General features: G+C 43.3%; 85 protein-coding genes, 1 tRNA gene and 1 pseudogene (1 of these 87 only partly in view). 65 read left to right on the top strand and 22 right to left on the bottom strand.

Features of this window, described 5'->3' with window-relative positions:
- Positions 1–45 carry the 5' end (the start) of a sigma-70 family RNA polymerase sigma factor gene (locus I2I33_RS05520; protein WP_087419495.1) on the bottom strand. 528 nt of this gene lie to the left of the window's left edge, so 45 of the gene's 573 nt are visible here — the first part of the coding sequence; the start codon lies at positions 43–45; the stop codon falls past the left edge of the window.
- Between the two features lie 199 nt (positions 46–244).
- On the opposite strand from I2I33_RS05520, the gene I2I33_RS05515 reads away from it, so the two are divergent.
- Positions 245–1,471: a TonB family protein gene (locus I2I33_RS05515; protein ID WP_087419496.1), complete on the top strand. Its 1,227-nt coding sequence runs from the start codon at positions 245–247 to the stop codon at positions 1,469–1,471.
- Positions 1,472–1,488: 17 nt separating this feature from the next.
- Here the strand turns inward: I2I33_RS05515 and I2I33_RS05510 are convergent, their stop codons facing one another.
- Positions 1,489–2,409, bottom strand: a complete 921-nt coding sequence (locus I2I33_RS05510; protein WP_087419497.1) for a DMT family transporter — start codon at positions 2,407–2,409, stop codon at positions 1,489–1,491.
- Positions 2,410–2,473: 64 nt separating this feature from the next.
- On the opposite strand from I2I33_RS05510, the gene I2I33_RS05505 reads away from it, so the two are divergent.
- The 21 genes from I2I33_RS05505 (at position 2,474) to lepB (ending at position 36,312) form a co-directional block, all read left to right on the top strand.
- Positions 2,474–3,685 (top strand): dicarboxylate/amino acid:cation symporter, encoded by a 1,212-nt coding sequence (locus I2I33_RS05505; RefSeq protein WP_087419498.1) that lies wholly within the window; start codon positions 2,474–2,476, stop codon positions 3,683–3,685.
- Positions 3,686–4,026: 341 nt separating this feature from the next.
- Entirely contained in the window at positions 4,027–4,626 is a 600-nt protein-coding gene (locus I2I33_RS05500) for a TetR/AcrR family transcriptional regulator (protein WP_087419499.1), read from the top strand.
- On the top strand, positions 4,623–5,225 hold the full coding sequence (locus tag I2I33_RS05495; protein WP_087419500.1) for a TetR/AcrR family transcriptional regulator: 603 nt from the start codon (positions 4,623–4,625) through the stop codon (positions 5,223–5,225). The genes I2I33_RS05500 and I2I33_RS05495 overlap by 4 nt, the downstream gene beginning before the upstream one ends.
- A gap of 75 nt (positions 5,226–5,300) precedes the next feature.
- Positions 5,301–6,752 carry a TolC family protein gene (locus tag I2I33_RS05490; RefSeq protein ID WP_195666749.1) on the top strand — a complete coding sequence of 484 codons (1,452 nt, stop codon included), beginning with the start codon at positions 5,301–5,303 and terminating at the stop codon, positions 6,750–6,752.
- Positions 6,753–6,938: 186 nt separating this feature from the next.
- A complete protein-coding gene (locus I2I33_RS05485; protein ID WP_087419502.1) occupies positions 6,939–7,931 on the top strand; it encodes an HlyD family secretion protein in 993 nt (330 codons plus the stop codon).
- Positions 7,932–8,081: 150 nt separating this feature from the next.
- Positions 8,082–9,254 (top strand): ABC transporter permease, encoded by a 1,173-nt coding sequence (locus I2I33_RS05480; RefSeq protein ID WP_087419503.1) that lies wholly within the window; start codon positions 8,082–8,084, stop codon positions 9,252–9,254.
- A 232-nt stretch (positions 9,255–9,486) separates the two neighbouring features.
- Positions 9,487–10,662, top strand: coding sequence for an ABC transporter permease (locus tag I2I33_RS05475; protein ID WP_087419504.1), 1,176 nt, complete (start codon positions 9,487–9,489; stop codon positions 10,660–10,662).
- 18 nt (positions 10,663–10,680) lie between these two features.
- On the top strand, positions 10,681–11,745 hold the full coding sequence (locus I2I33_RS05470) for an efflux RND transporter periplasmic adaptor subunit (RefSeq protein WP_229128201.1): 1,065 nt from the start codon (positions 10,681–10,683) through the stop codon (positions 11,743–11,745).
- A gap of 2 nt (positions 11,746–11,747) precedes the next feature.
- On the top strand, positions 11,748–14,876 hold the full coding sequence (locus I2I33_RS05465; RefSeq protein ID WP_195666751.1) for an efflux RND transporter permease subunit: 3,129 nt from the start codon (positions 11,748–11,750) through the stop codon (positions 14,874–14,876).
- Between the two features lie 9 nt (positions 14,877–14,885).
- A complete protein-coding gene (locus I2I33_RS05460; RefSeq protein WP_087419506.1) occupies positions 14,886–16,295 on the top strand; it encodes a TolC family protein in 1,410 nt (469 codons plus the stop codon).
- Between the two features lie 79 nt (positions 16,296–16,374).
- Positions 16,375–17,031: an RNA polymerase sigma factor gene (locus I2I33_RS05455; protein ID WP_239428235.1), complete on the top strand. Its 657-nt coding sequence runs from the start codon at positions 16,375–16,377 to the stop codon at positions 17,029–17,031.
- Positions 17,032–17,102: 71 nt separating this feature from the next.
- Positions 17,103–18,302: a FecR domain-containing protein gene (locus I2I33_RS05450; RefSeq protein WP_087419507.1), complete on the top strand. Its 1,200-nt coding sequence runs from the start codon at positions 17,103–17,105 to the stop codon at positions 18,300–18,302.
- A gap of 39 nt (positions 18,303–18,341) precedes the next feature.
- Positions 18,342–21,896, top strand: a complete 3,555-nt coding sequence (locus I2I33_RS05445) for a SusC/RagA family TonB-linked outer membrane protein (RefSeq protein WP_087419508.1) — start codon at positions 18,342–18,344, stop codon at positions 21,894–21,896.
- A 19-nt stretch (positions 21,897–21,915) separates the two neighbouring features.
- Positions 21,916–23,349 (top strand): RagB/SusD family nutrient uptake outer membrane protein, encoded by a 1,434-nt coding sequence (locus I2I33_RS05440; RefSeq protein WP_087419509.1) that lies wholly within the window; start codon positions 21,916–21,918, stop codon positions 23,347–23,349.
- Positions 23,350–23,380: 31 nt separating this feature from the next.
- The gene (locus I2I33_RS05435) at positions 23,381–24,550 is read left to right on the top strand and encodes a TlpA disulfide reductase family protein (RefSeq protein WP_087419510.1); all 1,170 of its coding nucleotides are present in this window, start codon (positions 23,381–23,383) and stop codon (positions 24,548–24,550) included.
- A gap of 188 nt (positions 24,551–24,738) precedes the next feature.
- Positions 24,739–28,230: an ABC transporter permease/M1 family aminopeptidase gene (locus I2I33_RS05430; RefSeq protein WP_087419511.1), complete on the top strand. Its 3,492-nt coding sequence runs from the start codon at positions 24,739–24,741 to the stop codon at positions 28,228–28,230.
- Positions 28,231–28,291: 61 nt separating this feature from the next.
- Positions 28,292–29,371 (top strand): efflux RND transporter periplasmic adaptor subunit, encoded by a 1,080-nt coding sequence (locus I2I33_RS05425; RefSeq protein WP_087419512.1) that lies wholly within the window; start codon positions 28,292–28,294, stop codon positions 29,369–29,371.
- Positions 29,372–29,441: 70 nt separating this feature from the next.
- Positions 29,442–32,564, top strand: coding sequence for an efflux RND transporter permease subunit (locus tag I2I33_RS05420; protein ID WP_087419513.1), 3,123 nt, complete (start codon positions 29,442–29,444; stop codon positions 32,562–32,564).
- 181 nt (positions 32,565–32,745) lie between these two features.
- Positions 32,746–34,158 carry a TolC family protein gene (locus I2I33_RS05415; protein WP_087419514.1) on the top strand — a complete coding sequence of 471 codons (1,413 nt, stop codon included), beginning with the start codon at positions 32,746–32,748 and terminating at the stop codon, positions 34,156–34,158.
- A 299-nt stretch (positions 34,159–34,457) separates the two neighbouring features.
- Positions 34,458–35,177 carry a head GIN domain-containing protein gene (locus tag I2I33_RS05410; protein WP_087419515.1) on the top strand — a complete coding sequence of 240 codons (720 nt, stop codon included), beginning with the start codon at positions 34,458–34,460 and terminating at the stop codon, positions 35,175–35,177.
- A gap of 88 nt (positions 35,178–35,265) precedes the next feature.
- Positions 35,266–36,312, top strand: coding sequence for a signal peptidase I (lepB, locus tag I2I33_RS05405; RefSeq protein ID WP_087419516.1), 1,047 nt, complete (start codon positions 35,266–35,268; stop codon positions 36,310–36,312).
- Positions 36,313–36,707: 395 nt separating this feature from the next.
- Here the strand turns inward: lepB and I2I33_RS05400 are convergent, their stop codons facing one another.
- Positions 36,708–38,072 (bottom strand): S41 family peptidase, encoded by a 1,365-nt coding sequence (locus tag I2I33_RS05400; RefSeq protein WP_087419517.1) that lies wholly within the window; start codon positions 38,070–38,072, stop codon positions 36,708–36,710.
- Between the two features lie 405 nt (positions 38,073–38,477).
- On the opposite strand from I2I33_RS05400, the gene I2I33_RS05395 reads away from it, so the two are divergent.
- From I2I33_RS05395 to I2I33_RS05360, 8 genes are all read left to right on the top strand, one after another.
- Positions 38,478–39,155, top strand: coding sequence for a GNAT family N-acetyltransferase (locus I2I33_RS05395; RefSeq protein ID WP_317193312.1), 678 nt, complete (start codon positions 38,478–38,480; stop codon positions 39,153–39,155).
- Positions 39,156–39,171: 16 nt separating this feature from the next.
- Positions 39,172–40,374 (top strand): argininosuccinate synthase, encoded by a 1,203-nt coding sequence (locus tag I2I33_RS05390; protein ID WP_087419519.1) that lies wholly within the window; start codon positions 39,172–39,174, stop codon positions 40,372–40,374.
- Positions 40,371–41,333 (top strand): N-acetyl-gamma-glutamyl-phosphate reductase, encoded by a 963-nt coding sequence (argC, locus tag I2I33_RS05385; RefSeq protein ID WP_087419520.1) that lies wholly within the window; start codon positions 40,371–40,373, stop codon positions 41,331–41,333. Before I2I33_RS05390 ends, argC begins: the two co-directional genes overlap by 4 nt.
- An 11-nt stretch (positions 41,334–41,344) precedes the next feature.
- Complete coding sequence (locus tag I2I33_RS05380) at positions 41,345–42,463, top strand: aspartate aminotransferase family protein (protein WP_087419521.1); 1,119 nt, start codon at positions 41,345–41,347, stop codon at positions 42,461–42,463.
- 3 nt (positions 42,464–42,466) lie between these two features.
- Positions 42,467–43,264, top strand: a complete 798-nt coding sequence (argB, locus tag I2I33_RS05375) for an acetylglutamate kinase (protein ID WP_087419522.1) — start codon at positions 42,467–42,469, stop codon at positions 43,262–43,264.
- On the top strand, positions 43,243–44,292 hold the full coding sequence (locus I2I33_RS05370; RefSeq protein ID WP_087419523.1) for a M20 family metallo-hydrolase: 1,050 nt from the start codon (positions 43,243–43,245) through the stop codon (positions 44,290–44,292). Before argB ends, I2I33_RS05370 begins: the two co-directional genes overlap by 22 nt.
- Before the next feature lie 228 nt (positions 44,293–44,520).
- Complete coding sequence (argH, locus tag I2I33_RS05365; RefSeq protein ID WP_195666748.1) at positions 44,521–45,864, top strand: argininosuccinate lyase; 1,344 nt, start codon at positions 44,521–44,523, stop codon at positions 45,862–45,864.
- Between the two features lie 485 nt (positions 45,865–46,349).
- Positions 46,350–47,684 carry a sigma-54-dependent transcriptional regulator gene (locus I2I33_RS05360; protein ID WP_087419525.1) on the top strand — a complete coding sequence of 445 codons (1,335 nt, stop codon included), beginning with the start codon at positions 46,350–46,352 and terminating at the stop codon, positions 47,682–47,684.
- A 14-nt stretch (positions 47,685–47,698) separates the two neighbouring features.
- Here the strand turns inward: I2I33_RS05360 and I2I33_RS05355 are convergent, their stop codons facing one another.
- The 12 genes from I2I33_RS05355 to I2I33_RS05300 all read right to left on the bottom strand — a co-directional run bounded on the left by I2I33_RS05355 (position 47,699) and on the right by I2I33_RS05300 (position 57,350).
- Positions 47,699–50,179: an ATP-binding protein gene (locus I2I33_RS05355; RefSeq protein ID WP_087419526.1), complete on the bottom strand. Its 2,481-nt coding sequence runs from the start codon at positions 50,177–50,179 to the stop codon at positions 47,699–47,701.
- Positions 50,180–50,265: 86 nt separating this feature from the next.
- Positions 50,266–50,856, bottom strand: coding sequence for a type 1 glutamine amidotransferase family protein (locus I2I33_RS05350; RefSeq protein ID WP_087419787.1), 591 nt, complete (start codon positions 50,854–50,856; stop codon positions 50,266–50,268).
- A 4-nt stretch (positions 50,857–50,860) separates the two neighbouring features.
- On the bottom strand, positions 50,861–51,457 hold the full coding sequence (locus I2I33_RS05345) for an ORF6N domain-containing protein (protein WP_087419527.1): 597 nt from the start codon (positions 51,455–51,457) through the stop codon (positions 50,861–50,863).
- Between the two features lie 17 nt (positions 51,458–51,474).
- The gene (locus I2I33_RS05340) at positions 51,475–52,071 is read right to left on the bottom strand and encodes an ORF6N domain-containing protein (protein WP_087419528.1); all 597 of its coding nucleotides are present in this window, start codon (positions 52,069–52,071) and stop codon (positions 51,475–51,477) included.
- A 17-nt stretch (positions 52,072–52,088) separates the two neighbouring features.
- A complete protein-coding gene (locus I2I33_RS05335) occupies positions 52,089–52,676 on the bottom strand; it encodes an ORF6N domain-containing protein (protein WP_087419529.1) in 588 nt (195 codons plus the stop codon).
- 130 nt (positions 52,677–52,806) lie between these two features.
- Positions 52,807–52,881, bottom strand: a tRNA-Arg gene (locus I2I33_RS05330).
- Between the two features lie 80 nt (positions 52,882–52,961).
- A complete protein-coding gene (locus I2I33_RS05325; protein ID WP_087419530.1) occupies positions 52,962–53,429 on the bottom strand; it encodes an ExbD/TolR family protein in 468 nt (155 codons plus the stop codon).
- Positions 53,429–54,013 (bottom strand): ExbD/TolR family protein, encoded by a 585-nt coding sequence (locus tag I2I33_RS05320; protein ID WP_087419531.1) that lies wholly within the window; start codon positions 54,011–54,013, stop codon positions 53,429–53,431. Before I2I33_RS05320 ends, I2I33_RS05325 begins: the two co-directional genes overlap by 1 nt.
- 29 nt (positions 54,014–54,042) lie before the next feature.
- Entirely contained in the window at positions 54,043–54,489 is a 447-nt protein-coding gene (locus I2I33_RS05315) for a hypothetical protein (protein WP_087419532.1), read from the bottom strand.
- A gap of 3 nt (positions 54,490–54,492) precedes the next feature.
- Positions 54,493–55,311 carry a MotA/TolQ/ExbB proton channel family protein gene (locus I2I33_RS05310; RefSeq protein WP_087419533.1) on the bottom strand — a complete coding sequence of 273 codons (819 nt, stop codon included), beginning with the start codon at positions 55,309–55,311 and terminating at the stop codon, positions 54,493–54,495.
- Positions 55,312–55,439: 128 nt separating this feature from the next.
- Positions 55,440–56,480, bottom strand: coding sequence for an asparaginase (locus I2I33_RS05305; RefSeq protein WP_087419534.1), 1,041 nt, complete (start codon positions 56,478–56,480; stop codon positions 55,440–55,442).
- 84 nt (positions 56,481–56,564) lie between these two features.
- A complete protein-coding gene (locus tag I2I33_RS05300; protein WP_087419535.1) occupies positions 56,565–57,350 on the bottom strand; it encodes a TatD family hydrolase in 786 nt (261 codons plus the stop codon).
- A gap of 517 nt (positions 57,351–57,867) precedes the next feature.
- Between I2I33_RS05300 and I2I33_RS05295 the strand changes: the two genes are divergently transcribed.
- The 8 genes from I2I33_RS05295 (at position 57,868) to I2I33_RS05260 (ending at position 70,674) form a co-directional block, all read left to right on the top strand.
- A complete protein-coding gene (locus tag I2I33_RS05295; protein ID WP_087419536.1) occupies positions 57,868–58,410 on the top strand; it encodes an RNA polymerase sigma factor in 543 nt (180 codons plus the stop codon).
- 188 nt (positions 58,411–58,598) lie between these two features.
- The gene (locus tag I2I33_RS05290) at positions 58,599–59,798 is read left to right on the top strand and encodes a FecR family protein (protein ID WP_162613693.1); all 1,200 of its coding nucleotides are present in this window, start codon (positions 58,599–58,601) and stop codon (positions 59,796–59,798) included.
- A 147-nt stretch (positions 59,799–59,945) separates the two neighbouring features.
- Positions 59,946–63,281, top strand: a complete 3,336-nt coding sequence (locus tag I2I33_RS05285; RefSeq protein WP_229128199.1) for a SusC/RagA family TonB-linked outer membrane protein — start codon at positions 59,946–59,948, stop codon at positions 63,279–63,281.
- Positions 63,282–63,293: 12 nt separating this feature from the next.
- Positions 63,294–64,874, top strand: coding sequence for a RagB/SusD family nutrient uptake outer membrane protein (locus I2I33_RS05280; protein ID WP_162613694.1), 1,581 nt, complete (start codon positions 63,294–63,296; stop codon positions 64,872–64,874).
- An 18-nt stretch (positions 64,875–64,892) separates the two neighbouring features.
- The gene (locus tag I2I33_RS05275; protein WP_087419540.1) at positions 64,893–65,648 is read left to right on the top strand and encodes a DUF4843 domain-containing protein; all 756 of its coding nucleotides are present in this window, start codon (positions 64,893–64,895) and stop codon (positions 65,646–65,648) included.
- A 19-nt stretch (positions 65,649–65,667) separates the two neighbouring features.
- A complete protein-coding gene (locus I2I33_RS05270; protein WP_195666747.1) occupies positions 65,668–67,341 on the top strand; it encodes a PKD-like family lipoprotein in 1,674 nt (557 codons plus the stop codon).
- Positions 67,342–67,368: 27 nt separating this feature from the next.
- Positions 67,369–68,289 (top strand): ABC transporter ATP-binding protein, encoded by a 921-nt coding sequence (locus I2I33_RS05265; RefSeq protein WP_087419542.1) that lies wholly within the window; start codon positions 67,369–67,371, stop codon positions 68,287–68,289.
- A 24-nt stretch (positions 68,290–68,313) separates the two neighbouring features.
- Positions 68,314–70,674: a Gldg family protein gene (locus I2I33_RS05260; RefSeq protein WP_087419543.1), complete on the top strand. Its 2,361-nt coding sequence runs from the start codon at positions 68,314–68,316 to the stop codon at positions 70,672–70,674.
- A gap of 120 nt (positions 70,675–70,794) precedes the next feature.
- Here the strand turns inward: I2I33_RS05260 and I2I33_RS05255 are convergent, their stop codons facing one another.
- From I2I33_RS05255 to dprA, 3 genes are all read right to left on the bottom strand, one after another.
- Entirely contained in the window at positions 70,795–72,186 is a 1,392-nt protein-coding gene (locus tag I2I33_RS05255; RefSeq protein ID WP_087419544.1) for an MATE family efflux transporter, read from the bottom strand.
- A gap of 158 nt (positions 72,187–72,344) precedes the next feature.
- On the bottom strand, positions 72,345–73,679 hold the full coding sequence (gene gdhA / locus I2I33_RS05250) for an NADP-specific glutamate dehydrogenase (protein WP_087419545.1): 1,335 nt from the start codon (positions 73,677–73,679) through the stop codon (positions 72,345–72,347).
- Between the two features lie 193 nt (positions 73,680–73,872).
- Positions 73,873–74,985 (bottom strand): DNA-processing protein DprA, encoded by a 1,113-nt coding sequence (gene dprA, locus I2I33_RS05245; protein ID WP_087419546.1) that lies wholly within the window; start codon positions 74,983–74,985, stop codon positions 73,873–73,875.
- 284 nt (positions 74,986–75,269) lie between these two features.
- Here dprA and aroB point away from each other — a divergent pair, with 284 nt between their 5' ends.
- The 22 genes and pseudogenes from aroB to I2I33_RS05135 all read left to right on the top strand — a co-directional run bounded on the left by aroB (position 75,270) and on the right by I2I33_RS05135 (position 106,112).
- Positions 75,270–76,301, top strand: a complete 1,032-nt coding sequence (aroB, locus tag I2I33_RS05240) for a 3-dehydroquinate synthase (protein ID WP_087419547.1) — start codon at positions 75,270–75,272, stop codon at positions 76,299–76,301.
- 15 nt (positions 76,302–76,316) lie between these two features.
- Positions 76,317–77,525 carry a 3-phosphoshikimate 1-carboxyvinyltransferase gene (locus tag I2I33_RS05235; protein WP_087419548.1) on the top strand — a complete coding sequence of 403 codons (1,209 nt, stop codon included), beginning with the start codon at positions 76,317–76,319 and terminating at the stop codon, positions 77,523–77,525.
- A gap of 53 nt (positions 77,526–77,578) precedes the next feature.
- Positions 77,579–79,171: an aspartate:alanine exchanger family transporter gene (locus tag I2I33_RS05230; RefSeq protein WP_087419549.1), complete on the top strand. Its 1,593-nt coding sequence runs from the start codon at positions 77,579–77,581 to the stop codon at positions 79,169–79,171.
- Between the two features lie 138 nt (positions 79,172–79,309).
- Positions 79,310–79,828, top strand: a pseudogene (locus tag I2I33_RS05225) (RNA polymerase sigma factor); the annotation flags it as partial.
- A gap of 458 nt (positions 79,829–80,286) precedes the next feature.
- Positions 80,287–82,620, top strand: a complete 2,334-nt coding sequence (locus I2I33_RS05220) for an N-6 DNA methylase (protein ID WP_087419551.1) — start codon at positions 80,287–80,289, stop codon at positions 82,618–82,620.
- Positions 82,617–83,267 carry a hypothetical protein gene (locus I2I33_RS05215; protein WP_140402537.1) on the top strand — a complete coding sequence of 217 codons (651 nt, stop codon included), beginning with the start codon at positions 82,617–82,619 and terminating at the stop codon, positions 83,265–83,267. Before I2I33_RS05220 ends, I2I33_RS05215 begins: the two co-directional genes overlap by 4 nt.
- 100 nt (positions 83,268–83,367) lie before the next feature.
- Positions 83,368–84,513 carry a FecR domain-containing protein gene (locus I2I33_RS05210; protein WP_162613695.1) on the top strand — a complete coding sequence of 382 codons (1,146 nt, stop codon included), beginning with the start codon at positions 83,368–83,370 and terminating at the stop codon, positions 84,511–84,513.
- A 101-nt stretch (positions 84,514–84,614) separates the two neighbouring features.
- A complete protein-coding gene (locus I2I33_RS05205) occupies positions 84,615–88,124 on the top strand; it encodes a SusC/RagA family TonB-linked outer membrane protein (RefSeq protein ID WP_087419554.1) in 3,510 nt (1,169 codons plus the stop codon).
- A gap of 3 nt (positions 88,125–88,127) precedes the next feature.
- Positions 88,128–89,684, top strand: a complete 1,557-nt coding sequence (locus I2I33_RS05200; RefSeq protein ID WP_087419555.1) for a RagB/SusD family nutrient uptake outer membrane protein — start codon at positions 88,128–88,130, stop codon at positions 89,682–89,684.
- Between the two features lie 14 nt (positions 89,685–89,698).
- Entirely contained in the window at positions 89,699–90,340 is a 642-nt protein-coding gene (locus tag I2I33_RS05195) for a fasciclin domain-containing protein (RefSeq protein ID WP_087419556.1), read from the top strand.
- Positions 90,341–90,350: 10 nt separating this feature from the next.
- The gene (locus I2I33_RS05190; protein WP_140402538.1) at positions 90,351–90,785 is read left to right on the top strand and encodes a hypothetical protein; all 435 of its coding nucleotides are present in this window, start codon (positions 90,351–90,353) and stop codon (positions 90,783–90,785) included.
- Between the two features lie 2 nt (positions 90,786–90,787).
- Positions 90,788–92,089, top strand: coding sequence for a thioredoxin family protein (locus I2I33_RS05185; protein WP_162613696.1), 1,302 nt, complete (start codon positions 90,788–90,790; stop codon positions 92,087–92,089).
- A gap of 5 nt (positions 92,090–92,094) precedes the next feature.
- Positions 92,095–94,902: a M16 family metallopeptidase gene (locus I2I33_RS05180; RefSeq protein ID WP_087419559.1), complete on the top strand. Its 2,808-nt coding sequence runs from the start codon at positions 92,095–92,097 to the stop codon at positions 94,900–94,902.
- A gap of 287 nt (positions 94,903–95,189) precedes the next feature.
- Complete coding sequence (locus tag I2I33_RS05175) at positions 95,190–95,873, top strand: DUF4163 domain-containing protein (RefSeq protein ID WP_087419560.1); 684 nt, start codon at positions 95,190–95,192, stop codon at positions 95,871–95,873.
- Between the two features lie 109 nt (positions 95,874–95,982).
- The gene (locus tag I2I33_RS05170; RefSeq protein WP_087419561.1) at positions 95,983–96,519 is read left to right on the top strand and encodes an RNA polymerase sigma factor; all 537 of its coding nucleotides are present in this window, start codon (positions 95,983–95,985) and stop codon (positions 96,517–96,519) included.
- Between the two features lie 118 nt (positions 96,520–96,637).
- Complete coding sequence (locus tag I2I33_RS05165) at positions 96,638–97,801, top strand: FecR family protein (protein ID WP_140402539.1); 1,164 nt, start codon at positions 96,638–96,640, stop codon at positions 97,799–97,801.
- Between the two features lie 166 nt (positions 97,802–97,967).
- The gene (locus tag I2I33_RS05160; protein ID WP_229128198.1) at positions 97,968–101,432 is read left to right on the top strand and encodes a SusC/RagA family TonB-linked outer membrane protein; all 3,465 of its coding nucleotides are present in this window, start codon (positions 97,968–97,970) and stop codon (positions 101,430–101,432) included.
- Between the two features lie 2 nt (positions 101,433–101,434).
- Positions 101,435–102,964 (top strand): RagB/SusD family nutrient uptake outer membrane protein, encoded by a 1,530-nt coding sequence (locus I2I33_RS05155; protein WP_087419564.1) that lies wholly within the window; start codon positions 101,435–101,437, stop codon positions 102,962–102,964.
- 6 nt (positions 102,965–102,970) lie between these two features.
- On the top strand, positions 102,971–103,594 hold the full coding sequence (locus tag I2I33_RS05150) for a fasciclin domain-containing protein (protein ID WP_087419565.1): 624 nt from the start codon (positions 102,971–102,973) through the stop codon (positions 103,592–103,594).
- Between the two features lie 27 nt (positions 103,595–103,621).
- Complete coding sequence (locus tag I2I33_RS05145; protein WP_087419566.1) at positions 103,622–104,053, top strand: hypothetical protein; 432 nt, start codon at positions 103,622–103,624, stop codon at positions 104,051–104,053.
- Positions 104,053–105,351 carry a thioredoxin family protein gene (locus I2I33_RS05140; protein ID WP_087419567.1) on the top strand — a complete coding sequence of 433 codons (1,299 nt, stop codon included), beginning with the start codon at positions 104,053–104,055 and terminating at the stop codon, positions 105,349–105,351. The genes I2I33_RS05145 and I2I33_RS05140 overlap by 1 nt, the downstream gene beginning before the upstream one ends.
- A gap of 71 nt (positions 105,352–105,422) precedes the next feature.
- Complete coding sequence (locus tag I2I33_RS05135; RefSeq protein ID WP_087419568.1) at positions 105,423–106,112, top strand: DUF4163 domain-containing protein; 690 nt, start codon at positions 105,423–105,425, stop codon at positions 106,110–106,112.
- Positions 106,113–106,168: 56 nt separating this feature from the next.
- Here I2I33_RS05135 and I2I33_RS05130 read toward each other — a convergent pair whose 3' ends face one another.
- Entirely contained in the window at positions 106,169–108,010 is a 1,842-nt protein-coding gene (locus tag I2I33_RS05130; protein WP_087419569.1) for a YfbK domain-containing protein, read from the bottom strand.
- A 114-nt stretch (positions 108,011–108,124) separates the two neighbouring features.
- Between I2I33_RS05130 and I2I33_RS05125 the strand changes: the two genes are divergently transcribed.
- Both I2I33_RS05125 and I2I33_RS05120 read left to right on the top strand, forming a co-directional pair.
- A complete protein-coding gene (locus tag I2I33_RS05125; RefSeq protein WP_229782389.1) occupies positions 108,125–108,703 on the top strand; it encodes an RNA polymerase sigma factor in 579 nt (192 codons plus the stop codon).
- Positions 108,690–109,958, top strand: coding sequence for a carboxypeptidase-like regulatory domain-containing protein (locus I2I33_RS05120; RefSeq protein ID WP_087419570.1), 1,269 nt, complete (start codon positions 108,690–108,692; stop codon positions 109,956–109,958). Before I2I33_RS05125 ends, I2I33_RS05120 begins: the two co-directional genes overlap by 14 nt.
- Here the strand turns inward: I2I33_RS05120 and I2I33_RS05115 are convergent.
- Together I2I33_RS05115 and I2I33_RS05110 are read right to left on the bottom strand one after the other, a co-directional pair.
- Positions 109,955–110,911: a DUF4435 domain-containing protein gene (locus I2I33_RS05115; RefSeq protein WP_183312879.1), complete on the bottom strand. Its 957-nt coding sequence runs from the start codon at positions 110,909–110,911 to the stop codon at positions 109,955–109,957. The two genes, I2I33_RS05120 and I2I33_RS05115, sit on opposite strands and share 4 nt — an antisense overlap.
- 100 nt (positions 110,912–111,011) lie before the next feature.
- Complete coding sequence (locus tag I2I33_RS05110; protein WP_087419571.1) at positions 111,012–111,848, bottom strand: AAA family ATPase; 837 nt, start codon at positions 111,846–111,848, stop codon at positions 111,012–111,014.
- A gap of 108 nt (positions 111,849–111,956) precedes the next feature.
- Here I2I33_RS05110 and I2I33_RS05105 point away from each other — a divergent pair, with 108 nt between their 5' ends.
- From I2I33_RS05105 to I2I33_RS05095, 3 genes are all read left to right on the top strand, one after another.
- On the top strand, positions 111,957–112,325 hold the full coding sequence (locus tag I2I33_RS05105; RefSeq protein WP_027200508.1) for a DMT family protein: 369 nt from the start codon (positions 111,957–111,959) through the stop codon (positions 112,323–112,325).
- Positions 112,326–112,508: 183 nt separating this feature from the next.
- A complete protein-coding gene (locus tag I2I33_RS05100; RefSeq protein WP_087419572.1) occupies positions 112,509–114,323 on the top strand; it encodes a TrkH family potassium uptake protein in 1,815 nt (604 codons plus the stop codon).
- Positions 114,324–114,405: 82 nt separating this feature from the next.
- Positions 114,406–115,074 (top strand): potassium channel family protein, encoded by a 669-nt coding sequence (locus I2I33_RS05095; protein WP_087419573.1) that lies wholly within the window; start codon positions 114,406–114,408, stop codon positions 115,072–115,074.
- Between the two features lie 80 nt (positions 115,075–115,154).
- Here I2I33_RS05095 and I2I33_RS05090 read toward each other — a convergent pair.
- On the bottom strand, positions 115,155–115,343 hold a 189-nt coding region (locus tag I2I33_RS05090; protein WP_195666746.1), incomplete at its 5' end, for a PD-(D/E)XK nuclease domain-containing protein.

Below are 115,343 nucleotides of genomic sequence, written 5' to 3'. Positions count from 1 at the left end.
ATTTCCTTTGACAAATTGTTGAAAATGTTTTTCGCTAATAATCATGATCGCACAACTTTTCCAGCACAAATTTAAAGATAAATAGATAAATAATATACATGAAACGTGAAAACTATTTTTAAATATTTTTGAATGTTTCCTATTTTGGTAGGAATAAGATGGTTTTATTATTTGGAGAAATTATTGTGATTATTCCATTTTATTCGTACTTTTATACAGGTTGTATGTTAAAATTGTGCTAGAAATGGAAATAATTAAGATTGCCTCTAAGGCGTGGTATAAATTGTACGTGATACTATTTTGTTGTATCCTGAATGCAGGAGTATTAAACGCATCCGGTCGGTTGGATGTCGACACGACGGTTTATGTCGTGGCGGATGAAGGTCCTGAATTTAAAGGAGATATGATACAGTGGATAGGTGAAAATGTTCAATATCCTCAAGAGGCTTGGGATAACGGTATCATGGGAAAAGTGATTGTCGCTTTTATTGTGGAAAAGGATGGAAAAGTTTCTAATGTACAGGTTGTACGGGGTGTACATGAGTCTTTAAATGAGGAAGCGTTAAGGGTGTTTAACAAAATGCCTGCTTGGAAACCGGCAAAAATTAAGGAGGAGAATGTGCGTTACCGTTTTACTTGTCCTTTGACATTTAATATCGAACGTGCGGAGGCAGAACCTTATTCGTATGATGAATTTATTACTATGTTGGATCGGGAAGGAAAGATCCCTTTGGAAAATATTCAGGAAGAGACGGATCCGGTAATCATACAGATGTACGTGGCACAGAAACAACAATTCCTGAAGGGTGGGGAAAGTGCTTTCAAGCAGGCTCTTGATAGGATAAGCCCGTCATACAACGTGAGAGTGCCTGCGAGTTTTGTCCGGGAATACAAGTTGGATAAAGAACAGCAGAAAAAATTGGATGCCGTGTATAAATGGAAACGTCTTGAGCAAGAAAAACTGATAAAAAGAATGGGGAAGAAAGACTTGATTAAAAGATATGCGGAATTGTCTCCCTTATTTGCTCATTTGAATATCTTGGAAGAGGCGAAAATAAGGGAATGCATGAATCCCGAACAACACTTGTTATATTTTCATGATTTGATGGAAGGGAAGATGATTTCCCATGAGCCTGATGGTCATGAGTCTTGTTCTTGTAAATGCTTTTATCATCTGAATGTTTCTCTGCATGGAATCGGGGGAATACAGAACTGGATAGCGAGAGAAGTGAAATACCCGATAATTGCTCAGGAACGTAACATTCAGGGGAAGGTGATCGTGGGTTTTCTGATTAACACGGATGGGAGTATCTCCGATGTTCACGTGGTCCAAAGCGTGGATCCGAGCTTGGATGCGGAATCTGTGCGGGTCATGCGCCGATTGCTGCCTTTCGCTCCGGTGATATGTCCTATCCATAAACGGAAAGTAGCTGTTTATTATACAGCTCCGATAAATTTCCAACTTCAATAGTTTATATATGATCGGATTTATTCATTTCCTTTCTCTAGGTCTGCCCGGGCTTTACTTTGCGTCACGAGATAGACTCCCGTGAACACCAACAGGGCGGCGACGGGTTTATCCCAAGTTAATTTATCCTGCCCCATGAGAATGGCTAGGGTAGCTGCAACCAGGGGTTGAGCGTAATTGTACATGCTGATTGTCGTGGGACGGATGCGTTTCAAGGCAATCGGGATGAACAGGTAAGCGAGGAACGTGGCGAAAAATACCACGTAGAAAAGGCTGGCCAAAGCGCTTAGAGAAGTCTCTGCCGAGAATAGTTTAGCGTTTACCACGTCGTGCATGCTGAACGGGAGCATGAGGATCGTTGAGAACAGGAACATCCATTTCATTAGGGTTACCGGGGAATAGCGCTGGGCGATCGGTTTTGAAATCACGAGATAGGTTGCGTAACTCACCACGCTAATAAAACAAAGCAGGTTGCCCATCAACGACCCCCCGTGTCCCTGGTTTATCGTGTAGGATTGCCAGATGATTAGCAGAGCCCCACACGCCCCGATCAGCACCCCGCCTGCCTTCTTGGAAGTAATGGGTTCTTTTAGCACCAGGGCTGAAATAAGCATCACCATCACGGGATTCATCGTGACGATCAACCCGGCATCGATCGGGGAGGTCATTCCAAGTCCTTCAATGAATGTGAGTTGATTAACAGTTGTACCTAGAATAGCACAAAAAAACAGGATTAGTAAATCTTTTTTACTTACTTTCTCGTTTAAGGTAAATAGGGAAACCACCCAAAAGGCGAGTGCCCCGAATGACATACGTAGGAACGTGAGGCCTACAGGATCAATCCACTCCGGCATTAAGGTTTTGGCGATAGGAATATTTATTCCAAAGAGGATGTTTGCGGCGAAGATGGCTATGTGGCCATGCCATTTATCTTTTGTCATAGGCTCATGATTCTTATATTGTTATGCGAATGTAAGGTTATTTTTAATATAAATAGATGGGCGTATGAAAAAAAAGAAGATAGGATTATTACCAAAGATCGTGATCGCGATTGCTTTGGGTATAGCGTGCGGACTTTTCTTCCCCGGTTGGCTGGTAAGAATTTTCTTAACGATAAATGGTTTGTTTAGTAATTTCCTCGGTTTTATCATCCCGCTGCTGATCCTTGGATTGGTGGCCCCGGGCATTGCCGATTTGGGTAAAGGTGCCGGGAAGTTGTTGTTGATAACTGCTTTGCTGGCGTATGGATTTACCTTGTTTTCGGGGTTCTTCACTTACTTTGCCAGTGACTTGAGTTATCCGTGGCTATTGAAAGATGCCGAGTTGCAACCGCTGGAAACAGCGGCGGTGGAACCTTTGGCTCCCTATTTCACGGTGATGATGCCCCCTTTGATGGACGTGATGACTTCTTTGGTTCTGGCTTTCACGCTAGGTTTGGGAATGTCGGTTATCAACGGGGCCACGTTGAAAGGAGCGATGGAGGATTTCAAGGATATTATCAACAAGGTGATCACGGGGGTGATTATTCCTTTGTTGCCGCTTTACATTTTCGGTATTTTCCTGAATATCTCAAATTCCGGCCAGGTTTCGGGTGTGTTGGGCGTGTTTGTGAAAATTATCGTGATGATATTTTTCTTGACGATCGTTCTGTTGTTTATCCAATTCTTTATTGCCGGGATTGTATCGAAGAAGAATCCGTTCCGGTTGTTCCGGAATATGTTACCGGCTTATATGACGGCTTTGGGAACACAGTCTTCTGCGGCAACGATTCCCGTGACACTAGAGCAATCGGTAAAAAATGGTGTTAATCGGGAACTGGCAGCTTTCGTGATTCCACTTTGTGCCACGATACACTTGTCGGGTAGCACGATGAAAATCGTGGCTTGTGCCATGGCGATCATGTTGATGTCGGGGATGCCGATTTCTTTCGGGGTGATGGCCGGGTTTATTTTCATGCTGGGAATCGCGATGGTGGCGGCCCCGGGGGTACCGGGCGGTGCGATCATGGCGGCTTTGGGGTTATTGCAGTCCATGCTGGGATTTGACGAGACGGCCCAGGGGTTGATGATCGCCTTGTATATCGCGATGGATAGTTTCGGTACGGCTTGTAACGTGACGGGAGATGGTGCGATTGCCGTGATTATGGACCGGATCAACAAGAAAAGTAATCACACGGGGACTCGGGAAGAACTAGAAGAGGTGGTCGTGGTGGAATGATCTGGTATTCAGTTCGATTTAATACATAAAATGAAAATGAATATATGATTACTTCCGGATCACTATCATATAAAGCGCTATTAGAACGCTATTAAATCCCTATTAAAACGCTATTATATATAGCGTTTTATAAGTTCTTTTATTGCTTTTTAAAATGATTATATGCAGAATTGATCCGTTAGTAATCATGATTTGTTGCTAAATATATTTATATCGTGGGGATTACATATTATTAACTGTTGTTTGAAGACAATAGTTTCACGTGGTAGCGTGAATCTAAATGTTAAATTTAAGATATTCAGTTTTTATCTTTATCTTTGTCTGACACAAAGCGAGCTATTATGACAGAACCTCGGGAAGAAATAGTAAAAAAGGCGTTTCTGCAATTCTTGAACAGGGGATATAAGGCCTGTTCGTTGAAAACATTGGAGCAAGCCACGGGCTTGACCAAGGGCGCTTTTTATTATTACTTCAAGGATAAGAAGGAGATTTTGGAGGCGGGGATGGAACGATATTTCAGCGTGATGAAGGAGGAGAGTGGGGAGGATGTGGAGCGAGTGGCTTCTCTGCGGGAGTACATTGATCTCGTGATCAAGAATAAAGAGGAGAGTGCCGATGCTTCCCAGAGAGTTTTCGGATGTTTTATACTGGAAGTCTTGTTTTTCCAGCTGGTGCTGGAAGTGGCCCCGATCTTTCCGGATTTCCGGGAGCGGATATACACGATTTCCAAGAGGCGGTTGGCGAACTGGGAGCGTGTTATCTTGAAGGCTAAGCAAAGCGGGGAAATTCGGGCGACATTGGATACTTCGGTTTTGGCGCGTAACTTGATGTCCGTGTCGAGTAGTATGTTGAATATCGAGTTGGAACAGGCGAATTTCCAGTATATGTTTTCAGATACCCGGATGCAGTTTGAACAATATTATATGTTGATAAAGAAATGAACGGAACGAGAGACACGATTATCGAGACAGCTTTTTTGTTGTTCCTGAAAAAAGGATACAAGGCGGTTACGCTTACCGACTTGGAGAAGGCCGTGGGGATGACGAAAGGGACGTTTTATTATCATTTCTTGAACAAGGAGGAGGTTTTGAAAGAGGGGGTGACGAGGTATTACCGTATGTTGAATAACCGACGGGCCGAGGAGATGAGCCGGGTACATTCGTTGCGGGAGTTTGTTGACCTGACAATCCATAACTTGGAAAGTATCGGTCATTACGGGGCGAAACGTTTGGATAGTGATATTCCTGAAATTTTATGTCTCTCGCTGATGGTGGAGGTGATTTCCCTGTACCCGGAATTTAAACAGATGGTGAGCGACACGAAAATCTCGTGGATGTCGAAGTTGGAAGGTGTTATCTTGGAGGCAAAACGGGCGAAAGAGATAAGAGATGACGTGGACACGTCGATTTTGGCAAAGAATTTGCTGAACATAAGCATTGGGTTGATAAATTACATTGTTATGCATCAAGATATTTCTTATGCTTTATCATCGGTGCGTTACCAGTATGAACAACTTTATTCGTTAGTAAAAGCTCGATAAAGTTTTTACGGGAGTACATACCGGAAAGTATAAATTTGAAGAGACTTGAAGTTAGAATATAAAAACGAGAAAGTGATGAAGAGGATTACGGAATGTAAATCTGGATTAAGTTTAATTATTGTACTACTGTGCTTTATCTTGCAGTCGAATGCGCAGGGGGTGTTAAGTTTGGAGGATTGTCGGCGGTTGGCGATAGAGAATAACAAGAAACTGAAAATTGCAGACGAGGAAGTAAAGGCGAGTGAGGCGCAAAAAGCCGAGGCTTTCACGAAGTATTTGCCTAGCATTGATGCGATGGGCGTGTATTTGCGCAACCAGAAAGAGATTAATTTGTTGTCGGATGATGCCTATTTACCTGTCGGGTCGATTGGCTCGGACGGGAAGTTCACGTTTCGTCCCGATCAGTTGATGATGGGGGCGGATGGGAAGCCGGTGATGGTGAACGGGCAGTATGTCCCGAAGGATTACGCCCTGTTGCCAAAGGAGGCGATGACCGTGGACGAACGAAACTTAGGAATTGTGCAGGTCGGGTTGACCCAGCCGATTTACATGGGAGGGAAGATCAGGGCTTATAATCAGATTGCCGGGTTGTCGGAGCAGTTGGCAAAGAGCAAGCGGTCGCAGGAGTTGCAGAACGTGATTCTCTCGACGGACGAGGCTTACTGGCAGATCGTTTCCTTGGTAAACCGGAAGAAATTGGCGGATAAGTACGTGGAGACGTTGACGAAGTTCGTGCATGATGTCGAGTTGATGCACACGACGGGGGTAGCAACCAAAGCGGACGTGCTTTCCGTGCGGGTGAAACTGAACGAGGGGGAGATGGTCCAAACGAAGGTGGACAACGGGTTGAGTTTGTCCCGGATGTTGTTGAACCAGATTTGTGGCTTGCCGACAGACACGATCGTGATGTTGAAAGAGGAGGTGGCAGACACGGACGTGGAGGAGGTGCCGACGGAGAGTTTGGAACGGGTGTATAGCCGACGTCCGGAGGTGGCGAGTTTACAGCTGGCCACGGATATATATAAAAAGAAGGAGAAGATTGCTTTGTCCGAGTATTTACCGACGATTGCTTTAACGGCGAATTATTTGAGCAGCACGCCTTCTTTCTTTGACGGGGTGAGTACGAAGTTCGAAGGCATGTGGAGTGTGGGTGTCGGGATTAAAGCTCCGATATTCCATTGGGGAGCATCCCGTAAGAGTTTGCGTAATGCGAAAGCACAGACGAACGCGATGAATTATAAGTTACAGGAGGCGAAGGAACAGATCGAGTTACAGGTGAACCAGTCGGAATTCAAGATGAAGGAGGTGACGAAGAAGTTGGCGATGGCCCGTAAGAATCTGGAACGGGCGGAGGAAAATCTGAAGTTCGCGAATTTGGGTTTTAAGGAGGGAACGATTCCCGTGCTGAACGTGCTGGAAGCACAAACGGCTTGGTTGACGGCGAATTCGGAGCTGATTGATACTCAGATTGAGGCTCGATTGTGTAAGGTTTATTTGGAGAAGGCATACGGAACGCTGGAATTTTAGATTTATGATACTAGATTTAAGATTAACCCCCTCTAGCTCCCCCTTGGAAAGGGGAAGAAACAGACGTAAGAAACCGCCGCAATGTTTCAATGTGGCGTGTCCTCCCCCTGTGTAAGGGGGAGTTAGAGGGGGTAGTTTTCCATTTTAAGTTTTAAACTCTAAATTCTAAATTTTAAATTAATTGTTATGAGTGAAAAGAAAGTAAGCGGGAAGGTATTGATGTTTACAGGGATCGTGATCATCGTATTTTTGGTTGCTATATTCGGGTTTATTTTTTGGGAGCCGGTGCCGGAGATGATTCAAGGTGAGGCGGAGGCCACGGAAGTACGGATTTCCGGGAAGGTTCCGGGGAGGATTGAGCGTTTTTTAGTGGACGAGGGGGATCAGGTGATGAAAGGAGATACGGTGGCGATTTTGGATAGTCCGGAGGTGATGGCAAAATTTAATCAAGCGCAGGCAGCGGAAGAGGCTGCCCAGGCATTGAGCGATAAGGCTCAGAAGGGAGCCCGCGAGGAACAGAAAGCGATGGCCTTCCAAACGTGGAAGAAAGCACAGGCGGCTCTTGATGTGGCAAAAAAGTCTTTTGACCGGGTGCAGAAGTTGTTTGAGAACGAGGTGATGTCTGCGCAAAAGCGTGATGAGGCCGAGGCCAATTATAAGGCTATGCTAGCCACGGAGCAGGCCGCGAAGGCTCAGTATGAGATGGCGAAGAACGGGGCGGAGAAGGAAGATAAATTGGCGGCCGAGGCTCAGGTGAATCGGGCAAAGGGGGCTGTGGAAGAAGTTAGTTCTTATATAAAGGAGACATTTTTGATTTCACCGATTTCGGGAGAGATTTCTGAACGTTACCCGAAGGTGGGAGAGTTGGTGGGGACGGGTTCTCCCGTGATGAACGTGCTGGATTTGGAGGATATGTGGGTGGTTTTTAACGTGCGTGAGGATTTGCTGGGCGACTTGAAGATGGGAGCCGTGTTCACGGGGTATATTCCCGCTTTGAACAATAAGGAGGTGCAGTTGAAAGTGACTCACATGAAGAATATGGGTACTTATGCCGCTTGGAGAGCGACGAAGACAACGGGGCAATATGATGCGAAGACTTTCGAGGTGAAGGCTGTTCCCACGGAAAAGGTGGAGGGGTTGAGACCGGGGATGAGCGTGCTGAAAAGAGCTAAAAACTAAAAGCTAAAAATTAAAAGTTTAAAGTAATTTAAAATTTAGAATGAAGTGTTTCCCGAAGACGGTGAGTAACTCAGCTCTCCCTCTGTTTATAGAGGGAGTACCCGAAGGGGGAGGGAGTTTAATCTAGAATCATAAATCTAAAATTAATCTATGCGTGAGAATATAAGGGCTTTGGGGGTGTTGATGAAACGGGAGGTCCGGATGTTGGCAGAACGTCGGATCTACTGGTTTGTGATGATCTTCGCACCTTTGTTCTGTTTCCTGTTTTTCATGGATTTGTTGAAAGACGGGTTGCCGAAAAAGTTGCCTGTGGCCGTGGTGGATGAGGATAATACCACGACTTCCCGTTCTTTGGTACGTTCGTTGAACACGTTTGCCCAGACGGACGTGGTGATGCGCACGGCGAATTTTAGCGAGGCCCGAGAGGCTTTGCAGCGAGGGGATGTTTACGGGATTTTTTATATCCCGGCGGATTTCCGGCGGGATGCATCGACAGGGGGAGAGCCCGTGTTGTCGTTTTACACGAATGATACTTATTTTCTGGCGGGTTCTTTGTTGTATAAAGATATGCGGATGCAATCAAATTTAGCGAATGGAGCGGTTCAACAAACGTTATTGCTAGCGAAGGGAGAGGGCGGGCCGTTGCTTGCCGCTAAGCTGATGCCGATCGTACTGGATACACACCCGCTGAATAACCCGTGGTTGAGTTACGCTGTCTATTTGGCGAATTTCCTTTTACCTGCATTCTTGTGTATGTTCGTGATGTTTACCACGGTGTACAGTATTAGCGAGGAGATTAAGCGGAGGACTTCAAGAGAGTGGTTGGAGGCGGGGAATGGTTCTATTATCGTGGCATTGATGGGGAAACTTGTCCCGCAAGCGTTGATTTTCACGGCGATGGGGATGCTTGCTCTTTCCATGTTGTATGGTTATGCTCATTTCCCGTTAAATAGTGGATTTTTCCCGATGTTTCTGGCTATGGTACTGATGATTCTAGCCTCTCAGTGTTTTGCCCTGTTTGTTACGGGGATGACCCGCCGGAGCAGAATCGCGTTGAGTGCTTGTGCCTTGTGGGGTGTGTTGTCATTTTCGATATGCGGTTTTACCTATCCGGTGCGTTCCATGCCGGAGCTGGCTCAGATCGGGTCGAATTTGTTCCAAATGCGTCACTATTTTTTGATATACGTGGATCAGGCTTTGAATGGTATTCCGATGATTTTTTCTTGGCAGAGTTACGTGGCATTGATGGTATATCTGTTCTTGCCGATTTTTATACTGCCGAAGTTGAAGTTGGATTTGTTGGAGTTTAAGTATTTGCCATAAATCGTTGAAAACGATTTATGGGTTACAGGTTGGCAGGTTGGAATGAGTTTGAAATTTAGAATTTAGAGTTTAGAATGAAAAAGACTACCCCCTCTAACTCCCCCTTACACAGGGGGAGAAACGGACGCAAGAAATTGCTACAATGTTTTCAATGTAGTGCGTCCTCCTCCTTTTCAAGGGGGAATTAGAGGGGGATAATCTAAAATCAAAAATCATTAAATCTAAAATTGAAATGGGTTTTTGGACGGATATATATTATGTTTTTAAACGAGAGTTTTATGCGGTGTTCCGGGATCATGCCGTGTTGACTTTTTTCGTGGCATTGATGTTGGGGTACCCGGTGGTCTACACGTTTATTTATAGTAATGAGGTGGCGAGGGAAGTGCCTGTGGCGGTGGTGGATCATTCGAGGTCAGCGTTGAGTCGGGAGTTTATCCGGAATTGGAATGCCACGGCGAGCGTGGATGTGGTGGCCCGTTGTGAGGATATGGAGGCGGCGAAGTTGCTGATGTATAAGAAAGATATTTACGGGATTCTTGAGATCCCCTCTGATTTTAGTAAGAACGTGGCCCGGGGAGAGCAGGCTCACGTGTCTCTTTATTGCGATATGGGAGCTTTGCTGAATTACAAGGCTTTGTTGACGGCCGGGACGGACGTTTCTTTGGCGATGGGGAAGGATATACAGGTACAGGGGATGGAGTATGCCACGGAGATCACGGAACAGATTGCGTCTTCTCCGGTACAGATTCAGGACGTGAAGTTGTTTAATCCACAGGGAGGTTTCACTTCTTTTTTGATCCCGGCGGTGTTGATTCTGGTGGTACAGCAGTCGTTATTGTTGGGCGTGGGGACGATCACGGGGACCGAACGGGATCGCCGTCGGAAAGGGTTGTTGTTGCCCGCGAATAAGCATTTCCGTCGTCCGGCACGGGTAGTTTTAGGGAAGGCTTTTGCTTATTTGCCTATTTATTTCGTGATGAGTTATTGGGTGTTTTTCATCGTGCCTCGTTTGTTCGGGATGACCCAAGTGGGGGAACGGGGGGAGCTGATGTTGTTTTTGTTCCCGTTCTTGCTGGCGTGTACCTTTTTTGCTATTGCCATGTCGTTTTTTAGTCGTGAACGGGAGATGCCTTTCTTGATATTCGTGTTCACGTCTGTTCCGTTGATGTTTATTTCCGGAATTTCTTGGCCGAAGTCAGCAATACCGGAATATTGGGTGTGGTTTGGAAAGTTGTTTCCTTCCTCGTTCGGGATTGACGGTTTCGTGAAAATTAATAATACAGGTGCCACGTTGTCAGAGGTGTTACCTGAATTTTGGGGGTTGTGTATATTGATGGTGTTTTATTTTATTGTGGCATGTTTGTTGTATAAAAGAGAGTATAAAAAGTTAAAAATTAACAAGGGTTAATGATAAAATTGGAAAATGATGAAAGGTGTTGTATTTTCTTTGCTTGGGTTGATTTTATTGATGTGTGCCTGTGGAAGTTCTCAAACAAAGCGGGAACGCGGTAAGGCCACGGTGCAGGCTGATACGGTGAAAAGTTATCAGGGGGAATTGTCGATTATTTATCCGGGAAAGATCAAGGCGGCTTCAGAGGTAAAGTTGTCATTTCGGGTGGCCGGACCTATTCGGGCGGTGTTGCCGGAAGTGGGGGCTTTCGTGAAGAAGGGGGAGTTGATTGCCGAGATTGATCCGAGGGATTACGAGATTCAACTTTCTGCGACAGAGGCGGAATACAATCAAGTGAAGGAGGAAGCCGGAAGGGTCATCGAATTATATAACCGGGGGAGCGTTCCGGTAAATGATTACGATAAGGCCGTGGCCGGGGTCAAACAAATTACAGCAAAGTATGATGCCCATAAGAATGCCTTGGCTGATACTCGTCTGACAGCACCTTTTGACGGGTATATTCAGAAAAAATATTATGATTCTCACGAGACGGTAGCTGCCGGTTACCCCGTGGTGTCTATGATTAATAGTAATTATTTTGACGTGGATATTGATATTCCGTCCAGTGATTTTGTACGACAAGATTTGTTTAAGTCGTTTTCTTGTACGATTGACGTGTTCCCGGGACAAGTTTTCCCGTTAGAGTTGATTGAAATTACTCGGAAGGCGAACTTGAATCAGTTGTACCGGATGCGTCTGCGTCTGAAACCCGTGCCGGGAGTGGATATTGCGGCAGGGATGAGCGTGAACGTGACGATCGAGTATAACCCGAACGAGGAGGCGTTGACGGTGGTGCCGTTGTCCGCGATGTTCGAGGAAAACGGGGTGTCTGCAGTGTGGGTATATAGTCCGGAAACTCAACGTGTGACCAAGCGTGTTATCCAGTTGAAAAAGTTACTGAAAACAGGTGAGTTGATCGTTTCCGGAGGGTTGGCTGCCGGGGAGATCGTTGTATCTGCTGGTGTGCATAGTTTGAAGGAAGGTATGTCCGTGGAATTATTGAAACCGGTTTCTAAAACAAATGTAGGGGGACTGTTGTAATGATCAATTTAGCGGATTATGCATTAAATAATAGGGCGCTGGTAAAGTTTTTTATTGCAGTGCTGGTAATTGGAGGTATTTTTGCCTTTAATTCGATGAGCAAGTTGGAAGACCCGGAAATCAAGGTAAAACAGGCGATGGTGGTTACGGTGTATCCCGGAGCTTCTGCTCATCAGGTGGAGTTGGAAGTAACGGATGTATTGGAGAAGTCGATTCGTTCGATGGGGGCAATCGGTAGTATTGAATCCAAGTCCATGGCGGATATGTCATTGATCACGGTAGAATTGGAGAGTACGGTGAGCCCGGATGAGCTGGAGCAGAAATGGGATATCTTGCGTCGGAAGGTGACGAATGCACAGGCCCAAATGCCGGATGGAGCGCGCCCTTCCGTGGTGATGGATGATTTCGGGGACGTGTATGGAATGTTTTATGCCATAACGACAGACGGGGTGGGAGACGAGCAGTTGCTGGATTATGCCCAGTTGGTGAAACGGGAGTTGCAGGATATTGAGGGGGTGCGTCGGGTTGAAATTTACGGGAATCGGACCCCATGTATCAATATCGAGATGATGCAGGATAAGATGGCGAATCTGGGGGTTCATCCGATGGAGGTGTTGTCCACGTTGAACAGTCAGAATAAAACCGTGTATCCCGGTTATTTCAATAGCGGGGATCAGCGTTTGCGGGTGGCTATTAATGATAGCTACAAGTCGATAGATGATATTAAGAATTTAATTATACAGGGACACGAGGATGATCAGTTGCGTTTGCGAGACATTGCGTCTATCACGGAAGGGTATGAAGATCCGGCTCGTAACGGGATGAAGTATGATGGCAAGCAGGCTTTTGGGTTGGCGATTTCCATGGAAAAAGGTGGGAATATTATAACCTTGGGAGAGAAGGTAGACCAAGAGTTACAGCAGTTAAAAGAATCCCGGATTCCGGTGGGAGTAGATTTTCAGAAAGTATTTTTTCAGCCGGATCGAGTGAGGGAGGCCATTAATGTTTTCATGGTTAATCTGGTAGAATCGGTAGTGATCGTGATTCTTGTTTTGATGCTTACCATGGGATTCCGGAGCGGGGTGATTATCGGAACGGGACTGGTGATTATCGTACTGGGCTCATTCGTGGTGCTTTATCTTTTTGACGGGACCTTGCAACGGGTTTCACTGGGTTCATTGATTGTTGCCATGGGAATGCTGGTGGATAATGCGATCGTGATTGTTGATGGGATACTGGTTGATTTGGAGCGGGGCGTGAAACGGCCGGCCGCGCTGACAAATATAGCGAAGAAGACGGCCATGCCTTTATTGGGGGCTACATTGATTGCTATCTTGGCGTTTTTCCCGATCTTTATTTCCCCGGATACGACGGGCGAGTACGTGCGGGATTTGTTTATCGTGCTGGCGGTATCCCTGTTGTTGAGTTGGGTGTTGGCGTTGACACATATCCCGATTCACGCGGATCACTCGTTGAAAGTGAAACCGAAAAAGGCGAACGAGAATTTGTATGATAGTAAGATATACCAGTTGTTCCGGCAATTTCTTTCTTTTACGTTGTGGCATAAGTCCATGGCAATCGGGGTGGTCGTGGTTTTATTGGCAATTACCGCGTTCTTGTACCGGTATATCCCGCAAGGTTTCTTCCCGGATTTGAGTTACACGCAGTTGTATATTGAATTTAAAATGCCGGAAGGTACCCGGGTGGAACGGGTCGAGTCGGATTTGGCAAGTATAGAGGATTATTTGTTGAGTCGTCCGGAAGTGACTCATGTAACGACGAGTGTCGGCGGGACGCCAGCTCGTTATAATCTGGTGCGTTCTATCGCGGAGCCCACGATGAGTTACGGGGAGTTGATCGTGGATTACACGACCCCGGAAGAGTTGAAGGCGTCGATGACCGAGATTCAGGATTACTTGACGGCTCATTACCCGGATGCTTACGTGCGGATGAAACGTTATAATCTGATGTACAAGAAGTACCCGATCGAGTTGATGTTCACGGGACCGGACCCGGCCGTGTTGAGAGAGTTGACAGCAAAGGCAGAACAGATTATGCGTGACGAATCTGCAATTACTTTGGTGACGAATGACTGGGAACCGATGACTCCCACGTTGATGGTGGATTACTACCAGCCGATTGCCCGTTCCGTGGGACTTTCCCGTTCGGATGTCGGTTTGTCGATGCTTGCCGCCACGGATGGAATGCCCGTGGGATCTTTCTACGAGGGAGTTCATGCAAAGCCTTTGTACATGAAGAGCGTGAATAGTGAGGGGGAGAAGGTGGAAGCACTGGATAATATTCCCGTTTGGAGTGTGCTGCCTTCGACGGCGGCTTTGAACGAGGAGTCGTTGAAGGGGTTGTTGATGGGAACGATGTCCGGGGAGGATTTGCTGGCTCAAAGTATAGGTTCTATCCCGTTGAATCAAGCCACGAAAGGTATTTCCTTGAAATGGGAAGATCCTGTTGTGCGACGTTATAACGGGCAACGGGCTATGCGGGCGCAATGTAATAATGCTTTGGGATACACGGCGGAGAGTGCCCGTTCGCTGATCACGGAGAAGGTGGATACGATTACTTTGCCCGAAGGATATGCTAAACAGTGGTTGGGAGAGCATAAGGCGAGCGGGGAGTCCATGAAATATTTGTTCGGGAATATTCCGTTAGCGGTTATTCTGATGATTGCTATACTGATCATGTTGTTCAAGGATTTCCGCAAGCCGATTATTATTTTCTGTTGTTTACCTTTGGCAGCTATCGGGATCGTGCTGGGAATGTTGATCAGTGGTAAAGAGTTTGGTTTCGTGGCGATTGTCGGTGCGTTGGGGTTGGTCGGGATGATGATTAAGAACGGGGTGGTACTACTGGATGAGATCGGGTTACAGATTGCTTCCGGGAAAGATCAGACTCAGGCTCTGCTGGATTCTTCTTCTTCTCGTTTCCGTCCGGTGATGATGGCGTCATTGACAACGATATTGGGGATGATTCCGTTGCTGGGCGACGATATGTTTGGCTCGATGGCCGTTACGATTATGGGAGGCTTGTTGGTAGGTACGGTGATCACGTTGGTGTTTATTCCTGTGTTGTACGCGATATTCTTTAAAGAGAAGAAAAGTGATAGTATAAGTTAGAAGATTATTATGAAAGGTCTGTTGATAATATTATTGGTATTAGGTATTTCTCCGGTAAAAGCGCAGGTTTCTTTGAACTTGGAAAAATGTCGGGAAATGGCTTTAGAAAGTAGCAAGAAGATGTCGATTGCCACGAAACAAGGGGAGAAGGCTGAATTTGAGCGAAAGGCTTATCGTGCGAATTTTTTGCCCAAGCTTTCGGCTACCGGGTTGTATGCTTATATGCAGAAAAAGAGTTCGTTCACGATTGATGGGGGGTATTTACCGACGTTCGTGCCGGATGCAAACGGGGAGTTGGTTTACAATCTTTATATTGATCCGGCGACGAAACTTCCGGTGATGGGAAAGGATGGTTTGCCTCTTTCGGCGCAATATGCTTTCATGCCGGATATAGAGTTGGAGTTGGGGTTACGAGGGGTTTATTCGGCGGGAGCGATGCTAGAACAACCGATTTATATGGGTGGAAAGATTCGTTCTGCCTATTGTATGGCCACGATCGGAAAGGAAATGTCCGAGTTGAATAAGCAGTATACCCGTGCGGAGGTGATTACCGAGGCGGACGAGGCTTATTGGCAATACTTACGTGTTGTGGAGCTGGTGACTTCTGCCCAGAAGTATAAGGCGGTCGTTAATGAGTTAGTGCGGAATTTGACGGATGCTTACGAAACAGGGATGGCTTCCCGAAATGATTTGCTGAAGGCGCAGGTAAAGTTGAACGAGGCTGAGTTGATGTTACAAAAGGCGGAGAACGGGAAGGCTTTGGCAGGGATGAATCTTTGCCGGGTAATCGGGATTGATCTTTATTCGACGATACAGGTGAGTGATTCTTTGTATGATGAGGTGACTCCGGGCGTGTTGAATGCCGGGGAGGGATTACAACAGCGTCCCGAATATAATTTGTTGGAGAAGGATGTGGAATTGAAGGAGAAACAGGTGGCGTTGACCCGTTCTGATTTTTTGCCGGAGGTGGGAGTTTCTGCCTCTTATGGATTTTCGGGGGGAATATCCCTGAACGGGCAGACGGAGGACGTGGCGTCTTTCACGGCTATGGCTTCCGTGAAGATTCCGATTTATCACTGGGGTGAGGGCCGGGGAAAGATTAAAGCGATGAAGGCCGAGCAGGAGATGAGCCGATTGAAGAAAGAGGAGATGTCACAAATGATGCTTTTGGAGATTGCACGGGCTCGCTATAATATCGAGGATTGCCACACAAGGGTTATGTTGACCCGTAAATCGTTGAGCCAGGCAGAAGAAAATCTGGGGGTGAGCAAGAATCAGTATGAGGTGGGAATGGAGACGATCACGAACTACATGGAGGCTCAGGCACAATGGCAAAAGGCGTGGAGTGATTGGATTGATGCGAAGGCGGAATTACGGTTGAGCGAGACGAGGTATTTGAAGGCGACGGGACGGCTATAATTAATAAGGCTTGCTTTTTGGGCAAGCCTTATTAATTATAAGATAAAAGTTAAAAGCTAAAAACTATAAGTTGGGATATGTGTTTAAATTATTTTTTGCAAATAGCGGGAATAATTTTAACTTTACCGTGTCACGTAAAAGGAGTAGTATCGTGCCCGATATAAAAGAAACAACGATAATTCGTCTATTAGAGGCCGGAGATGAGAGATGTATGAAGATGATGTTTGATACTTATTATCAAGCATTATGTACGTATGTTATGCGTTATTTGATTTCGATGGAAGATGCGGAGGATATTGTTCAGACGGTGTTTATATCCTTGTGGAATAATAAGCGGGGACAGGCTTTTACAGGATCTTTGAGGTCTTATTTGTTTGGGGCGGTAAGTAAGGCTTCTTTGCAATTTATGCGAGATCGGGGAAAAACTTATTTTGTGGATATAGAGTTGCATATTGATGATTTTTTGGAAGAAATGTCTCGTGATCGTGAAGTGGAATTAGAGAAGATGAAAGAATATCTATATGCAGCCATTGAGGATTTACCCGCTAATCCGAAGAAGGTTCTTACCGCGATTGTTTTTAATAATACACCTTATAAGGTGGTTGCCGAGGAAATGGGAATTTCGGTGAACACGGTGAAAACCTATTATGCGAGGGCGCTTCAATCGTTGCGTAAATCTCTTGATGGTAAGACATTTTGTCTTCTTTTCCTTTCTTTCTTTTCTTCTGAAAAATAAATTTTAATTTTTCTTCTTGATTTGTGTCACCCATTTTTAAATTTTGGGAATATGTATGAAAATTATGACACATGGAAGATAAGTCGATATTTGAATTAATTGCAGAATATAGTGCCGGGACGATTTCTCCTACGGATGCCGAATTACTTCGTGAGAGGTTGGAGAGCGATGCGGAGGCGATGCGTTTGTTCCGGGAGATTCGGGAGACGGAGAAGGTGTTGAAATCCGTGCAGGTGCAAGAAAAAATTGACCTTCAGAAGTCGTGGCAACGTCTTGACAGTTCTTTGGTTGGGCGACCTCGAAAAGGACGGAGGCTGTTCTGGACAGTGGGTTCAGTGGTTGCTGCTTCCGTGGCGTTATTGCTGATGTTTGTTTTTCCGTTTACCCGACAAGTGGAACAGCCGGGGACGTTGGTATCACAGGTGGCTATTACTCCCGGTGGAGTAAAGGCTATTTTACAGAGTGAGGATGGAAAGATGATAGATTTGACTTCTTCCACTTCCTCTCGTATTGTGACATCGGATGGTTTGGTGTTAGTGAACGATTCTTTGAAGGGATTAAGGTTTGATCAGAGTAAGTCGGAGAATCAACCGATGAAATATCATACGCTTGCGGTGCCTGTTGGCGGAGAGTATCATTTCACGTTAGCGGATGGAACCCGGGTGTGGGTAAATTCTGCCTCTGAGGTGCGTTTCCCGAATTGTTTCTCCGGAGGAAAAAGAGAAATTTATGTCAAAGGAGAGGTCTATTTGGAGGTGGCTCGTGATGAAAAGCATCCGTTTGTGGTACATGCCGGAGAAAATGAGGTACGTGTGTTGGGAACGAGATTTAACCTGACCGCTTATCCGGATGAGCAGAAGGTGATCACCACGTTGGTGGAGGGAAGTGTTGAGTTTCGGAATAATCAATCGAGTATTCGTTTGAAACCCGGGGAACAGTCCGTGCTGGATCGGGAGACGAATGATCTTGAGAAACAGAAGGTTGACGTGTCTATTTATACTTCTTGGGTTTCCGGTACGTATGAGTATGAACGGATGCCGTTGTCGGATATTACCCGGCAATTATCTCGTTGGTACGACGTACAGTTTGTTTACGAGGCCCCGGAATTCCGCAATCATCCGTTCACGGGGATTGTAAAACGTGATCAGTCGTTGGAAGAGGTTTTGTCGATTATTGAGAAAACGACAAATATCAAGTTTAAAATATCAGAGCGAACAATTATTATCAAAAGAGCGGAAGATGCAGCGAACATCTCCCGCTCAAGTAATTAATTTCATTGCTTTTTAGCGAAACAATTAAAGTACAATGTTATGAAAAAAAATCGATTAAAAAAACGGCATTTCTTGGAAATAGCATTTTTGCGACATGGGATTAACAAGAATGTGTTGTTGTTGGGGTTGTTTATGCTGTTTGGTTTGTGGAATTTTGCCTCGGCACAGACCAAGAGCGTGACGTTGGACGTGAAGGATATGCCTTTGCGTGAAGTTTTTAAATTGGTCAAGACTCAGACTGGGGTAAATTTTGTTTACAGCGAGATCGAGATTCAGAAAGCTTCTAACGTGACGCTCAAGTTCGAGAATTTACCGTTAAAAACAGCTTTGGAAAGAATTTTTAAAGATCAACCTTACACGTTTGAGATTCAGGGGGATATTGTGGTTGTGAAACCTGCTACACAGAAAAAAGTGGTTCAAGAAGAGAAAAAGAAACGTTCGATCAAAGGTCAGGTGCTTGACGAAAATGGTCAACCCATTCCGGGAGCCAATATTTGGCTCAAGGGGACGACGACAGGAGTTCCTTCTGATGTGAATGGGAATTATTCGTTGACTTTTGATGGAAAATATAATGTAATTGTTGTTTCTTTTGTTGGGTATAAATCGGTGGAGAAGGTGATAGGGGATCAGGACGTGATTAATTTTAAGCTTGTTCCGGATGACGAAACAATTGAGGAAGTGGTGGTGACGGGCTATCAAACGATTTCTAAAGAACGGTCTACTGGGGCTTTTGCAAAAGTGTCTTCACAGGTGTTGGAAATGCGACGAATGGATAATCTTTCGTCAGTGCTGGAAGGTCAGATTGCTGGATATTCAGATGGTATTATTCGAGGTGTATCGACCATGAATGCTCAAAAAACTCCGCTTTATGTGATTGATGGTTTCCCCGTGGAAAATACTTCTATTGATGCTAGTGGAAGTGTGACAGAAAATGCTCCAGTGTTAAATATGGAAGATATTGAGAGTATAACTGTATTGAAGGATGCTTCGGCTGCTTCTATTTATGGAGCTCGTGCGGCAAACGGAGTAATTGTTATTACCACGAAAAAGGCCAAACAGGGGAAAACACAAATTCAATTGTCTGGAGTTTTGACAGTGCGTCCTTATTCTTATTACACGGGAAATTTGACGAATTCAGCAGATATTATAGAATTAGAAAAACAGTGGGCTGCCGAAAATCCGGAATTAAATAATGGGATTGATCGAGCGCTAGCAGAGGCGATGAATCGTCGTAATAATTATGCATCTCCCAGTGCGGGAATTAATATATTGCTTGATCTCTATACGAATAAAATTACTCAATCCGAAGCGGATGCAAAACTGTCTGAATTAGCGTCAAGAGGTTACAGCTATTACAAGGATGTAGAAAAGTATGCTAAACGTAATCCATTTTATCAACAATATAACTTGAGTGTGGGTAAAGCAACCGATCGTAATAATTTTATGCTCTCGGCCAGTTATCGCAATAATAAAGAGGAAGATAAATATGCAAAGAGTGATCAGATCGGTTTAAATATTCAAAATTCAATGCAGGTTGTTTCATGGTTGAGGGCCGATGTAGGAGTTTATGTTAATTTTAAAAATGCCACGACGCAGACGTATGATTTATTGAATTCTTACGGGGCCGGTTTTACTGCGAGTCCTTACGATCGTTTGAAGGATGATGATGGGAACTGGATCACGATGCCTTCCCAGTATAAGAAAACGGTACGGGATAATATTGAAAATTACGGGCTGTATGACGTGGATATAACTCCATTAGCAGAGTTAGATAAGCGATTGACAAAGACGAAAGAGTTTATGAGCAGGCTGTTTGCAAAGTTAGAAGTGAAGATTTTGCCATGGTTAACTTATAACACGATGTTCCAATATGAATATGGGGTGAATCGAGTAAAACGTTTGGAAGAAATGGATTCCTATGCGACGCGTGTAATGATTAATAAGTTTGCTACTTACACGGATGGGAATGTGGTTTATAATCTTCCGGCTGGGGATATATTTTATACCCAGAATCATTTTTCCAATGCTTATAATTTCCGTCAACAGTTAAATGTTGATAAAGTGGTAAATGGTGTACATGGTATTACTTGGATTCTTGGTCAAGAAATACGTAATACAAAATTGGAATATAGTAATCTAACTCGTTACGGGTATGATAATGATCTTTTAATGGCTCAATATATTGATGAACCTTTATTAACTCAAGGTTTTTCCGGGCTGATGAATTCTTGGGCGTCGTTATCGGCTCCTAGTGCCCAGAGGGAGATGGTGAATCGGTTCGTATCTTTTTATTCGAATGGAGCTTATTCTTACGATAATCGTTACACGCTTTCAGGAAGTATCCGATGGGATCGTTCTAACTTGTGGGGAACAAATTCGAAGTATCAGAATAAACCGCTTTGGTCGGTCGGGGCTAATTGGAATATTAGCCGGGAAAGTTTTTTTAATTGCTCTTGGGTAGATATGTTGAAATTGCGAGCTTCTTATGGAATCGGGGGAAATATCGCTAAAAATGCAGCTCCTTATTTAACTGCAAATTATTATACAAGTGCTCTCGTGGGCGGTTTGTACGGGAATATTTCTTCTCCACCTAATCCGAATCTTCGGTGGGAAAAGACGACAACCGTGAATGTTGGTGTGGATTTCTCCATGTTCACGAATCGTTTGGTCGGGTCGTTCGAAGTGTATAACAAAAAGAGCGTGGATTTGCTGGCAAATCAAATGGGAGTACCCACGGAAGGATTTGGTTATTCAACGCTTACATTTAATAATGGGGCGATGCGTAACCGGGGATTTGAGCTAACTCTTCAGGGGGATCTGTTTAGAGAATCTGCGTTTAAATGGAATATGGGATTTCTTTTAGGCTATAATAAGAATAAGGTTACGAAAATCAACGTGGAGGCTCCCGTGTATTTTCTGCAGCTGGATTATCCGGAGGCATATCCTGTGGAAGGAAACTCTTATAATGGAATTTATGCTTATAAGTGGGCTGGTTTGAGTGAGACGGGAGAGCCACAGATTTATGATAAAGATGGTAATATTACTACTACTGATTACACGGATCTAGAAGCAATTCATTATGTTGGAACGACTGTTCCTGAGTATAGTGGTTCGTTCACGAATGTGTTTAATTATAAGGATTTTGAGTTGTCAATTCAGATGCTTTATGCTGGCGGGCACAAGATCCGGAATACGAATATTCCTAAAATCAATATGGGAGATCCATACAGTAACGGGATCATTGACATAACCAGTAGAGATATTCGTAAGCGCTGGAAACAGGCCGGAGATGAAAAGATCACGGACGTACCTCGTTTGCTTTTCTATACGTCACCTGATTTTAATTATGATAGAGAGTCTATTTATAAGGGGGCAGATATTCACGTGTGGGATGCATCGCATATTAAGATTAATAATATTTCTCTTACTTATAAGCTTCCAAATGAATGGGTGAAGAAAATAGGTTTTGGCGGGGCGAGGGTACAGTTTAATATTGAGAATTTGGCAACAATAGCATTTGATCGTAAAGCGGGTTATTTATTAGGGAGTAAGGATAAACCGAATTACGTCTGTGGGCTTTATTTGAATTTTTAATCTTAAAAATGGAAATACGATGAAAAAGCAAATACAATATATAGCGGGAATTATAATTCTTGCGATCGGAATGTTTTTTTCTTCTTGTGATGATTTTTTGAATATTCTGCCGAAAGGAGAAAAGATCCCGACAACGTTAACCGATTTTGATGCGTTTATTCGTAACGAGTCGAATCATTTGAATGATATAACACAAGCAATTAATCTTTTGAATGATTCCTATGTAAAGCCTAGTGCATTGGGGTTCGTGTCTCTGGAGTCTATTAATTATAATTGGATGGAGGATGAGGATCGTATTGCGCAAAATAATTCGGATGAAGGGGCATATTATTATGCGTATACCGCCATCTCGAATTGGAATTTGATTATTAATAGTGTTCCTGATGCTACGGAATGTACCGAGACGGAGAAACAGGAGTTAATTGCGCAGGCGAAAGTATTGCGGGCGATGAATTATTTTTACCTGACGAATTATTATGCTGATGCTTATAATGCTTCTTCGGCCTCTTCAAAATTATCTGTGCCTTTGATAGAATCTGCCGATATGGGAGCTTCTTCCACTCAAGTTACGATTGAAAAAATGTATGAGTTTATATTGAAAGATTTGACGGATGCCTTACCGGCCCTTCCCAAGGAAGGAAAAACGATCCTGCATCCGAATAAAGGATGTGGGTATGCGATGTTGGCACGGGTGTATCTTACAATGGAGAATTATGACGAGGCTTTAGTGAATGCGGAAGAGGCGTTGAAGTGTAATGACAAACTTTTTGATTGGAGAGATTATTATAAGGAAAATAAAGATCAGATTGAGAAACCGGATGATTGGTCTACTAGCTACCCTGCGATTTCCCTAACGAATCCTGAAAACTATATTTTCCGTTATGGGACTAATTCACAGAAGAATGGAGGACAGTCGGCGTTGACCGGTGCATTGACAACTGCTCGTGCTGCTTTGTTTGAGGCAGGGGATGCTCGTTTCGCATCTAAATGGAAAGCGAAGTATGAAGCTCCAGACGATATTTTCTATGGCATTCGTAATGATAAGTTCAATGGGGGTGGTTTGTCCACGCCTGAGATGTATTATATCAAGGCAGAATGTTTAGCTCGTAAGGGGGGGCAAGATAACCTAGACGATGCCATGGAGACGTTAAATGCGGTACGGGAGACTCGTATTTTTAAAGATTATTATACCCCGCTTTCTGCTACTTCTGTTGAGGAGGCCGTGAAATACATTATTCAAGAGAAGGCTAATGAATACGTGCAGACTGGAATTCCTTTCTGGGATGCCCGGCGTTTGAGCCAAGACAGTAAATATGCCCGGACGTTAACAAAGGAGTTTAACGGGAAAACGCTCTCGCTTTCTCCAACATCACACTTGTGGACAATGCCATTCCCGCAGGGAGCAACGAGTAATCCCGGTAATGGAACTTTGCAACAGAATGTGGAACGATAATTAAATTGGTGATTTTATAAAAGTAATTGAAATGAGAATGTTTTTTTTAGTTTTGTTGGCTGGAATGATGTTAACTGTGGGTGCTTGTACTCCTAAAGATTCGTTTACTATTCAAGGGAAGATTACCGGCTTGTCGGACGGGACCATTATGGAGTTGGTTCCAGGGGCAACTCATAAACAAGAAAAGCCTGTGGTTGAAGCTATCGTGACAAAGGGAGGTTTTTCTTTCACGGGGAATGTGGAAACCCCTCGTTTGTATCATGTTATGGTTCAAGGTATGAATGGTGTAATTCCTGTCGTTGTAGAGAATGGATTACAGGTTTGCATACATGGAAAAGCTGAAAAGCGGGATTATAATGGTCAAATGTTTGTAGAATTTTCAGATATAAAGGTTACTGGTTCACCTGTGCATGACGAATTCCTTCAAAAAATGGATTTTAGAACAAAATTGGATCAATTGTACGAAGATAAGGAGAAAAAACATGCGGATATTAATCGTAAAATAGGGGAAGCACGAGGAAATAAGGAGCAAGTTCTTTTAGATTCACTTTCTCGTACAGAGGCTTATGCTCAGATGGAAAAAGATGAAGCTGCTTTTTTTGAAAAAGCTGAGGCGGAAATAACAAAAGCCGTTTTGGATAATAAGGATTCGTGGTGGGGACCATTTTTGATGTTGAATTTAATGAGTTGGTTTGAGGAAGATCAAAAAGAGTGGTTTGAGGCTTTTTCCCCAGAAGTGCAAAAAAGTTATTACGGGCAAATCGTTTATAAAGAATTGTTCCCGGAAACTCTTGAAGGCAAGAATGCTCCGAGTTTCACAGTAACTGATTCTGAAGGGAAAAAGGTTACGTTACAAGAGCTACAAAAAAATAAGAAATACATACTTGTCGATTTTTGGGCATCATGGTGTGCACCTTGTCGGAAGGAAATTCCTAATTTGAAGGCGTTATATGACCGGTTTGCTGCTAAGGGATTGGGGATAATTAGTATATCTATAGATAAGGATCAAAAAGCGTGGGAAAAAGCGTTATCCGAAGAACAACTCCCGTGGCCGAATTTCTTGGATGATTCAGGTATTTCTGATGCTTATGGAGTGAAAACGATTCCCGCAATCTTTTTGTTAGATGCAAATGGAAAAGTTTTGTCGATTAAGTTGAGAGGTGAAACTTTGCAAAAAAAGTTAGAAGAACTTTTTCAATAGATTATCTTTCGTGTTGTTTTCGAGGAGATACAAGGGAGAGTCGTCCAGTTGGACGGCTCTCTTGAGTTATATGTTTTTTTATTTGAAAACATATTTGAATGAATTTTGCGATTATCTCTTATTATTAGTACTATTGCATAATAATATGTGGGGCGAATAGTATGTAAATTTTTTAATACTCCAATATCATGGACATTCATAACTTAAAAACCGTTGCTTGTTATAATTCGAGATTGTTGTTGAGAAGTTGGATGTTCCGGCTGTTTTTGTTATTACTTTTTCTGATTGTTATACTTTATCAGGTCTTGGCGCAGACCAATATTTTTTATGGGGTAAATAGTGGATTGGTGACGTTATCATCTTATCTTCCTCATGAAAATGCTTATCTGTTCACGATCTTACAAATTGTGCCTTTGATCTTTTTGGCAGGGTCCTTTTTGGGGAAAGAGAGGAAGATGGATTCGATGGACACGGTTTACTATCGTCCGGAGAGTAATGCGGACTACGTGGTAGGGATGATGTTGGGATTCACGAAGACTTTTATGACGATGGCGGGGATTTCTCTTGTTATCGGGATGTTGTTGCATATTTTCGCAAGTGAGTCTCCTTTTAATTTCTGGCTTTATCCTTTTTACTGGCTCACGATGATTTTTCCGGCTTTGGTGTTTGCCTTGGGTTTCTCTTTCTTCATTCATACGTGGGTTCGTCACCGGGGACTTAGTATATTGATTCTTTTGGTGGTATTCGGGGTGTTTCTGTTTCAGTTGGGCAAGGTGCGGGAAGGGCTTTTTGATCCGTTCGGGTTGTCTTTACCGAATGCTTTTTCTGAAGTGACGGGACATCCGGGAATGGCCCTTTATCTTATGCAGCGGGTTTGCTGGTTATTCGTGGGGATGGGGTTTGCTGGATTGGCCGTGTTGATGTTTCAACGCTTGCCGAATCGTCCGGTGAACCGAAAGCGGGTGATGATCGTGGGAGTCGGTTGTTTGGTGCTGGGGGGTCTATTCGGGGGAGTTGTCTATATGGCACGGGAGAACGTGGAGAGTGTTCGGGAACTTTATGCCGAAACTTATAATAAATATCAAAAATTCCCGAAAGGAAACGTGGTTTCGAATACCTTGGAGGTGGAGCAAAAGGGAAATGTGCTGTCCGGGAAGAGTACCCTTCTTGTAAAAAATCAGGGGGATCAGGAATTATCGGAAATTATTCTTTACCTGAACCCTGCTTTGGTGGTGTACGCGATAAAAGAAGGTGAGACTGACGTGGCGTTTGAACGGGAGAATCAAGTGATTCGGGTTGCTCGGAAATTGCTACCCGGTGAGGAGGTGGAATTAACCGTGGAGTATAGCGGCGGAATTGATGAGCGGGTGTGTTATTTGGACGTGGATTTTGATAAATTATTTCAATTACAACCCATTCCTGGGCATAGTTCTACTGCGGGAAAGCGGTTTGCTTTTGTCGGGGATGATTTTACGGTGCTTACCCCGGAATGTCTTTGGTATCCGGTAGCCCAACCGTCGGTGAATCCGGCATCCCCGTATGATGCTTTGCCCGATTTTACTTCCTACTCGTTACAGGTGGCATCGACAGATGGGCGAACGGTTATTGCTCCCGGAAAGCGGGAGACGAAAGAAGGGCGTGTCTGTTTTACGGGAGATGTTCCTTTGCCCGGGATGGGGCTTTGTATCGGGAATTTTGAAAAGCATGATCTTGTAGTCGATTCTACATTATATGAACTTTATCTTTTTGCGGGGCATGGTAAGCTTTTGCGGGGATTCGAGGAAATTCGTGATTCCATTCCAGCCATCATTCGTGATGCCCGTTATAACGTGGAGGAACAGATGGGGATCACGTATCCTTATTCTCAATTGACTTTGGTGGAGACTCCGGTCTCTTTTTCCGGTTTTGCCCGTCCTAATAAAGGGGGAAGTGAAATGGCCCAGCCCGGAATGTTATTTCTGCCGGAACGGGGGATCGGGATGTGGAATGATTATAAGGCGGAGGTCGCTTTTAGAAAGCGAATGATGCCCGAGATGTCATCTTTTTATAGTTCTACGGAGGATATGCTCAGTAGTGATCTGACTAGATCGTTATCTTCGATGTTTTTGAATGAATATCGTTATAATGTAAACCAAGCAAGGTTGTTGTTATATTCGGTTGTTTCGCCTTCTCTCTTGTGGCGTAGCGGGGTTGCCAGTACTAGTGTAGGTAATTTGTACACGATTAGTCCCATGTTTTATGAACAGACTATGGCATTACATTCTGTCGAATATCCGGCAATTAATTCCATACTAACAGATGCGCTGAAGAAATCGAACACGTTTTTTATCTCTTATTCTGAGTTGGATCAAGAGGAACGATTTGTCGGACGTAGTGTGGGTGATCTTTTCCGTGATCGGTTGGATAATCCTTACGAGGTGGCGACTCTGTTACACGAGAGAACTTTGGAACTATTGCGTTTGTTAAGTGTGAGGAATATTCCCATGGAGCAGATTACAGCGTTTTTAGCGACGTTTATTCGGGAGAATCGATTTCGGCAAGTTGAATTTGATGAGATGAACCGGGAGTTTATTGAAAAGTTTGGGGTTGATTGGATGGACGTTTTGCCCGCGTGGTACGAGAATAGTAAGATTCCCGTTTTCTTTGTAAGAGATTTTAAAGTGGAAAATGTTACATCTCAGGAGGACGGAGAAGGTAGTCTTTCCGGTTTCGCTTTCTCGGGAGGTTTTGCGATTCCTGATCAAGGAAACAGACGCTCTCGAGTGTCGGTGAATGTCTTTAATGATAGTGATGTTGATGGAGTTGTTTCTTTCGAGGCTCGGGACATGACATTTTCGGGGATGAATTCTCGTCGACAGGGTCGAGAGGGGGAGAAAGTGGTTACCCGGAATTTTTTGGTTAAGGCAGGCACCGGTATGCAGATTGCCGTGGTACTGAAAGGTATGACATCAACATTTAATACAAATATTTCAAGTAATCTTCCAACAAAGTTTTTCATTCAGGGACTGACGAATATTTCAAAAACAACGGATACGACCGAGTACGTGAAAGATCTGGATCGTTCTTATTTCATGCCGGCCCCCGGGGAGATTATCGTGGATAACGAGGATGAGAATTTTAAATTGATCTCGCCTTCTTCGCGGAAACGGCTACGAAATCTGATTTCTCCTTTAAAGGAATCGAAATACGAGATGGGTTCAAATCTCATGATAAGGGAAGGGGTTGAAGTTGTTCCGAGGCACATGATTAGTTCCGAGGCATACGGGTTGAATAAGCTTACTCATGCTTTCATGTTACAGGGGAGTAAAGCGACGATGGAATGGACTGCCCGGGTTGAACGTGAGGGCGAGTACGAGATTCTGGCGTATATTCCCCCGAAGGTTTTTGCCCATCGGATGGAAGAGCAGGAGAAAGGTGGCCGGGGAAGTGGAATCTTTACTGTTTCGGCTTTTTCTGTTACAGAATCAGAACCGGAAGAGGTAAAGCAATACTATATCGTGGATGTCGGTGGGGAAAAGCAGGAGGTTTCTGTTGATATTAAAGAGCATGTGGGATGGGTTTCTCTGGGACTATTCCAGTTGCCTGTCGGGGAATGTAAAATAGTGCTGACGGACCAGGGAAACAAGGATCAGGTCCTTCTTGGTGATGCGATCAAGTGGGTCTATATGGGGGATAAATGATTTTATAGAAACTTTAACACGGCCTTTTGAGTATATATACTCGATTTAAAAGTTTATATATATGAATAAGACAGTGTTTTCGGTATTGAAGTGGGCTTCTGTTTCGGGAGTTTTGCTTGTTGCGATCTCTTGTCGGAGGACTACTCCGGGCTTGGAGATTTCGCAATTGGTGAAGACGGCAGAGGTACAGAAGTATGATGGGGAGTGTAGTACTACCTATCCCGGGAAGATCAAGGCGGCTTCAGATGTGCAGTTGGCGTTCCGGGTGGCGGGACCTATTCTACGTTTCAACGCTGAAGTGGGGGAGTTCGTGAAGAAAGGGGAAGTGTTGGCGGAGATTGATCCGAGAGATTACAGATTGCAGTACGAGGCGACAAAAGCGGAGTACACGCAGGTGACGGAGGAATCGGATCGGGTGATCGAGTTGTATCACCGGAAAAGTGTTCCCGTGAATGATTACGACAAGGCCGTGGCGGCAAAGCAGCGGATTGCCTCTTTGTATCACGCGAATCTGAATGCGTTGAACGATACGAAGTTGAAGGCTCCTTTCGACGGGTATGTCCAGAAGAAGTTTTTTGACGCTCACGAGATTGTGAATATCGGGACTCCCGTGTTGTCGATGATTAATAATGATTACTACGAGGTAAATATTGATATTCCATCCAGTGATTTTATTCGTCGGGAGAGCTTTAAGGAGTTTTATTGCGAGGCGGATGTCTTTCCGGGTGTAGAGATTCCCTTGGAATTACTGGATATAACACAACAAGCAAATTATAATCAACTTTTCCGGGTACGTTTCCGGATGAAGCCGGATGAGAAATTGAATCTGGCGGCAGGCATGAGTGTCAGTGTGACCATTCGTTTCGAGCCGGGCCAGGAGGGACTATCTATTATCCCGATCTCTTCTTTATTTCAAAAAGAGGACCAATCATACGTGTGGGTGTACGATACAACTCAAACAACCGTGAGGATGAATCCCGTGAAAGTTGTCGAACTGGATAAAGACGGGCAAGTCATCGTGGAATCGGATCTGGCCTCGGGTACAAGGATTGTTTCTGCCGGGGTGAACGGTTTGAAGGAAGGGCAAAAAGTCCGTTTACTACCTCCCGTGTCCTCTTCTAATGTCGGCAAGTTATTATAGATATTGAAAACTAAATTAACCTGCAACTTGCAACCGGTCAACTTGCAACGTTGCAAAGCAACAAAATACAATGAATTTTACGGAATATGCTTTAAAGAATAGAGCTTTTGTCTACTTCTTTGTTTTCGTTTTGGTTGTTGGGGGGATATACTCGTTTTTCACGATGAGTAAGTTGGAGGACCCGGCGATAACCGTGAAGCAGGCTATGGTGGTGACGGCCTATCCGGGAGCTTCTGCCTATCAGGTGGAGTTGGAAGTGACGGATGTATTGGAGAAGGCGATTCGTTCGATGGGGGACTTGGATCATGTTTCCTCTCGTTCGATGGATGACGTGTCGGAGATTATGGTAGAATTGAGTAGTACGGTTCCTTTGGCGGAGTTGCAGCAGAAGTGGGATATTTTACGCCGGAAAGTCATGGGAGCACAAGCTCAGCTACCGGATGGGGCCCAACCTTCCATCGTGATGGATGACTTCGGGGACGTGTACGGGATGTTTTATGCCATGACGTCCGATGGTTTTGACTATCAGGAAATGTCGGATTATGCGGAACTGGTTCGTCGTTCCGTGTTGGATATTGACGGGGTGAGCAGTGTGGACGTGTATGGAGAACGTCAGTCTTGTATAAACGTCGAGTTCCTGGAAGATAAGATGGCCAACATGGGCGTGCATCCGGCAGAAATAATCATGACTCTGAACGGGCAGAATAAAACGGTTTACTCCGGTTATTTCGATAGTGGGGAGAAACGGGTGCGGGTGAACGTGAACGGGGCTTACAAGGAGATCGACGATATTCGTAATCTTTTGATTAAGGGACACGAACAGGATCAGATCCGCTTGTCGGATGTGGCTCGTGTCACGAGGGGTTACGTGAAACCGGAACGGGAAGGTTTGTTATATGATACTTTGCCGGCAATAGCGATTTCGATTGCCATGGAGGAAGGTGGGAATATTCTTCAATTGGGGAAAAAGGTGGATGCCAAACTGGCCGAGTTGAAAGAAGATATTATTCCGGCAGGGATTGATTTTCAAAAGGTATTCTTTCAACCGGCACGGGTGAAAAGTGCCATTAACGTCTTCATGGTGAACCTGATCGAATCGGTGGTTATCGTGATCTTGGTGGTCATGCTTTTCATGGGATTCCGGAGCGGGTATATCATAGGGGCCGGTCTGGTGATCGTCGTGTTAGGCTCGTTACTTGTGCTGTACATGATGCACGGGACATTGCAACGGGTTTCGCTGGCCTCGTTTATCGTGGCGATGGGGATGCTGGTGGATAATGCGATAGTGATCACGGATGGGATTCTCGTGGACCTGAAGAAGGGGATTCCCAAGCCGGCAGCCTTGGTGAATATCACGAAGAAGACGGCTTGGCCTTTGCTGGGAGCGACCACGATCGGGATTCTTACTTTCTTGCCGATATTTTTATCTCCCGATACCACGGGAGAGTATGTCCGGGATTTGTTTATCGTTTTGGCCGTATCCTTGTGGTTGAGCTGGATTCTTGCCTTGGCGTATGTCCCGATACAGGCGGACCGGGGTTTAAGGGTGAAGCCGGGAGAGGTGGAAGATGAGACGAAAATGTACGATACCCGGGTGTACAAGGCTTTCCGGAACACGTTGCAGTTTTCCGTGCGTCACCGGGTATGGGTGATTGGTGGGATCGTCCTGTTGCTGGTTGTCAGCATCTATCTGTTCCGGTTCGTGCAACAGGGATTTTTCCCTGATTTGAGCTATAATCAGTTGTATATAGAGTATAAAATGCCTTACGGTACGAATCCCCAGACGGTGAAACGGGATCTGGCCTCTATCGAGGAATATTTGACCAGCCGTCCGGAAATTACGGCCGTTACGACCAGTTTGGGAGGAACTCCTTCCCGGTATAATCTCGTGCGAACGGTGGCAGAACCCGCTTTAAGTTACGGGGAGTTAATCGTGGATTTCACTTCTCCCGAAACCTTAAAGGCGAATATTGATTCATTACAGGTTTACCTTTCGGAGCATTACCCGGAGGCATACGTTCGGATGAAACAATATAATTTGATGTATATGGATTATCCGGTACAATTTATGATTTCCGGTCCTGACCCGGCCGTGTTGAAACGTTTGTGCGGGGAGGTGGAGGAGTTGATGAATGAGGATTCCACGACGATGTTAGTGACGAATGACTGGGGGCCGATGACGCCCGTGCTGAACGTGGATTATTACCAGCCGATAGCTCGCGTGGCGAACCTTTCCAGGGAGGATGTCGGGTTGGCTTTACTGGCCACCACGGACGGGTTGCCTGTCGGGTCATATTACGAGGGAGAGCATGATTTGCCGATTTATATTAAAAGTATGGGTAAAGACGGGCTACGTCCGGGGCGCTTGAATAATGTTCCGGTATGGAGCCTCGTGCCTTCGACGAATATGTTGAGTCTGGAAACCGTGAAGGAGTTGATGATGGGAATGATTTCGACGGATGAGGTGATGACGGCCGTCGTGGGTTCTACTCCTTTGAACCAAGCGACAAACGGGATCACCGCCTCGTGGGAAGTTCCGGTGGTCAGGCGATATAACGGGCAACGCTCTATATCGGCACAGTGTAATAACGCGCCCGGCTACACGGCAAATGACGTGCGAAATAGTTTGCTGCCCAAGATTGAGAAATTGAATATCCCGCCCGGTTATTCCACGGAATGGCAGGGAGAGTATCTGGCAAGCACGCAATCCAAGCAGTATTTGTTTAAGAACGTTCCGTTGGGAATTGTTTTGGTACTGGCTATTCTGATCGCTTTGTTCAAGGACTTTAAAAAGCCGCTGATGATTATTCTTTGTTTGCCCTTGGCGATTATCGGGGTTGTTTTGGGAATGTTGCTGGCGGGCAAGGAATTCGGGTTCGTGGCTATCGTGGGGGCCTTGGGATTGGTCGGTATGATGATTAAAAACGGGGTGGTACTGGTAGATGAAGTGGATATACAGATTCGATCGGGGAAAGATCGTTTTCTGGCTCTTCTGGATGCTTCTTCCTCGCGTTTGCGTCCGGTCTTCTTGGCAGCGATGACCACGATCCTGGGAATGATTCCCTTGATTAATGACGATATGTTCGGGGCCTTGGCCGTGACGATTATGGGCGGGTTGTTTATCGGTACGGTGATTACTTTGGTGATCTTGCCGGTATTCTATTCGCTGTTCTTTAAAATCAAAGCGAATTAATTTTAGATTTAATGATTTTAGATTTTAGATTGACCCCCTCTAGCTCCCCCTTTTCAAGGGGGAGAAACGGACGCAAGAAATCGCTACAATGTAGCGTGTCCTCCCCCTGTGCAAGGGGGAGTTAGAGGGGGTAGTTTTTCCCATTCTAAATTCTAAATTCTAAACTTTAAATTTTTACACTATGCGTTTTATTATATTATCAATCGGGTTGTTATTGGTTTTTACTCCTTCACGAGCCCAGCGGCAGTTGGATTTAAAGGAATGCAGGGAGATGGCTCTTGAATATAGCAAACAATTGGCTATCGCGGAAAAGCAAAAAGAGAAGGCCGTGTGGACCAAGAAAGAATACGGGGCAAATTATTTGCCGAAACTTTCCGCGTCAGGCTTTTATCTATATCATCAGAAAAAGCAGGAATACAAATTAAGCGGGGGATATTTGCCGACTTACGTGCCTGATGCTGAAGGGAAATTGCAACCCAATGTTGTCATAGGTGCTGACGGGAAACCCGTGATGGGGACGGATGGGAAGCCGGTCTTCCATGAATATGCTTTTCTACCGGACATACCATTATCGCTTTCTTTGAGAGGGGTGTATATGGCATCGGTTCAATTGCAACAACCTTTGTTTATGGGAGGGAAAATCCGGGCGGCACATCAGGCGGCTAAATTTGGGGAAGAGCTTGCCGAGGAAAATATTCGGTTGAATCGTTCGGAAGTGCTTGTCGAATTGGAACAGGCTTACTGGCAATGTGTCCGGGTACAGGAATTGGTGTTGGTTGCCCGGAAATACAAGTCGGTGGTGAACGAGTTGCTGAAGAACTTGGAAGATGCCCAGCAGGCGGGGATGGCCCCGTTGAATGATGTGTTGAAAGCTCAGGTGAAATATAATGATGCCTTGTTACAGCTACAGCAAGCGGAACATGGAAAGCAGTTGGCTCAAATGAATCTTTGTCGTTTGGTGGGATTGGATTTGAATACCGAATTGGTACTGACCGATTCACTATCGGCCACGATAACGCCCGGTGTGCTGGCGTTGCCGGACGGGCTGGAACAAAGGCCGGATTATAACATATTGGAGAAACAGGTGGATATGAAACGGAAGGAGATAAACGTAACCCGTGCCGATTTCCTGCCTCAAGTGGGTGTTTCCGCGGGTTACGGTTATGGCGGTGGCTTGAAATTGAACGGTGACGATTCTAATTCCGGTTCTTTTAGTGCTATGGCATCCGTGGCGATACCTATTTTCAACTGGGGAGAGGGACGGAATAAAGTTCGGGTGGCGAAGGCCGAGGAAGAAATGAGTCGCTTGAATAAAGAGCGATTGGGAGAGATGATGCAATTGGAAATAGCTGGAAGTCGCTTTAAACTGAATGATGCCCAAACCCGGATACGTTTGACGGAATCCGCCTTGGAGCAGGCAAAGGAAAATCTGAGAGTGTCCGAGGATCAGTATGAGGTGGGAATGGAAAATCTGACAAACTTGTTGGAGGCTCAGGCCCAATGGCAACAGGCTTGGAGCGAATGGGTGGACGCGAAGGCCGCTTTGAAATTGTGTGAATCGGAATACCTGAAGGCGATAGGAAAACTCGAATAATTTTAGATTTTAAATTTGGAACTTATATATGAATTTACAGTAAACCAACTCCCTCCCCCCTTCGGGGTACTCCCTCTATAAACAGAGGGAGAGTTGAAATACTCCCTGTTTTGGGAAGAGTCACCAGCTCCTCCTCTGTTTATAGAGGAGGTGGCACGAAGTGACGGAGGAGTTTGAGAATGAAAACAAGCATTACCTTAATGGACTGGAAAGTTGTATATAATTACCTTAGATTTTAGATTTCCACCTGCGAGGTTCACGCTTTTTAATCGTGAATTATAAATCGTAAATTGTTAATTATGAAAAGGATTGGTTTGATTTTATTGGGGATGTTGATGGCAGGGGCTGTTTCTGCCGAGGTGAAGAAGATCAAGGGAACGGGGTATCTTGTGGTGCATGATCGTCAGGTGAATCAGCCGTTTACCCGTGTTTCCGTTCAACAGTCGATCACCTTGTATATATCACAAGGAAAAACGGAAGGGATTACCGTGGAGGCGGATGATAATATTATTCCTTATATAAAAACGGAGATAAAGAACGGGCAATTGAATATTTTCCTTGACCCGGAAGTGATTATTCGGGGATATACGGCAATGAATGTTTCCGTGTCCATGCCTGTTATCACGGATATAAACGTGGCGGCTGCCGGGCGTTTGGAAGGAAGTTCGCCTTTTACCGTGAATAAACTGGAAATCGTGGCATCCGGTGCGGGGAGCGTGAAGTTGGAGGTGAAAGGAAGTGAAGTTGACGTGGAGGCATCCGGTGCCGCAAGACTAGAACTTAAAGGTGAGGTGGAGCAGTTTGATTTGGAAATGTCTTCCGCTGCCACGCTGAAAGCTTGGGAGCTGCGTGTGAAAAATTGTGATGCCGAGATTAGCGGGGCTGCCAAGGCAGAAGTTTCCATTTCCGGGCAGTTGGAGGCAGAGATTTCTTCGGCTGGCATTCTAATCTATGACGGGACCCCGCGGATTACCAAACAAAACGTGACCGGGCGGGGAACTTTAGTAAAAAGGAGATAGGATAAATGCGATTTTGTGCAGTTTTTTATACCTTTACATCGAGGGGTAGCTGGCCATGTACGGCCCGTAAAGATAAAAACTGTAGCAAATGAATAAACGTGATCGATTGATAGGAGTGTTGTTGATATTGTCTGTACTTTTCTTTCAATATTTGTGGCTACTCCTTTCCGTACTGTTGCTTGTTGTTCTGGGTATTTTGATTTTTGATACCCGGTATGATCGTTACGCTTTAGTTATGGTGGTTCTCGTGCTACTCTTGTACCTGAGTGCAAAGTTTATGTTTTACGAGACTTATCTGGTACCCACGAAATCGATGTTACCCGTGCTGAATAGTAATGTGACTGTGCGGGGCGAGAAATGGCGGTATGGTGGTATCTATCTTTCGGCTGTTGAGGAATGGCCTTTGGTCACGATGTTCACGCATTCCAGTAAATACCGTACCGGTAAGTTCGCGGCGAAAGACCGGATAAAAATGATCGGTTTCTGGAAGCCCAAGAAAAATGATATTCTGGCGTATTATGCCCCCGTGGATTCCTCCCGGATTCACATCGAGCGGTGCATCGGTTTGCCGGGTGATGTCGTCTCCGTGGAGGAGGGACGTGCAGTCATTAACGGGAAAGAGCGAGAGGAGGACAAAATGTTGAGTTTGCGTTATATGGCTTATTTTTCGGATTATATGAGATTCCGGGAGGCGTGTAAAGAGTTGTCATTGTTGATGAATTCGGATGATTATTCGGTTTCTGAAGATGCCGTGTATATGTCGCTTGATAAAACGATGTTAGATCGTCTTCGTCAAGGAGGGATGGTCGATAGTCTTGTGTTTCGTCAACGCGGGGAAGCCCGGCGGAAAGTGTTTCTCGCGGATTCCTGCGGATGGAGTTTCCGGCATTGGGGGCCTTACAAGTTGCCTTACAAGGGAATGAGAATCGAGTTGACTCCTGAGAACCGGATGTTATACGGTTCCTTGCTGCGTGGACCGGAACGTGTTGCCGATCCGGATAAATTGACTTCCTATGTTTTTCAAAAAGATTATTACTTCATGTTGGGCGATAACCGGGGTAATTCATTGGATTCCCGATTTCTTGGGCCGATTCCCTCTTGCTGTATCGAGGCAAGGATTTTACATGTTGATTAGTATGGGGGCGAGAGTCTTGTTTTTTCGCACGTCCGGAATACGTGGATAAGTGACGATTTGTCCCCGAAAAAGTGGTGTTCGAACCGGATTCATTCCTGATCCTGTTAAAATAATAGTATTAAACAGTTATCATACACTTATCCTCTTGTTAATATATACTATACAAGTATAATTATTTGTTATTTTGATAGGAGGGGAATAGGGGCGGAATGGGAGGGGAATGGGAGCGGCTCGCTCTGAAATGGCAATTTGATCATATATTGATAACATTATTTTACATTAGATGGTACAAAAATTTTTCATCTCACCTCTGCATTTTTGAATGTAAAAAGTGAAAAGCGGATAGGGAGCTACCTGCAAATGCGAACTGAATTTTAAGGGCTCTCCCGTGTGAATTAGTTTTCTATCCCTAGTAATAGCCTGGACTTTGCCTGCACGAATTTTGGGATAATCCGGCGAGGGGTTCCCGTGTCGAGACTTCTGCTGCTCCGACTGTTCATGACCGGGGTGGCAATTGCATCCTGCGTGATGAGTTGAAGGGTTGCAGCCAGCAAGGGTTCTTCTTTATCTCCCAGTTGGTGTTGATGGTGAAATTGCTCCAAGATGGGGAACATGGGGGGTATGCCGCCTTTGACGGATTCTCCCCGACTGTTTCTGTATTCCGTGGAGATCAACATGATATTCCAGTTCTGTAAGTCTTTGTCGTTAGGCGTGTAGATGATTCCACCCATATTTTTTCCCATGGTAATGTCGCCAACGACGTTTACTTCCATGTATGGGGATAAGGCGCTGATCAGCATTTCGGCGGCTGATGCAGTCACTTTACTCGTGATCACCCACAGGCGTTTCAAGTTTAGACGGGAATCAAGGGGTACCGTCTTGTCAAAATGTTCTTCCAAGCGGGTAGGATCATCAGCGTATTTTTCCTGATATGCTTTATTCCAGCTTTTGTGAATAAGCAGTTCTTCGTTTTCCACGACTTCTTCCGGGGCGAGAAGTGAACATAGTTGTTTCACTGCAAAAATGTACCCGCCTTGATTATATCGTAAATCCAGAATGAATTCGTCAATATTGGCTGATTTTAAGGTTTGGAACACGTGGTTCAGTTGTGCCAACGACGTGTTACCGCGGAACACGAAATCCGTGTAGATCATGTACCCGATTGTTTGGTTCTCCAAGGGAATCAACCCGTAATCAAGTACCGGATCGATCGTGTATGTTTGGGCGGTCAGCTTTTTCGTTTCGTACGGTTCTGATACTTCATCGTTTGATAGCCCGAGAGAAAGCTGGGATGCGTAATATAAGTCCGTGTAATTTTCCGTCGTGATCCTTTCCCCGTCCATGTGAGTGATCAGGTCTCCCCGTTTAAGTCCTGCTTTTGCTGCTGGAGAATTCGGGTGAACGAAATTGACATCCGCGAATATGTAGCCCTCTTTCTCCCAGAAAGTCAAGTTGTAGCCAAAACCTTCGTCATACCCGGAGGCGTCGGCAATTTCTCCCAAACCTTTGGAACTCGTGATGCGTGACCATTGGTCCTCGGGGTATTTCATGGTAGCGAAATATTCCGCCGGGTTACTATCTGGATCAATGTTTTTGTCCTTGACTTCATCCGCCCAAAAGTATTGGTCGGTCATTTTGTCTTTCGTGAACGTGTTAATCCGGACATACGAGTAAGGGCCCGGAGTAGGGCTTACTCCGCGTGAATCCTCACAACTTGATAGGAATCCTGCTAAAATCGAAAAGAAGAATAGTCTATACATAAGTTTATGTCTGATAGTAAGCCACAATATTACGAATTTTTAATGGATTTCCATATGCGATTTTGAATAAAAAGTTTTTGGTGATATTGCATATTTATTCAATATAACTATCCCGATCGTTTTCTTCGTGTTTTAGAGATGGTGAAATTAGTACGTTTTCTTCGTGTAGTGCTTGTAGTATTTGGAATGAGTGGCACTTTGCTTGTTGTTTTTATTTCATGTAATATATTGTTTGATTGTTTGTTGGTGTTAGGTGTCAAGGCGTTTCCTTTTCTTTTGGTGAAAAAAATGAGAAAATATTTGTTTTTGCCGCATATTAATGCATATATTTGCATCGTGAATAAATAAATATGCACAACGAGTAATCAAAAAGAATTTGAATGATTTAGATTAAATGGTAAAAAGATGAAGATTGAAGTTGTAGTTGCATCCGAGAAACACCTGTCATACGTGACAGCGATAAACGATGCGATTGATCATGCTGCAAAAGCAAGAGGTACTGGTATAGCCAGAAGAACGAACGAGTATATTGCTGATAAAATCCGAAGTGGAAAGGCAATTATCGCTCTGAATCGAGAGGAGTTCGTGGGTTTCTGCTATATTGAATCATGGGGTCACCAGAAATTCGTGGCGAACTCCGGGTTAATCGTGGTACCGGCGTACCGGGGATTGGGAGTAGCAAAACAAATAAAAGAGGCTGCTTTTCATCTGTCGCGAAGGCGATTCCCGCAAGCAAAGCTTTTCGGCTTGACAACTGGTGAGCAGGTGATGCGAATCAATACTTCATTGGGTTACGTGCCTGTTACTTTTGCCAAACTCACGGATGACGAGGAGTTTTGGGCCGGATGCAAGTCTTGCGTGAATTATGACATATTGCAACGGACGAACATGACCAAGTGTCTTTGTACCGGGATGATTTATGACCCGGAGGTCGTGGCCAGACAACAGGCGGCGGCTAAAAAGGCGGCTAAGGGGAGGTCATTGCCTTTGTTCAAGCATCTGCGTCATGTTGTGGGGTCCACGTTGGCGGTTTGCGGGTTACCGGTTTCTCGCTCTGCCATGAAACATACGGCAAATTTGTAACTTGTAATTTATATTCATGAAAAAAGTAGTTTTAGCATATAGCGGGGGATTAGATACCTCTTACTGTGTCAAGTACCTGAGCGAGGAAATGGGGCTTGAGGTTTACACGGCATTGGCGAATACCGGGGGATTTACCCCCGGTGAGCTGGCCGGGATCGAGGAAAAGGCGTATGCCTTGGGGGCGAAGAAACACGTGACGCTGGATGTCACGGGGGAATATTACGAGAAATGTATTAGATATATGATTTTCGGGAATGTTTTGCGTAACAAGACTTACCCGGTATCGGTCAGCTCCGAACGTACTTTCCAAGCGTTGGCTATCGTGCGTTACGCGAAGGAGATTGGGGCGGACGGTTTGGCTCATGGAAGTACGGGGGCCGGGAATGACCAGGTTCGTTTTGATCTTTGTTTTTCCGTGTTTGCCCCGGAAATGGAAATTATAACCCCGACTCGTGATTTGAAACTGAGCCGGGAAGAGGAAATTGCCTATTTGAAATCGAAAGGTGTGGAGCGGGATTGGTCCAAAATGGCTTATTCCATCAACAAAGGACTTTGGGGAACCTCGGTGGGAGGGAAAGAAACATTGAATTCATGGGAATATCTTCCGGGAGAGGCCTATCCTTCTTCTTTGGAGAAGGAGGGTGAAGAGGAGTTGATCTTGTCGTTTGAACGGGGAGAGTTGTGCCGGGTAAACGGTGAATGTTACACGGATAAAATCGAGGCTATCCGCCGGGTGGAGGCTTTGGCCTCTGTTTGGGCAATCGGTCGTGACACCCACGTGGGGGACACGATTGTGGGGATTAAAGGACGTGTCGGTTTCGAGGCGGCTGCTCCGTTGATGATTATTAAAGCCCATGAATTACTGGAAAAACATACACTCACGAAATGGCAGATGTATTGGAAGGAACAACTGGGCAACTGGTACGGAATGTTTTTACACGAGGCCATGTACGGGGAACCTGTTATGCGGAATATCGAGAGTTTCCTAAAAGATACACAACGATACGTTTCAGGTGACGTGCGGGTTCGGATGCGTCCCTATTGTTTCGAATTGTTGGGAGTGCGGTCAGACCATGATCTGATGGATGCCACGTTTGCTTGTTACGGGGAGGAGAACAAGGCTTGGACGGCAGAGGATGTGAAAGGTTTTACCCGGATGTTGTCGATGCCTTTGCGGGTTTATCACGCGGTGAACGAGAAGAGCGAGGAGGGACTATGATCAGAGTGGGTATTGCCGGGGCTGCCGGTTACACCGCGGGGGAATTGATCCGCGTATTAATTTCTCACCCGCAAGTGGAATTGCGTTATTTACAAAGTGAATCGCACCGGGGAGAACCTGTCGGACGAGTTCATCGGGATTTGATTTACACGAATTTGAAGTTTTCCGATTTGGATTTGACGGGTATTGATGTTCTTTTCCTGTGCATGGGACACGGGATGTCGGCTCAATTTTTAGAACGGCATCCGGTTCCGGCATCCGTGCGAATCATTGATTTGAGTCATGATTTCCGGTTAAAGTCGAATGCTGGGGATTTTGTTTACGGTTTGCCGGAACTGAATCGGGAGCGGATACGAGGAGCTTGGCACGTGGCGAATCCGGGATGTTTTGCGACGGCAATAGAATTGGGGTTGCTACCGTTGGCGAAGAGCGGTTTGCTGCCTGCCCACGTGTCGGTCTTCGGGATTACCGGGGCGACGGGTGCGGGACAGAAACCGACGGAAGAGACGCATTATAGCCATCGGGCGCAGAATCTTTCGGTTTACAAGGCTTTTTCTCACCAGCATTTGGCTGAAATACGGGAAACGTTGTCCGGGCAGGATGAAGATGTACAGACGGATATTGCTTTTGTTCCGGTGCGTGGGTGTCATGCCCGGGGGATCATGGTAAATGCGGTTTTCGAGAGTGAACGGGATTTGTCGGAACTCCGATCTATGTATGCCGCTTGTTACGAGGGACATTCTTTCACGGTGATGAGTGACGAATCTGTTTATTTGAAACAGGTGGTGAACACGAATTATTGTTTTGTCCATATTGAGCGGCAGGATCGTAACGTGTTAGTGACTTCCGTGATTGATAACCTGTTAAAGGGGGCATCCGGACAGGCCGTGCAGAATATGAACCTGATGTGCGGACTGGAAGAAACAATGGGTTTGGGTTTGAAAGCCAGTTATTTTTAATTTATTCGAGTATGTTTGATGTTTATAATTTATTGGATATAGAGCCGGTCAAGGCGGAGAAAGCCTATTTCTGGGATCGTGATGGAAATAAATACCTTGATTTTTACGGGGGACACGCCGTTATTTCAATCGGACATTCGCATCCGCATTACGTGGAGTTGGTGACGGGGCAATTGAATCGTATCGGGTTTTATTCAAATGCCGTGAAGAATCATTTGCAGGAGGAGTTGGAGTGGAGATTGCGGGAGCTTTCCGGTTGCACGGATTATAATTTGTTTCTTTGTAACAGTGGGGCGGAGGCTAACGAGAATGCCTTGAAACTGTCTTCTTTTGTTACGGGGCGTTCGAAAATACTGGCCATGCACGCTGCCTTTCACGGGCGTACGAGCGGGGCCGTTGCCATCACGGATAACCCGACAATACAGGCACCTTGGAATCGGGGACATCAAGTGACATTTATCGATTTGAATGACGAGGAGGCTTTGAAATGGGAGTTGTCCGGGGAGGAATACGCGGCTGTCATCGTGGAGGGAATTCAAGGTGTCGGGGGAATCCGGATTCCGACAGGAGAGTTTCTGCGGGCGGCTCGTGAGGTTTGTGATCAGACAGGTACGTTATTGATTTTGGATGAAATCCAGTCGGGCTACGGGCGGAGCGGGAAATTCTTTGCCTATCAGCACGCGGGGATCGAGCCGGACGTGATCACTATGGCGAAAGGAATGGGCAACGGATTCCCGGTTGCCGGAGTACTGATTCGCGGGTTGATCAAGGCGGAGAAGGGGATGTTGGGAACGACATTTGGGGGAAATCATTTGGCTTGTGCGGCTGGGATTGCCGTGTTGGATGTGATCAAGGACGAGCAACTGGTGGAAAATGCCGATCGTGTCGGTGGGTATCTGATGGAGCGATTAAAAGTTTTGAACGGGGTGATTGAAGTGCGGGGAAAGGGATTGATGGTTGGGGTGGATATTGATATTCCTCATTCGATTTTCCGTCGTCGTTTGCTGGCGAATCAACACGTGATCACGGGGAATAGCGGGAAGAACACTTTGCGTTTATTGCCCCCGTTGTGTGTTACCCGGGAGGAAGTTGATGAGTTTGTCGCTCGGTTTAAACAAGTAATGAATTAACAGATGAAATGTAAAGTCATAAAAATCGGGGGTGCTTTGATCGAGGACGCGGGACTGTTGAACCGGTTGTGCCGGAAGTTTGCATCGATGACTTCCCCTTTTGTTATCGTGCATGGTGGCGGGACTTTTGCCGGGCAGCTTGCGGAACGATTGGGGATTCCCTGCAAAATGATTGATGGGAGACGGGTGACCGATCGGGAGACTCTGGAAGTCACGGTGATGGTTTATGCCGGATGGATCAACAAAACGCTGGTTGCTCGTCTGCAGGCTTTGGGAGTGAATGCTTGTGGACTTTCCGGGTGCGACCTGAATCTGGTGCAAACCGATCGGCGGGAAGGGCAGAGTATTGATTGGGGATATGTGGGGGATGTCCGACTGGTGCGTATGGGGGGGCTCGAATTATTGTTACAAGCCGGGGTGGTGCCTGTTATTTCTCCGATCACGCATGACGGGAAAGGGGTGTTGTTGAATTCGAATGCGGACGGGATCGCGGCGGCGGTGGCGGAGACGCTGGGGATGTGCTATGACGTGGAGTTGATCTATTGTTTTGATAAAAAGGGGGTGTTGACGGATGTCGGGGATGAAGGTTCCGTGATTCCTTGTCTTACCCCGTCTTTGTATGAAAAATATAAGCAAAGCGGGATGATTCATTCCGGTATGATCCCCAAGTTGGATAACGCTTTTAAATCTGTTTCTAACGGGGTGCAGGCGGTTTGGTTGATTCATCCGGATGATTTGGGCCAACCGGATGCGGGAACTAGGATAATATTGGAAAAACAATGGACGCGAGTGGAGCAATAGAACTTTTAAAACAAATTATATCCATCCCTTCTTTCAGTAAGCAAGAAGACAAGGTGGCTGATTTGATTGCCGATGTGTTGAAAAGATATAGGTTCGACGTGCATCGCAAAGGTAATAACGTGTGGAGTCGTTCAAAGAATTTCGATGACGCGAAGCCCACGTTATTACTCGATGCACACTTGGATACCGTGCGTCCTAACGGGACTTGGGACAGTGATCCTTTTACGCCGGTTGTGAAGGAGGGAAAGTTGTTCGGTTTGGGAAGTAATGACACGGGGGGAAGTCTTGTCTCTATGCTGGCGGTTTTTGTTGAATTGGCATCCGGGAGTTTGCCGTGTAATCTGATATTCTTGGCATCCGCGGAAGAGGAGAACACGGGAAGTGGCGGGATTCAAAGCGTGTTTCCAGAGCTCGGTCGGGTTGATTTTGCCCTTGTGGGAGAGCCTACGGGAATGTGTCCGGCGATAGCGGAGAAGGGGTTGATGGTGTTGGATGGTTACGCCCGAGGAAAAGCGGGACACGCCGCAAGAGAGGAAGGGGTGAATGCGATTTATGAGGCAATGGAAGATATACATTGGTTTCGTACGTATCGGTTCGAAAAGATTTCGGAATTGTTGGGTCCGGTGAAAATGAGCGTAACGGGGATCGAGGCGGGAACTCTGCATAACATGGTTCCTGCAACTTGTCATTTCATGGTGGATGTACGGGTAAATGAACTTTACACAAATCAGGAAATATTTGATACGATCCGTGATCACGTGAAATGCGATATGATCCCTCGCTCTTTTTCACTGAACTCATCTTCCGTCTCGCTTTCTCACCCGATGGTGAAACGATGCATCGAGTTGGGGTTATCTCCTTACGGTTCCCCGACGACATCGAATCAGGCGGTGATTCCATGTCCCTCACTGAAGATAGGCCCCGGGGATAGCGCTCGTTCGCACACGGCAAATGAATATATTCGTTTGGAAGAAATACGGGAGGGGATTAAATTGTTTAAATCTATCATTCAATATGTTGAATTATAGTTCTAAACAAGCTAAAAGTTAATAACTACCCCCTCTAACTCCCCCTTACACAGGGGGAGAATACGCTACATTGAGATATTGTGGCAGTTTCTTGCGTCCGTTTCTCCCCCTTGAAAAGGGGGAGCTAGAGGGGGTAGTTGAAAAGATAAAAAATAAAAGTAGAAAATCAGAAGGCGTTGGCCTTGTGTGACTGGAATTTAAAATTTAAAATCTAAAATTTAAAATAGGATGAAGCTTTGGGATAAAGGATATGATATAGATGGTTTTACGGAATCATTTACGATAGGGAAAGACCGGGAGCTGGATGTTATGCTGGCGGAGGCCGATGTCATCGGGAATTTGGCTCATTTGAAAATGTTACATGCTGTGGGCTTGGTGAATGAGGCGGAATATAAATCTTTGCAGCGGGCATTGGTTGATATTCACGGAATGGTGGAAAGGGGCGAGTTCGTGATAGAAGAGGGAATTGAAGACGTGCATTCTCAGATCGAGTTATTGCTGGTGCGAGAATGTGGGGATGCGGGGAAAAAGATTCACACGGGACGTTCCCGGAATGATCAGGTGTTACTCGATTTGAAATTATTTACCCGGGAGGCGATATTCGAAACGTTGGAACATATAGAACGTTTGTTTGATTTGTTGATACGACGGGCAGGGGAGAATAAAGATGTGTTGATTCCCGGTTACACGCATTTGCAGGTGGCCATGCCTTCTTCTTTCGGCTTGTGGTTTGGTGCTTATGCCGAATCGCTTGCTGACGATTTGTTGGCGTTGAAGGCGGCTTACGATATGGTGAACACGAATCCTCTTGGTTCCGGGGCGGGGTATGGCTCGTCGATTGCTTTGAATCGGCAAATGACGACTGATTTGCTCGGATTTTCAAGTTTGGCTTATAACGTGGTTTATGCCCAGATGCAGAGGGGAAAGATGGAAAAGAACGTGTTATTCGGATTGGCTACCGTGGCGACGACTCTGGGACGTTTGGCTGCCGATGTTTGTCTTTTCGCTTGTAGTAATTTCGGTTTTGTACGTTTGCCGGATAAGTATACAACGGGATCCAGCATCATGCCGCACAAGAAGAACCCGGATATATTCGAGTTGATCCGGACGAAATGTAATCACTTGCAATCGCTCCCCATGCAAATGGCCATGATCTGTACGAACCTGACTTCCGGGTATTTTCGGGATATGCAATTGACCAAGGAGTTGTTTTTACCCGCTTTTCAAGAGTTGAATGATTCCCTTTTTATGGCTCATCTCGTGTTGCAAGAAATGGAAGTGAAACGGGATGTTTTACGAGATCCCCGTTATGCCTATATTTTTTCCGTGGAGGATGTGAATGAACGGGTAATGGCCGGAATCCCATTTCGGGAGGCTTACCGGGAAATTGGAATGCAAATTCAAGAGGGGAGTTATCGGGATGGGGTACGGGAGATTCATCATACGCACGAGGGAAGTATGGGTAATCTTTGCCTGACGGAGATTAAAGATAAATTCGAGCAAAGAGTATCCGAGTGGGACATTACGACGGTTCGTGAGGCGATAGAAGGTCTGTTGGGGAACAGATTATAGGGATTTTTTCCACACTTGTTCCACATCTTTCCACATACTTATTTATTAAGATTACTGTATAAGTAGTTGATTATTTTGTAATTGTATATTCTGTTTTGTGGTGGCATACAATTCTCTATACTATAAGCAAATGGTTGAATGATTAAAATTGATTGGTTATGGGAATTTGTATATTTTTTATCGTAATAGCTATTTCGGGACTTTTGTTACCGCATTTTTTAGCAGAACCTGAAATGAAGTAGAGTGAACCTAATCATCTTGATGATAGACAATTATTAATATAAACACGACGGGTATACGTCAATATCCGTTAGTAAGAGCGGGAGTTTTATTCGTGTAGTTGGAGGTTTGAGGAGATTTATTACATTTGTTTCAAGCAGGTATCTCTTTTCCAGAGGGTTACCTGCTTTCTTTTCCTAAATTCCGTTAAAAACTTTTTTGTTTAGTCGATTAAGGCTATTTTCGTGTTAGAAATAAATCGACTTATGGCAAAGATTTTAATCGTGGATGACGATACAACATTTTGTATCATGCTGAAAAAATGGTTGGAAAAACGTGGATTTGAGGTAGATACTGCTTTTTCCTACAAGGACGCTGTAAAGCAATTGGATAAAGCAGGGTTTGATCTCGTGTTGACGGATTTACGTTTGCCGGATAAGGACGGGATCGATTTGCTGCGGGTGATCAAGGAGAAAACACCGGAAACACAGGTGCTTCTGATGACGGGGTATGCCGATATACAGACCGCAGTCACGGCGATTAAACTGGGGGCTTTTGACTACGTGGCTAAGCCTGTTATCCCGGATGAGATTCTTAAAAAGTTGCAGGAAGCTTTGAAGTTGGAGGCAGAGCCCGTTGCCAAGTCTGTTCCTGCAAAAGCGAAAACGACGAGCTTTTCTTATATAAAAGGAGTGAGTGAAGGTGCCGATCGGCAATATGAATATATTCATCTGGTAGGGCCTACCACGATGACGGTTTTGATTAACGGGGAGAGTGGTACGGGTAAAGAGTATATCGCTCGCTTGATTCACTTGATGAGTAACCGGAAGGACGGACCTTTCGTGGCGGTTGATTGTGGGGCAATACCGAAGGACCTTGCCGCGAGTGAGTTTTTCGGGCATATTAAGGGTTCTTTCACGGGTGCCGTTACCGATAAACAGGGGTATTTCGTGACCGCGTCGGGGGGGACTATTTTCTTGGATGAGATTGGTAATTTGCCTTATGACGTGCAAGTCCAGTTGTTGCGCGCACTTGAAGAGCGTAAAGTACATCCCGTGGGCGGGAACGTTGATATTCCTTTTGATGTTCGTATTATTTCAGCCACGAATGAGAATCTCAAAGAGGCCGTCGCGAGTGGTCGTTTCCGCGAGGATTTGTATCATCGTTTGAATGAATTTTCCATTCAAGCATTGCCTCTTCGGGAGAGAAAAGAGGATATTCTGATTTTTGCCAATCATTTCTTGGATAAGGCGAACGAGGAGCTGGGGAAACAAGTGGCCGGGTTTGATGAGGAGGTGATGCGTATTTTTAGAGCTTACTCGTGGCCGGGGAATTTGCGGGAAATGCGTAATATAGTGAAACGGGCGACGTTGTTGTGTATGGGGAGTTTGATTTCCAAGACCTGCTTGCCCCCAGAGTTGGAGCAAAAGCCCGTGGAGCCTGAAAAGACATCTACAACACGGCGGGAGATGGAAATCGAGCTGATCAAGGAGGCCATGCAGAAATGCCGGAACAACAAGAGCGAGGCTGCCCGTATGCTCCAGATAGACAGGAAAACATTATATAATAAATTGAAAAGTTTCGGTCTGGAGGACTTATGAGATATTTTGAGAGATTATTGGTGTGTTTCTTTTTCCAGTAATTGGAGAACATTGTTTCCTTCTTGCAGGATCTTTTCAATACTCTCTCTTATTTTGTTTTCCTCTGTATCCAATGGCATTTTTTCTAGGAAAAGCAACGAGGGAATGACATCGTTAATCGCTAGTTGCTTGAACATGGGTAGCATTTTGTGTGCTAACTTGGCAATCTGTTCCGTTTCATGTGATTCCAGATGTTGGGCCAATAGTTGGAAATTGGTCTTGCAATCCGATATAAAAGACCCGATAATTTGATTGGCGGCATCTTTGTCATTGTCGGCAAAGACCATGATCATATCTAAATTGTAAGGGGCGTTTTTATCAGAGGTTTGTGTTGTCGGCTGTTTGGTTTCTATCGCACATCCTAACAGGTCGTTTACCCTGCTATATAGTTGTTCCGGGGTATACGGTTTATTTAGATAGGCTGAAAAGCCGGCTTCTTGATACTCTTTTTCGTGCATATCGTCACGGGCAGACAGAGCAATTACCGGAAGGCTTTTTATTTGTTGGTTTTGGGATTCTCGGATTTGTTGCACGAGTTCGAACCCGTCCATTTCCGGCATCTGGATGTCGGATAAAACAATGTTATAATTCCCTTTTTCCAAACGGGATAGCGCCTCTTGAGAGTGTGTACACGTGTCACACTGGATGCCTGTTTTCCGGAGTAATTCTGTCGTGACGGTCAATTGAAGAATGTCATCATCGACGATAAAGGCTTTCATCCCTTCATGCCTAACCGGGGGTGAAGAGGGTGTTTCTGTCGGTTGGGATTCTTGTGCTGTGGCCTTTATCAACGGGAATTTAACCGTGAAGGTACTTCCCTCGCCTTTTTTACTTTCGAGGGTTAATTCCCCATCAAGTAAATGGACGAGTTGTAATGTGATTGTTAAGCCAAGACCTGTGCCTTCCGCCTCGTTGTTATGCTGTGGGGTTAGGCGGGTGAATTCTTTAAATATCAGTTCTTGTTCCTCTTCCGTCATTCCCGGTCCGGAGTCTTTGATTACAATGATAAACTGGTCGTCTTTTGTAGGGGAAATAAAGGCGGATAAAGAAACCTTTCCTTCCCGGGTGTATTTTATGGCGTTCGATAGGATATTAACCACGATTTGGCGAACTTTCATGGAATCCCCGAGGTAAAGTCCGTTCAGGGCGTTGCTAATATCGCTTTTCAATTCCAGACTCTTTTGTGCCGCTAGAGGAAGGAAACTATCCGCCGTCTCCTGTAACAGGCGTCCCGGGTTATATGGAACCGTGTTGATCTCCATTTTATTGGATTCCAATTTGGAGAAATCAAGCATGTTGTTGGCAAGATGCAGGATATGTTCGGCTGTCCCCTTCATGTTTTTGAGAAAATAGTGCTGTCGCTCCTCCAGTTGGGTGTTATTTAGTAGTTCAATGTACCCGATGATGGAGCTTAGAGGGGATTTTATGTCGTGAGTGACAGTTAGCATGAGTTTCTCCCGGTTATGTAGTAACCGTTCCGTGTATGTTTTTGCTGCTTCCAGTTCCCGCCTGTATCGTTGACTTTGCGTGATGTCATTGATAATAAGAACGACGAAGAAGACCACTAGCACACAAGCGATGATGGCGATCCAAGATATGGTTCTGGTGAGATGATGTGTCGTGATTTGCTGTTGTTCCAAGCGGATCATCGTGTTTTCGAGTTCTTCTTTTTCAAGGTCTTTCAGTACTCGCTTGAGGCGTTCCGTGATGTGTTGACCACTTTGGATAACGATTCCCTCTCGCCGGGAGACTTCCGCATCGATCTCTTCCTTTTGCTGCTGGTACTGGCTCCATGAATCCCGAATCACGTTCATTAATGTGTCCGTGTTGTTGTTCGTCGTGACCATACTGAGCGTGTCAACGATGCGATGGAGGGTTGTGTCAACTTTTAGGATGGAATCTCTTTTCGTCCGGAATAATCCTTTTCTTTCTCGGATGATATAGCTACTGTCAATGACGGTAATAATTTTTTCCCGGAGATCGGGGATGATATCTGCCGAATCTTTGAGCGTACCTATTTTTTCGATTGTTTTGTTGTAGAAATCTTCGGGTATATAATATTTTTTGACGTAATATAGGTCTTTTAGATTCTCGATACGTTTACCTAGAAGTGTATTTATCGTGTCTATTCGCAGGTTTTGTTCCGAGCTGATGGATAGATTTTTCAAGGTATCCATGTTGTCCTTGATGTCCTCTATCAATTTCATATAGGTGTCAAAATTCTTTTGTGTTCCCGTTTGGGAAAAGGCAATTCCGGTATTTTCTGCCTCGTATAGTTTGGTGAGCGTGTTACTTATGATGAATAGTTTTTGTTGCATAACGATTTCATCATTCCCTTTTTGGGTTAAGGCAATGGTCTGTTTGTAGATAAAGACAATTGCAATTGCTCCTAACAAGAGAATTAGGATATATCCCGTGATGAGTTTGAGCTTGGTAAATTTGAAAGGTCTTTGCATAGCGAACAGATTTATAGCAAATGTATAAAAAAATAGTCAACCAATTAGTAAGGTTGACTATTTTAGACGTGCTGGTGTGCTACTCCTTAAAGTTCGTTTTTATAGAATGAATAAGTCTCTTCTATAATTTCCGGTGTTGCGGCATTCAATTGATATAAAATCTCCCGGCAAAATTCCAAAGGGGCATTACCGTTAGCCGTTACTATGTTATTGTCTCTTACGGCTTGATCGTTTATATAATTAGTTTCACCCGTATACCGGGTACCTGCATATTGTTTGAGGTAATCCAGCGTGTTACTTGTATGTTTTACGTGGTTGAGGAAGCCATACATTCCGAGATACACGGAGGCATTACAGATTCCGGCAACCAGTTTGTTTTCCGCGATTGCTTTTTCCACTAATGATGCGATGGGTTTCGCCTCGGACAAAAACCAGTTCATGCCGCCGATGAGTATAAGTCCTGCATGATCATCCGGTAGGTTGTTAATATCATAATCCGGCAACACCCTGAATCCACCTATCGAGGTAATGGGTTCTTTGGATAGTGACAACGTTTTCACCTTGTATTTAATCGGACATCCCGGTTTGACACCCATATTTAGGCAGGTGGAGATATAGGCACCTTCCCAGTCTGCAAAATTGTTTAGTAGTACAAAAATTACTTCTTTTTTATCCATTCTTTTAATATTTAGTTTTATCATCTTCTTCGCATCCCGGTAACTTATACCCGATTTGTTTTCTTTCCTTAAATCCCCGGTCTTTTGTCTGCAGTTCCGCTAAAGTTTGATTTATTAATTCGAGTTGTATCCGGGTATCGTTGTTAATGTCGTTGTAGTCGGAAAACACTTCTTCGATATAGTTTTCTATCGCATCCATTCGTTTTTCGAGTTCATCGATCTTATTTGTTTTTGGGCTGGCGATCATTTGGCGAATAGCCACAAAAGCCCGCATTATTGAGATATTTACATTAATGGCTATATCACTATTGAGAATTCCGGATAACATCGCTAACCCTTGTTCCGTGAATGCATACGGTAGATATTTCGTGTGTTCCCCTCTACCATTCTTTAAGATTCCAATTTGGAATCTTAAAGCTTCCCACTTTTCTACTGTTAACTGAAACATGAAATCGGGTGGAAATCTTTTGAGATTTCGCTTTACAGCTTTGTTCAAGTTGCCTGTTGTGACTTGGTATAACTCTGCCAAATCTCGATCCAACATCACCTTCTGTCTTCTGATCTCGTATATTTTGCTTTGTATTAATTGCAGATTGTCCATAATTGCACTCGTGTTGTTTATTTCTTTTCCTCCTCTTCACATCCCGGTAGTTTGTACCCGATTCTTTTTCTTTCCTTAAATCCTCGGTCTTTTGTCTGCAGTTCCGCTAAGGTTTGATTTATTAATTCGAGTTGCATCATGGTATCATCATTGATGTCATTTTGATCTACTAGAACCTCTTCCATGTATTGTTTGAGTTCCTTTACTTGTGTTTCGATCCTTTCAACACGGCTTTCTATGGGGTTGGACAGCATTTGCCGGACTGCCACGAAAGCCCGCATTATTCCCCTATTTATTTCTATTGCAGGCTTGGAGTTCAAAACGCTACTAAGCATCGCTACTCCGAGTTCGGTAAAAGCGAAAGGAAGATATTTTATATTGCTTCCACGTCCCTTGTTCAAGGTCGCAAATTGCGTCCTTGAAAGTTCGGTTATTTCTTTTTTTGTAAGCTCAAACATAAAATCATCACCTTCAAACCTGTCTATATTACGCCTCACGGCTTCTTTGAGGCGTTTTGTTTCGACGCCGTACATTTCTGCTAGGTCGAAGTCTAACATCACCTTCTGTCCCCTAATCTCGTATATTTTGCTTTGTATTAATTGTAGATTGTCCATAATTGCACTCGTGTTGTTTATTTCTTTTCCTCCTCTTCACATCCCGGTAGTTTGTACCCGATTCTTTTTCTTTCCTTAAATCCCCGGTCTTTTGTCTGCAGTTCCGCTAGGGTTTGATTTATTAATTCGAGTTGCATCCGAGTGTCTTCGTTTATGTCGTTTTGGTCGGTAAAAACATCTTCGATGTATTCTTTTAGTTCCTTTAATTCGTTTTTTAGTTCACCGATATTATCAACAGGAGAGATATGTATTAATTGACGCATTGCGACAAAGGCTCGCATGATACCCCTATTTATCTCGATGGCAGTTGGTGAACTAAGAACACTGCTAAGCATCGCTACACCTAATTCTGTGAAAGCAAAAGGGGCATATTTTATGTTGGATCCTCTTCCTTTGTTCAAGATCACAATTTGTGATCTTGAAATTTCTTCTTTGGTAAGTTCAAACATGAAATCTTCTCCTTCAAAACGTGCAGAATTACGTCTGACTGCTTGTTTAAGTACTCTAGTTTCAATGCCATATAGCTCTGCCAGATCGAAATCTAACATTACTTTCTGGCCCCTGATCTCGTATATTTTACTTTGTATAATTTGCAAGTTAGCCATAATTACGCTTATGTTGTTTTATACAAATGTAGGGAAAAACGAGAATAGTTTGTTGTTTTGGCTTATATATTGGCTATATAAAAAACAACCCGCTATAACGTTTTGTGTTTTAGCGGGTTATGTGATAAAGTGGTGATCCCCACGGGACTCGAACCCATATCAAAGGAACCGGAATCCTTCATTCTATCCATTGAACTAGGGGACCATATTATCCGAGTGCAAAGCTAATCAAATTTTTAAAAAAAGGGAGCAATTTGCTCCCTTTTTTAATGTATAATAGATAAACTATTTTACCTTTTTACGAGTAGCGTAACTTACACGTAAAGAATTTGCTTTACGCAATTCTTGTTTTACGTCGGTTACAATACCCATTTTTGTAAACTGATCAACTTTTAAGTTATTCGTGATCATGTTCCGTTCTTCCTCTTTACGAGTTTCTTGTTCAGCGGCAACGAAACTACTGATTTCACTTACGCTTGCCAGCTTATCATTCAACTGGATACGAGGTTCACTTCCGTAAGTAGCCACGTACTGATCTTTTGGTTTTCCGATAAAGATGTTACTAACCAGAGATTTTTTCTCCAATTTGGTAACTTCCTTTGCCTCGGGCATTCCGTTATCAACCATCACGAGTACTTCTCGCATCGTGGTACTAACCATGAAGAAGAATAATAGCATGAACACGATATCCGGTAGAGATGCTGTTGAAATTGCAGGAGTCTCTTTTCCGCCTTCTTTTCTAAATTTAGCCATTACCTCTTTCCTCCTTTCCCGATATTTTTAGGTTCTGCCTCGGATATTGCGGTGGGAACAAGTTTTCTCACTGCATCCATTTGCTCTTCCGTGAGTTCGCTATATTTCTTTCCCCATTTTTCCATGGCTTTAATATCTCTGATTTCGTTGTATGCTGCGGTCAGTTCGTCCTGAACGGCAATATACATTTTATATGAGGTACCACGGTCACTTTGAAGAGAGATAATCCCTCTCGAAACTTCAGCTTGTCCAAAGAAAGGAATTTCTTTAACAACCTTGCTCGGTAGGTCATCTCTATTTTGTGGGTTTAGAATAAACTCTTTTGCCTTCTCCTTCAGATTCTCAATTTGCATCAGTTCCCCGTTTACGGCCAGCAAATCGTTCTTGTTTACCAAAACCTGTAATATATTGCGTTTGGCAACAGGCGGAGCGATTACTTGATTTTCTGGAGGCATTGGCGGTAACCGTCTGAATAATCCTGAGTCCACATCCATGGTCGTTGACATCAAGAAGAATGTCAACAGCAAGAATGCTATATCCGCTGTGGAAGAGGCATTAATTTCTGGTGTTTTTTTATTTGCCATAAATCTCTTTTTTTACTCTTCAGGAAACATTATCTAACGCGTCTGATAATTTCCGTAACAATGATAGCACCGATAGCACCAATTCCCAAGAAATAAGTCGTGATTAGGATGGTATCGGTGAATTTTAAGGTTCCAGGAACGTTGTCTGAACCACTATATCCCGGAATCTCCATGATTGTTCCGTCAGACATAGAATAAGCGATTAACACGAGGATTATGATCCCTGCGAGAGCTATAAAGCTCTTCATCGCTTCTTTTGGTCTGGTGAATAATCTGATAATCGGGAATATTAATGCTGCAATAATAGCAACAGCAAATAGGATATATGACCACCATATTAATTGTTCTGTGTATACCGGGTTGGAGTATTGTGAATTTGGAAGTTCACCCCCAAAGTAAAATAACCCCAGTAACACAACCGTAATGACGAACATTACGATGGTCAGGATATTTAATATTTTGGTTATTTTCTGCATGGTTTAGTGTTTTTGATTGTATTTGACAAGAATGTCTAATAAAGTTACGGAAGCGTCTTCCATGTCATTAACAATACTTTCGATCTTAGCAATACAATAGTTGTAGAATACTTGAAGGATCATGGCAACGATCAAACCACCCACGGTCGTGATCAATGCAACCTTGATACCTCCTGCCACCAATGACGGTTGGATATCACCTGCTGCCTGAATCTTATCGAAGGCGTCGATCATACCGATTACAGTTCCCAAGAATCCCAACATCGGGGCCAATGCGATGAACAAGCTGATCCAAGACATTCCTTTTTCCAAAAGTCCCATTTGAACTGAACCATAAGATACAACTGATTTCTCAACCATGTCAACACCTTGATCATAACGGCACAATCCTTGATAGAAAATACTTGCGATCGGCCCTCTGGCGTTACGGCAAACTTCTTTAGCTGCTTCAACTCCACCATTATTCAAAGCGTCTTCTACACTTGCGATCAATTTTTTCGTGTTAACAGAAGCCAAGTTCAAGTAAATAACTCTTTCGATAGCGATAGCCAAACCGAAGATCAAACACAAGATAACGAAGCTCATGAAGGCGGCACCTCCCTCGATGAATTTTTGTTTCAAGGCAGCGTGGAAAGAAGTACTTTCGATTTGTGATTCGTCTTCTAACACGGTAGGATCTGTAGTTTCCTCTTCTTCTTGATAAGTTTCTGTCGTTTCAGTGGTCTCTGTTTGAGTTGTTTCATTCTCTTGAGCCATTAGCATAGATGATGCTCCAATAGTAAGCATTCCTAAAACTGCTATTAGTGCAAATAATTTTCTCATGATCAATTTAACTGATTTTTAGTTTATTAATAATTAAAATTTAACTCTATAATATCTGTTTAAGCTGTTTCGTTCTTGTTTTACACCGTGTACCGGTTAAAATCGGGCACCAAGGTATAAAAAAAATGTTAAAATCCAATATATTTGGGGGATATTTCTCCTTTCAAGCCGTTATTTAAATATTTTTTTATTTCGTTAGTGTCTTTATATTTGCCCAGTACATACATCATTTTGCATACAGCGGCTTCCGTGGTAATGTCGTGACCGCTGATGACTCCTGCGTTAAGTAGCTCTCTACTTGTTTCATACTTACCCATCTCGACACTCCCGCCTTGACATTGGGTGACGTTATACACGAAAATTCCCTTTGATAGTACTTCCTTAACCTTGTTAAGAAAAACTTTATTCGTAGGAGCGTTGCCTGACCCGTATGTTTCCAGTATGATTCCTTTTAACCCGGGAATCCCTGTTACCGCGTCAATCACTTCCGGTCTCATGCCCGGGAATATTTTCAATATGGCGATATTCGTGTCCACGTCACAGAATGCGCTTACGGGTTCCGTTCGCGGGGTGTAATCGATTGCACTGTAATCGTAATGAATATGTATCCCGATGTTTGCCAATGCCGGGTAGTTAAATGACTGGAAAGCATCAAAACTTTCCGCGTTTATTTTTGTCGTCCGGTTTCCTCGGAATAGTTTATCCCCGAACAGGATGCAGACTTCCGGAACAATGGCCTTTTCTTGATCGTAAGCGGCTGCTATTTCAATGGCCGCGATCAGGTTTTCTTTCCCGTCTGTCCTGATTTTCCCGATAGGTAGCTGGGAACCGGTAAAGATCACGGGTTTGGTCAAGTTATTTAACATGAAGCTCAAGGCTGCGGCCGAGTAGGCCATGGTGTCCGTTCCATGTAGGACAACAAATCCCTGGTAATCATCGTAATTTTTCAAGATGATTGAACAGAGGTCTTTCCACAATTGTGGTTGGAGATCCGAGGAATCTATGATTTCCGGTAAGGTGTAACTATCTATCGTGAATCCAAATTCTTTGATTTCCGGAACCTCGCAAGCGATCTGGTCAAAATTGAAAGGGCATAACGCCCCGGTTTCAGGGTCGTTTACCATCCCGATTGTACCTCCGGTATATATAATTAACACGGGTTTTGTCATACGCACTAAGTTAAAAACTAAAACATTACAAGCTTTAAGCTCCCTCTGCACTTTTCGTCAGTGAATTATCTGTCTGTATCTTTTCTATGAACAGTTCGCACTACTGACGTGCAAATTAAATAAATTCATTGCATTATTCGTTGTTATTTCCTCGACTTTTTTCGTGTCGATCCCTAGAATTTCAGCAATTTTAGCGGCTATACACGGAATGTAACTACTTTCATTGCGTTTACCCCGGTAGGGAACGGGGGCAAGATAGGGGGCATCCGTTTCTAATACAAGGTGTTCAGCTCCGATTCTTCCCACGACTTCAGCCATGGATGATTTTTTGAAGGTAACGACACCACCGATTCCCAGTAGAAAACCTAAGTCTATTGCCCGACGGGCATCTTCTTCCGTGCCGGGGAAACAGTGGAGTATGCCTTTCATGTTATAGTGTTGTCTTTTTAACACGGCGAATATTTCCATTAGCGAGTCTCTCGAATGGATTATAACGGGCAAATCCATTTCTCGGGCGATGTTTAATTGTCGCTCGAAGACAATAATTTGTTCCTTGTAAAATGTTTTATCCCAGTAAAGATCAATTCCACACTCTCCGATTCCGTGTATTGTTTCTTGGCCTAGTAATTTCTCGAAAAGTTGCATTTCCGTTTTGTAGGATTCGTTTACGGAAGTCGGGTGTACTCCCAGCGTGGGGTACATCATGTCCGGGTGGGCTCGTGCCAGTGATAACATTGCTTGCCGGGTTGTGCTGTCAATGTCCGGTAGTACAATCTGTCGAACGTTGGCAGCTAACGCCCGTTGAATAACTTCTTCCCTGTCATTGTCGAACTCTTCGGCATAGATGTGTGAGTGAGTATCTATAAACATATTTGTGATATAAGTGTCATTCTTCTCGTCGCGAAAGTAGTGAATTGTTTATGGATTGGCAACTAGGGATGTTTAGTATCCCTTTTCCCGGGGTTATCCGTATCCGTTACATGGCGATAGAGCGACTATTGGGAGGCTGTTAGGCGCCGTCGCCCGATTGTCGCCCGATGCTCGCCCGATTATCGCCGCCATTTTAATAGATGGAAAACAAAAATAACATACTCGAATATCCCGTTAACCGGGCCTATAACGGGGCTATTCACGGTCAAGAATAAAATTTCGGGCCATTATATCCCCCGTAAAGGCCCGGGATGAGGGATACATCACCTATTCCGGCGCTTTCGAGGTCGCGGCATCCATCTCTTCGAAGCTTCTTAATGATAATCATATTATCTTTATTGTTTTATGTCCGGGAACGAACGGGTATAGAGGCAGACGGCAAGTTTTTTTTTGTGGCATGAGTTTGCTGCTTGTCATATTTTTCATTAGGTTTGTGTTTAATAACAAAAGTATTTGTATGGACGTGGAAAACGACAGTTCGTTGCGAATAGACGAGCAAGTATTTAAAAATTTGTTTGATAAATTTTATCAAGCCTTGTGCGTTTTTGCGTCCACCTATTTGAAAGATGATGCCTTGTCTGCCGATATTGTTCAGGAAGGGTTCGTGAAATTCTGGAACAAGCGGGAGGGGTTTGATAATTATTTCAAGGTGAAATCTTTCCTTTATACCATGGTGCGAAATGATTGTTTGAATTATATACGCGATAACAAGTTGAGGCGGGAGGATCTTTCCGTGGTTGAATCTCTTGAATTTTACACGGAGACGCTGGTGGAGGAAGAGGCCTATCGAATGTTTTATAATGCTGTGGAATCCTTACCTCACCAAACCCGTCAAGTGATTTTATTGTCTCTGGATGGCTTGAAAAATAGCGAGATTGCCGGGCAACTGGGAATTGCTGAGAGTTCCGTGCATACGCTAAAGAAGATAGCCTACAAGAAATTGCGTAAAATTTTGCGAGAATATTATTATCTGGTTTTTATTTTTCTTCTAAATAAGTAGTTGATCTCTATTGTTTTCCGTTTTTCTCTTTCAAAAAAGTGAATTTTTCGTTCCCCATAAATTCTGTTTTTCGTGTTGTAATAGTAGAAAGATAAATAACGTGTCGTAGAAACTTGGTATACGATGGTGTTAAATCTTGATAATGTACGAATATTGAGTTACGTGGCGAATAAATTTATATGGAACGAATGGACAAAAATAGTAAGGAATTGATGGATGACCCGTTTTTGCTAGCTTCTTGGATCGCAAAATCGATGGCCGGAGAATTGTCCGATGAAGAATTGCAATTATTGGATGAGTGGCGAATGGCTTCAGGGCGAAACCGTCGGTTGTATGACCGAATCGTCAGTCGGGAAGGGTGGGAATCGAAACAAAAACATTTCACGGCTTTTGATAAAGTTTCCGGTTGGCAGGGATACTCGAAAAAATTAAAGAAAACAGAGAAAAAAGCGATACGCTGGCGTGTGTTTTTACGTTACGCGGCAGTTTTGTTGATCCCCTTGGGCGCTGCTGTTTATGGCGTCCTTCATTCGGGAGAGGAGACTGTCTCTTTGGCGGAGCTGAATGCAATCACACCCGGAGGAACCCGGGCTGAGCTGGTGTTGCCTTCGGGGGAGGTGGTTGATTTGGTTGAGAAATCCGGGGTTATATCGCGGGGGGAAAACACGGTCATTAATAACGAAGGAAAAACTCTTTCCTATAAAAGTACAGGAAATCAGGCTCCGATGGACTCTTTGAGATATAACGAGGTGATCGTGCCGAAAGGAGGGGAGTATCAATTAGTGTTGAGTGACGGAACGCTTGTTTATCTGAATTCCATGACGAAGGTGCGTTTCCCGGAACGTTTTTCTGAAAAATGTCGGGAAGTGGAGGTGTGTGGAGAGGCTTTTTTCGAAGTAGCGAAGGATAAGCATGTGCCTTTCATCGTGAAAACGGGTGCATACGAGATCACCGTGTTAGGAACGAAATTTAATGTCACGGCGTATGCTGATGAACATGTGATCACGACAACATTGGTTGAAGGGGCAGTTTCCATCTCTGGCAAGTGTATTGGAGAGGCGAGAACATTACGTCCTAATGAACAGTTGGTGTTAGATCAAACATCCGGAGGTGTGGGAGTTAGGAAAGTGGACGTGAATTATTATACAGCTTGGAAGGATGGTATGTTCCGGTTCCGGGATGTTCGTTTGGAAGAGATCATGCGGGTGGTGGAACGATGGTATGATATGACTGTCGTGTACGAGGATGAGAGTGCCAAGGATTTGCATTTCGGTTTTAACATGAGTCGTCTCGAAACGATAGAGCCCTTGTTGAATATTTTTGAATTGAACGGTAAAATAAAAATAACGAAAGAAGGAAAAGTTCTAAAAATAAAACGAGGTAGATAAAGGCAGGAAATGGTACCAGCATTTCCTGCGGGAATTACTTCGTTAACATTGAGATAATTATTAACTAATAATTGGGAGAGCAAATTTATGGAAAATTTTCTAATGTTTCTCAGGTGCAAACGTGAGAAATTGCAAAAATTATGGCTTATGTCGAAATGGACTTTTTTATTTGTTTTTCTAGGGATAATAAACACGCATGGAACGGTTTATTCCCAGAACGAGCAACAGGTTACAATCTCTATGAAGAATGCCTATTTGAAGGATATTTTATGGGCAATTCAGCGACAAACCACGTTTGTTTTCATGTATCACGAGGAAGATTTGGATAAGGTGGGAAAAGTGAATGTTGAGGTAAAAGCCTCAACGGTGGAAAAGATTCTGAGTGACTGTTTGAAAGGTACTGGTTTGACGTATGTTTTTCAAAATGAGGTGATCGTGTTAAAACCTCTGAATGACGAAAAGAAAAAGGAAATTAGAATTGTCGGTAAGGTGACGGATAAGGGAAGGGCGCCTTTACCAGGGGTAACAGTTATGGTAAAAGGGACGAGTTTAGGTACAGCGACTAATCGTGACGGACAGTACGGCATGACTTTGCCTGTCATGCGTGATACTAATTTCGTGTTAGTGTTCTCGTTTGTTGGAATGCGGACAGAAGAGATTAAGTATATCGGACAGGATACAGTCAATGTGGTAATGGTGGAAGATCAAAAAAAAATGGATGAAGTGGTCGTGACGGGGTATTCTAATATTCGTAAAGAGAGTTTTACCGGTAAAGCAACAACTGTGACAAAAGAGCAGTTGATGAAAGTAAACTCAAAGAATGTGATTGCGGCGTTACAGACGTTTGATCCTTCTTTCAGGATTAAGGATAATAAATTGTGGGGATCAGATCCCAATGCTTTACCAGAGTTTAATATCCGGGGAGAAACTTCTATCGGGCAGGCTAAAGGGTTGGATGTCGAACAACAAAAAAGAACTCAGCGCACGACTCTGGAAAATAATCCTAATTTACCCGTGTTTATTTTGGATGGTTTTGAGGTTGATGTGCAGAAGATTTATGATTTGGATGTGAATCGAATTGAAGCAATCACGATTTTAAAAGATGCTGCAGCAACAGCCATGTATGGTTCACAGGCAGCCAATGGTGTTGTTGTTGTTACGACGGTTGCTCCAAAGGCTGGGGAGATGCAAATTTATTATAATTTTTCTGGAAACGTAGATTTTCCGGATTTGTCGGACTACAATCTTTGTAATGCTGCGGAAAAGTTGGAAGTAGAGCGTTTGAGTGGTTTATATTCTTCAGATGATCCGGAACAGCAAATTGCACTTTTGGCAGATTATTATAAGAAGCAAAATGCTATTTTGCGTGGGGTGAATACAGATTGGATGTCACAGCCATTACGAAATGCTTTTGGTCATATGCATAGTTTGAATGTATCTGGAGGAGAGGAGAGTATCAGATATGGAATAGATTTGAATTATAATGCGAGTAAAAATGGTGTGATGAAAGGTTCATTCCGTCATATTTATGGGGGAGGTTTAACATTGGATTATCGTGCAGGGAGTTGGTTACAATTATTGAATAACATTACTTATACGGTTACAGAATCAGAAGATTCTCCTTATGGGCAGTATACACAATATGCTGAAGCACAACCTTACGCTGAAATTTATGATGAAAATGGGCGTTTGCTAAAAGAAACGACTGGAACGACGACCTCGAAAGTGAATCCTTTATGGAAGGTTGCTAATCTATCAACATTCTATGGCAAAATGAAAAATCGAGATTTAACGAATAACTTCCAGTTGAATATTCATATTATGGAAGGGTTAATGTTTAAGGGACAATTGGGACTCCGTAGAACAGATGGACGTACAGATAATTTTACGGATCCCGCAGATCCTATTTATGATGTGACTTCTGCTGATAAGAAAGGAGAATTGAATCGTCAGGAAAATAATAATTGGAGTTGGAACGGGAAAGCCATGTTTTATTATAATCATGTTTTTGGTAACCATTTTATTAATGCTACTGCCGGTGGAGAGGTTTCTGAAAGTGAGTCGGAATCATTATCATACATTTTAAACGGTTTTCAATTGGGTAATATGCATGAACCTCAATTTGCAGCAACTCAGGCAAATCCGGTGAATGTTTCAGAATCAAAGACTCGGAAAATAGGTTTTTTGGCATCCGTGAATTATGCTTATAATGATATTTATTTGTTTGATGGTTCTTTCCGTTTGGATGGGAGTTCTGATTTTGGCCGAGACAAACAATTTGCTCCATTCTGGTCGGTTGGAGTAGGATTGAATGTTCATAATTATGATTTTTTGAAAGGACATTGGCTAATTAGCCGTTTAAAAGTAAGAGCATCTTATGGGTCTACCGGTAATGTGGGTTTCGCTCCCTACACGGCAATAACAACTTTTCAGACGGCAACAGATGCTTGGTTTTTCACAGGTCCCGCAGCTTCTTTGATGGCTTTGGGGAATTCGCGATTGACTTGGCAAACAACTTATAAGTTAGATGTTGGTTTTAATATTGGTTTATTGAATGATAAGATCACTTTGGAAGGTTCGTATTATCGGAATGAGACAGAGGATTTGATTGATGATGTGAAAATTCCAGCTTATTCCGGTTTCACTTCTTACAAAGAAAATTCCGGTTCGACTTTGAATGAAGGATTTGAAATTGCAGTAACTTCTACTCTTTTCCAAAATAAGGATTGGATGGTGACATTTATGGCAAATTTGTCATCTAATAGAAGTAAAATCACGGAGCTGAGTGAGGAGATGAATGCTTATAATGAGACAATTCTTGCTGAATATGAAAAAGAAGATTCTGAGTATAGAGATGTGTTGAGCAGACCTTTGATGTTGTATTATAAAGGGAAGTCGTTGTCTTCTATTTATGCTGTTCGTTCTGAGGGAATTGATCCTGCTAATGGACGTGAGCGTTTTATCAAGAAGAACGGGATGTCTACTTATACGTGGGATGCTAATGATCAAGTTGTTGTTGGAGATACCGAGCCGGATGCAAAAGGTTCTTTCGGGATTAACGTGGGCTGGAAAGGAATTACGCTGAATGCTTATTTTAATTACCAGTGGGGAGGGCAAAGTTATAATTCAACCTTGGCGGACAAAGTCGAGAATGCTCAAATTAGTACACAGAACGTGGATAAACGGGTTTTATCTGCTAGATGGAAAAATGCGGGAGATGTGGTTCCCTATTATGATTTGAGTAAGAACCCGACCCAGAACCCGACCTCTAGATTTGTACAAGATGATAATCGTTTGGATTTTACAAGCCTTTCGATTGGTTATGATTTTAGTCGTCAGTTGATTTCTAAGTGGAAACTTAAAAGCTTGAGTGTGCAGTTCAGTGCGAATGATTTGTGTAAATGGCGTAGTGTGAAAGAAGAGAGAGCTATAAATTATCCATTTGCAAGAAGTTTCAGTTTTTCATTAAATGTTGGATTCTAAATGGTATATGGCATGGGAAATTATGTTAAAATATTGATAGTTGCCGTTACGTTGGTACTTACGGGATGTAAAGATTGGTTAGATGTTACTCCTGTGGGTCAGGCAACCGAGAATGATTTGTTTAGTTCGGGGACCGGTTATCGGTCCGTTTTGAATGGATTGTATAAGTCAATGGGGAAACCGGAACTTTATGGTCGGAATTGGTCTTATGGGATGTTGGATTGTATGGCTCAATTGTATGATCTAAGTTCATTTAATGATGAGATGTGCAAGGCCGCAGCAAAGTTTGAATACACGAATACTCAAGTGTCAGCGAGTATAGAGAGTGCATGGGGAATTGCTTACAATATTATTGCTAATGCGAATGATTTGTTGCAAAATGTTGAGAAGGCTTCGAATGATATATTTGCAGAGGGCGAAATGGAAAGGAAAATGATCATGGGAGAAGCGTACGCTTGCCGGGCTTTGATCCATTTTGAGTTGTTGCGCTTGTTTGCTCCGGCGTTGGTAAATGATGATGGACGTACATATATTCCTTATGTAGAGTCTTACCCGGTGTTATCTGCTTCAAAACTTGGCGTTAAGCCTTATTTGGAAAAAGTGATTGCAGATTTGGAAAAAGCTCGGGAATTAGTTGTTGGTTATGATACGACGGTAAACGGACAAGGAATTAATTTGTCCGGGACCGGGCGTTTTAATAACGATTTTACGTATAATTATCAAACTATATCGGGACAGCAGATAGAAGATTTTGATGCAGCTTCAATAGATGATTTTTTTAAAGGGCGTGGATATCGGATGAGTTATAATGCGGTAACAGCTTTGCTTGCTAGGGTTTGTCAATATGCCGGATTGGAGCAAGAAGCTTTTGATTATGCGGATGAGGTGGTGAAAGCGCATGTGGTGTTTCGGGATGGTTCAAAGAATCTGATGTATAAGGATGATTATAGTGGTTTAACACAGGGCTGGGGTAATACGGAGGAATCTTTTAACAATCGGAAGGATTATAAGACAATGTCGAACTTGATTTTTGCAGCTTATAATAGCTTGTCTTATCAAGGCTCAGGTAGTTGGTTAAGTGCAGATTGGAAAGGCGGAGTTTCACCGAATTGGTTTCAGATATCGGAAAGTTATTTTTCACATGGAGGAGTTGATGAGAAGAGTTCTGATCATCGATGGAATCATATGATCGTTTATGGTGGAGGAGTATATCCTGTTTCCGGGAAATGGTTTATTCCTACAAATTTAGACACTAGGGATAAGACTGTGAATTTGTTCCCTGTGATACGTCTTACGGAGATGAAATACATTATGGCCGAGTATTATGCACATAATGGGAATGTGGGTGATGCATATCGAATTTTAAATGAGATTCGGGAAAATAGAGGGATCTATGGAAGTTCACTTAGTGGATCTACTTGGGTAGAATTTGAACAAGAATTACTTCATGATGCCCGTCGCGAATGGATTTCTGAGGGACAATTATTTTTCCTGTATAAACGTTTGAATGCAGAGATTGTAAATGATAAAGGAACGTTACGTCCTATGACTCTCCAGGAAAGCATGTTTCCTGTTCCGGCAGATATTAAGTAATGATCTAAATCTTGAATCATGATGAGAAGATATTTATATTTTGTGATAATGTTGATGTTTTTGTCTTTCTATTCTTGTAATGAAGATGAAATAAAAATTTTTGACGGACAATCTCAGCTTTATTTTGATAAGTTTTATATGAATGCCCTTCGACCAGGAACAGAAGGGGCAGACTCGACGGTGATGTCATTCTTTTTTTATCCAGATGGTACACAGACAATAGAAGCAGAGGTCGTTGTGAACTACTCAGGATTACCATTAACGGATGATATTGCTTTTAGCTTGAAAGTAATAGAAGAAGGTACTACTGCTAATAAAGATGAATATGATTTGGACGATCAATACATATTTCATGCACGACCTTTGCAAAAAGGACAATTGGATATTCAAGACACGATAAAAATTCGATTGAATTTGTCAGAGCGATTAAAAAAATTAGAGAAAGGAGTGAGATTGTTCGTTGAGTTGATTCCAGGAGAGGGGATTGGATTAGGACAGTATGAACGTCGCCGGGCCGTGATTATTTCATCTTATGTGGCAGAGAAACCGACGTGGTGGGATAGTGAAGTAGAACTAACTCTTTTGGGAGTGTATTCCAGTACGAAATATAAGTTGTTTGTTGAACATGCTGATCCTGAAATGACGATGGATAGAGAGATGTTTGAAGAACGCCCAGATTTGGCTATTGGGTTGGTGTTAAAGTTTAAAGAATGGTTGATTGCCAATCCCGGACAAAAGGATGAGAATGGTAATGATATAACTGTTGTGATTTAATGATTAAAATGTTGCTATTATGAGAAAAATTCATATATTATTTTGTTTGTCGTTCCTCTTGATATTTGGTTGTTTAGAGGATGAGGGAAACTATGATTATGAGGATATTAAGGAGCCGAAATGGTATACAGATCAACCTATAAGTGTGTATGCAACAGAGCATGACATGATGAAGTTGCGTGGAAGAGAGGCTTTTAGGTGGGAGACTGATTCTGTTCAACGAGAAAAAGAGGTGCGTTATGAATGGAGATTGAATGATGTGGTAATCTCTACGGAAGCGGATATTGATCTTCCGGCAGATAGCGTGATTAAATGGGCGAATATGACGGAACTTTGTGGGGCAGGAAAATATTTAAGAGGTTCGTTTACTGTTATTGATAAGGAATATGAAACTCATTTCATGAAATTGGTTTCTTTTTTTATAACTCCTTATCGTGGAGCCGGGGATTGGTTTGTTCTGGTAGAAAAGGAAAATCAAGGAGAATGTTATTTTGTAAAAAGAACGTATAATCGGGATGAGGCGAAAGATGAATTTGAATTACAAGATTCTTTTGGAGATGTGAATGGAATGTCTATTTCTGGTAAACCTAAATTTCTAGGGTATACGAGAACGGCTAAAAATGTTGGTCCCATGGGATCTATTACGATTATGACTGACGAGGTCGCTTATGAGGTAGATGCCGCTACGTTTGAATTACGTTCAGATATGAAGGATTTATTTGAAGGAGGAGCTCCAGCGGACTTTGCTCCAATTGCAAGAGTAGACGCTTGGGAGGCAGATAGAGGGACAGGGTTGTGTACTTTTTTGGCAAATGAAGACGGAAAACTTTATAGACGGCAATTGTCAAAAAATAATTTAGGGGGTATGTTCATTAATACTCCTTATGAATTGGATGAAAAAGGATATAAAATTACCGGATTTGGTACTCGTTTATATGGTTTCACTTCCATTCCCTGTTGGGATGAAAAGAATAATAGAGTGATAATGATTGCTTTTGTTTCTAAACAAGCTGGTAGTGGATGGAGAGATCCGTCTTATTTAGCAGTTAGTTTAATGCCTTTGAAAAGTAATAATTCGTTAACAGATTGTCCTCCGGTTTGGGGGTTTGAAAATGGGACTAACGTATTGAATATGGGATATATGAAGAGCGTTATGTTGTCCTTTACGACAAGTGTTTATATGTATTCTGTAATTTATAATGATGCGGCAGGAAAGACTTGGTGTGGAGAGTTTATGGTAAACCCGATGGACGGATCTTTAGTGCAGTCAGCACCAGGAATGCCTCCTTTTTCTCCGGGAGGGGATTCGCGGGTGATTGAATGTCCCGTGCAAATTTCAGATGATGCTTTAATATTAACTAGTTGTACGGCATATAATACAAAAGCCAATAATCAGGTGGTGTATACGGAGGGAAATAATGTAAATTATTTGCTTATTAGTGATGGATATGCAAGTAAGCCGATGATTACAGATTTTCCTGAAAAAATCACCTATATCGGTTATGGAACTTCTCAAACTGGTATGATTGATAGGTATAACTTGTTAGTTGTGGGGGGAGAGAATGGTACATTGAAATTTTATGATATTACGGAACGAGATAGACCAACTTGTGTAAAGACAATGAATTTTGAAGGGAAGATAACAATGGCAAAGGAAATGGCTACAGGCGTTGTTGGTGTAGATGAATATTAGAAAAGTTTGTATTAAAAATCATATTGTATGGAAGAATCAATTGTTAAGGTGGAACATTTATCTCATCGTTATAGCGTGCAATGGGCGATTCGGGATATTAATTTTGAAATTACAAAGAATGGTATTTATGGATTACTTGGCTCCAATGGAGCCGGTAAATCCACAACCATGAATATCATGTGTGGGGTGTTGAAACAAACAGAAGGGGATGTTTATATAAAGGGAGTCAGTGTCAGTAAAAATCCCGTTGAGGCAAAACGACATATTGGTTTCTTACCTCAAGTGCCGCCGTTACACCCGGATCTGACTGTTGAAGAATACTTGGAATATTGTGCGGAGCTACGGCATATTCCGGACCGGGAAGTAAAGAAAGCGATAAAAGAAGTGATGGGGCGTTGTGGTATTTCACATTTTGCCAAACGGGTTATTCATAACTTGTCAGGCGGTTATCAACAACGTGTGGGGATTGCTCAGGCGATTATTCATAATCCGGAATTGGTGATCTTTGACGAGCCGACAAATGGTTTGGATCCGAATCAAATTGTGGAGATTCGCCATTTGATAAAAGAGATTGCGACAGAGCGTACGGTGATTCTTTCAACCCATATCTTGACAGAGGTACAAGCTACTTGTGACTATATCCGGATGATCGAACAAGGAAGTATGGTTTTTTCCGGAACTGTGGAGGAATTTGATAACTATATACAACCGAACACGTTGATTGTTTCTTTGGGATCCGTTCCTTTGATAGCGGATATTCAAGCCCTTCCGGGTGTCGTGCGTGTGGATGAGTTGGGTGGTCCTAGATTCCGGATTCAATTTTCTGATCCGCGTGAGGCGATGAACAGTATAGTGGAAGCTAGTTATACACGGGGATGGCAATTAACGGAATTACAACAGGAAAAGAGTTCGTTGGATACCATTTTTGCCGAGTTGTCCAAGAAATAGTATTAAATTTTATTTGCAGTAAAGATGAGAACGATATTTAAGATAGCGAAAACGGAATTGCGGGATTTATTTTACTCCCCGATTGCTTGGTTGATTTTGATTATATTCACGTTTCAAACCGGAATGTTGTTTTCCGGGATGATTTCAGATATTGTACGATCCCAAAGTATGGGAGGAAGAGGGGCTAATCTGACACTCTCTATTTTTGGTGGACAAAGAGGTTTGTTTGTAGCCGTACAGTCTTATTTATATTTATACATTCCGTTGTTGACGATGGGATTGATGAGTCGGGAATTGGGAAGTGGTTCGATAAAATTGCTTTATTCTTCTCCGATTACGAATGCCCAAATTATTTTGGGTAAATATTGTGCCATGTTGATATATGGTTTGATTTTGGTTGGTGTTTTATTGGTTTATGGAATCTATGGTATATGTACGATTGAGAACATGGATATTCCTGTTTTCTTAACGGGACTTTTGGGGGTTTATTTGTTATTGTGTGCTTATGTGTCTATCGGTCTGTTTATGTCCAGTTTGACTTCTTACCAGATCGTGGCGGCTGTAGGCACATTGGCCGTACTTGCCGTGTTGACTTATGTAAAAGGAATGTGGCAGTCTGTACCATTTGTTCGAGAGGTTACTTATTGGTTTGGAATGACAGGACGTTCCGATAATTTTATGTTTGGGATGATTTGTAGTGAGGACGTGCTTTATTTTGTGGTGGTTGTGATGTTATTCTTGTTGATGACGATTATTCGTATGCAGGCAAGGCGACAGAAAGTAAGTTGGTTAACTTCTTTGGGTAAATATGCCGGGGTGTGGGGGATTGCTGTTGTGCTGGCATTCGTTTCTTCTCGTCCCGTCTTCAAGTGTTATTATGATGCCACTTATACCAAATCAAATACTTTAACTCCTAATAGTCAGGATATTATTAATAAATTGAAAGGAGGATTGACAATTACTACTTATGTGAATATCTTGGATAAGTATAATTGGGTGGGTTATCCGAGAGAGTATAATAATGATATTCGCCGTTTTGAGCAGTATACACGTTTTAAACCGGAAATTAAGATGAAATACGTGCTTTATTATGATACGATTAAGAATGATTATTTGGAGCGGGCCTTTCCGGGAATGAGTTACGAGGAAAAAGCGAAAAAGGTCATCGAAATGGAAAAATTGAATCCAGAAAAAATTTTGACTCCAGAGCAGATTCGTGCAAAGATTGATTTGAGAACAACGGAAGGCAATCGTACGGTACGTTTGTTGGAGCGGGAGTCTGGGGAGAAAACCTTTCTGAGATTGTATGATGACCGCGAAATATTTCCTTCGGAATCAGAAATTTCTGCTGCTTTAAAACGAATGGTGATGACCTTACCTACGATTGGCTTTTTGTCCGGTCACGGAGAGCGGGAGACTGATCGTCCGGGAGATCGTAATTATTGTATGTTTACTCATTTGCCGATGTTAAGGCAGGCTTTGGTAAATCAGGGATTTAACTACAAAGACGTAACCTTGGATCGGGAAATTCCGAAAGATATTAATATCTTGGTTATAGCCGAGATGCGTGAAGCGATGACAGAAGTGGAAAAAGTGAACTTTGATAAATATGTTGCTCGGGGAGGTAATTTGGTGATTATTGGGGAGCCTGGTCGACAAGGTGCAATGGGCGCCGTGATGGAACCATTTGGAGTGAAACTTGTGGATGGCTTTTTGATTCAGCCGGAGAAACCGAAAGATCCTGAAGAAGAAAAGAAAGATAATAAGGATCTTGGTCCGTTTGCTGGGTTTGTTGCGCAAAAACAACCAATAGATTTGATTGTTACACAACCAACGAATGAAGCGGTGGAGTTATCATATGTATTCGGTTATATGCGGCCCTATTACGTGGCAGCTATGCCTACTGCTGCTGGTTTGGAATATACAACAGATAAAGGATTTGATGTCGTGCCATTATTTATGTCAGATTCGACTTGTTGGAATGAATTGGAGAACACGGATATTGTTGATCAAGAGGTGGTGTATAATCCGGCTGTGGGAGAGGTTCAGAAATCTTATCCGTTAGCTTTGGCGTTATCTCGTAAGATGGGAGAACGAGAACAGAAAGTTATTGTTTTGGGAGATGCAGATTGCTTAAGTGATGGGGAGCTTACTCGAGGTAGAAGTCCTTTATGGACGGCAAATTCCGTGATTATTCAAGCTAGTTTCTTCTGGCTTTCGGATGGGGAGGTGCCTATTGACGTGAGACGCCCATATCCGATTGATAGAAAATTGTTTGTGGGGGAAACGGGTGCCGAGGTGCTTAATTATGCTTTGCTTGGCGGTTTCCCGGGATTGTTACTTTTCCTTTCTTTGTTCATCTGGTTAAGGAGAAGGGGACGATAGGAAATAAGTTATGTGAGTATGCCGACCGGAATATTATTTTCGGGTCGGCATTTTTTTGATAGCTGCTAAGGAGATGATTTTAAACTATTTATTTTTTACTTATCTCGATGGTATAGGGCTTTACTGTCCGGTAAGAATCGCTATTCCCTTGGGGTGAAACAATTTCTTTTGTACCACGTAGTATGCGACCAAAACGGCAGCACCCGTCACGATCCACGAGATGGGATAGATGACCATCAAGGCGTCGAAACTGGGCAATAAGGGACAGACAAGGTATATCCATAGTAATCGTAAGACACAGGTACCGAACACGGTGAGGATCGCCGGTAGCATGGAATAGCCAAGCCCCCGGAGTGCGGCTCCGGCAATTTCGTATGAGCAAGCAAGGCACTGTGTCAATAAGACGATATTCATACGAAGTGCCGCGTAGTGGAACACTTCCGGACTGGATGTGAAGAAGCTGATAGCGAAGTGTTTTTGCCAGACGAATAGCACATTCAGCAAGCCGCAACAGGCAACACTTAATAACATCGTCAGACGGAAAATTCTTTTACAGCGATCAATTTGCCCGGCCCCGTAATTTTGGCTGATGAAAGTCACCGCGGCTTGACTGAAAGCACTGACCACGAAATAACAGTAATACTCGTACGTGAGGGCGGCGGCAGAACCGGCAATAGCTGCGGAGCCGAATCGGTTGACGGCTGCTTGTATGAAAATGTTGGCAATCGAAAACACCATCCCCTGTATTCCTGCGGGGACTCCGATCTGAAGAACTTTTCGTAATTCGGGACGATTGATGCGGAGGTGCTTGAAGTCTAGCTTGAATGGTCCTTGTTCGTGTCGCAGGATGTATATGATCACGCCCGCGCTGAACATGTTGGCAACGACCGTACCAATAGCGACGCCCGCAACACTCATCTTGAAGACAATGACTAACAGTAAGTTTAGCACGGTATTGATGATCCCGGCGGCAACAAGACAATAAAGCGGGCGTTTCGTGTCTCCCATGCTACGGAGAATGCTTGCCCCGAAATTGTAAATCATGAAAAAGGGCATTCCGAGGAAGTAAATGCGAAGATACAGAACTGCCAGGTCTATGACATCATCGGGCGTGTCCATAGCTTCCAGTATCGGGCGGGCTATGAGTAAACCTACCACGAGTAGTAGGCACCCACTTGTCAGTGCGATCACGGAGACCGTGTGTATGGCATTTTTGATTCCCCGTTCATCTTTTTGTCCGATGTAATTGGCGATCACGACATTTGCCCCGACGGATATTCCCACGAACAGGTTAATCATCAAGCTGATCACCGAACTGTTGCTTCCCACAGCTGCCAGAGCCTGATCGCTAGCAAATCTTCCCACGACGGCCACATCTACCGAGTTGAATAACTGCTGCAGGATGCTACTTGCCGCTAATGGCAGAGAAAACAACAGAATCTTGTTCAATAAACTTCCATGCAGCATATCCATCCGGACCGCACCTTGTGATGATTTATTATGAGTACGCATATTTTGACATTTTCATGACGCGAAAGTACAGGAAACAACCTGATAATAGCATACACGGATTACTTTTTGTTTTATCAATTTTACTGATCGGGTAATAGAGAGGAATAAAAAAATCCGCCCCAAACGAGGCGGATTCTTTATATAGACTTACTGTATTATTAGCAGTGTCCTTGAGCGCACATAGCCTCAGCAACTTTGATAAAGCCACCGATGTTAGCACCCTTAACATAGTTGATCTTGTTACCTTCTTTACCGAATTTAACGCAAGTATCGTGGATGTCTTTCATGATCTGAGACAATTTAGCGTCTACTTCTTCAGCAGTCCAGCTATATCTCATTGAGTTTTGGCTCATTTCAAGACCAGAAACAGCAACACCACCAGCGTTAGCTGCTTTACCCGGAGCGAAAGTGATGTGAGCGTTAGCATAGTTCACTGCTTCTGCAGTACAACCCATGTTAGACGTTTCAACGATCATTTGGCAACCGTTAGCAACCAATTTCTTAGCGTCGTCTTCGTTCAACTCGTTTTGGATAGCGCAAGGGAATGCGATGTCACATTTAACTTCCCAAGGTTTAGCTTTCGGGAAGAATTTAGCACCGAATTTCTCAGCGTAAGGAGCTACAACGTCGTTGTTGCTAGCACGCAATTCCAACATGTAGTCTACACCTTCTTGAGTAAGACCTTTTTCGTCATATACGTATCCGTCAGGACCAGAGATCGTAACAACTTTAGCTCCTAATTGAACTAATTTTTGAGCAGCACCCCAAGCTACGTTACCGAAACCAGAAAGAGCAACTACTTTACCGGCGATTTTCTCACCTTTTTCAGCCAACATGTGTTGTGCGAAATAAACGGTACCGTAACCAGTAGCTTCCGGACGTACTCTTGAACCACCGAATTCACGGTTCTTTCCAGTTAACACACCAACGAATTCGTTGCGAATTCTCTTGTATTGTCCGAACAAGAAACCGATTTCACGACCACCAACACCGATATCTCCAGCAGGTACGTCAGTGTCAGCACCGATATATTTGCAAAGTTCAGTCATGAAGCTTTGGCAGAAACGCATGATTTCGTTATCTGATTTTCCTTTCGGGTTGAAGTCAGAACCTCCTTTACCACCACCCATCGGAAGAGTAGTCAAAGAGTTTTTGAAAGTTTGTTCGAAACCTAAGAATTTCAAACCGCCAAGGGTTACTGACGGGTGGAAACGCAAACCTCCTTTGTACGGTCCAATAGCACTGTTGAATTGTACTCTATAACCACGGTTGATTTGTACTTCACCTTTATCGTCGATCCAGGGCACTCTGAACATGATTACTCTCTCAGGTTCTACCATTTTCTCAAGGATCTTGTTAGCCTTGTATTTCGGGTTTGCCTGATAGGTATCCCATACAGTTTCAATCACTTCTTGAACTGCCTGGTGGAATTCTGATTCACCTACGGTTCTAGCCTTTAAGGCATCCATGAATTCTTTAATCTCTGCTTTCATTTGAATATTGTTTAAGTAAAAACTTTAAAAAAACATTTTCATTTACTTGAATTATCAAAATTCGGTTCAAAGGTATGCTTTTGTTTATGATTCCAAAAATTTTTCGAGTTATTTTTTGGTAGGTGCAAACGTTATAATAGTTTAAAATTTCAATCACGATTCATGAAGTGCTATGAATCTGTAATAAAACCTGTTAAATGAGCGTGTAACAATTACCGGGGAGTTGCATCACGTGACCTTCCAGTTCGAGTTTTAAAAGAAGTACGGAGAGGTCATGCACGGGTATGCGTGTAAGTTGATGTAACTGGTCGATATTTTGTTCTCCCCTTTTTAACAGAATCTCCAAGAGTAATACTTCATTATTTGTTATGGGGAATAAATCCAGGGACATCTGGTAGGGTCCGGTTGGGAGAGGTGGCCAGTTGAGAATCCGGAGCAGGTCCTTGATGTTTTCTACCAAGGCGGCAATATTTTGTTTGATCAACAGGTTACACCCGGCGAAGGTCGGGTCTTCCGGTCTTCCGGGAATTGCCATCACGTCCCGGTTGTACGACAGGGCTTGTCGGGCGGTAGACATGGCCCCTCCTTTTATGGGAGATTCGGCGACAAGAATCGCCTCGCTCATGCCTGCCACGATACGATTGCGTTGAAGGAAATTTGTCGGTAAAATCTGTGCGCAAGTCGGAAATTCTGAAATTAAAGCTCCTCCTTGTTCCAGAATTTTTTCGGCCATATTTTTGTGTGAGGCGGGATAAACCATGTGTAGGCCGTGCCCGAGAACGGCCTGTGCTTTTAAACCGTAATGTATGCACGCCGTGTGGGCGGTAATGTCGATCCCGTAAGCCAATCCACTGATGATATTCGGGTGGTAACCTGTTTCGGCCAGTTCATGGAGCAACGTGTCTACTCGTTTCTTGCCCATTTCGGTTGCTTTGCGGGTTCCCACAATGGCAATATTCTTCGAGTCGGAGTCATCCAGAATCCCCTTATAAAATAGTACGAGTGGGGCATCCGCGCAATGCTTCAAAAGGCGGGGATAATTCGAATCTTCGATCCCGCATACCCGGATGTGATGTTTTTCCATGACGTCCAACTCCTGCTTTGCCATCTGTAACCAGCGGGAGCGTTCGGGTTGGATGTTTGTCAGGTTATTTTCCCGGAAAAGAGTCTCTATATTTTGATCTGTTTCTTCGAAAAAGCCGGAAATTCCGCCACATTGTTGGAACAAGGGGGCAAAAAGAGCATTGTTAAGCCGGGGTGCCATGGTGATGGCAACCCTTGTCAGGACCGAGTTTTCATGATTCATACGCCGATATTTAAAAGTGATTTATGACAAAAATACACCTTTATAGTTTAAAAAGCGAATGAAATGGAGAAAATGAGTTCATAAGGTTTGTAAAGTTTATAAGGTTTATTAAAGTGTCGGGAGTCCTCCGGATAAAATCTATCGGCAACTCAGCTGCCGTGGACAAAGGTCTCGCAGGAGTCCAAGAACTTTATAGACCTTACGAACCTTATAAACTTTATAAACTTCTTCTCTTTTGGGCATCTGATTAAAATAGTTTAATTTTGTACGGAAATACAGGATGAATGGAAAGTATCATTTTTACCACGGATGCCAGCATTGTCCTTGCCGAATTGCTGGGAGGAATCAGGCACGAGAATTTATTTATCGTGGCGGATAAACACACGGTCGGTTTTTGTGATCGCTTGTTTGAGAAGGTGGATTGGATTCCCTCTCACGTGACGGTTCTGGATTGCGGGGAAGAGTATAAGTCGATTGAAAGCGTCAGCCGGATTTGGACGATGTTGAGTAAACGGGGGGCGCGTCGATCTTCCATTCTCGTGTGCGTGGGAGGTGGTGTCGTGACGGATTTGGGAGGATTCGCAGCTTCCACGTTCAAACGGGGAATGCGTTGCATCAATGTTCCCACGACACTGCTGGCGCAGGTTGATGCATCCTTGGGCGGTAAAACCGGGTTTAATTTCAACGGTTTGAAAAACGAGATCGGCACATTCTCCATCCCGGAAAAAGTGATTATCGATGTCCATTTTTTAAGTCATTTACCCGTGCGGGAACGAATGTCCGGTTTTGCGGAGATGATCAAGCATGGTTTATTATCAGATCGGGAGTATTTGACCCGGTTGTTGAGCTTGGACTATCAAGAAACGAGTCCGGAAGATTTTCTGGAGCTGATTCGGCGTTCCGTGACGATAAAAGATGAAATTGTTTCCCAGGACCCCAGGGAACAGGGACTGCGTAAAGTGTTGAATTTCGGACACACGATCGGGCATTCCATCGAAAGCTTGTCTATCATGCGGGGGATGGCTCTCTTGCACGGGGAGGCGGTGGCATTGGGATTGGTGGCCGAATTGTACCTGTCCGTCAAAGAAAAAGGTTTCCCGGAAGAAATTTACCGGGAAGTCCGGAATTTTGTCAAACGACATTATCCGAACTATCCTCTGATGGAGCATGTTGATACCTTGTATGAATTGATGTTGCATGATAAGAAAAACGAACGGCGGGGAGTGAATTTCACGTTACTTCCGGGCATCGGGGAGTTTTCACTGGATAATTATTGTTCGAAAGATTTAGTGGTTGAGGCATTGAGCCAAGTGTAAATAACGAGTAGAATTATGGATCGAGTTATCGCGTGGGACAAGACGAAGATTGAAGGTGTGGCTGTTTTACCGGCTTCCAAGAGCATCTCGAACAGGGCGCTCGTGTTATGTGCCTTGGCAGGATGCCCGGTGCCGGAGAACTTGTCAGATAGCGATGATACACGGGTGTTGCGGGAGGCCCTGTCCACTTCAGACAGGTTGGTCAACGTGGGACACGCCGGAACTGCCATGCGTTTCTTGACAGCTTATTTTGCCTTGAAAGGCGGGGTTCGGGAATTAACCGGTTCGGAGCGTATGAAACAGCGTCCCGTGCAGGTATTGGTGGATGCTTTGCGGGAATTAGGTGCGAGTATCACCTACATGGGGGATGAGGGTTTTCCGCCTTTATGGATTACTTCCGCACCTTTACAAGGAGGGCGTTCCCTGTCGTTAGATGCGTCCGTGAGTAGTCAATACGTGTCGGCCTTGATGATGATTGCCCCTTTGCTGCCGGGAGGTTTGACACTCGATTTGGAAGAAAGAATCGTTTCTGCCGCTTACATACGGATGACGGCCGGCATGATGCGCTTGTTTGGGGTAGACGTGCGCTTGGAAGGGGAAAAGATTATTATTCCCGAGAAGGGGTACATCCCGGTAAACCTGCGTGTGGAATCCGACTGGACGGCAGCATCTTATTTCTACGAGATGCTTTCTATTATCGGGCAGGGGGAAATCTTTATTTCGGACTTGAAAAAAGACAGTTTGCAAGGGGATGCGCTGCAATATAGATTGTGGGAACAATTAGGGGTGCAAACAGAATGGCGGGAATCGGGTGTTCTCTTGCGGGTTGCCGGTGAAAACACGGGTTTATTCGAGGCGGATTTCACGGAAATGCCCGATCTGGCTCTAACTTTTATCGTGACTTGTTGTTTAAAAGATATTCCGTTTCATATTCGCGGCTTGGAAACTTTGTATGTTAAAGAGTGTGACCGGGTGGCCGCCTCGATTCGAGAGTTACACAAATTGGGGTATGATCTGGAAGTCCCCGTGCATGGCGAGTTGTCATGGAATCGGGAACGGAATACGTTGATTTCATTGGAAATAGATACTTATCAAGACCATCGTATGGCAATGGCGTTTGCTCCCGTCGGGTTAAAGTTACCCGGTTTGGTCATCCGCAATGCCGGGGTGGTGACGAAGTCTTTCCCTACATTTTGGGAACAGCTGGATAAATTATTGATTTAATCATCCGATTAATCACGAAATCATTAATCGGTAATCACGGAATCTATTTATTTATGGAATCATTATTACAATCTTCTTATTTCGCGTTGTTTTTAATTGTTGCTCTAGGTTTTATACTGGGACGAATTAATTTTAAAGGAATATCGCTGGACGTGTCAGCGGTCATTTTTATTGCCTTGCTTTTTGGTCATTTCGGGGTGATTATCCCGAAAGAACTGGGAAATTTCGGGCTGGTACTATTTATTTTCACAATCGGGATGCAGGCCGGACCGGGATTTTTTACCTCTTTTAAAGCGAAAGGGAAAGTGCTGGCAATTATCACGTTATTAATCGTGGCCACGGCAGCACTGACCGGAATCGCCTCTAAATATTTGTTTGACATTGATACGCCGAGTGTCGTGGGATTGATCGCGGGAGCGTTGACGAGTACGCCGGGTTTAGCTGCCGCTATTGATGCCACGGGTTCCTCGTCCTCTTCCATTGCTTACGGGATTGCCTATCCTTTTGGGGTGATTGGGGTGATCCTATTCGTGAAACTTTTACCTAAGATGTTACGCGTGGACATCCGTGCGGAAGAGAAACGACTGGAAGCCTTGCAGCAACAACAATACCCAGAGATCAAAACGGCTGTTTTCCGGGTGAGTAATCCGAACGCTTTTGACAAGAGCTTGGCGGATCTGCAAATCCGGACCATGACGGGAGCCGTGGTTTCCCGTTTGGTTCACGATAACCTGACCGAGATCCCGACTCCTCTATCCGTGTTGCGGGAGGGAGATTTGATCAAGGCGGTAGGCTCCCCGAATGCGTTGCGGCAGTTAGAAATCCTGGTCGGGGAAAAGATGAATCAGGATTTGCCATTGGGGGATAGCATTGATATGCAGTACGTGCTGTTGACGAATAAAGAGGTGGCCGGGAAGAGCTTGGGGAGTTTGAGCCTGCATCAGAATTATCATTGCACGGTGACCCGCGTACGTCGTTCCGGTATTGACGTGGCTCCGAGTCCCGATTTGGTTCTGCGTTTTGGTGATAAGCTGACGGTAATAGCCCGGAAGGAGAGCATGAAGGACGTGTTGAATCTTTTGGGGAATGACAAGAAACGTTTGTCGGACACCGATTTTTTCCCGATAGCAATGGGTATCGTGTTGGGCGTGCTTTTCGGAAAAGTGAATATCTCTTTTTCCGATAGTTTCACCTTTTCTCCGGGATTGACCGGAGGAATCCTGATCGTGGCCCTGGTTTTGGGTTATCTTGGTAAGACTGGGCCTATCGTGTGGTCTATGTCCGGCCCGGCCAATCAATTGTTACGTCAATTAGGGTTGTTACTGTTTTTGGCGGAAGTCGGGACCTCGGCAGGCGTGAATCTGGTACAAACTTTCATGGATAGCGGGTTAACCCTGTTCGGGGTGGGTTTTGCTATTACCTTGTTGCCGATGATCGTGGCTCTGTTGGTGGGGTACTACGGTTTCCGGATCAATATTTTGGATCTGATGGGAACGATCACGGGAGGAATGACAAGTACACCGGGATTGGCTGCCGCTGATTCCATGACTGACAGTAACATCCCGAGCGTGGCCTATGCAACGGTTTATCCGATAGCGATGGTATTTCTAATTATCTGTATTCAACTATTAAGTATGTTAATTTGAACATAAATTACGAGGAATACTTTTTATAAGTGGAAAATAAAAAATATTTTTGTCTCGCTATGATTCAAAATAAGTGCAAAATTGGATGAATCAATATTAATAGAGAGATTGCGACGGAATGATTGAAAAGCCTATTCGGATTTGTTTGACGGGTATTTCGATAAGTTGTTCACGTTTGCCCTGAATATGGTTTTTCGGGAAGACGTGGCCAATGATATTGTGCAGGAGGTCTTTATCGCGATCTATGAAAAATCGGTTCTGAAAAATTATCAGGGTTCCCTGAAAGCCTATCTTTACACGAGCGTGCGTAATCGTTGCTACAATTACCTGCGGGATGCGAAAATTGAAGATCGTAACATGGCCTTATACGCCGAGGCGGCAGTCTATTCGGACAACGTGGACATGATCGATCGGGAAGAGATTCTGGAGAAAATCCGGGAGGTGTTGGACGAGTTACCGGAAAAATGTCGGGAAGTGTGTCTTCTTCGTTTCGTGCATGGGTACAAGTACAGCGAGATTTCTGAACAGTTGGAGATGAATGAGAATACCGTGAAGGTACAGTTGCATCGCGGGTTGGAAAAGTTGAAACGTTGTTTCTCGGATTATGATTTCGCGCTAGTGCTTTTCATGCTGTCGGCTAGTATTGAATATATGTAGGTTGATTCCAGGTGAATAAAGTCACGTGTGGAAAGGTGTGTCTTAGGATATGCCCTTTTGCTCTTGATGTTTATAATGAATCGATGATCAATAGTTGATCACTAGCGGATTATTTTCGTAATAAATCTATTAATTAGATTGTTTGAATACTTTATGAACCTTATTATATATAAGGTTTATATAAGGTATCTATAAGGTTCATGATGGTAGTGATCCGGAATTGTTCAAGAATTAATTACAAAATAGGTATGGAATAGGGTAGGATATGGAAGCCTCGTGAGGGAATGTCAATATTGGAATCGGAAGCGTGTGGGGATTAAAGATAGGTCGTTATTGCATGGAAATTATCCGTATATAGTCTGGATTTTGTTGATTGAGATTAAAAGATCTTAGAATCTTGATTTCTGGATAAAAAAAGTTACCTTTGTAAAAATAGAAACAAGAAAAAGCCTAAAATTATGTTTGATGTCAATAGCATACATGATTGGAGAAGGGATTTCGGTCTATTTCCTATCTCCATTAAGCCTTCGTGTGTAGGGAAATATGCTTTACTTAATGGTGGGAAAGGTGATTTTTGTATTGATTTGAAGCCAGAAGAAGATCAACAAATATATAATTCTTTTGCTTGGTCGTCTAATACTAAAAACTATGTGACTGTACAAGGCCGTGATGTCATTATTTACAATTGGCTTAAGTCTTCTTCTGAACGAATTGAAAAACACTATGTAGAGAATAATATAGATAGGTTTTATAATTATCTTACTCAACAGACATACGCGACTGGTAATGATGTGGTTCCTTTTATTTTGAATTTATTTCGCAAAATGAGGAATTTGACTCGTGAAACGCAAACTCCTCGGTCTGCATTAAATTTATTATATACTTTATTGCTTTCACTTGATGAAGATGTAAATCATTTGGATTATGACAAGTGGGGAATCTCGAATGCTACATTGCCTGATCAATTTGATTTTTTCATTGAGGAATTAAAAGGGGGAGTGGCTATGATTAAGCCTGATTTGGAAGTTATTCTGCGTCATTGTGCTGGACCTATTTTTCAAGAAGCACACCGTGTTGTTCAGACTTTTTTTCCAGATCGGGATTTGTTTGGTGATGTGAGTAGTCGATTGATAACATCAGAGAAAGGTTATAGTAGTGCCCATTATACTCCGCAATATGTTGCTCGTGGTATTGTGGAACAATGTTTGAAATATATCGATCTCCAGAAAGATCGTATAACTATATTTGATCCTGCATGTGGGTCGGCAGAATTTTTGATGGAAGCGTTGAAACAGTTACAGGATAAACACTATGCGGGGATCGTTTGCGTGCGAGGTTGGGATAGTTCGGAAAGTGCGGTGAGTACATCGAAGTTTTTACTTCATTATGAAAAAGAAACGCAATGGCATGAGAAATTGCAGATTGATATTAGACAGGTAAACGATTCGTTGCAAGAAGATTGGAGATGTGATACCGATATATTACTAATGAATCCTCCTTTTGTTTCATGGGAGTTACTTAGTGTGTCTCAGCGAGAGGTTGTGGCTGGATGCTTGTCAACGAAGATTACGAAACCTAATCAGGCTATCGCATTTTTCCAGAAAGCAATTCATTCTCTTTTGGAAAATGGAGTGTTGGGATGTGTGATGCCAACCACTTTATTCACGACAGAATCTTATGATGATATAAGGAAACAGTTACAGGAAGTGATGTCGTCACGTCTTGTGGCAAAATTAGGTAATTTTGTTTTTGATAACGCCTTGACGGATGTGAGTTTGTACGTGGGGCATAAACCGAAAACAATCATGGGAACTAGGCTTTTGTGGTCTAGTAATGAGAGAGGAGTTGCGCAGGAGGCTATTTGTGCCTTACGTAAAATGGAGGCGAATAATTTACGTGAAGTGGATAAAGGTCGTTATAGTATATATGTACCGGTGGATTATCCTGATGTTCATGGTTCATGGAAAGTGACTTCGTTGAAAGATACATTGTTGAGAGCGCAATTGGATGATTGTTTGCAACAAGGAAATTTAGTGAGATTGAAAACGATATTTACAGTTAGACAAGGTATTCGTACTGGGAATAACGGTGCTTTTATCATCGGTGCAGACGAGTATGAAATGATGTCAACGGATGAACAAAAATTTTATCGAAAATCGATAGACAATGATGCCATATCGTATGGGAAATTGGAGGCAAAGCATTATGTGTGGTATCCGTATAGCCAAGAGGGATTACTCGTCCAATCAGAAGAACAGTTAGCAGAAAAGGCCCCCATGACTTATAACCGTCTGTTAAATTTTAAAAGGGAGTTGATAAACAGGAGTTCGCTTAATAATAAAAAGTGGTGGTGGATGTTAAGTCGGCATCGGGATTGGTTGTTAGAGAAAAAGTGTCGTTTGGTATCTACGGAGTTCGGCAATTCTAAATCATTTGCATTAGATGCTAAAGGAGATTGTGTGATAGAGCGTGGCTATGCGTGGATTCCGAAAAAAGAGATGAAAATAGAGGACGAAGATTATTATTTTTATTTGGCTTTCTTTGTGAGTAGTTTGTTCGAGAAAATGTTGTCTATTTATACGAAACAATTAGCTGGAGGTGCATGGTATGATTTGTCGGCTAAATATACTCATCAGATCCCGATACTTGATGTGCGTCAAAAAGGTAAAAGGGAATCTAAAATGTATCATGAACTAGTGATGCTTGGTAAAATGGCGTCAGAGGAAGGCGCAGTTTTTTTTCGAGATCGGATAGACGAGGTTGTATATAATTATATTGAGTATAACTTATGATAGTAGATCATGGGAACGTGATATTATCGCTGAACAAGCGATGTAAACCTATTATAGATCCTGATTTCATGCTGGTTCCTTATGGAGGGGACGGATATTCGTTGATTGTCTATCATAATAAAGGGACAAGTAAAGCTGTCAATCGTCTTGATGATGGTGGAGCGGCAGAGGTCGATGTTGAACATTGGTTTAAGAATTATTACTTGTACGTAGAGGTGAAGTTTATATTTGCAAACGAAATTCCGAAAAGGGGACGTAAGGTGAAGCGTGTGATGAAACAATGTTCTATTTCGATATCTGTATTTAAACAAATTGAAAACCATATTGTTCAATTGTTTCGAGCAGAGTGGGATGATTATAATAATGATCAAGAGATTCATCCTCAACCTCATTGGCATTTCACGGCAGGAACTTCTCTTGCAAATACGTATGAAGAGTTTATGAGAGAATATGGAACAGAGGGATTATTGGAAATATTAGAATTTGAAAAATTGAAGGTTCCAGATTTGAAAAAGTTTCATTTTGCAATGAATGGCAGATGGGCAGATGGGTTGTCTCATGTTCGTTCGATAGAAGATGTCGAGGTTGTCAATTGGTTCTGTGGGCTTATCAGTTCTATAAGAAAAGAGCTTGAATATATTGAATAATAAAAATATCATGTACAAATAATTTTTTTCCATTTCCCTTGTAAACATTTTTCAAGGTTTCGTGTTATAGGGACGAAATTTTTAGAAAAATACTATGAAAATGGATTGGAGGTTGATAAAACGGAGCTTTACTTCTTCACTGGATGAGGAGGATAGGCAGGTTTTAGAGGCTTGGCTGGATGAATCGGAAAGGCATCGGCAGCTCTACGAGGAGATGAAACGTTTCGTGGCGAGGCGGGAGAATTTCCAGTTGGATGTGGAGACAAAGAAACGATTTAAACGGGATTTCGAGACGAGAGTTGACGAGGCTTGCCGGAGACGGGAACGACGGGTGTGGTTGAAGGTGGTGAGTTATGCGGCGATGTTGGCATTGCCGATTCTCGCGGGAATGTTACTTTGGACAAGGCAATCCGTGGTGGAAGGTGTGGATTATGGCATCGGGCCTATCGAGCATGGCGTGAGAAAAGCGACGTTGGTGTTGAATGACGGGAAAGTCCTTGCTCTTGATACTTCCCGGATGACACTGAAAGAGATTGATGGGGTGACGATTCACACGAATGATCAAGCGTTGGTTTACGTGGATTCTTTGGATAATAAGGGTATTAATTTACAGAATCGGTTGATTACTCCTAAAGGGGGAGAGTACACGATCATGCTGGCCGACGGGACGAAAGTGTGGGTGAATGCGGCAACGGAGATTCGTTACCCGGTGAAGTTTGCGGGTAAGGAGAGACGGGTACGGTTGGAAGGAGAGGCTTATTTTGAGGTGACAAAAGATACCGAGAAACCGTTTATCGTGGAGGCGAATGGGATGGAGGTGAAGGTTTATGGAACGCGGTTTAACGTGAACACTCGTCGGAATGACCAGATTCAAACGACGTTGGTGGAAGGTTCCGTGTCGGTGAAACCGAAGGGATTGGCGGAAGTAATGTTGAAACCGAACCAGCAAGCGGTGTTTAACAAGCTCGTGGGACGGGTTACGGTTCGGGACGTGGACGTGTTATCTTATGTGGCGTGGCAGCGAGGAAATTATTATTTCGAGAACAAGAGTATAGGCGAGATACTGGATGAACTGTCGTTGTGGTATGATATTCAGGTGTTCTTTGTGAATAACGAGGTAAGAAACGAACGGTTTAGCGGGTATTTGCCCCGTTACGAGGAAATCAATGGGTTGTTGTCTCTGATCGAGAAGACATCCCATGTGCAGTTCGAGATAAAAGGTAGAGTGATAATCGTGCGAAAATAAAATTCCGGACAAGCGGCTACTTATCCGGAGTTTGAATTCATTCGGGTAAACAAATGCGACAATGTTTACCCAAGTAGTTTTTTAATTCAAAAATCAAATGTATGAAAAAAAAACAAAGTTTTTACTATTTCTATGGTAAAAAGAATTTATTGAAAATCATGAGGTTATTATTTATTTTGATGACAATGACCAGCATGACGATTTCTGCCAATAGTTTCTCGCAAGAACAGCGGGTGACGTTGGACGTGAAAAATGTTGGTGCGATGGAACTATTTAAACAGATTCAGAAGGAGACGAATTTGTTCTTCGTGTATAATGATGCGGATTTGATTTCGTTTAATAATATATCTGTCTCTGCCAAAGATGAGGCCGTGGATGTTTTGTTGAACCGGGTCTTCTCGGGGTTGGAGTTCCTGTTCGAGGGAAACGTGATTGTCGTGAAACCGACGGTGACCCCGGATGAGAAGAAGGAGGTGAAGAAGTGTGTTATTAAGGGAAAAGTGGTGGACGAGAAAAAACAACCGCTTCCCGGGGTAACGGTCCGGTTGGATAGTACCACGGTGGGATGTGCCACGGATGCCCAGGGGTTGTTTACCTTGACGTTGCCCGTGGAAAAGGGACGGTTGATTTTCTCTTTCGTGGGTTTTAAACAGGAGATCAAGAATTTCAAGGCCGGGGACGAGTTGCTCGTGGTGTTGAAGGAGGAAGTTTCCGATTTGGACGAGGTGACGGTGATTGCCTACGGGGAAAGAAATAAAAAGGAATTGATCAGTTCTATTTCTTCTGTAAAATCGAAAGATTTGGAAGAAGTCCCTTCTGCCAGTCTGGAAAATTTACTACAAGGACATATGGCGGGGGTGGAAGTAAGTAACGTTTCAGGGGCTCCCGGAGGTGGTGGTACTCGTGTTGCCATTCGCGGTTACAATACATTGATGCAAGAGGGTGTAAATGATGGGACCCCCTTGTACGTGGTGGATGGTGTGCCAATCCAATCTTTCACTTCTCCGTTGACGGGAACGAATACTTTGGCGGAGATTGACCCGATGACGATCGAGTCAGTAGAAGTTTTGAAAGATGCCGCTTCTGCCGCTATATACGGATCGAGAGCTTCTAACGGGGTTATTTTGATCACGACTAAACGCGGCCGGGAGGGGACGGCTGTTTTCCAGGCAAACGCTTCTTATTCATGGTCTTGCCTGCCGGAAACCCCGGTGCAAATCCAAGGAAACGGGGAACGCCAGTGGTGGTTGTATGCAGCCAGAAACGTGAGATGGGGATATTCAAATAATATGACTCAGCAAGTCTATATGCCTTCATCGTATAACGAGGCTATGGGAAAGGCCGGGGCTGTTTACGATTATTTCTGGAGAAACGGGGCTTCTTCTATTCTTAATAAAGTGCCTTTGGAACGGCAGTTACAGGATAGTTTGAATCCTTTTTATAATAATTCCACGAATTGGTGGAAATATACTTTCCGTACGGGTAAGATATTGAATGCAAATCTTCAGGCATCCGGAGGAACGGCGAAAGTGAAGTATATGGTTGGTATCGGTTGGTACAACGAACGGGGAATTATGGTCGGATCAGACTTTTCACGGGCAAATTTAATCTCAAATTTAAACCTGACACCCCGTAAGAACTTATCCCTGGATATGCGTTTATCGCTTTCCTATACCGATATGAGCTCGGCGGGAAGCGGTTTGTCTGAAAATAAGAATATAGCGTACATGACTGTCAAGCCCACGAATCAGTCCACGTTGATTCAGAGTTCCGGAACGGTTTATGATAAAATATTTGAAGGGCTTAATGAAGTATCAGAAAAGAAATATAATTTTAATATCCGGTCGAATACTCGTCTGGCTTATAAAATTATCGAGGGCTTGGATATTTCTGCTTCTTTGGGAATTGATTATAGCCAGGCAAACGGGAATAACTTCCGTCCGAGTACACTGGATGCAAAGTATGGTTTGAGTTTGTCAACGGGGAGTGTTATCGGGAGTATGTTATTGCAAACGGAAGAGTTGTTACATTACAATTTCAGTATAAAAGAACGGAATAATTTTGATTGGTTATTCGGTTTTTCATATACGCGAGAAGCAATGAACAATTTGTCGGGAACCGGAAAAGGATCCCCGAGTAATTATATTCATTACGTGATAAGTGGTATGCCAACAACGAAAGAACTGGATGGTAAAGTTCAGGCGATGCAAACTTTCCAATCCGGTTTAGAGGAAAAGATTATGGTGAGTTATTTTGGTCGCTTGGCATATAATTTCGATAGAAAGTATCTGATGGAAGTAACTTTACGTCGGGACGGATCTTCCGTTTTCGGTAAAAATGTTCGATGGGCGACTTTCCCCTCTATTGCCTTGGGATGGAATTTTTCAGACGAGAGTTTCATGAAGAATTTCTGGTGGTTGAGCCACGGGAAGATTCGCGGTTCTTGGGGTAAGTCCGGACAAGTCTTTAGTAGCCCGTATTTGGCACAAGGCGTGCTTGATCTAGGTTCTACTTTTTTGGGTGTTAGCGGGATGGTGCCGACGCAAATGCAGAATCAAAATTTGACGTGGGAGAAATCAGATCAATATGATTTGGGGTTAGATGTCGATTTGTTCGATTACCGGGTGAAAATGAAATTGGATTATTATTATAAATACACGAAATCGATATTGTGGCAAACCACGTTACCGGGTACGGTTTATTTTCATACAACGATGTGGGATAATGCATTCGAGGTGTCTAATCAAGGAATCGAGTTAGAAACTCAATTCGATATTTTGCGCGATACGGAAGTGAAATGGCGTGCTCGTTTCAATATCTCTCGAAATTGGAATGTTTTGGAAAAGACTTATACCGGGGTGGATATTTCCAATAAATATGTAATTGGGAAATCAACATACCAATTGCGGACGTATAAGAATTTAGGTGTTGCGCAAAGTGAAAATGATGTCCCGCAGTACTGGGATCAACAGGGAAATTCTAAATACTTGGGGAACGGTGGAATGGTTAACCCAACCCGTCCGGGGATGAATATCATTGCAGATTTAAACGGGGATGGAGTGATCACGGACAAGGATTTGTATTTTGCCGGTTCCACCTTGCCGGTTGCTTACGGGGGTATTGCCAGCGAGGTGAAGTGGAAAGGTTTTGATTTGAACGTTTTGTTCAATTATTCTTTGGGACGTAAGATGATTAATGCATTCCGGAAGAGTTCGTTGAATTTTAATTCAACGAGTTTAGGAGCCGTGTTTGAGGATTATCGTAACGTGAGTTTCTGGGAAAAAGCGGGTGATAACGCGGACTACCCGACGATAGATGCTATTTATTCATATAACTACGGGCAATTTGACGGTCAGATCGATTCGAATATCGAGACGGTTAGTTTTATTCGCTTGAAACAATTGACTCTAGGGTATAACTTGCCAAGCGAGTGGGCGAAGAAATGTTACCTGGCAAGTGTTCGTGTATTTTTCACGGGTGAAAATCTGTTCCTGTTAACGAATTATTCAGGATTAGACCCGGAGAATGTCGATCTGTTGCAAGGATATGACCGTATGGAGACTTATCCCTCCGCTAGAAAATTCACCTTGGGATTAACGATTAAATTTTAGTCAATGAAAAAGTTTCTCTATATAATATTGATCGGGCTATTTTCTTCATGTAATAGTCTGTTGGACGTGGAGCCGGAAATAATGGTTTCCTTCGATAATTTTTACAAGACTGAACAAGACCTAGAGGTTACTTTGTATCAATTACAGGATTTTGTGCATGGGCGGTTATTTGATATTCAGACGCAGGAAAAAGCGGGAATGCTGGATGATTACACGGGTAATTCCTTGGCGGAATGGTACTGGACACCGACGACAATCATCGGGGGACAAGGGACGAACTGGTCGGAATCTTATTGGGTCGTGTACATGGCAAATGTACTTTTAGAGAACATGGGGACCGCAGCCGCGGAGGTAAGTCCCGAACGACTTCAATATTATGAAGCACAGGCTTGTTTCGCGAAAGGATTAGCTTATTTCATTATCGGTCAGAGATGGGGTGCGGTACCTATTACCCGGAATAGCACGTCATCGGAAGTCTATGGGAATAAACCTATTTTGGAGGTTATAGATACCGCAATTGCGAATGCCACGAAGGCTTTTAATTATTTACCGAAACAATCCGAGTTACAGGATCGTCTGGGGGCTAAAATTACCTCTAAACAATTCGGAAGTAAAGGTTCTGCCGCTGCTTTGTTAGCTCACGCTTACGCCTGGAAGGGGAGTTTGATCGATTTGCTTGGCTTGGAAGGGAATTCAAAAGATTGTTATGATAAATCGATTGAATACGCTACTTTCATTATTGATGGAGAGGCGGGAGCTTATAGTTTTGCCGGGAGCCCGGAAGCGTTATGCGAACTTTTCTCGGATATTGACAAGGAAAATCCTGAAACTATTTTTGAACTCACGATGGATATGCAGGACGATATTATAACCGCTCCTTACGTGTTGGGGGCAGGTTATATAGGTTATCCTTATCATCCGGACGTGACGAAACCTTCTAGCCACAAGTGGAGCGGGAAAAGTCTGATAAGTTATGAAACGATCGAGAAGTTATATGAAGAGCAGGATTTGCGTCCGGAAGAGTACTTCTATGAATACGAGGCATACCGGAGCGCGGATTCGGCAAAAATAACCGGGGGGTATGCCTTCCCGAATAAATGGCGATCTTTCGTGTATACAACTGATCCGAATTTGGCCGGGAAGCAAAAGATGGCGGCAGTAAAGACGAATTATGCTTACTGGAGGTTATCCGATATTTATTTATTAAGAGCGGAATGTTACGTGAAAACGGAACAGGACGGGTTGGCACAAGCTGATCTGAACCGGGTGAGAAGTAACGCGAATGCTGTCGCTTACCCTGGAGGCAGGGATGATAGCAGAGGTTTGCAATATGCAATTTTCCACGAGCGAGAACGTGAATTTCTGATGGAAGGACATCGATTCTTTGATGTTATACGTAATGGTATGGAATATATTAACAGGGAATTAAAGGGAACTTTTACCACGATGACTTTGATGGATGTAAAGGACGGTGCGATATTCTTGCCTATTTTTGATGATGCTTTTGAACTGAACGGCTTGTTGAGACAAAACGCATATTGGTCCCAATTTATAAATTAATTAAGAGAATAGAAATGAAACAATTTATATTATTAGGAATATTGTTATCTGCATTTGTGAGTTGTACGAAGTACAATCAGATAGATACCGGGCTTGCTAAGGCGAAGTTCAACGGGAATATGTACGAGTATTTTCAGTCAAATTCTTATGATTGGGATTCATTATTAGTATTGATAGAATATACAGGAGTGAAGGAGTATTTCACGGGTGAAAAGGAAGGATATGAGAATATTACTTTTTTTGGTCCAACCAATCATTCTATCCGGCGAAAAATGTTTGAAAAATCGCATTGGAATTCAAACTATACGGAAAAAATATATGACTATCATAGTATGAGAGAGTTTGTCGATGGCGTCGGGGTGGAGCAATGCCGGACTTGGATTTTGCGTCATATCGTGAAAGGGAAATATAAAGTGGAGGATATTCCAAGAGGAACGAGTACGGATGCAGCCTCCGGCATCACGTTCGAGTCGGCGGCAGGTTCAACATTTAGGGTATTTTCTCTTCAGGAAACATATGCGGGGATTCCTGAAGCGGGGGCCGTGGTTTTGTACATTGTAAGTACTACGAGCATTGATGTTGCTTCCACGGATATTCAACCGAATAACGGAATCGTGCATTCTTTAGCGTATGGCTATACTTTTGGACAACTTTAATGAATAAAATATGATGAGACAGGTTACTATTATATTGTTGATAATGTTAGGTATTGGGGCTTGTAATGGCGTGAAAGTCGGTTATTTACAGACGAAAGATGCAAGTTATGCCCCACAGGATTCGTTGGTTATCCGTAAGGTGTTAGGTGATGATAAATATGATGAAAATCGTCTGGCGAATAATGCACCTTGGGTAACAGGTAATATTAGTGGAGTTTTGGGTACGGAGCCTTTGACTTATGAATTGGTCGGGGTCAGGGCGTTGAATGGTATCGAGGAAGGGGCTACGTTGTTGGCGAAAGAAATAAAGGTTCGCGGATGTGGCAAGATGGAAGTACCCTTGAAACCGGAAGCTCCCGCGGGGCGTTATGTTGTAACGTTAAAAGTAAGTAACGAGGATTATTCTGCTATTTTATCGGATATTTTCACTTTTATAATTGAATGAGAATGACAAGAAAATACATAATGATGATATGCTTCACCCTGTTGATGGGGTGGAGCGTATCTGCCTCTTCCCAAGGGATTAGTTTCTTCAAGGGAACTTTTGACGAGGCGTTAGCAAAGGCAAAACAGGAAAATAAGCTGGTGTTCGTGGATTTCTATGCCACGTGGTGCGGACCGTGTAAACAGATGGCAGAGAAGGTTTTTACGGATGAAGAAGTGGGAAAATACATGAATGATAAGTTCGTGTGTATGCAGATTGACGTGGAGAAGGAGGGATGGCAGAAGGAAACGGCGGGGAATTTTAACGTGACGGTACTGCCGACGTTGATTTTCTTCAAGGCGGATGCTAGTGTCGCTTCCCGGTTGGCGGGAGCGAGGGAGAAAGCTGATTTGCTGAATGCAGCCAGGGTGGTTTGCGGGGAGCAGTTGAGTTTCGAGAAGTTGTATGACCGGGCAAAGTCGAAGAAGGATTTGGCCGATATGCAGCTGGTTTTGAAACAGGCCCCGGATTACGTGGGTGGTTTAGAGGGGATGGAGGCGCAGAAGTGGATCGTGCGGATTGATAAATTGTATGCTGAATATGCCAAAATGAAGATGGGACCGGATTTTATCAACAAGGAGGATTTCCAGATCGTGAGCAAGTTCAACAAGAAGAACGTGAAGGATGATGCCGTGATGAATTTTATGGCAAAGAATTTGGAGGCTTACATGAACAAACTGGGTGAGGCTCCCGGAATTTTGCTGGTAGAGTATAATAACAAGATTATCGAGCAGTTGTCGAAAGCCGGTAAGGAGGAGTACAAGAAATACTTGGAAAGGATTAACGGGGATCTGGAGGCGGCTTACGCGATCATGCCCACGGGTGCGCTGACTCCTTACGAGAAGTTCAAGTATTATTATGACGGGATGTACTTGTTGGCCTATAAAAAGGATGCGGCATCATACGTGGAACTGATGAATAAGTATCTCGCCGCGCTAGGGGGTCAGGTGGGGGCGAATGATTACGGGGAGATAGCCCAGAACATGTACGTCATGAGTAAAGGGAAATTGAATAACGAGCAACTCGGGCAAGTGAGGGATTGGTTGGTGAAGGCCATGCAGTACGAGGGTACGGGGTTGATTGACCGGATTAATTTCGTGACCATGCTGGGAGATACGTATAAGGCGTTGAAACAGTTCGATAAGGCAAAGGAAGCTTATAATCAAGGTTACATGGAGGCTTTGCAAATCGAGAATAAAATGCGTTCAGCACAGATTCAAATGATCATGAAACGTAAATTACAATCGCTTGAATTAGCAAAATAGAAGGTATGAGGAGATTATTATTTACTATTATTATATTTCTTTTTACAGCCTTTTCTTCCTTGGTTGCGCAGGAAGGGATGGAGGGGTTACGTTACGGGAAGTTGGAGAACGGGTTGACTTATTACGTGAAACATTCTAAGGCTGAGCCGGGGCGGGTGAGTTTTTACCTGTTGCAGAACGTGGGTTCCATCCTGGAAGAGGATCATGAAAACGGTTTGGCGCATTTTCTGGAACACATGGCCTTTAATGGGACGACTCATTTCCCGGAAGGCGTGATGCCTTACTTGAGGGGAAAAGGTATTTTCACGTTTAACGCCCGGACTGGTATCAATCAAACCGTGTATAATATCGAGGATGTGCCCACGGCTGACGGGGGATTGGTCGATACGTGTATGTTTATCGTGAAGGACTGGTGTAACGAGATTTTACTAAAAGAGAAGGATATTGATGACGAGCGGGGCGTGATTATCGAGGAGTGGAGAAGTCATTATGACGTGGGACGACGTTTGCAAGAGGGGAGCGCTCCCGTGGTGTATAACCACACGAAGTATGCCCGGCGGAACGTGATCGGTACGGTGGAGTTATTGAAAAGTTTCCCGTACGACGTGTTACGTGAATTTTACCACAAATGGTATCGTCCCGATTTGCAATGCGTGATTATCGTGGGGGATGTTGACGAGGTGGAGTACGAGAGCAAGGTGAAAGAGATGTTCGGGCAGATCCCGGCACGAGTGAACCCGCTGGAACGGTACGAGGTGGAGATCCCCGACCGGGCGGATTTGGATTACATGTTGATTTTGGATCCGGAAAACCGCTCGAAGATGATTTCTTTCCATCAACGGGCGCGCCGGGTGAATGGTTTGGATGAACTGGAACGGAAATCTTACTCGTTCAAGGCTCGCATTTTTAATGCGATCTGGGGACAACGGCTGGCACGTATCGTGAATGCCAACCAAGAGAAGTTTTTGAGTGCATCGGCAGAGTTCGGGTCTTTCGTGCGGAATTACAATGGCTTCTCGCTAGACATCGTTCCTTATAAAGATAAAGATGCCGAGGCGTTTGAACAGGTGTGGACGGTATGGGAGGAGATTCGACGGTTCGGTTTCTCGGACATGGAAGTGGAACGGGTACAGGAAGCGCTTTTTCAGGAATTGCAAAAGATGGAGAGAGCCGCAGAGAAGGAGAGTAACCAGTATTACGTGAGCGTGTTCCAGTCGCATTTTTTGAGTGGTTTACCTTTCCGGGAGCAGAGCGAGGAGTTGGACGTTTTGAAAGAGGCTTTGCTGGAGATCACGCCGGAAGATATGAACACTTGGATTCATTCGTGGGCTACGGATTCGAACCGGATTATCGTGGTGTCCGGTAATGACAAGGATTACAAGTATTTGACCAAGGATCAGGCGCTTGATGTCATGGCGAAGGTGGCTGAAAAGGACATTCAGCCGGAAACGATCGAGCGGAAGACCCCGGAAGGATTTGACCTGAAACTCCAAGGGGGAACGATCAAGAAGGTGAAAAAGCTGGACCGGTTCAAGGCGGAAGAATGGACATTATCCAACGGGGCTAGGGTGTTTTACAAGTACGTGGAAGAGGGGAATGGTTTCTTCTCCATGGCTTGTAGCAGTCATGGCGGGCGTTCCGTGGTGGATGCTGAGGATTTACCGACGCTGGCAGCGATGCAGGCTTTGGCAATGAAGTCCGGACTATACAAGTACGACCTAAACACGTTGAAGGATCTCGTGCAGGGTAAACAGATTCGTTTGAACATGATGGTGAGTGATTACACGGAGGGTTTTGTTGGTAGTACGAAAGCAGACAATGCCGAGTTGTTGTTCCAGTTATATTACCTGATGTTCGAGGAACCCCGTTTCGAGAGACCTCAGTTTGACAAGTACGTGGAACGTGCTAAATACATGTACGAGAATCGTCGTCAAACCCCACAGGATCTGGTTCAGGATTCGATTCGGAAGTTGACGACTCGTATCGACGATCGTAACCGGGATTGGGGTGCGGCTTATTTCGACAAGATGAATTTCGAGCGGATGAAGTCGCTTTACCGGGAACGTTTCTCGAATGCGAAAGAGTTCACGTTCTGCATCGTGGGTGATATTGACCGGGACGAGGCCGCCCGCCTGACGTGTGAATATATCGGCTCGCTGCCTTTTCGCAAGGGGAAGAAGGAGGAATATATCATTCGTAATTACGACGTGGATACCGACACGATTGCCCGCGAGTTCAAGGTGGTAATGCCGGGAGACAAGGGAATGGTGAATTTGATGTTGGAGAATGATGGGAAGTTTTCCGATAAGGAACAAATGGCCTTGACAATTTGGGGACAGATGTTACGGAATCGCTTGTTTGCGATCGTTCGGGAGCAGGAGAGTGCGACGTATGGTGTTAACGTGGATGCCAACTGCACGACTTTCCCGTATCGTAAAGCCACTTTAATGGTGGGCTTCGAGACGCAACGGGACAAGGTGGAACGGATGAAGGAGATCATTTATAACGAGTTGGAAAGAAGTAAAGATGAGCTTTTCTCGGAGAGCGAATTGTCGCCAATTCTGATCTCTATCCGGCGGATGCAGGATCAACAGGGCGAGAATATCGGCATTGACTACTGGATGAACGTCTTGAATACTTATGCCGAGAGCAAGGTGGATGCCACGAATCATAAGGCTTTTGACAAGATGCTGGAAAGCATGACGGTCGAGGATGTTCGTAATGCAGCCCGGAAGTTTTTGAAAAATGTGAAAGTAAGAGATTGGGTAATAAAGTCGGAAGAGGTGAACCCGCTATCCGATTGGGAAAAATAGTGGAGAGAGTGTGACTTGTGAAAGGAGGAGTGTCAAAAGTCATTTTTCAAACTCCCTCCCCCCTTCGGGGTACTCCCTCTATAAACAGAGGGAGAGTTGAAATACTTCCTGTCTTCGGGAAGAGTCACCAGCTCCTCCTCTGTTTATAGAGGAGGTGGCACGAAGTGACGGAGGAGTTTTTTGAGGATAAAATGACTTTTGACACACCCTCCTATTTTTTTAGGTCTTAACCCGAACTTTTGTATATAGCCTCCGTATATACCCTCAGAATTGAAACAGAAAAGGAGATGATGAGGAATTATACTTTTGTCGTGGCATTGTTGGCGTTGTTTTTCACGGGATGTGAGGAGGCAATGATAAAAATAGGGAAGGATTTTTTGTCCCACAAGACCAACGAGTTTGATATTACGATCGCCTATCCGGTGTTTACCTCTCAAAAAGCCGAGGTGGAACAAGGATGTAAGGCCGTGAACGGGGAGATTTCCCGGTTGATTGACAGCTTGCAAAATGATTTAAAGGCACAATTGAACGAGTACCTGCAAAAGGCACGGGAGATGAAGGAAGAGCCGATGATCCCGTTTGAATTGGATGTTAAGGATAGCGTGTTCATGGCGGATCGTCATTATATCAGTGTTCGTCTTGCGGTTTACACGTTGACAGGAGGGGCTAACGGGCTGACGGAGTACTATGCGGTCAATTACAGCTTGAAGGACAAGAAGTTTTTGCGTCCGGAGAGTATCCTGAATTATGACAAGAGTGCTGAGATTGACAAGCAGATTCAACGGAATTTCAAGAATCCGGAGAACTGTTTCTCGGAAATTCCCACGTTGGTAAATGTAACCACGGTAAATTTTTCGGGAGGTGATATTTGCTTTACTTATAACCCGCTGGTTTTAGGGGCCCATTATTGTGGAGCGGCGGAAATATCCGTACCCCGTATGTTATTGAAAGGTGATTTATTGTTGAAATAGATAGGGAGAATTGTAGGGAAGACGAGGGCGATCCGAAAGGATCGCTCTTTTTTTGCATTGATATTTTTGAAAAAAGTCATATCTTGCAGGCTTGAATTGATGGAGTGATATGTTATTGTACCAATTTAATAAGGGAGATGAGCGAGCATTTAAAAAGCTGTTTGACAGTTTCTTTAAGTCGTCATGTGCTTTTGTTAAACGTTATATTTCGGATCATGGAGCGGTGGAAGATGTAGTGCAGGAGACATTTATAAATCTTTGGGAGAAGCGGGGAATTTATTCGGATATGGTGTATTTTAAAGCTTATCTTTACAAATCATTGTACAATAACGCTCTTTTTTATTTGCGGCAGCATAAGGTAAGTGAAGACGTGGACCCCGGGATTGAAGATGATACGGAGTCGGCATTGAATGCAATTATAGAAGAAGAGGTTCATCGTGAAATCATAGCGGCAATTGATAAATTACCTCCAGAACGAAGGCGAGTTGTGGAATTGAGTATGGTGGGTTACTCGCAAGAAGAAATTGCTGAAAAATTAAATATTTCTGTAAACACGGTTAAAACACAAAAAAGGAAGGCCTACGCTTTTTTGCGAGAAGAATTACAACATTTGTTTGTTCTGTTCTTAATGCTATTGAATCTTTGATATTGTTGATTTATAGTGCTTTGTTGTTGGATGATGGTGAAAATTGAAAAATAATTGATTTTCGAGTCACCCCTAAGTTTGTTTTTTGCATATTAGAGATGTGAAAGGTAATAAACAGATGGAAAAATATAGAAAGTCAATAGAATTAGCGGAGAGAATTACCCGGTATTTGAAAGGAGATCTTTCGGATACGGAGATGTTGGAGTTGGAAAAGAGTTTGGAGGAATCTTCGGACGGGACTCAACTTTTGACAAAAATTAGTGATCAAAAGAATATAGCAGATAAACAGGCTATTTATGAATCATTTGATGCGAATAAAAGTTGGGATAAAATTCGAAAAGTAACCGGAAGAAAGGTACACGGGAAAATTTACCACGTGTTCTGGTATGCTGCGATATTGATGTTACCTTTGATGGTTGCTGCTTCTGTTTGGTATATTGGTCGTGTGGAGGAGTTAGAACGTCCGCAATATATCGTGGATGCTTATTTCGAAAGTCATAAAACAATATTGGAATTGCCAGGAGGACTGTTTGTGGATTTGGATACGGTTAGAAATATAGCAAAAGAATTAAATGAATTCGGGGTAACTTTGGAGGAAGGGCAAGGATTGAATTATTCCGGAATAGATAGTATCATTGATGATAAAATTGAGTATCATCGGATAATTGTTCCGAGAGGTGGAGAATATAATTTGAAATTGGCGGATGGGACTGACGTCTGGATGTTTGCAGATTCGGAGATTCGTTTCCCAACACGTTTTAAAGGAAATAAGCGTGAGGTATACTTGTCGGGGGAGGCTTATTTTGAAGTGCATCATGATCCCTCTCGTCCATTCTACGTGAAAACGACATCGCTTGATGTAAAGGTGTTGGGGACAAGTTTTAACGTGAAAGCTTATGATGATATGGATGTGGTGGAAACCTCCTTAGTCGAAGGGGTGGTTAGTGTGAAAGATAATGTACTACGTCCGAATATGCAGGCTGTTTTTCATAAGAATACGGGAGACTTCTCCTACCGGGAAATTAATGGAGATAATTATCGTTTGCGAAAGGAACGGGTTTTTGTTTTTGAAAACGAACGTTTGGATGATATTTTACAGGAAATGGCTCGTTGGTATGATTTCGATATTTTCTATCAGAATCCTGATATTGCAGATAAACAGTTTGGTCTCAAATTGGAAAAATATGAACATGTGGATTCTTTGTTAAGAATACTAGAATTGACAGGTGAAGTGAAATTTTCCATTAAGGGAAGAATATTAACTGTAATGAGTGGAAGTTAATATTATGCGTGTGTAAAATAAAAAACGGGTAGAGGAAATTTTGTGGTGATTATTTCCTGCAACCCATTTGCTTAAATTAAAATCAATTTAATTCTTCAAAGTTATGAAAAAAAACTTTTGGTCGTGGCTCCTGCACGATAAAAAAAGGGGAAAAAATACTATGTGCATGAAATTATGCTTGTGTCTGATCCTTGTTTTAGGTGGAGGTGTATTCAGTAATACGTTTGCACAGGGGGAGAAGTTGACATTGAAGCGGGAAAATGCTTCGATGTTGGATATTATTCTTGCCGTGGAGAAGCAAAGCGGTATGACGTTCGTATATAGTATGGATGCGGTGAATAAAATCGGGAAAATCACGATTGACGTGAAAGATGTGTCGATTGACAGTGTGATGAGTGTTTGCTTGCAGAAGACCGAGTATACTTATTCTTTGGAGAAAAATGTAGTCGTGATTAAAAAGAGACCAGCTAACGAGATTGCCCAGTCAATAGCGGAACAAAAAAAGAGAATCATATCTGGAACGGTCGTTGATAAACAGAAAATGACCTTGCCGGGAGTTTCTGTCTACATAAAGGGAACGACTATCGGAGTTGTGACGGATGTTAGTGGTTCTTACAAGTTGGAAGTGCCTGTTTCGACGAAAGTATTGGTATTTTCGTTCGTCGGGATGAAGACAAAAGAAGTTTCCTTAGACAAAGAGAATGTGGTTAATGTGGTTATGGAGGAAGAGGTTTCCGATTTGGATGAGGTGACTGTTGTAGCTTATGGCGAGCGTAAAAAACGAGAATTAATCAGTTCTGTTTCTTCCGTGAAAGCTGAGGATTTGGACGAGTTACCTTCTGCCAGTCTTGAGACTTTATTACAGGGGCATATGGCAGGGGTTGAGGTGAATAATATTTCCGGTTCTCCTGGTGGTGGTGGTTCTCAGGTTGCTATTCGTGGTTATAACTCGTTGATGAACGGGATGACGGATAATTCTCCTTTGTACGTGATTGATGGTGTTCCGGTAAATTCATTTACCTCTCCGGTAACAGGTACGAATACATTGGCCGAAATTGACCCGTCTACGATTGAATCGGTGGAAGTGTTGAAGGATGCTGCTTCTGCCGCTTTGTACGGTTCCCGTGCTAGTAATGGAGTTATTTTGATTACAACAAAAAAAGGACGTGCCGGTCGAGGAAAGTTTACGGCTAACGTGTCTCAATCTTGGTCTATCCTTCCGAAAACACCTTATCAGGTAATCGGGCATGGAGAGCGATTGGCTCATATTCAAGCGTTGCGAGCAAGACGGGTTGGTTATCAAGATCGGGCGACTTACGGATATATCCTGCCTGATTCTTACGAGAGTGTATACGGAACCGGTGGCGTGTATGATTATTTTTGGAATAATGGTAAAAAGATCAGTGATTCGTTTATTGATGGAGATCGTATCTTGCATGATAGTTTAAATCCATTTTATAATAATGCAACGAACTGGTGGAAACATAGTTTCCGGACAGGTAAAATTCTGAATGCGAATTTGCAGGCATCTGGAGGTACCGAGAATTTCCAATATATGGTTGGATTGGGATGGTATGATGAGAGTGGAATTATGTTGGGTAGTGATTTTTCTCGTGTGAACATGATTAGTAACCTAAAAATTATTCCTAGAGAGAAACTGACATTGGATGCTCGTCTTTATTTGGCTTACACGGATAGAAGTAAGGGTGCTGCCAATACCTCTTTTAGTCAAGCAACAGCTTTCGAAGGATTGACAGTTGACCCGAAAGTAAATTCTTCCCTTCTTCCTGGTAGTGGTTCTGTGTTGGATGAGGTATTGAAACGTTTGAACGAGACTTCAGAAAAGAATTATACCTATCGTGTCCGTGCGAATATGGGATTAACTTATAATATCCTTACCGGATTGGATTTCTCGACAACTTTAGGAATCGACTTCTCTCAATCTAAGAAAAATGCGTTTGAACCGAGTTATTTGAATCAAGATAATCTGAGTAAGTCAACCGGAGAAACGGGGAGTTCCACGATGTTCACGAACGAGAATCTTCTTCGCTATAATAAATCTTTTAATGAGATACATAATATAGATGTTTTATTGGGATTGGCCTATACGCGGGAGTCTTCTGATGCTTTGAGTGGTTCGGGTAAAGGGGCTCCAAGTGATGACTTGTATTACGTGACAGCTGATTTTCAAGATATTATAGATATAAACGGAACTGCCACCGCGATGAAAGATTATAAGTCAGATTTCGAGGAATCTATTATGTTGAGTTACTTTGGACGTTTGGCATATAACTATAACAAGAAATATTTGACTGAATTTACGATTCGTCGTGATGGTTCTTCGGTATTCGGAGAGAATGTGCGTTGGGCGACATTTCCTTCTGTCGCTGTTGGATGGGCTTTCTCGGAAGAATCTTTTATGGATAGATTTTGGTGGTTGAGTTACGGAAAGATACGGGCTTCTTGGGGTAAACAAGGAAAAGCTTTTCGTGATCCTTATTTAGCTCAGGGAACATTGAAGGCAAGTAATAGTTTTATGGGTGTGATGGGAGTTGTGCCGACAACCATGTTAGCCAGTGATCTGACATGGGAGGAATCTGATCAATATGATATCGGTTTGGACGTGGATTTGTTTGATTACCGGATAAAATTGAAATTGGACTATTATTATAAATATTCTTCTTCTTTGTTACAGTTAGTTGAATTACCCGGAAATGTTTATTACCACACGCAGGCTTTACAAAACGTTCTAGAGATCTCTAACGAGGGGTTGGAATTAGAAGCTCTTGCTGATATTTTCCGAGATGGTCCGTTTACTTGGCGTGCTCGATTTAATATTTCCAGAAACTGGAGTCGTTTTGAAAAATCTAACACGGGGATGGATTTGGGTACGGTTGTTATCGGACGTCCGGTGTATGGTGTATACGCTTATAATGACTTAGGAATTATCGAGAGTGAAGAGGATATTCCGGTTTTTGTAGACCGATGGGGAAATAAGAATCCCTTGTCAAGTGGATCACCAACCCAACCTTTTGTACCGGGATTGAGAATGATCGAAGACGTGGATGGGAACGGAAGGATCAATGAGGACGATATGGTGTACGTGGATTCGGCTCTTCCCATTGCTCATGGTGGTATTGCGAGTGAACTTACGTGGAAAGGATTTGATTTGAATGTGATGTTCACGTATAGTATCGGGCGTCATATTATGAATGCGTACGCAACACCACTTAGTTACACTTCCTTGAGATATAAGGATAAACCTTTGTTTACGAATGTGGCAGATGCGACGTTTTGGACAAAATCGGGAGATAAGGCTGACTATCCCGCTCTTATGGGATCATACGGGTACGTGGGCCAGTTCGATGGGTGTTATGCTTCAAACATTGAGAATGTTCATCATCTGCGCTTGAAACAATTGACGTTAGGTTATAATGTACCTAAAGAGTGGCTGAAAAGGGTGAATATAGAAGGGATTAGATTGTTCCTGACGGGAGAGAACTTGTTTTTGTTGACGAACTATTCCGGTTTGGATCCTGAAACAGTAAATCCGGCGAGGGGAGGAATTGATGATTTCTCAAATTATCCTTTGGCACGTAAATTCACGTTAGGTTTAACTTTAAACTTTTAATCATGAAGAAGATATGCGTACTTGTTATAATGGCTTGGGGAATGTTTTTTTCCTCGTGTGATAGTGTGTTAGATGTTACTCCGGAGAATGAAATCACTTTTACGAATTTCTTTAAAAGTGAAGAAGATTTGAATGCTATAAATGCTCAGATGCATAGTTTTATGAAAACATTGGGTGCGGCAGAGAATATGCATGTAAAAATGGGATTAATTTATGATTACACGTCTTCTGCTACCAATAATGATGTAAAAAAATTGTTACCGACGGCTGTGGTTAATGGGGTCGGAACCAATTGGAATATACATTATAACGTGATTCATTTTGCCAATTTAATTCTGGATAATATTCATCGAGTAGGGGATTTGACTGAGGATCGGAAGAATTTCTATTTGGGGCAAGCCTATTTTGCTAAAGGATATATGTACTATTGTTTAGCTCGTGATTGGGGAAATGCCGTGATTACGAAGGATAGTGAATCACAAGCAATGCTGGGGAATAGTACGGCAGAAGAAGTTTTGGCGGAGGCAATTCGTAATGGGAAATTGGCTGAGGGAATTTTGGGGAAATACGAAAATCTGATCGATTTAAGTGGAAAGCCTTTAGCAACAAAGCAATATGGGAGTAAAGGGGCTGCCACTGCTTTGCTTGCACATGCCTATGCGTGGAAAGGTTCTATGATAGATTTATATGGTTGGAATGATGATGCGAAGGAGGCTTATGAAGAGTCTATTCATTGGGCTACCGAGTTGATTGAAGGGCGGGCTGGAGCATATAGTTTGGAGACTTCTGTGGAAAGTTTGTGTGTTAATACTTTGAGTGGGTATGGAAGTGAAAATATTTTTTCTTTGGCATTTGACGAGTACGCTTCTGCTTATCCGATGACAACATCGTTGGCTCGTTTTTTTACCACTTGGCCGGTAAACACGACAGCGACCCCCGCGGCGGTAAAAACTCGTTCTTACTGTGTGAAAGCTTCCCGTATCCAAGAAATGTACGAAGAAAAGGATGAACGTCGTAATAGCTTTTTCTATAAATTGGATTCGATGGCAGGAGTGAATACGGCTACTACTGGCGGATATGCTTACGTGTATAAATGGAGAGAAGGTTATTATAAAACAACCGTTACGGGATCCGTGAATATGATTAGTGTAAAAGCGGATTATGTGATGTGGCGTTTGGCCGACATTTATTTGTTACGTGCAGAATGTTACGCTAAACTGGATGATTCTCGTGCTAAAGATGATTTAAATGTGATCCGTCGTCGGGCTAAAGCAACGGAATATCCGGCTGCAGGGGAAAGCGATATTCGTATGGCGATTTTCCGTGAGCGTGAAAAAGAGTTACTCTATGAGGGACATCGTTACTATGATGTCGTACGTAATAATTACTTGATAGAGTTAGATCCGGTATATGCAGAGCTAACGAAACAAGATATTCAAGATGGAGTACTGTACCTACCGATTCATACGAAAGCTTTTACAATGAATGATATTCTGAGACAAAATCAGTATTGGTTTAAATTTGAAAATTAATGATATATGAAAAAGATACTATTGGCAATTAGTATAGTGTTAACTATTGTATCCTGTACAACGGATTACAATATGAATAATACGGGATTAGCTAACGGGAAATTTGACGGGACAATGTATGATTATTTTCATTCGGATTCTTATAATTGGGATTCATTAATTATCATGATTGACCGGGCTGGATTACAGGATTTGTTTAACGGGGAAGTGGAAGGATACGAGGAGATTACCTTTTGGGGACCGACGAATAATTCCATTCGTCGGTGGATGCTGGAAGGGGGAACGGGAGTTCCGAAACGTCTGAAAGATTTAAGTCCGGAAGAGTGTCGTAAATATGTGATGACTCATGTGGTAAAAGGTAAAACGATGTTGAACGATATCCCTCGCGGTACGATTAACATGGGGAGTGTTTCTGGAGGCATGACAATGTACGGAGAAGATAACAAGAATGAAATGTGGGTGTACACGGAACAATTACCTTATAATGGAGTAATTGATGTGGGAGCCGTAATCATCAAAATTCGTTCGATGAGAACTTTGGTGGATATTGACATTGCTTCTTGTAACATTGAGCCTACAACCGGGGTAGTACATTCTCTGCACCCGAATTATACTTTAGGAGAGCTTTAATCGTTGTAATATGTGAATTTTACCAAGATGAAACAGATATATTTACTTTTATTCGGAGTGTTGTTTTTTGTTGGATGTCACGATACTAAAATCGGGTATTTAAAGACAGAAAATGCGAGTTACGGAATTGATTCATTGATAATTCGTAAAGAATTAGATATGACAAATGTTGATGATAAAAATCGGGTTGAAAAGGAGATCCCGTGGTTGACGGATAATATACAAGGCGTTTTGGGTACGGCTCCTATACGCTATAAATTGTCGGGCGTGAAAGCTCCTTCCGTAGAGGCTGAAACTATTTTCTTGAAAGAGTTTAAAGTGCGTGGGGGTGGAAGAATGGAATTGCCTCTTTACACGGAACTACCTGTTGGTAGATATGTAGTGTCACTTTATTTATCTAATGAAGATTATAGTGCGGTGTTAACAGATGTTTATACATTTATTGTGAAAGAAAAATAATGAAAACGTTATATTTTAGTATCGTTTGTTTCTTCCTATTGGGAGGGAACGTGTCCGGACAAGGGATTCGTTTTTTTGAAGGCTCTTTGGATCAGGCTTTGGAAGTTGCTAAGAAAGAAGGTAAACTCGTGTTTGTTGATTTCTATGCGGACTGGTGTGGACCATGTAAACAATTAGCAAAAGAAGTATTTTCGAAAGATGAGGTCGGCGTGTACTATAATGAAAAATTCATTAGTGTTAAAGTGAATACGGAAGACGCTACCAATAAAACTTATGTTCGAAAATACAAAGTAAGTTCATTGCCAACATTGGTATTTATGCAAGCTGATGGAAAATTAATTTCCTCTGTTTCAGGTACAATGGGAGTGGACGATTTTATTGTAGCCGGTAGAGTTGCTGCGGGTGAAGAGATGAGTTTTGAAGCGTTGTATAGTAAATATAAATCTAATTCAAAAGATTTGAATTTATTACAACAGTTGTTGGAGAGAGCCCCGGGATTTGTCGGGATACAGGAGAAAGCCGTGGATAAGCAAAAGTGGATCACTAGGGTGGAGGATTTGTACAAGAAGTATATTGATAAGAAGCCTATAGAAGAAATGGTCAATAAGGATGACTTTAGAATTATTCGTACTTTTCACAAAATAGACGGGCAGGAAGATCCTTTTTTGGAAAAGATGATCGATCATCTGGCAGAATATAAGGAGAAAGTAGGCAATGCTCCGGCTGGTTATTTGTTGGAATACAATAATAAAATAATGTCACGTTTGGCTCGGGCGGGGAAAATGGAATATAAAAAATACTTGGATCGCGTGAATGGTGATCTGAAGTTGGCTTATGATTTGATGCCTGAGCGTGCTGTAAGTCCTTACGATCGAATCAGATATATGTATGAGGGAGAATATTTGATTTATTATAAGAAAGATGTTAAAGCCTATATGGATCTACAAGAGGAATATATTCATGCATTAGGAAAAGAAGCTAATGACGTGGATTATGGTAGTGCCGTACAGACTTTGTATGAAGCTACTGGAGGTAAGATTTCGAATGAATGGCATGAGAAGGCTTCCCAATGGATTGTTGAAGCGTTGAAGACTCCTAATGTTCCGTTGATGAATAAACTAAATTTGATAGTCTTGCTTGGAGATGCTTTGCGGGAGTTAGGGAAATATGATGAGGCGAAAAAGTGTTATAATCAAGCTTTTATGGAGTCTATGCAATTGGAACATCAAATGACTCAAAGGGGTATTCAGATGTCTTTGAAGAGAAAATTGGCGAAGTTGGATTTGTTGAAAAAATAATAAATAGTTCGTACAAGGTCGTGTTTAAATTTTATACATTTGTATAATACACACAAAAAACAAAACACACAATGAAAAGTACACTAATTATGGCTGTTTTTATGGCATTCGTTTTTATAGGATGCCAGCCGAAGGTTCAGGATTTAAACGTGAAGAATGAAAAGGTTACGGCGAATTCTGAGAATTGGGACATTACGGTAAATCGTTCTATGTTCTCGTCTGCTGATGCGAACGTGAATAAAAGTTGCGAGGTATTGAACAAGAAGATTGAGAAGTTCGTGAATGATTTGCAGGATAGCTTGAAGACTGATGCGAATGAATTTTTCCAAGCATGGCAGGGATCGGGAGAAGAACGTCCTGCATGGATATACGAGTTGCAGGTGGGGGATAGCGTGTTTATTGCAAACGACCAATACGTGAGTGTGCGCTTGATTGTTTACACTTTCACGGGCGGTGCGCATGGAATAACGAATTTCTATACCTTCAATTATGACGTGCAGAATCAGAAATTCTTGACGAATCAGGAGATTCTGAATTATACTAACGAGACTCAGATTAATACCCAGTTGAAAGCGAATTTCAAGAATCCAGAAGGTTGTTTCACGACAGATCCCACGTTGAAAGATGTGACGGCCGTTAACTTTAACAAAACCTCGGTTTGTTTCACTTATGGGCAATATGTTCTGGGGGCTTATGCTTGTGGGGTGGCTGAAGTTGCTGTTCCTCGGACGGCATTGAAAAACGATTTGTTGATTAAATAAAGTGATATTGCTTTATAAAAATTGGCCGGAAAGCTTTCCGGCCAATTTTGTTTTGTTCATTTTAGTAAGGCAGCACTTTCAACCAGCCGGATAAATTCTTTTCGATACCCTTCCGGATCATAGCTTGTGGCTTGTTTGGCGAGGTCGATAACGTTATCGAATGTTAAGTTGTTCTTATAATCCGAATTTTGTAATAACATCCCGAATCCGGCAACAGCTGCAGAGAAACGGAAATTCTCGGAACTCTTTTTTATAGGTGTATCTTTGTCGATAACGGCTACTTCCATTTTAGAACTTTTATGCGAGTTCGGTTGTTTATAGCGAAGCTTCACGGTTAATAATTCCGGACTATCCGTTAGGGTTTGCTTTTCATCTTTTCCTGTTTTCTGGTATTTCAGCGGGTCAATGGTGGGAGCAAAATTACTTTTAACCCCGACCGGGATGATTTCGTACAAGGCAGTAACGCTATGTCCGGCTCCCATTTCTCCGGCATCTTTCGTGTCATCGTTGAAGTCTTTCGCTTCCAGCAGGCGACTTTCGTAACCGATCAGACGATAAGCTTGAACTTTAGCCGGATTGAATTCCACTTGAATCTTCACGTCTTTGGCAACCGTGAAAAGAGTTCCTCCGAATTCGTTTACTAATACTTTTTTCGCTTCCGTCAGGTTGTCAATATAAGCGTGATTCCCGTTTCCTTTTTCTGCGAGAACCTGCATTCGGTTGTCTTTATAATTTCCCATTCCGAAACCTAAAACTGTCAGGTATATACCGGTAGCCCGTTTTGTTTCAATCATCTTTTCTAGTTCTTTGGGTGAAGAAATGCCGATGTTAAAATCTCCGTCTGTGGCTAGGATAATGCGGTTATTTCCCCCTTTAATGAAATTGTTTTCGGCAACCCGGTAGGCTCTTTGGATTCCATCTCCACCGGCAGTACCGCCACTGGCATATAATCCATCGATGGCAGCCAGAATTTTGGCTTTATTACTTCCCGGGGTAGAGGTAAGTACTTCTTTTGTTTGGTTTGCGTAAGTAACAATCGCTACTCGATCTTGTGGACGAAGTTGTTTCACGAGTAATTTCAAAGATGATTTCAACAGCGGGAGTTTGTTGGAGAAATCCATGGAACCGGATACGTCAATCAAGAATACAAGATTCGAGGCCGGAAGGTTTTCCGTGGCAATTTCTTTTGCCTTGATCCCGATATGTACCAGTTTGTGCTGCGTGTTCCATGGGGCGTAGGAAACCTCGGTGGTGATACTTACCGGGTCATTTCCTCGTGGGGCGGGGTAATCATAAGCGAAATAATTCAGGAACTCTTCCGTGCGTATGGCATCGACTGGAGGAAGTGTTCCTTGATTAATAAAACGTCGTACATTAGAATAAGCTGCGTTGTCCACATCGATCGAGAACGTGGAAAGAGGTTCATCCAATGACAACAGGAAGCGATTGGTGGCGAATTCGTTATACTCTTCCGTGTTTTGCTCGGAAGCTAACGTTACGGGCATCCCGGAACGGAGTTTAAGCACGGCTCTTGCGTGATGTGTGGTTTCGTATCCGGTAACAATGCATTCGCCTACCATTGCCGTTTCGTCGTCTGTATTCAGGTAAACGTTTAATGTCTTCTCTTTTACTGGAATATATAGAACTTCTAGCCCGATAAAACTGAATCGTAAGGTATCTCCTACATTCGCCTGTATCGTGTAATCCCCTTGCGAATTGGTGACTACGCCTATATTCGTGTTTTTAATGAGAATGGTTACCCCGGGTAATGCCGAACTGTCTGCGGCAAGCATCACCTTACCACTCACTTGAATCTTTTGGGCTGAAACGACATTGGATAATCCAATGAATATAACTAATCCCCATGCTAATTTCTTTAGAAAGCTATTTGTTTTCATAAGCTGTTATTTTTTAATTAATTTTATCCTAAGATGACAGACGAAAAGAAATTCCATAAATCTTTAGAGAGAATTTTTTTAATTCTTATATTTGTAAAAATCAATGTATAAATAGTGAAGCGGGGTCAAGAAAATATAACGGATGAGGAACTGCTGAAACGATATTGTGAAAGCGGTGACTTGGCGTATTTCGTGGAGGCTTATAAAAGATACATGCCCTTGGTATACGGGGTAGCCTTAAAGTATCTGAAGCGACCGGAAGATGCGCAGGATGCCGTTATGCAACTATTCGAAGAATTGATTGTGAAGGTAAAAGAGACGGAAATACAATCCTTCAAAGCTTGGCTATATACTTGTATTCGCAATAACTGCTTGATGGAAATCCGGAAACGGAGTAAAAATTTGTCCGTTTCTTTAGACGATTCTTTTATGGAATTTTGCGATGATTTTCATCTTACTGTTGTAAACGAGAGGGAGAATCGAGAGAAATCGTTGCGGGAATGTATCGAGGGATTACCTGAAAGACAACGTGTCAGCGTGAAATATTTCTTCCTGAATGAACTTTCGTACAAGGAAGTGGAAGAACGCACGGGTTTTTCTTCGAAAATGGTAAAGAGTTTTATCCAGAATGGGAAACGGAACTTGAAATTGTGTTTGGAACGTAAAGGAATAACATCAAATGAAACGGATTGACGACATAAAAGAATACCTGCATGGCAACCGGAAAGGTAAGGCTGCTAACCGTATGGAGCGGGAGGCTTTGTCCGATCCGTTCTTGTTCGAGGCATTGGAGGGGTTGACTTCGACTCCCGGTGATCCTCTTGATGGTCTGATTCGTCTGGAGCGCCAGTTGAACGAGCGCTCCCGTTCATCTCGTAAACAAAAACGGACATGGATGTATATTGCAGCCTCGTTTGCTATTTTGCTAGCTTGCGGGACATGGTGGTTTACCCGGCAAGAGAAAACTTTTGATGTACCCGTGATGGCAGTTGCTCAATTATCTGATTCGGTGAAAACCAAAGAGAGAGCGATACTGACACTTGAAAGTGGAAGCACGATAGATTTATTTGATAAAACGGATTCTTTGACAGTGCCTCCGGGCGATAAAAAACAGTTGTTACGCTCGGATAACAGGGCGGTAAGAAAAGAGGATTCTGTACGGGAGATGGTGATGGAGGAACTTGCTGATCAGGAAATTTCTTTGGCAAGTGTTCAGATGGAAGATACTTCCCGACTGGTAACCCGGAAAATGAAAGTAAATGATAATCACGTGTCGGGTATAATAACGGATGGAAAGGGTAATCCTTTAGCGGGAGTGACTGTACTCCTTTCCGGCTCGACGATGGGGGTAGTCACGGATGCCAATGGCCACTTTAGTTTGGATCTTCCTACACCAGAGGGGTTACTTACCTTTTCTTTTGTCGGGATGAAATCTCAGCATATTTTGGTTAAGGCGGGAGACAAATTGCAAGTGAAGATGGAAGAAGATGCAGAAGAAATGAATGAGGTTGTTGTTACCGGTTATGGTGTTGCAAAAAAGAAAGAGGTGGAAATGTCCAATATAAAGATAAGGGGAGTTTCTGCTATAACCAGTCTACAAAATGTTGCACTTGATACGTTGGTATCTAAAGATGATATTCTCCATTTCAATCAATATATGGAAAAAGCTTTACGCTATCCGAAAGCAGACTTGGATTCGAATAAAATGGGGTCTGTAATACTTTCGTTCGAGTTAAACAAGAAGAAAGTCCCCAGCCGAATCCGCATAGAGGATGGTTTCTCGAAGGAGAGCAATAAAGAGGTTATTCGATTGTTGGCCGAGGGGCCTAAATGGGAGAACACGCCATCCGGTAAGCGAATACAAGCCAGTATTCATTTCACGATTGGACAGAATGGCGAATCCCATAAAGCCATCTTAGTGGTGTTACCTTCCGAGAGGAAACCTTAGAATAGAAGATGAACGTCTTCCTCTATCTTGCGAATGGCGGGATAAGCCCCGAAATGTAAATTCTTTTTCAATTGATCGTCAATACTGTTCCGGTAGCCGAAAAGGTTGACATGAGGCGGTTGTTGTGAACCGGAATACGAATCTTTTGCGATCCTCAGTACCTTTTTACAAACTTCCCGGTTTAGCATATAAACCATATCATAAATATTATGCCCCCGGATAAAGAGATACGTGGTGTCCGGGGTTAGCCCCATCTTTTGATATTTTTCTTCCAGAATGGAAAGGTTCGCTTTGGGGTAATTCTTCCGGAGTTGGGCAAGTTTTTGTTCGATCCGTCCTTTCAATTTGTTTAACTCGTGGCGTCCGTTCTGGCGGATGTCCGGTCGACGTTGCCATTGAAACGAAATCAGTTCGTTGAAATCGGCGATCGAGAATCGTTTGGGATCTGCCACTAGGAAATATAGATGCCACAGGAATAATTTGTACACGATATTCGAATACTCTTTCAGAAATTGGTGAAAATCGAACACGTTGTTAGGTAGGGTTGTGATCCGGTAGCATAACTCGTTCAAACCCTTGTCATAGCAATGATGGTTCTCGAAAGAGTAGGTATAGGTCTGGAAAATGTAATGTTTGACGTCAATCCCTTGTTCTTGCAACAAATAGCGGTAGTCACTGTCTATGCAGATAAAAAACTTCGGGTTCAAGTATTTGACATATTTCAGGCATTGCGTCACGCCTCTGGTTTCATGACCCCGTTCGTTCCGGGAACCTGCGATAAAATGAAACCGGTCATTCGGGCGGAAATGTTTGAAAATATTGCTCCAGAAAACAATATCGTCTTTATCTTCCACGTGAATAGCTGCCCTACAACGCAAGAGCTGTGCGTCCATCATAAAACGTTTGGCTGCATGATAATAATATTTTTCTTTAGATACGGGAGGAGAAAACATAACAATTGAAAATTGAGAATTGAAAATGTAAAAAGACCATCAATCTACGATTAAAAGAGCTGGATTGGAATCTAAAATCATAAATTTAAAATTGATCAGGTTAGTGAATCAATAGGTCTTCGATGAATACCAACTTGTCCCCCCAGCCATCACCGAACAGGCTCGGGGAGTGGGTAGAGGTAATGATTTGGCAATGCGGGTTCAGTTTTTGAATTTCTTCAAAAAGGCGGTACTGCCACTCGATATGTAACGAGATTTCCGGTTCATCCATAAGCAGGATGTAGGGTTGTTCGTCCATCAGGAACACGCGGAGCAGAATAATTAGTAATTGTTTCTCTCCCGACGATAGCTTGTAAAGATGGATAATTTCATTGCCATCTCGGAAGACCAGTTGATTCGTCATCGGGTCAATCTCGATGGTCTTCCCTGTTCCGGCAAACAGGTGGTTCACCGTGTCGTAAAATTTGCGAATCCTGCAGTTGATCTTTTCTGCCTGATCCGGGAAATTCGTGGCCCGAAGGCGGTAATCAGAAAACGAATTGTTATTCTCGCCTACGCTGTACACGATTTCCTTTAACTCGCTGAGCAGGGGACTGTCTTCTTTACCCATTTTTCGACGATCACGGATAGGTACGTCAAATGTACTTATCTTTAAATAGTTCACCCCGGCTAACTTTTGTCTTATAGATGCTAGGGTACTATCTTTCCGGAAACTGATCAAGATGTCATCAATAGTGACCTCTGCCTCGATGTTGTACAATTTCAAGCGTTTAATATCCGCCGAAAGTAAGGCGTCAATAATATTGAAGAACGTGGTTTTCCCGCTACCGTTAATACCTGTCAGGATATTCACGTCGGGATTGAGATTTTCCCACCGGAAATTATATTTTCCCCATATATTGCGGATCTCTATTTTCTGAATCTTGTTCGCTTTCATACTGCTGCTACTTGATAAAGTTTATCCAAATCGTTATCAACAAAGGTAATAAAATTTATACTTTTGTGTCGATTTTACGAATCATTTCATGGATTAATATAAAAGAGTATGCAAGGACTTTATGCGATATTATTACTGATTGTTTCGAACGTGTTCATGACTTTTGCCTGGTACGGCCATCTGAAATTGCAGGAAATGAAATGGATAGATAACTGGCCTCTCTTCGGGGTAATCCTATTTTCGTGGAGTATTGCTTTGTTTGAATATTGTGCCCAAGTTCCGGCTAACCGTTTGGGATTCATTGGGAACGGGGGACCTTTTTCCTTGATGCAATTAAAAGTGGTTCAGGAAGTAATCACACTGACTATTTTCATTATCTTCTCCATGCTTTTCTTCAAAGGCGTGACTTTCCAATGGAATCACTTGGCTGCTTGTGTTTGTTTGGTACTGGCAGTTTACTTTGTATTCATGAAATAGTAAATTTGTAAAAATAATCTTTTGGGATATTGGGAATACACGGCGTGTTCCCTGTATCTCCCGTGGCTGAAAATATTGTCAGAAATAAATAGTAAGGTTAGGCGGGAAACGATAAAAAATGTCGGTGATTTATGTAACTTGCGGTAACTGCTTAACGTTATTTATTAAAAAAAAGTTGGTGTTATGTTTTCAGTGGAATTCCGCTATCGAGCGAGAAAGATTTATAAGTCTGTAAAACAGATTGTTGAACTGGTGAGTAATGTGCTATTATTCCTAGCCTCTTTTCTCGCGCTTGTTCTAGTCATTTATCGTTTCGGCTTTGATATGCCGGCTGATTATTCTCATGAGATATACTACACCTATCGAGCGATAGTTCGTCTTTTCGTAGTTCTTGGCTTGTTACGGTTCCTGTTTAATTTCAAGTTGCTGCGGGCGGAAAAAGGATTTTGGATAGAAGTGTTGGTGTTACTTTTCCTGTTTGCCTTGACCTTGTTCTCCAAACATTTTGACCGACCGGATTTCGAGGCAACCAATCCCTTCCTTTTCAAAGTCGAACGGATTCTGACGTATGGTGTCGTCTTGCTATTGAGTATCATACAACTCTCGAAACAGATATTTGTTGTTTTGCGAAGTCGGGTAAAAGCGGAAGTTCTTTTTGCCGCGAGTTTTTTATTTATTATCTTATTCGGGGCTGTCTTATTAGGTTTGCCTAATGCCACGTACGAGGGAATCAGTTTCACAGACGCTTTGTTTACCTCGACAAGTGCCGTGTGTGTGACCGGGTTGACGGTCGTTGACACCGGTACCACTTTCACGTTGACCGGGCAGGTCGTGCTGCTCATGCTGATTCAGGTCGGGGGAATTGGGGTGATGACCTTTACCAGCTTTTTTGCCATGTCATTTTTGAGTGGGACCTCCTTTCACGATCAGTTCATGATGAAAAACCTGTTGAACGAGGCATCTTTGAGCGATATTTTCCGGACGGTCGTGTATATCATTCTGACCACGTTTATCATCGAGGGAATTGGTGTTTACCTCGTCTACATGCAAGTGCAGGATGTTGCAGGAATTGACAATAAACTCTTTTTCGCCTTGTTTCATGGTATTTCGGCTTTCTGTAATGCCGGATTCTCCACGTTGCCGGGCAATCTCTATGATCCTTTGATCAGGCATTTGTATGGTTTGCAAGTCATTTTGGCTTTTTTGATTATATTTGGTGGTATTGGATTCCCGATTTTGTTCAATTACGGGCGACTCCTGCATTATGGTATTCGGAATAAGATCAAATGTCTGTTGGGTATGAATTACAAGGTGATCCACGAACCTCGTATCGTGAGTACGACAACGCGAATCGTGTTACCGACCACTTTAATCCTGCTTGTTGTGGGTACAGCCTTGTTCTGGATATTTGAAAATCATAACGTGTTGGACGGAATGTCATTCACGGGAAAATTTGCCACTTCGTTTATGGGAGCTGTAACCCCTCGTACGGCAGGTTTTAACAACGTGGATATGTCCATGTTGCACGTTCCGACAATCTTCCTCACGATTGTCTTGATGTGGATCGGTGCGGCTCCGATGTCCACGGGGGGTGGTATCAAGGTGACAACCTTCGTGATTGCTTTAAAAAATATATGGGCGAATCTCGTGGGGAACGATCGGGTTGTTATTGCGCATCGTCAACTCACCCGGGAGAACGTGAACCGGGCGCATTCCATCATCATGCTCTCCATCCTGTGGATCATCCTGGCAGTTTTTGTCATCGTGATACTGGAACCGAAGGCAACGTTGACTCAAGCCGTTTTCGAGGTCGTTTCAGCCTTGGGGACAGTGGGGTTGACTTTGGATTTGACGCCCCATTTATGTGTGGCAAGTAAAATGATCGTTGCCCTCACCATGTTTGTCGGACGTGTAGGCTTAATCACCCTTTTGGCTTGTTTCATCCGTCATCAGGAAGTGAAACTTTACACGTACCCGGATGAAACTGTAATCGTTTAATCAATTGAAAATCGAAAACTAGGCTCCGTCTCACATTTTCAATTTTCAATTCTCAATTTTCAATTCTCAATTTTCAATTATTATGAAGTGTATCGTATTTGGATTAGGTAATTTTGGGCTTGCATTATCGCAACGTCTGACTAAACGGGGAAACGAGGTGTTGGGAGTGGATTCCGACATCAGTAAGATTAATTTATACAAGGATTCCATCACGAATACCGTGGCATTGGATGTGAAAAATGAACAGGCATTACAAACATTGCCTTTGACCGAAGTGGACGTGGTGTTTGTGGTGTTCGGGAAAGATTTCGGAACCTCTCTGTTCGTGATTGCACTATTGAAACAGTTTGGCGTGAAACGTATCGTGGCACGGGCTATTTCGCCAGTACACAAGGTGATTCTGAAGTCTATGGGAATCACGGAGACCATCAATCCGGAATGGGAGTATGCCGATTTCTTCGCGACCAAAGTGGAGTTGGGGACAACCATAGATTCCTATGTTGTTGATGACGATCATTTGATTATCGAGTGGGAAATTCCACCCCGTTTTATCGGGCGAAAATTAGGTGATGCGAAATTCGAGGAAGAATTCGGGTTAAAATTGATAGCCTTAAAACGCTATGATGCCAAAATCGATAAATCATTGGTGATGAATAACCCGTCCGATGATACCGTTTTTATCGAAAAGGACGTGTTTGTACTTTTCGGTCACCCGAAGAGCTTCCGAAAACTTGGAATCCAGATTGCTTGACCCAGGTGAGCCATAGCCAAGAGACAATTTGTGAAATAAATCTATTTTCGAATTGTCTCTTGTCGGGATGGATCCGAGCGTTATGACTCCACGATCCATTTCTCGATATTCCTTGTTTTCGAACTGAAGTTCACGCCAATTTTAAATATCTTGCGCTTGTCTGATTGGAATGGTTGAGCGTAATGCTTGTCGTGGATTTGTTGCAAGGCCTCTTCGGCACTGCCATTCAGTTTAAATTCCATGATGTAAATGTAATCGTTGGTTTTCAA

The organism is Butyricimonas sp. BSD2780061689_150309_C8, from assembly GCF_015560935.1.
Lineage (GTDB): Bacteria > Bacteroidota > Bacteroidia > Bacteroidales > Marinifilaceae > Butyricimonas > Butyricimonas paravirosa.
Note: the sequence above shows the minus strand (reverse complement) of the source record. Positions and strands in the feature narration are given on the sequence as shown.

Coding starts and splice junctions, on each gene's coding strand:
- I2I33_RS05515 (WP_087419496.1), top strand. CDS start 245: ATGGAAATAATTAAGATTGCCTCTAAGGCGTGGTATAAATTGTACGTG.
- I2I33_RS05510 (WP_087419497.1), bottom strand. CDS start 2,409: ATGACAAAAGATAAATGGCATGGCCACATAGCCATCTTCGCCGCAAAC.
- I2I33_RS05505 (WP_087419498.1), top strand. CDS start 2,474: ATGAAAAAAAAGAAGATAGGATTATTACCAAAGATCGTGATCGCGATT.
- I2I33_RS05500 (WP_087419499.1), top strand. CDS start 4,027: ATGACAGAACCTCGGGAAGAAATAGTAAAAAAGGCGTTTCTGCAATTC.
- I2I33_RS05495 (WP_087419500.1), top strand. CDS start 4,623: ATGAACGGAACGAGAGACACGATTATCGAGACAGCTTTTTTGTTGTTC.
- I2I33_RS05490 (WP_195666749.1), top strand. CDS start 5,301: ATGAAGAGGATTACGGAATGTAAATCTGGATTAAGTTTAATTATTGTA.
- I2I33_RS05485 (WP_087419502.1), top strand. CDS start 6,939: ATGAGTGAAAAGAAAGTAAGCGGGAAGGTATTGATGTTTACAGGGATC.
- I2I33_RS05480 (WP_087419503.1), top strand. CDS start 8,082: ATGCGTGAGAATATAAGGGCTTTGGGGGTGTTGATGAAACGGGAGGTC.
- I2I33_RS05475 (WP_087419504.1), top strand. CDS start 9,487: ATGGGTTTTTGGACGGATATATATTATGTTTTTAAACGAGAGTTTTAT.
- I2I33_RS05470 (WP_229128201.1), top strand. CDS start 10,681: ATGAAAGGTGTTGTATTTTCTTTGCTTGGGTTGATTTTATTGATGTGT.
- I2I33_RS05460 (WP_087419506.1), top strand. CDS start 14,886: ATGAAAGGTCTGTTGATAATATTATTGGTATTAGGTATTTCTCCGGTA.
- I2I33_RS05450 (WP_087419507.1), top strand. CDS start 17,103: ATGGAAGATAAGTCGATATTTGAATTAATTGCAGAATATAGTGCCGGG.
- I2I33_RS05445 (WP_087419508.1), top strand. CDS start 18,342: ATGAAAAAAAATCGATTAAAAAAACGGCATTTCTTGGAAATAGCATTT.
- I2I33_RS05440 (WP_087419509.1), top strand. CDS start 21,916: ATGAAAAAGCAAATACAATATATAGCGGGAATTATAATTCTTGCGATC.
- I2I33_RS05435 (WP_087419510.1), top strand. CDS start 23,381: ATGAGAATGTTTTTTTTAGTTTTGTTGGCTGGAATGATGTTAACTGTG.
- I2I33_RS05430 (WP_087419511.1), top strand. CDS start 24,739: ATGGACATTCATAACTTAAAAACCGTTGCTTGTTATAATTCGAGATTG.
- I2I33_RS05425 (WP_087419512.1), top strand. CDS start 28,292: ATGAATAAGACAGTGTTTTCGGTATTGAAGTGGGCTTCTGTTTCGGGA.
- I2I33_RS05420 (WP_087419513.1), top strand. CDS start 29,442: ATGAATTTTACGGAATATGCTTTAAAGAATAGAGCTTTTGTCTACTTC.
- I2I33_RS05415 (WP_087419514.1), top strand. CDS start 32,746: ATGCGTTTTATTATATTATCAATCGGGTTGTTATTGGTTTTTACTCCT.
- I2I33_RS05410 (WP_087419515.1), top strand. CDS start 34,458: ATGAAAAGGATTGGTTTGATTTTATTGGGGATGTTGATGGCAGGGGCT.
- lepB (WP_087419516.1), top strand. CDS start 35,266: ATGAATAAACGTGATCGATTGATAGGAGTGTTGTTGATATTGTCTGTA.
- I2I33_RS05400 (WP_087419517.1), bottom strand. CDS start 38,072: ATGTATAGACTATTCTTCTTTTCGATTTTAGCAGGATTCCTATCAAGT.
- I2I33_RS05395 (WP_317193312.1), top strand. CDS start 38,478: ATGAAGATTGAAGTTGTAGTTGCATCCGAGAAACACCTGTCATACGTG.
- I2I33_RS05390 (WP_087419519.1), top strand. CDS start 39,172: ATGAAAAAAGTAGTTTTAGCATATAGCGGGGGATTAGATACCTCTTAC.
- argC (WP_087419520.1), top strand. CDS start 40,371: ATGATCAGAGTGGGTATTGCCGGGGCTGCCGGTTACACCGCGGGGGAA.
- I2I33_RS05380 (WP_087419521.1), top strand. CDS start 41,345: ATGTTTGATGTTTATAATTTATTGGATATAGAGCCGGTCAAGGCGGAG.
- argB (WP_087419522.1), top strand. CDS start 42,467: ATGAAATGTAAAGTCATAAAAATCGGGGGTGCTTTGATCGAGGACGCG.
- I2I33_RS05370 (WP_087419523.1), top strand. CDS start 43,243: ATGGACGCGAGTGGAGCAATAGAACTTTTAAAACAAATTATATCCATC.
- argH (WP_195666748.1), top strand. CDS start 44,521: ATGAAGCTTTGGGATAAAGGATATGATATAGATGGTTTTACGGAATCA.
- I2I33_RS05360 (WP_087419525.1), top strand. CDS start 46,350: ATGGCAAAGATTTTAATCGTGGATGACGATACAACATTTTGTATCATG.
- I2I33_RS05355 (WP_087419526.1), bottom strand. CDS start 50,179: ATGCAAAGACCTTTCAAATTTACCAAGCTCAAACTCATCACGGGATAT.
- I2I33_RS05350 (WP_087419787.1), bottom strand. CDS start 50,856: ATGGATAAAAAAGAAGTAATTTTTGTACTACTAAACAATTTTGCAGAC.
- I2I33_RS05345 (WP_087419527.1), bottom strand. CDS start 51,457: ATGGACAATCTGCAATTAATACAAAGCAAAATATACGAGATCAGAAGA.
- I2I33_RS05340 (WP_087419528.1), bottom strand. CDS start 52,071: ATGGACAATCTACAATTAATACAAAGCAAAATATACGAGATTAGGGGA.
- I2I33_RS05335 (WP_087419529.1), bottom strand. CDS start 52,676: ATGGCTAACTTGCAAATTATACAAAGTAAAATATACGAGATCAGGGGC.
- I2I33_RS05325 (WP_087419530.1), bottom strand. CDS start 53,429: ATGGCTAAATTTAGAAAAGAAGGCGGAAAAGAGACTCCTGCAATTTCA.
- I2I33_RS05320 (WP_087419531.1), bottom strand. CDS start 54,013: ATGGCAAATAAAAAAACACCAGAAATTAATGCCTCTTCCACAGCGGAT.
- I2I33_RS05315 (WP_087419532.1), bottom strand. CDS start 54,489: ATGCAGAAAATAACCAAAATATTAAATATCCTGACCATCGTAATGTTC.
- I2I33_RS05310 (WP_087419533.1), bottom strand. CDS start 55,311: ATGAGAAAATTATTTGCACTAATAGCAGTTTTAGGAATGCTTACTATT.
- I2I33_RS05305 (WP_087419534.1), bottom strand. CDS start 56,480: ATGACAAAACCCGTGTTAATTATATATACCGGAGGTACAATCGGGATG.
- I2I33_RS05300 (WP_087419535.1), bottom strand. CDS start 57,350: ATGTTTATAGATACTCACTCACACATCTATGCCGAAGAGTTCGACAAT.
- I2I33_RS05295 (WP_087419536.1), top strand. CDS start 57,868: ATGGACGTGGAAAACGACAGTTCGTTGCGAATAGACGAGCAAGTATTT.
- I2I33_RS05290 (WP_162613693.1), top strand. CDS start 58,599: ATGGACAAAAATAGTAAGGAATTGATGGATGACCCGTTTTTGCTAGCT.
- I2I33_RS05285 (WP_229128199.1), top strand. CDS start 59,946: ATGTCGAAATGGACTTTTTTATTTGTTTTTCTAGGGATAATAAACACG.
- I2I33_RS05280 (WP_162613694.1), top strand. CDS start 63,294: ATGGGAAATTATGTTAAAATATTGATAGTTGCCGTTACGTTGGTACTT.
- I2I33_RS05275 (WP_087419540.1), top strand. CDS start 64,893: ATGATGAGAAGATATTTATATTTTGTGATAATGTTGATGTTTTTGTCT.
- I2I33_RS05270 (WP_195666747.1), top strand. CDS start 65,668: ATGAGAAAAATTCATATATTATTTTGTTTGTCGTTCCTCTTGATATTT.
- I2I33_RS05265 (WP_087419542.1), top strand. CDS start 67,369: ATGGAAGAATCAATTGTTAAGGTGGAACATTTATCTCATCGTTATAGC.
- I2I33_RS05260 (WP_087419543.1), top strand. CDS start 68,314: ATGAGAACGATATTTAAGATAGCGAAAACGGAATTGCGGGATTTATTT.
- I2I33_RS05255 (WP_087419544.1), bottom strand. CDS start 72,186: ATGCGTACTCATAATAAATCATCACAAGGTGCGGTCCGGATGGATATG.
- gdhA (WP_087419545.1), bottom strand. CDS start 73,679: ATGAAAGCAGAGATTAAAGAATTCATGGATGCCTTAAAGGCTAGAACC.
- dprA (WP_087419546.1), bottom strand. CDS start 74,985: ATGAATCATGAAAACTCGGTCCTGACAAGGGTTGCCATCACCATGGCA.
- aroB (WP_087419547.1), top strand. CDS start 75,270: ATGGAAAGTATCATTTTTACCACGGATGCCAGCATTGTCCTTGCCGAA.
- I2I33_RS05235 (WP_087419548.1), top strand. CDS start 76,317: ATGGATCGAGTTATCGCGTGGGACAAGACGAAGATTGAAGGTGTGGCT.
- I2I33_RS05230 (WP_087419549.1), top strand. CDS start 77,579: ATGGAATCATTATTACAATCTTCTTATTTCGCGTTGTTTTTAATTGTT.
- I2I33_RS05220 (WP_087419551.1), top strand. CDS start 80,287: ATGTTTGATGTCAATAGCATACATGATTGGAGAAGGGATTTCGGTCTA.
- I2I33_RS05215 (WP_140402537.1), top strand. CDS start 82,617: ATGATAGTAGATCATGGGAACGTGATATTATCGCTGAACAAGCGATGT.
- I2I33_RS05210 (WP_162613695.1), top strand. CDS start 83,368: ATGGATTGGAGGTTGATAAAACGGAGCTTTACTTCTTCACTGGATGAG.
- I2I33_RS05205 (WP_087419554.1), top strand. CDS start 84,615: ATGAAAAAAAAACAAAGTTTTTACTATTTCTATGGTAAAAAGAATTTA.
- I2I33_RS05200 (WP_087419555.1), top strand. CDS start 88,128: ATGAAAAAGTTTCTCTATATAATATTGATCGGGCTATTTTCTTCATGT.
- I2I33_RS05195 (WP_087419556.1), top strand. CDS start 89,699: ATGAAACAATTTATATTATTAGGAATATTGTTATCTGCATTTGTGAGT.
- I2I33_RS05190 (WP_140402538.1), top strand. CDS start 90,351: ATGATGAGACAGGTTACTATTATATTGTTGATAATGTTAGGTATTGGG.
- I2I33_RS05185 (WP_162613696.1), top strand. CDS start 90,788: ATGACAAGAAAATACATAATGATGATATGCTTCACCCTGTTGATGGGG.
- I2I33_RS05180 (WP_087419559.1), top strand. CDS start 92,095: ATGAGGAGATTATTATTTACTATTATTATATTTCTTTTTACAGCCTTT.
- I2I33_RS05175 (WP_087419560.1), top strand. CDS start 95,190: ATGATGAGGAATTATACTTTTGTCGTGGCATTGTTGGCGTTGTTTTTC.
- I2I33_RS05170 (WP_087419561.1), top strand. CDS start 95,983: ATGTTATTGTACCAATTTAATAAGGGAGATGAGCGAGCATTTAAAAAG.
- I2I33_RS05165 (WP_140402539.1), top strand. CDS start 96,638: ATGGAAAAATATAGAAAGTCAATAGAATTAGCGGAGAGAATTACCCGG.
- I2I33_RS05160 (WP_229128198.1), top strand. CDS start 97,968: ATGAAATTATGCTTGTGTCTGATCCTTGTTTTAGGTGGAGGTGTATTC.
- I2I33_RS05155 (WP_087419564.1), top strand. CDS start 101,435: ATGAAGAAGATATGCGTACTTGTTATAATGGCTTGGGGAATGTTTTTT.
- I2I33_RS05150 (WP_087419565.1), top strand. CDS start 102,971: ATGAAAAAGATACTATTGGCAATTAGTATAGTGTTAACTATTGTATCC.
- I2I33_RS05145 (WP_087419566.1), top strand. CDS start 103,622: ATGAAACAGATATATTTACTTTTATTCGGAGTGTTGTTTTTTGTTGGA.
- I2I33_RS05140 (WP_087419567.1), top strand. CDS start 104,053: ATGAAAACGTTATATTTTAGTATCGTTTGTTTCTTCCTATTGGGAGGG.
- I2I33_RS05135 (WP_087419568.1), top strand. CDS start 105,423: ATGAAAAGTACACTAATTATGGCTGTTTTTATGGCATTCGTTTTTATA.
- I2I33_RS05130 (WP_087419569.1), bottom strand. CDS start 108,010: ATGAAAACAAATAGCTTTCTAAAGAAATTAGCATGGGGATTAGTTATA.
- I2I33_RS05120 (WP_087419570.1), top strand. CDS start 108,690: ATGAAACGGATTGACGACATAAAAGAATACCTGCATGGCAACCGGAAA.
- I2I33_RS05115 (WP_183312879.1), bottom strand. CDS start 110,911: ATGTTTTCTCCTCCCGTATCTAAAGAAAAATATTATTATCATGCAGCC.
- I2I33_RS05110 (WP_087419571.1), bottom strand. CDS start 111,848: ATGAAAGCGAACAAGATTCAGAAAATAGAGATCCGCAATATATGGGGA.
- I2I33_RS05105 (WP_027200508.1), top strand. CDS start 111,957: ATGCAAGGACTTTATGCGATATTATTACTGATTGTTTCGAACGTGTTC.
- I2I33_RS05100 (WP_087419572.1), top strand. CDS start 112,509: ATGTTTTCAGTGGAATTCCGCTATCGAGCGAGAAAGATTTATAAGTCT.
- I2I33_RS05095 (WP_087419573.1), top strand. CDS start 114,406: ATGAAGTGTATCGTATTTGGATTAGGTAATTTTGGGCTTGCATTATCG.